This is a genomic window from Azospirillum sp. VT-I1 (genome assembly GCF_055698305.1).
The window spans coordinates 930,295-1,044,724 of the sequence record NZ_CP168802.1; the positions used below are offsets into that span (position 1 = coordinate 930,295).

Consider the following 114,430-nt stretch of genomic DNA (forward strand, 5'->3'; position numbering starts at 1 on the left):
TCATTTCATCCGGTGCAATAATGAAGTGTCGAGACCGGCCATTCCCGCGATGGGGCGGATGCCGCAGTCTGGCGATGCGGAACGGGAGTGGCCCCGTCCGACACATCGCAGGACCCGCAAATGAAACTCTACCATCACCCCCTGTCGGGCCATGCGCATCGCGCGCATCTGTTCGTCTCGCTTCTCGGCCTGCCCCATGAACTGGTCGAGGTCGACCTGATGGCCGGCGCGCACAAGAGCCCGGAATTCCTGAAGCTGAACCCCTTCGGCCAGGTTCCGGTCCTGGAGGACGACGGCGTCGTCATCGCGGATCTGAACGCGATCCTCGTCTATCTCGCCAAGAAGGCGGGGCGCGGCGACTGGCTGCCGGAGGATCCGGTCGGCGCAGCCGCCGTCCAGCGCTGGCTTTCCGTCGCGGCCGGCGAGCTGGCCTATGGACCGGCGGCCGCCCGGCTGGTCACGGTGTTCGGGGCGAAGTTCAACGCCGAGGAGGTCATCGGCCGGGCCCATACCCTGCTCGCCCGGCTCGAAAGCCGGTTGAGCGGGCAGGACTGGCTGGTCGGCGATCATCCGACCATCGCCGACGTCGCGATCTACAGCTACGTCGCCCGGGCGCCGGAAGGCAATGTCGACCTCTCGGGCTATCCGTCCGTCGGCGATTTCCTCCGCCGTATCGAGGCGCTTCCGGGCTTCGTTCCCTTCGCCCGGACGCCGGCCGGCCTCGCGGCCTGATTCCTGCGGCCTGATCTCCGCATTCCCCTCCAGCATGGGACACCGACGATGACCGCAACACTGACGACGCTGCCGGCTTGGCACGAGGGCGAGACGTTCATCCAGGAGAAGCTGGGCGTGGCCGAGCGGATGGCGGTCGTCGGCCAGCGGGTGATCCGCGACCACATGCCCGACCAGCACCGCGACTTCTTTGCCCAGCTCCCCTTCATCGTGCTGGGCAGCGTCGATCCCGCGGGCGACCCGTGGGCCACGCTCATCGCCGGCCGGCCGGGCTTCATGTCCTCGCCTTCGCCGACGGTGCTCGACATCGCCGCCCATGCGGATCCCGGCGACCCGGCGGGCGAAGGCATCCGGGAGGGCGATGCCGTCGGCCTGCTGGGGATCGAGATGCACACCCGCCGGCGCAACCGCATGAACGGGGTCGTCACGCTCGGCGGGGCGGGGTTCCGGGTCGATGTCGACCAGAGCTTCGGAAACTGCCCCCGCTACATCCAACTGCGGGATTTCGACTTCGCACGGGATCCGGCGGAGCCGTACGCCGGCACGGTGGAGGAGCTTTCCCAACTCGACCCGCAGGCGCGCGCCATGATCGGGGCGGCGGACGCCTTCTTCGTCGCGACCTACGCCGACCTTGCAGAGCGCCGGCAGGTCGATGTGTCCCACCGCGGCGGCAAGGCGGGCTTCGTCCGCGTCGCCGACGACGGAACCCTCACGGTTCCCGACTTCAACGGCAACCTGTTCTTCTCCACCCTCGGGAACATCGTCCTCAACGGCAGGGCCGGGCTGGTCTTCGTCGATTACGGGACCGGCGACCTGCTGCAGATGACCGGCGATGCCGAAGTGATCCTGGACTCGCCGGAGATCGCCGCCTTCCAGGGCGCCGAGCGGCTGTGGACCTTCCGGCCGCGCCGCATCCTGCGCCGGCCCGGCGCGCTGGCCCTGCGCTGGTCGTTCCGGCAAGACGGCTGGTCCCCCGCGTCGCTGGCGACCGGCGACTGGACCCAAGCGGCGGCCCGTCTGCAGGCGGCCGAACCGGAGCCGGACGGGGAGAGCCGCATCCGGCTCGCCCCCTGAAGCGGGGCACGAGACCGCTTGCCAATCCCGTCGCTGCCGGTGCAGGGAATCCGAAGGCACTTGTAAAGCGCCTTTGATCGCAGCGGAGGGGAGAGGGCGCATGGACCGTTGGCAGGCGATGCGGGTTTTCGCGAAGGTGGCCGAAACCGGGAGCTTTGCCGAAACCGCCCGCCTCATGAACCTGAGCGCGCCCGCCGTGACGCGTGCCGTCGCCGCGCTGGAGGAGGTGATCGGCGCCCGGCTATTCGTCCGCACGACGCGGTCGGTCAAGATGACCGAAGCGGGCGTCCGCTATTTCGAGGATTGCCGCCGGATCCTCGCGGACATTGCCGAGGCGGAAGCGGCGGCGGGCGGCTCCTATGCCAATCCCAGCGGAACGCTGTCCGTCACGGCGTCGGTATTGTTCGGCCGGATGCATGTGCTGCCCATCGTCACCGAGTTCCTGGACCTCTATCCCACCATGCGGGCCCGGACGCTCTTCATCGATCGGCCCGTCAACATCGTCGAAGAGGGCATCGACGTCGCGGTGCGCATCGGCCATCTGCCGGATTCCGGCTTCACCGCCATCAAGGTGGGGATGGTCCGGCATGTGATCTGCGGCTCGCCCGCCTATTTCGAGCGCCATGGTGTCCCGACCACGCCGACCGACCTGAGAAGCCATCGGATCGCAGCCTCGACAAGCGCCTGGGCGTCGCCGGAATGGCGGTTCGCGGGGGATCGGCGGGTGACGGTCGACCCTGTCCTGCGATGCAACACCGCCGAAGCGGTGATCGCCACCGCCAAGGCGGGGTGGGGCCTGACGCGGGTTCTGCATTACCAGATCGGTCCGGCGCTGGACGCGGGTGAGTTGCGGATCGTCCTCAGCGACCATGAGGAGCCGCCGCTGCCCATCCATGTCCTGCATCCCGAGGGGCGCCATGCCCCCGCGAAGGTGAGGGCGTTCGTCGATCTGGCGGTGACGCGCCTGCGGGAGAACCGCCTGCTGAACCAGGGTCCATCGGGTGCCGACTGAAGCATCCCGTGGAACCCCGGCCCATCGCTTTGCCGCCCCTCGCCCCCGGTCAGTGCGTTCCCGGATTGGCCCGCGCCTTCGCCACCGCGTTGGCCAGATCCGTCCAGGCCGGCTTGTCCGCCGCGAAGCGGCCGCGCAGATATGCCATCAGGTCCGCCACCTGTTTGTCGGACAGGCTGTCGCGGAAGGCCGGCATATAGCCGAGGTCGCGGGTCGCGGGGTTCTGGATGCCGTGCAGGATGACGCGGGCGAGGTTGTCGGGGCTGTCGCTGTGGACGTTGCTGTTCACCGCCATCGACGGGCTGACGCCGAACAGCGTCGGCCCGTTGCCGTCGCTGTGACAGGCTTGGCAGGCACCGATGAAGATGCGCTCTCCATTGGCGGAGTTGACGGGAGCCGGAGCGGCCGCGGGCGTTTCCACGGCATCGCGGCCCGCATCGCCACCCAGCGAGGCGAGATAGACCGCTATCGCCCGCACGTCCGTCTCCGGCACGGTGGACAGCTCGTGCACCACCGCGGCCATCGGGCCGGCGGCGACGCCATGGCGCTGGGAGAAGCCGGTGCGCAGGTAGGTGAACAGGTCGTCCTCCGTCCAGGGCTTCGGCGCCTTGGACAGCGCGGTCAGGGCCGGCGCTTCCCAGCCATCCACGGTGCCGCCGGCCAGGAAGGCGTCGCCCAACTTCTCCGCTCCCAGCGCATTGCGCGGGCTGTGGCAGGCGGCGCAGTGGCCGAGGCCGTTGACCAGATAGTTGCCGCGGTTCCACTCGGCGCTGCGCTGCGGGTCCGGCTTGTAGGTCTCGCGGTTGAGGAACAGCGTGTTCCAGCCCGCCATCATCGGGCGCAGGTTGAAGGGGAAGCGCATGGTGTTGGCCTGCGTCTCGCTGCGCACAGGGGGCTGCGTCATCATGTAGGCATAGAGCGCCTGCATGTCGTCGTCGGTCATGTTGCGGAAGGCGGTGTAGGGGAAGGCCGGGTAGAGATGCCGGCCGTCGCGGCTGATCCCCTCGCGCATCGCCCGGTCGAAGGCGGCGAAGGACCAGCGCCCGATCCCGCTGTCCGGATCCGGCGTGATGTTGGTGCTGTAGACGGTGCCGAACGGCGTCTCGAACGGCCGGCCGCCGGCATTGGTGGCGCCATTCTCCACCGTGTGGCAGACCGCGCAGTCGCCGAGTGCGGCCAGCTGCCGCCCGCGCTCGATGGTGGCCGACGACCACAGCCCGGCCGACGGTGGCGACACCGGGGCGATTTCGGCGCGGAAGGGCAGGGCGCTGCTCGCCATGCCGATCATCACCCCGCATAAGCCGGTCAGCGAGGCGCCGAGCCACGCCTTCCAGCCGCGCTTGCGCGGCTTCACCGCTTCCGGCGGGGCAGGCGGGACCGGTTCGGACGGGCCGTTCAGCGCCTCGCGCACCCGCTCCGCGGTGATCGGCAACTCGCGGAAGCGGATGCCGGTGGCGTCGAAGATGGCGTTGGCGATGGCCGCGGCACTGGGGACGGAGGCGGATTCGCCCGATCCCAGCGGCGGTTCAGTCTCCCGCGGCATCATCAGCACGTCGATGTCCGGCACCTCGGGGAAGGTCATGATCGGGTAGCCGCCCCATTCCTTAGCGGCGACCACCGAGTCCTCGAACTCCACCTGTTCCTTCAGCACGCGGCTGGTCGACTGGATGACGTTGCCGTGGATCTGGTGACGCACGCCGTCGGGGTTGATCATCTGCCCGGCGTCATGGCCGACCACCACGCGGGTCACCGCGATCTCGCCGGTCTTGCGGTCCACCGCCACGTCCGCCACCCAGGCGGCCCAGGCGGCGCCGAAGCCGGGGAACTTGCTGTGGATGTAGCGGGCATAGGCGAAGCCGCGGCCGCGCAGCACGTCGCCCTCCGGCGGGGTCTGCTGCGGGGCGGTGCGCGGCTGCCAGCCGGCGCGGCCGGCGACGGCACGGATCAGGTCGGCGGCGCGTTCGTCGTCGCGCAGGTGGCGCAGGCGGAACTCCACCGGATCGACTCCCGCGGCGAAGGCCAGCTCGTCGATGTAGCTGTCATGGGCGAAGCTGTTGGGCATCGCCGACACCCCGCGCATCCAGGAGGCGCGGACGATGGGGGCCATGTCGTTGATGACCACCCGCATGTTCTCGTAATCATAGGGCGGGATTGAGGTGCGGTCGCCCATCTCGAACACGGCGGCCACCGGATCGACCCGCCCGGTCAGCAGCAGCGCCAGCGTCGGCGCGCCGTTCGACGGATAGCTGGTGGCGAAGTCGTAGGCGACGATGCCGCCGTCGGCGTCGATCCCGCCATCGACCTCCATCAACTGGGCGGTGCCCTTCGGCTCCCACAGATGCTCCTGCTCACGGGTCAGCTGGACGCGCACCGGCCGGCCGACCGCCTGCGACAGCAGCAGCGCATCCGCCGCCACGTCGTCGGCGCAGTTGCGGCCATAGCAGCCGGCGGCCTCCATCCGCACCACGTCGATCCGCTCCTCCGGCCATTCCAGCAGCCAGGCGAGGTCGGCGCGCAGCAGATGCGGGTTCTGGGTGCCGGACCAGACGGTCGCGCGGTCCGCCTTGCAGTCGGCCACCGCGCAGGACGGCCCGATGGAACCGTGCATCTGGTAGGGCCAGACATAGGTGCGCGTCATCCGCTGGTCGGCGGCGGCGAGCGCGGCATCTACGTCGCCCTTGTCCAGCACCTTGCGCGGCGTGCTGGGATTCTCGCGCAGGGCCTGGGCGAGGTTCGACAGGTCGGGCAGCTTGCGCGTCCAGGGCCTCCAGCTGGTCTTCAGCTCGCGCGCCGCCTTGATCGCCTGTTCCTCGCGCTCCGCCACCACGCCGACGAAGTCGCGCACCACCACCACCTTGATGATTCCGGGGATGTGGGCGATGGAGCTTTCGTCGATGCTCTCCAGGCTGTTGCCGACGAATTCGCCGCTGTCGAGGCCGGCATAGGGCGGGCGGACCACCCGGCCATGCAGCATCCCCGGCAGCCGCAGGTCATGAACGTACGAGAATTCGCCGGTCGCCTTGGCCGGAATGTCGACGCGCGGCGCGCCCTTGCCGACCAGCCTGTACTGCTCGCGCGCCTTCAGCGGGGCGTTGCCGCTGATGCGCAGCTCCACCCGTTCGCCCCGCACAAGCTCGCCGTAGGAGACGCGGCGGTTGCCGATTTCACCGTTTTCCGGGGCGATCACCACGCCCTCTTCCACGCGCAATTCGCCCACCGGCACGCCGAACAGGACGGCGGCGCGGTCCAGCAGGTAGCGGCGCGCCTCCGCCGCGGCGTTGCGCAGGGGGACGGCGGAAATCTGGATGGTGGCGCTGGCGATGGTGGCGCCCTGGTTGGGCGTACGGCCGGTGTCGCCCAGCACCATGCGCAGCTGGTCCATGCGCAGGTCCAACTCCTCCGCGACGATCTGGGTCAGCGCGGTCTGGATGCCGGTCCCGAGATCGACATGGCCGTTGAAGGCGAAGACCTGTCCGTCGTCGCGCACCGCCAGGAACAGCGCCATTTCCGGCGGCTTCGGCGTGGCGGTCGCCCCCTTGGCGACCGGGCCGGAGGGCGGCAGGATCTCGTCAACGATCAGCAGGACGCCGGTCGCCGCCATCAGCTCCGCACGGGTCGGCGTCGGCCGGGACTGCGGGTCGGGCGTCGGGCCAAGCGTCGGATCGGTCGTCATGATGTGCTCCGGGGAGGAGAGAAGCCGCGCAGCCCGCATGACGGCGCGCAGGATTTCGACATGGGTGCCGCAGCGGCACAGATTGCCGGACAGGGCGCGGCGCACCTCGTCCATGGTCGGGGTCGGGTTGCGGTCGAGCAGCGCCTTGGCGGTCATGATCATGCCGTTCATGCAATAGCCGCACTGGGCCGCCTGCTCGTCGATGAAGGCCTGCTGGACCGGGTGCGGGGCGCTGCTGCTGCCCAGCCCTTCCAGCGTCACCACCTCGCGCCCCTCCGCCCCGGCCAGCGGGATGACGCAGGACCGCGCGGCGACGCCGTCGAGGATGACGGTGCAGGCCCCGCATTCGCCGAGTCCGCAGCCGTATTTCGGCCCGTTCAGGGCCAGATCGTTGCGCAGGATGTAGAGCAGCGGCGTGTCGGCCATCGCCGTCACCGAAACGGCGCGGCCATTCACCCGCAGCGCGATGGTCTTTTCCATAAAGCGTCCGTCCGGTGCGATAGGTCCCGCATCCCCGCGGGCCTCCGCGGGGTGAAATGGCCCCTGCGGCCCGTTCAACGGGGGTTACTCCTCCCCGTCCTGCGCGATCATCTTCTGCAGGACATGGGTGACCGCCAGCCGTTCCGCCGGGTTCAGCTGCCCCATGGTCAGCTCGCTGATCCGCTTGGCGCAGGGGACCATGTCCTCCAGCAATTGCCGCCCCTCGTCGGTCAGGCAGTTGATGACCTTGCGCCGGTCCTGCGGATCGGAGGTCTGGTGGATCAGCCCGCGCGCCTTCAGCCGGTCGACGATGCCGCGGATCGTCGCCTGGTCGATGGCGGTGGACTTCACCAGCTCGATCAGCGAACTCGGCCCGTTGTCGCGGATGGCGCAGAGCGTGACGAACTGCACCGAGGTCAGCTGCGGGTCGCAGGCGTTGCGCTGGAAGATGGCGAGGTGCCGCTGATAGGCCCGCCGCAGCAGATGGCCGATCTGGTCGGAAAAGACGTAGTCGGCTTTTCCGGGGCCGGCATCGGCGCCGTCTTCGGGCAGCAGGTCTTGGGACATCGGGGACAACATGCGGTGGACCGGGTGTGTGGCGAACGATAGCAGCGGCGGCAGGGGCAGGGAAGGGCGGCGGGCTTTCACCACCTTGCTGCCCCGGGATGCCCCGTCATGCCCTGGACGCCTCCGGCGCCACCACGTCGCCGGCCAGCACCACCGGTTCGCCGTCCAGCAGGATATCGCAGCCGCGAAGCGGGATGTCCATGTGGCAGGGGGTCTTGCGGCTGCCGCCGACCTCGGTGTTCGGCCCGGTGGAGAACAGGAAGTTGCCGTAGAAGGCGCGGGCGTCCATGCACATGCCGTCGTTCTTGTCGTGCAGGCCCATCGCCGTCCATTGCGCCCGCGGCTGCAGGCCCCAGCCGATGTGGGAGATGCCGTAGACCTCCGGATCCTTGAAATAGGCCATGTAGTCGCGCAGGTACTCCGCCTCGAACCCGCCATGGATGCGGCGGATGAAGCCCTCCTCGATCTCCAGCGTCACCTTCTCCCGCACATAGGTCTTGAAGGGCAGCAGGATGTCGCCGACGTCGAGCACCAGCGTGCCTTCGGCGCTGCCCTCGTCCGGCCAGGAGAACAGGAAGCCGCTCGGCCAATGGTCCCAACGGCCAGGCTCGTCGGCAAATCCGTATTCCGTCACCGTCGGATACTGGCCGAGCGTCGCGCGGAAATCGCTGCCGGCCTTGGAGGTCACGGCGATGGAGCGGGCGCGCTTCAGCCGGTCCGCCGCGGCGTTGACGCGGATCTTGTCCTCTTCCGTCGGCATGATGCGGGCCAGCACCTCCGGCGGTTCGACCGCCAGCAGGATGCGGGTGCCGGTCTTCAGGATCTGCTCCTGCTCGGGCGAATGCAGCAGCATCATGGTGTCGACGATCAGGTCGGCCGCCTCCAGCGCGCGCTGGGCGGCGAGGTTGCCGGTCAGGGGCGTGTCGCCGCAATAGGCGGTCATGTCCATGCCCATGGCGCGCGGGTGGTTGAAGGCCGGCAGTTCGACCCCGTACACGTTCGCCCCCAGGCGCTGGGCCGCGTCCATCGCCGCACGCACGATGCGCGGGTTGGAATAGTCGCTTTTCAACACAGCGACGCTCTGTGTCTTGTCCACCTTGGACAGGGTCAGAACCCGTTCGAACATCTGCGTCAGTTCGCGGTCGCTCACCGGCATCTCATCTCTCCCAACCTTAGTGGCCGCGGTCGCCGAAGGCGCGATCCGGGCCCTGTTTCCGGGTGGACATCCGCCGATCATCGCGGCGGGCTGACCAGGACATATAGAGCGTATAGGCTTAATTCGGCTATGAACAGTATGGGGGTAAGCCCTTCGCTGCCGCTGTGCCGATATGAATAACAAATAGGCATCAGTGATTTAAAATGAGGCTCTACAAGGCTAATTCGCGGTCAGTTCGCGCCACAAACGGCCCGAACCACCCCGGAAAGCCTGAGTAGCGTTGTATGACGAATTGTGTTGCGTGGCAAGCTGAAACAGCGTACACACTTCATATCGAGTTCAACGCAACGGTCGCCGGCCGGCGCCGGGGAGAGAAGCCCCCGGACCCCTTTCCGCACCCTTGCATCCGGTCGCGCGCCCAGCGGCGGCGGCGGCCGAATACCCCCACGTCAGCGAAGGGCAATATCCATGGGAAAGACTCAGAGAATCGCGATTGTCGGGGCCGGGCTGGGCGGTGCCGCCGCCGCCGGGCTTCTGCAGCAGGCCGGGTTCCAGGTGGATGTCTACGAACAGGCCCCTGAATTCTCCCGCCTGGGCGCGGGCATCCATGTCGGTCCCAACGTTATGAAGGTGTTCCGCCGCCTCGGCATCGAAAAGCCGCTGGAGGCGATGGGCTCCAAGCCGGACTTCTGGTTCAGCCGCGACGGCTTCACCGGCGATTACCTGTCGCGCATCCCGCTGGGCGACTTCGCCAAGCGCGAGTACGGCGCCGCCTATGTCACCGTCCACCGCGGCGACATGCATCTGCTGCAGATGGACACGCTGGCCCCCGGCACCGTCCATTTCGACAAGCGGCTGGAGACGATCACCGACAGCGGCGACGACGTCCACATGACCTTCGCCGACGGGACGGAGGCGCGGGCCGACATCGTCATCGGCGCCGACGGCATCAACTCCCGCATCCGCGAGGCCCTGCTGGGTGTCGAAGCGCCGAACTACAGCGGCTGGGTCGCCCACCGCGCGCTGATCCGCGGCGACCAGCTGGCGAAATACGACCTGACCTTCGAGGACTGCATCAAGTGGTGGACGGAGGACCGTCACATGATGGTCTATTTCACCACCGGGAAGCGCGACGAATACTACTACGTCACCGGCGTGCCGCATCCGGCCTGGGACTTCCAGGAAGCCTTCGTCGACAGCAGCCGCGAGGAGATGTACGAGGCGTTCCAGGGCTACCACCCGACCGTCCAGGCGCTGATCGAGTGCACGGAGGAGGTCACCAAGTGGCCGCTGCGCAACCGCAACCCGCTGCCGCTGTGGAGCCGCGGCCGGCTGGTCCTGCTGGGCGACGCCTGCCATCCGATGAAGCCGCACATGGCGCAGGGCGCGGGCATGGCGATCGAGGACGCGGCGATGCTGACCCGCTGCCTGAGTGAGACCGGCCTGACCGACTACCGCACCGCCTTCGCGCTGTACGAGGCCAACCGCAAGGACCGCGCGACGCGGGTGCAGGCGGTGTCCAACGCCAACACCTTCCTGCGCACGCAGGAGGATCCGGCCTGGGTCTTCGGCTACGACGTCTATGAGCAGCCGCTGCGCGAAGGCATCGCGGCATGACCGCCTCGACCTTCCTCTACGGCGCCAACGTCCAGGCCAACGGTATCCGCCAGCATTACCTGCGCTATGGCGGGGAGCGGCATGCCGGACGCCCGGCCATCGTGCTGATCCCCGGCATCACCAGCCCGGCGGTCACCTGGGGCTTCGTCGCCGAACGCTTCGGGCAACAGTTCGACACCTATGTGCTGGACGTGCGCGGGCGCGGCCTGTCGGAAAGCGGTCCGCATCTGGATTACGGCATTGATGCCTGCGCCGACGATGTGAACGCTTTCGTCGCTGCGCTCGGCCTGACCGATTACGTCCTGGTCGGCCATTCCATGGGCGCCCGCTTCGCCATCCGTGCCTCGGTGCGCGGGGACGGGAAGGGCCTGCGCCAGCTGGTGCTGGTCGATCCGCCGGTCTCCGGCCCGGGCCGCCGGCCCTATCCCAGCGGCCTGCCCTGGTACGTCGATTCGATCCGCCAGTCGCTGAAGGGCATGGATGCCGACGCCATGCGCGCCTTCTGCCCGACCTGGACGGAGGAGCAGCTGCGCCTGCGCGCCGAATGGCTGCACACCTGCTACGAGCCGGCCATCGTCCGGACCTATGAGGGCTTCCACCAGGACGACATCCATGCCGACCTGCCGAAGCTGCCGGCCCCCGCGCTGCTGATCGTCGCCGGCCGCGGCGGCGTCATCCTGCCGGAGGATGAGGAGGAGATCGCCCGCCTCCAGCCCGCCATCCGCATCGCCCGCGTCCCCAATGCCGGGCACATGATCCCCTGGGACAACCTCGACGGCTTCTTCGCCGCCTTCGGCGACAGCCTCGGCCATCCCCTCGCCTGACACACAGGAACAGATCCCATGTCTTCGCTGTACCGCATCGGCCAGATCGTCCCCAGCTCCAACGTCACCATGGAAACGGAAATCCCGGCCATGCTGACCGCGCGTCAGGCGATCCGCCCCGAACGCTTCACCTTCCATTCCGCCCGCATGCGGATGAAGACGGTCAAGAAGGACGAGCTGGCGGCGATGGACGCCGAATCCGACCGCTGCGCCGTCGAGCTGTCGGACGCCCGCGTCGATGTGCTGGGCTATGCCTGCCTCGTCGCCATCATGTCGATGGGCCTCGGCTACCACCGCGATTCCGAAGCGCGCCTCGCCCGCAAGACGCTGGAGAACGACGCGCCGGCCCCGGTGGTCACCAGCGCCGGCGCCCTGGTCGACGGGCTGAAGGTGATGGGCGCCAAGCGCATCGCCATCGTCGCCCCCTACATGCGCCCGCTGACCGAACTGGTGGTGGATTACATCCGCGCCGAGGGCTTCGAGGTGCAGGACTGGCGCGCGCTGGAGATCCCCGACAACCTCGATGTCGCTCGCCACGACCCCAACAACCTGCCGGACATCGTGCGCGGCATGAACCTGGAGGGCGTGGACGTGGTCGTCCTATCCGCCTGCGTGCAGATGCCGTCGCTGCCGGTGGTGCCGCGGGTGGAGGCGGAGACCGGCAAGCCGGTGCTGACCGCCGCCATCGCCACGACCTACGCCATGCTGAAGGCGCTGAAGCTGGAGCCGATCGTTCCCGGCGCCGGCGCCCTGCTGTCCGGCGCTTACTGAGGAGGTGAGGCGCATGACCGACGGGCAGAGCGCATCCGACAATTACAAGGGCGTCTGGGGCAACCGGATCGGCTTCGGCGAGCGGCCGGCCCTGCTGGTGATCGACTTCATGCAGGGCTACACCACCGAAGGCGCGCCGCTCTACGCCCCCGGCGTGGTGAGCGCGGTGGCGGAAACGGTGGACCTGCTGGACGCCGCCCGCCGTACCGGCATCCCGGTCGTCCACACCAACATCCGCTATCACCCCGGCCATTTCGCCGACGGCGGCATGTGGGTGCGCAAGGCCCCGGTGATGAAGGACATGGTGGAGGGCAACCCGCTCGCCGCCTTCTGCCCGGAGGTCACGCCGCTCGCGCATGAGGTGGTGATCTCAAAGCAATATGCCAGCGCCTTCTTCGGCACCAGCCTCGCCCCGATGCTGCATGCGATGGGGGTGGACACGGTGGTGCTAACCGGCTGCTCGACCAGCGGCTGCATCCGCGCCAGCGCCGTCGATGCGGTCCAGCACGGCTTCCGCACCATCGTGGTGCGCGACTGCGTCGGCGACCGCCACGACGGCCCGCACGAGGCCAACCTGTTCGACATCGACAGCAAATACGGCGACGTGGTGAACAAGCAGGAGGTGATCGACCGGTTCGGCCGGTGAGATACCGGTAGAATCCCCTCTCCCCCTCGGGGAGAAGGGGATGAGCACTTCAGGACCAACAAAAAACAAAACTGGGACCGACAACCGGCGCCGCACCCGAGACAGGCGGCGCCGGCGTGAAAAAACAGGACGGGTTCACAACGCGATCAGCGTAAGGAGACAGACGACATGTCCTATGCCCAGACGACAACAGCGAATGCCGCACCCAATGTAGCTTTGGGCGCGGCGCAATCCGTCGATGCGGAACAGCTCTACAAGAAGATCACCTGGCGCCTCATTCCCTTCCTCTGCTTCTGCTATCTGGCGGCCTATCTCGACCGCATCAACATCGGCTTCGCCAAGCTGCAGATGATGGGTGACCTGCAGTTCAGCGAGGCCGCCTATGGTCTGGGCGCCGGCCTGTTCTTCGTCGGCTACATCCTGTTCGAGGTGCCGAGCAACCTCGTGCTGACCCGCGTCGGCGCGCGGCTGTGGATCGCCCGCATCATGATCACCTGGGGCCTGTTGTCCGCCGCCACCATGCTGGTCACCACGCCGACCCAGTTCTACATCGTCCGTTTCCTGCTGGGCGCCGCCGAGGCGGGCTTCCTGCCGGGCGTGCTCTATTACCTGACGCTGTGGTTCCCGACCTACCGCCGCGGCCGCATCATGGCGCTGTTCGTCATCGGCCTGCCGCTGTCCAGCGTGATCGGCGGCCCGCTGTCGGGCTGGATCATGAGCCATTTCGACAATGTCCAGGGCCTGCGCGGCTGGCAGTGGCTGTTCCTGCTGGAAGCGCTGCCCAGCGTCATCCTGGGCTTCCTGACCTTCGTCGCCCTGCCCAACTCCTACAAGGACGCCAAGTGGCTGTCGGAGGATGAGAAGGCCCGCCTTGCCGTCGACCTGCGCGGCGACGATGCCGAGGCCAAGAATGTCGGCCACAGCTTCAAGGAAGGGCTGCTGAACCTGAAGGTCTGGATGCTGGGCGGCATCGACTTCGCCATCCTGCTGACCGCCTACGCCATCGGTTTCTGGCTGCCGACCTTCATCCGCAAGACCGGCGTGATGGACCCGTTCCACATCGGCCTGCTGACCATGATCCCCAACATCGTCGCGGTGGTCGGCATCCTGCTGATCGGCGCCAGTTCCGACCGGATGCGCGAGCGCCGCTGGCACATCATCATCCCCTTCCTGGCCGCCTCGGCCGCGATGGCGACCAGCACATTCTTCGCCGAGAACCTCGTCGCCACCGTGGCGCTGTTCACCATCGCGTCGGTCGGCGTGCTGGGTCCGCTTCCCGCCTATTTCAGCCTGCCGGCCACCTTCCTGAAGGGCACGGCGGCCGCCACCGGCTTCGCCATGGCGATCTCGCTCGCCAGCATCGCCGGTCTGGTCAGCAACTCGCTGATCGGCATCGTCATCGACCTGACCGGCAGCAGCAGCGCCGCCTTGTGGTTCTTCTCCGGCTGTCTCGTGATCGGCGCCCTGCTGGTCTATGCGCTCCCGCCCAAGGTGGTGAACCGCTGAGCATGATGATTCAGCGTGTAAACCATCTGTGAAAGATCACGCGATATGAGTGTGTAAACGGCTCGGCCGGCGCCGCCCCAGGGGTGCGGCGCCGGTCGGCCGTTCCGGCGGGTCCGGCCACGGCGCGGCCGAGACGCACGCCTCAAAGCCAGTCGCCGGGGGACAACAGAGACATGATTTCCGCATTGCGTGGCATCCGGGGGCGCCTTCTGCTGCTGCCCCTGATCACCGTCCTGGCGCTGGTCGGCGCCGGGGCCATGACCGCAAGGTCGCTCGGCACCGTGATGATGGAGGAGCGCCAGGCCCGCGCCCGCGTCGCGGTGGAGATGGTGACCTCCATCATCGAACGCTTCGAACAGCGCGCCGCCTCCGGCGAGCTGCCGGTCGCCGACGCGCAGAAGCTGGCGCTCGACATCGCGCGGTCGGCCCGCTACGACGGCACTGAGTACGCGCTGATCCTCGACCGCAAGGGCAACATCCTGGCCCACCTGAACCCGCAGGTCGAAGGCAAGGCGATGTGGGACAGCACCGACAAGACCGGCCGGCTGTTCGTGCGCGACGAGATCGCGGCGGCCGAATCCGGCGGCGGCTATTCCTCCTTCTTCTTTCCCAAGCCGGGCTCCAGCGATCCGGTGGAGAAGTCGGCCTATTCCAAGCTGACCAAGGGATGGGGCTGGGTCGTCAGCTCCGGCGTCTATCTCGACACCGTCGCCGCCGCGCGCCTGCAGACCATGCTGAACATCGCCGCTGTGATCGCGGTGCTGGCCGCGGTCAGCCTCGGCCTCGCCGTCTGGATCGGCCGGCGCATCACCACCCCCATCCTGCAGCTGACCCAGGCGACCAACCGCATTTCCACCGGCGACCTGTCTGTCGCCATCGGCCACCAGGACCGCGGGGACGAGGTCGGCACGCTCGCCCGCGCGCTGGAGGAGTTCAAGCGCAACGGCATCGAGGTGCGCCGCCTGCAGGCGGAGGCCGAGGCGCAGAAGGACCGCACGGAGGCCGAGCGCCGCGCCGCCCTGCTCGACATGGCCGCCCGGTTCGAGGCGCGCGTGCTGGGCGTGGTGAGCACCGTCGCCGCCGCGGCCCATCAGATGGAGAGCACCGCCACCGGCATGGCCGGCGCCGCCGACCGGTCCGGCACCCAGGCGCATGCGGTGTCGCAGGCGTCGGAGCAGGCCAGCAGCAACGTCAACACCGTCGCCGCCGCGACGGAGGAGCTGTTCGCCTCCATCGCCGAGATCGGCCGTCAGGTGACGATGTCCACCTCCGTTGCCGGCCGCGCGGTGGACGAGGCGGCGAAGATCGACGGCATGATCCAGAGCCTTGCGTCGGCCGCCCAGGAGATCGGTCAGGTGGTGGAGCTTATCAACGCCATCGCCGGCCAGACCAACCTGCTGGCGCTGAACGCCACCATCGAGGCGGCCCGCGCCGGCGAGCATGGCAAGGGCTTCGCCGTCGTGGCAAGCGAGGTGAAGGCGCTCGCCAACCAGACCGCCCGCGCCACCGACGACATCCAGGCCAAGGTGCTGGAAATCCAGCAGTTCACCGGCAGCACGGTGACGGCGGTGCAGGGCATCGGCGCCACCATCACCTCGGTCAGCGACATCGCCACCGCCATCGCATCGGCGGTGGAGCAGCAGAGCGCCGCCACCAAGGACATCGGCGCCAACATCCAGCAGGCCGCCCGCCACACGGCGGAGGTCAACAGCAACATCGCCGGCGTCGCCCAGACCGTCGGGCAGACCGGCACCGCCGCGTCGGGCGTGCTGGAGGCCGCCAGCGGTCTGGTGCGCGAGACCGTCAAGCTGCGCAGCGAGGTCGAGGACTTCCTCTCCACCGTCCGCGCCGCCTGAGCTTGCGGTTCGCCGTCACGGTGCCTGGATCGTCCGGAAGGCGATGGGCACCGCGACGCGCATCGCCTCGATGAAGCGGCGCAGCCGTGCCGGCTGGTGGCGGGCCGGCGGATAGACCAGATGAACCGGAAGCGGTGCCGCCCGCCAGTCCGGCGCCAGATGCACCAGCCGGCCTGCCGCCAGATCCTCCACCAGCGCCCATTGCGATCCGATGGCAGCCCCCAGCCCGCGAAGCGCCGCGTTGCGGATCGCCTGCAGCCCGTCGGTGGACAGGCGCGGGCGGATGGGAAAGGTCACCGCCTCGCCGGTATCGGCATGGGTCAGCGTCACCTCGTCGCGATAGAAGGTGCGCAGAGCCAGCCAGGGCAGATCCGCCAGCTCCGACGCATGCGCCGGGACCGGACGCCCGCCGAGCAGGGCAGGGGAGGCGACGGCGATCCGCGGCACCTCCGCCAGCCGCAGGGCGATCACCGACGGGTCGCCGACCTCGCCGACGCGGATGGCACAGTCGATCCCCTCGCCGATGAAATCGGGCATGCGGTCATGCAGCAGCCATTCCACCGTCATCCGCGGGTAGCGTTGCAGGTAGTCGGCCACCGGCCCGATCAGCTGCTGCTGCCCGAACGCATGCGGCGCCACCACCCGCAGATGGCCGGACGGCTGGTCGTCCGCCCCGCGCACGTCGCTTTCCAGCATCTGCCAGCCGGCGAGCAGGTCCTTCGCCCGCTCGTAGCAGCGCGCCCCGTCGTCGGTCAGCGCCATCCGGTGGGTGGAGCGCTGCAGCAGGCGGACGCCCAGCATCCGTTCCAGCTGTTGCAGGCGGCGGCTGACCGTCGGCTGGGTGCTGCCGAGTTGCGCCGCCGCGGCCGACAGGTTGCCGGCCTCCACGATGCGGACGAAGGTTTCCAATAGGGCGATGCGGTCGCTGCCGGCTGCCGGGAGATCAGTGCTCATACGCACTACGTATAGCAAATCTACACCTGATCCGGCTACCGTCCCATCAGACCCGCGGCCATAGTCCCTCTCGTTCAGTTTCTTGAGAGGGTCTCACGATGACGACCATTCAAACCGCGCATAGCGCCGCAGCTGCGATGCCGGCGCCCTCCGATGCCGGGCTCAGCCGGCCGCTGGTTTTCCTGCTGGCCGCCGGTGCCGGTCTGGCGGCGGCATCGCTCTATTACAGCCAACCGATGCTGGGCATCCTCGGACCCGACATCCAGGCCGACGGCCGGTCGGTCGGCTGGGTGCCGACGCTGACCCAGCTCGGCTATGCCGCCGGCATCCTGTTGCTGGCGCCGCTGGGCGACCGTTTCGACCGGCGCCGGATCATCCTGGCGAAGGCGGCGGTGCTGGTCGCCGCACTGCTGGCGGCGGGATTCGCGCCGTCCATCGCCGGCCTTCTGGCGGCGAGCCTGGTTCTCGGCCTGTCGGCGACGCTGGCGCAGGACATCGTTCCCGCCGCCGCGACGCTGGCCCCGGCGGAACACCGCGGCCGGGTGGTCGGCACGGTGATGACCGGCCTTCTGCTGGGCATCCTGCTGTCGCGGGTGGTCAGCGGCCTCATCGCAGAGCATTTCGGCTGGCGTGCTGTGTTCGTCGCGGCGGCGGGCAGCATCGCGCTGCTGGGCGTTGCGCTGTGGCGCGGCCTGCCGCGCTTCGCACCGACGACAAGCCTGGGTTACGGTGAGCTGCTGGCATCGCTGACCGTGCTGTGGAGCCGCCATCCGGCGCTGCGCCGGGCCGCGATGGCTCAGGGGCTGCTGTCGTTGGGCTTCAGCGCCTTCTGGTCGACGCTGGCGGTCATGCTGCATGGCGCGCCGTTCCATCTGGGTGCCGCCGCGGCCGGTGCCTTCGGTCTGGCCGGCGCGGCGGGTGCGCTGGTGGCGCCGGTCGCCGGCCGCATCGCCGACAGCCGCGGGCCGGAAATGATGACCCGCCTGGGCGCCGGTCTGGCCGCGCTGTCCTTCGCCGCCATGTTCCTGTCGCCGCTGGTGCCGGAGGGTGGCCGCCTGTGGCTGCTGGTGGCCAGCGCCGTCGGCTTCGACCTGGGCGTCCAGGCCTCGCTGATCGCCCACCAGACCATCGTCTACGGCATCGATCCGGCCGCCCGCAGCCGCCTGAACGCGGTGCTGATGGTGGGCATGTTCATCGGCATGGCGGCCGGCGCCACGCTGGGCAGCCAAGCGCTGGCGGCTTGGGGCTGGAACGGCGTCATCGCGGTGGCGACCGCGGCCTCCGTCGCCGCACTGGTCCTGCGGCTGTTCACCCGGCCGGAACGGTAACCCGGCCGCCGTCACCAAGGTTCAGGTTCGGCTTTCCACAGGCCCTGGGATCATGCGGCTCCGCATGGTCCCAGGGCGTTTCATTGTTCACGGCTCGCTGGCTTGCCCCATCGAGCGGTCGATGCCGGCCGCCCGGCTGGCGATGAGCCGGTCGATGTTCTCCAGGAAGACCCGCAGGATGGGAGAGGGGTTGTCCGCCCGATATCCCGCGGCGATCTCGATCACCGGCGCATTTCCGGCAAGGGGTCGGCTCACCAGCGAGCGCGGCAGCAGGGTCTCGACATAGGCGGGCAGCAGCGTGATTCCGCCGGTGGACGCCACCAGCGAGATTCCCGTGGCGATGCCGTCAAGCTTGTGGGCCGGCGACACCACGATGCCGCGGTCCCGCAGATAGCGCTCCACGATGCCGCGCAGCACATGCGGCGTGTCGGTGTAGCCGATGAAGGATGCCGGATCGATGTCGCGCACGTTGATTGCGGAGCAGGCGGCCAGGGGATGATCCCTCGGCAGGATGACCAGGATCGGCTCATGCGCGATGACCTTGTAGGACACGTCCGGCTGCGGTTCGAGCCGGCAGATGCCGAGATCGATCTCCCCCCGCTGGATGGCTTCGCCGATGTCGGGCGAGAAGTCGCTCGATACCCGGAAATCGATATCCTTCAGATGGCCGCGGAGCATCTGGGTGACATGCGATAGCCACTCCACCTCCTGGCCGGTCAGGAAGCCGACCGAGAAGCTCGGTTTGGGCGGCCGGACCGCCCGCCGCGCCGCGGCGACGGCATCGGCCGCCGCCTGCAACGACAGCCGGGCGTGCTCCAGAAAGGCGCGGCCGGCCGGCGTGAGTTCGACACCGCGGGAGCTTCGCAGCAAAAGCTGTGCGCCGACCTCCAGTTCCAGGTCGCGCAGCTGGCGGCTCAGCGATGGCTGCGCGGTGTGCAGGCGCCGTTCGGCGGCCACCGTCAGGCTGCCCTCCTCGGCCACGGCGACGAAGTAGCGAAGATGACGGAGTTCCATCGGATGCCATGCCTGTAAGGTATGGATGTTACATATACGAAGTCGTTCCCAGGCTGCAAGCCAGCCGTTATCAAGGTGCTGCAGACACGTAACCGGTGCCGCCTGGGCATGGCCGGAGAGCGGGAGTCCGCCTTCGTCGCCGCGAGCCCGCAAAACGGTTCCGGAACCGGCCGCCGGTGAGTTCTCTCCACCGGCTGACGGCGGCCCCCACACGCCACAACGGGAAACACTCAATGACCACCATCTCCATCGTGACCGGCGGCAGCCGCGGGCTCGGCCGCAACACCGCTCTCAGCATCGCGCGGCGCGGCGGCGACGTGATCCTCACCTACCGCAGCAAGGCCGCGGAGGCGGAGGCCGTCGTGTCCGAGATCCAGGCGCTCGGACGTCGGGCAGCGGCGCTGCAACTCGACACCGCCGATGTTTCCGGCTTTCCCGCCTTCGTCGAACGTGTCCGCTCCGCTTTGCGCGGCTGGGACCGCGACCGCTTCGATCATCTGGTCAACAATGCCGGCCATGGCGAAATGGCAGCCTTCGCCGAAACGACCGAGGCGCAGTTCGACCTGATCTTCAACGTCCATGTGAAGGGCGTTTTCTTCCTGACCCAGGCGTTGCTGCCGCTGCTGGCGGACGGCGGCCGGATCGTGAACTTCTCCTCCGGCCTGACCCGGGTGTCCTTTCCCGGATTCTCGGCCTATTCGGCGGCCAAGGGTGCGGTCGAAATCCTCACCCACTATCTGGCGAAGGAACTCGGCCCCCGCGGCATCACCGCCAACGCGATTGCGCCGGGAGCCATCGAGACCGACTTCCTCGGCGGCGCGGTACGCGACACTCCGTCTTACAACGAGGCCTTCGCCGCCATGACGGCGCTTGGCCGTGTCGGTGTGCCCGACGACATCGGCCCGGCCGTGGCGAGCCTGCTCGGCCCCGACAACCGCTGGGTCACCGCCCAGCGCATCGAGGTCTCGGGCGGCCAGAACATCTGAACCGGGGACAGCGGACAATATTTCCATAATTCATGTTATGCGTGATTCCGACCGCGACCGGGGCGGGGCGGGAAGGTCCCCTCCCGGCCCGGCTGCGGCCGTCAGTTCTTCAGCTTGTAGCCGGTGCGGAAGATCCACCAGACGACGGCAAGGCAGATCCCCAGCATCAGCGCCACCATGGCAAGGCTCAGCGCCACGGGCACGTCGGCGGCGCCGTAGAAGCTCCAGCGGAAGCCGCTGACCAGATAGACGACCGGGTTGAACAGAGTGACCTGCTGCCAGAAGGGCGGCAGCATGCTGATCGAATAGAAGCTTCCGCCCAGGAAGGCCAGCGGCGTGACGATCAGCATCGGCACGATCTGCAGCTTTTCCCAGCCGTCGGCCCAGATGCCCAGGATGAAGCCCAGCAGGCTGAAGGTGACCGAGGTCATCACCAGGAAGGCGACCATCCAGAACGGATGGGCGATGGAGAAGTCCACGAACAGCCTTGCGGTCAGCAGGATCAGCGTGCCCAGGATGACCGACTTCGTCGCCGCCGCCCCGACATAGCCGATCACCGTCTCGAAGGCGGAAACCGGGGCCGACAGCAGTTCGTAGATCGTGCCGGAATAGCGCGGCATGTAGATGCCGAAGGAGGCGTTCGACACGCTCTCCGTCAGCACCGACATCATGACGAGGCCGGGGACGAGGAATGCGCCGTAGCTGACGCCCTCCACCGCCGCGAAGCGGCCGCCGATCGCCGCCCCGAAGACGATGAAGTACAGCGACGTGGAGATCACCGGCCCGGCGATGCTCTGGAACAGCGTGCGCCAGGTGCGGGCCAGCTCGAAGATGTAGATGGCCTTGATCGCATGCAGGTTCATGCCCGCTCCTTCACGAGGCTGACGAAGATCTCCTCCAGGGAGCTTTCCTCGGTGCGCAGGTTCGTATAGGTGATTCCGTGGTCGCCCAGCTTGCGCAGCAGCCCGGCGATGCCGGTGCGCTCGCCCTGGGTGTCGAAGCTGTAGACCAGCTCCCGCCCGTCGCCCGACAGGGTCAGGGGATAGCCGGCGAATTCGGCCGGGATGGCGTCCAGCGGTGCTTGCAGTTGCAGCGTCAGCAGCCGCTTGCCCAGCTTTTCCATCAGCGCGGCCTTGTCCTCCACCAGGATGATCCGCCCGCCGGAGATCACGCCGATGCTGTCGGCCATCTCCTCGGCCTCTTCGATGTAATGGGTGGTCAGGATGATGGTGACGCCGCTGTCGCGCAGGCGCCCGATCATCTCCCACATGCCGCGGCGAAGCTCCACATCGACGCCGGCGGTCGGTTCGTCCAGGAACAGGACGCGCGGCTCGTGCGACAGCGCCTTGGCGATCAGCACGCGCCGCTTCATGCCGCCGGACAGCGCCATGACCTTGGTGTCCTTCTTGTCCCACAGGGACAGGTCCTTCAGGATCCGCTCGATCACCGCCGGGTTGGGCGGCTTGCCGAACAGGCCGCGGCTGAAGCTGACGGTCGCCCAGACGCTCTCGAACGACTCGGTCGTCAGCTCCTGCGGGACGAGGCCGATCAGGGACCGCGCGGCGCGCCAGTCGCGCATGATGTCGTGGCCGTCCACCGTCACGCTGCCGGCCGTCGCCCGGACGATGCCGCAGACGATGCTGATCAGCGTGGTCTTGCCGGCGCCGTTCGGACCGAGCAGCGCGAAGATCTCGCCGCGGCGGATGTCGAGATCGACGCCCTTCAGGGCCTGGAAGCCGGACGCATAGGTCTTCTCCAGGCCACGGATCTCAATGATTGGCTGCATGTCTCCCCTCGGCTGGCGGGTGCGCCACTTGCGGACGCTTTCGGAAGCGGGAGCCACAATAGCGTCTGACGGCCCTTGCCGCACCCGCGTTAGCGGTAACAGCCGCTATGCGGCGATGTCCGCGCCCTTCCCCGCCCGCATGCCCCATGCCCCCGCCCTACTCCCCACGCGTCGGCACGGCTTCATCCGGCGGGATCGGCCGCCATCGCCCTCCGCAGGACCGGCAGGACGCGGGGATCGCCCGACTGCGCGACGTTGAAACGCAGGAAGGCCGCGGCCGATTGCGAGACGCTGAACACGTTGCCGGGCGCCAGGACGATGTTTTCCTCCAGGGCCGCGCGGGCGACCGCCGCGGAATCGAGGCCGTCCGGCAGGCGGCACCAAAGATAGAAGCCGCCGCGCGGCATGAGCCAGGGCCGGATGCCGAGCGGCTCCAGCCGGGCCGCCGTCTCCTGTCTGGCCCGTGAAAGGCGCTGGCGCAGCTCTGCCATATGCTTGCGGTATCCGCCGCCCGCAAGCACCGCGGCGACCAGTTCGGTCGCCACCGGGCTCGGCCCGCCGAAACTGGTGGCGACCTGGAGATCGACCAGCCCCTCGATCCAGTCCGCCCTTGCGGCGATGTAGCCGCAGCGGATCGAGGCGGACAGCGTCTTGGAAAAGCTGCCGATCCGTATGACACGGTCGAGACCGTCGAGCACGGCGAGGCGCGGCGAAGGCTCCGGCTCGAAATCGGCGAAGATGTCGTCCTCGACGATCGTCATGTCGTGCGCCGAGGCCGCGCTCAGGATTCTGAAGGCCGTCTGTGGCGAGAGCGTTGCGCCGGTGGGGTTGTGGAGGGCGGAGTTGGTGATGTAGAGGCGCGGCCGTTCCGCAGCGACCACCGCTTCGAAGGCCGCCGGATCCGGCCCGGACGGGGTGCAGGGCACGCCGACGACCCTGGCCCGGTGCGCCCGAAGCAGCGCCTGGAAGTTGAAATAGCAGGGATCGTCGACCAGGACGGTGTCGCCGGGCGCCAGCAGGAAGCGGCAGATCAGGTCGATCGCCTGCGTCCCCGAAGCGGTCAGCAGGATCTGGTCGGGCGACGCTTCGATGCCCTCTTCGGCAAACCGCCCGAGCAGCAGCCGGCGCAGCGCCGGCGAGCCGCGGGTGCCGCCGTAATCGGCGAGCAGCGCGTCGCCGCTACGCGCCAGCGTCCGCATGGCACGGCGGAGGGCGCCGGTCGGCATCCAGTCCGCCGGCAGCCAGCCGCAGCCGGGCTTCGGCACCGCCGGATCGGCGTCGAGCGATTGGCGCGACACCCAGAAGGGATCGACGGCCCGGTCGCGCCGGGCGCCCGTGCCGGCAAGCGTCATCGGCGGCAGGCCGGTTCCGGCGACATAGAATCCCGACCCGCGCCGGGCACGGATCAGTCCCTCGGCGGCGAGGCGGTCATAGGCCTCGACGACCGTGGACGGCGAAACGCCCATGGTCGCGGCGAAGCGCCGGATCGAGGGCAGCCGGTCTCCGGACACCAGGGCACGGCTCGACAGCTTCGTCCGGATGGCCTTCATCACCTCGCCGGTGCGGGTGGCGTCCTCGTCCTGCATGCGACCTCCGACAACCGTATGGCCCGACGTAGCCATACAGATCTGCCAAATTGTACTGCACTGTCCCTGTCCGGGCCAGCCCCGCTCTCCTAGGATCGGGATCCGGAAAACGAGGGATCGTCATGGACAGGGATCTGAAAGGGAAAGGATGGGGCAGCGGCCTCGTGGGCGTGGTCATCTTCAGCGGCTCCCTGCCGGCGACGCGGGTTGCCGTCGCGGACTTCTCGCCGCTGTTTCTCACCTCGGCCCGCGCGCTGATCGCCGCATGTCTGGGGGCGGCGATCCTGGCCGCCTTCCGGCAGGCGAAGCCGGCGCGCGGCGATCTGGGGCCGCTCGCCGTGGTGGCGCTCGGGGTGGTGGCCGGATTTCCCCTGCTGACGGCGCTCGCGCTTCAGCACATCACGTCGGCGCATTCGATCGTCTTTATCGGCCTCCTGCCGCTCGCCACCGCCGTCTTCGGCGTTCTGCGCGGCGGGGAGAGGCCGAGGCCGGCCTTCTGGCTGTTCTCATGCCTGGGCGCCGCCGCGGTCGCCGGCTTCGCCCTCTTCAACGGCGGCGGCGCTTCGCTGGTCGGCGATCCGCTGATGGTGGCCGCCGTCCTGCTTTGCGGTCTCGGCTATGCGGAGGGGGCGACGCTGTCGCGCCGGCTCGGCGGCTGGCAGGTCATCTCGTGGGCGCTGATTCTGGCGCTGCCGGCGATGGCGATCCTCGCCCTGGCGACGGCGCCCGACTCCTGGAGCGGGATCGGCGGGCCGGCCTGGGTCGGACTCGCCTATGTTTCGATCTTCAGCATGCTGGTCGGCTTCATCTTCTGGTATCGCGGCCTCGCACTCGGCGGCATCGCGGGCGTCGGGCAGCTGCAGCTGCTTCAGCCCTTCTTCGGCCTGGTGCTGGCGGGCCTGCTGCTGCACGAGCCGGTCGCCTGGACGATGATCGCGACCACGGGTCTGGTCGTGCTTTGCGTGGCGGGCGCCAAGCGCTTCGCGTGAGGCCCGCCCATCTCCGCCCGGCCGCCGCCTCCCGCTCGCCGCCCAGGCATGATGTAGCAACACTACAGAGCCGCAACCCAAGCACGCATCCGCAGCATTTTCCTGGAAAATTCTTGTTTTCCAACCTGCCGCCCCTGCGCCCCCTGCGACGGAATTACCCAGGGGGCGCGCTTGCACGGTCTGCCCCGACAGGAGTATGTAGTAAAGCTACAAGGCGGGAGCGAAGACCGGCACGGTTCCGGAGCCTCCCCGCCGACGGGCCTGCACCGATGCGCGGCAGCGAGGACATCGACCGATGAACATGGACAACAAGGACGTGGGGGGCTGGAGCCAGCCGACTCCGCAGACACTCGACGCACTGATGCCCGACGCCATCGCGCTCGCCGCCGAGAATCTCGGCGTCAAGAAGGCACATTACGACACTCCCACCCTGTTCGCACTGGCTGTGCTGGCCGGCGCCTTCATCGCGCTGGGCGGCCTGTTCGCCACCGTCACCATGTCGGGGGCGGAAGGCATGCTGCCCTACGGCCTGACCCGGCTGCTGGGCGGGCTGGTCTTCTCCATGGGGCTGATCCTGGTGATCGTCGGCGGCGCGCAGCTGTTCACCGGCGACGCGCTGATGGTGATGGCCTGGGCCAGCGGCCGGCTGCATGCCCGCGAAATGATGCGGGTGTGGACCACGGTCTGGATCGGCAACTTCGTCGGCGCCGCCGGCACGGCGCTGCTGGTCTTCCTGTCGGGGCAATACACCTTCGGGCACGGCGCGGTCGGCGCATCGGCGCTGTATTTCGCGGTCGCCAAAAGCTCGCTGCCGACAAGTCAGGCCTTCTTCCTCGGCATCCTCTGCAACGTGCTGGTCTGCCTCGCCGTCTGGCTGGCGCTGGGTGCGCGCAGCGTCGGCGACAAGATCCTCGCGATCACCTTCCCCGTCGCCGCCTTCGTCGCCGCCGGCTTCGAGCACTGCGTCGCCAACATGTACTTCGTCCCGCTCGGCCTGCTGATCGAATGGGGGGCGCCGGACAGCTTCTGGGCCGACCTCGGCCGCTCCGCCCCGTCCATCCCTGTCGGCCACTACTTCATCAATCTGGCCGCCGTCACCATCGGCAACTGGATCGGCGGCGCGGTCATGGTGGGTGCGGTTTACTGGTTCATCTACCGCCGCCCCAAGCTGCGCTGAGCGGCGGCGCACCTCCCCTCCCCCACCCCCTTCTCCCATCCGTCATCCCCGCGAAAGCGGGGATCCAGGCCGCCTCGCCGGCTTCCCTCCGCATGCCCTGGAGTCCCGCCCCGGCGGGAATGACGGTCCAAATCGACGCGGCCATGTCAAATCGGCCATCTGCCCCACCGAACAACCCTTCAAGACACGGGACATCCCTTCCCATGAGCGCCATCACCGAAATCCGCGCCCGCGAAATCCTGGACAGCCGCGGCAACCCCACCGTCGAGGTCGACGTGACCCTCGAGACCGGTGCCTTCGGCCGCGCCGCGGTGCCGTCGGGCGCCTCCACCGGCGCCCATGAGGCGGTCGAACTGCGCGACGGCGAGAAGAGCCGCTTCGGCGGCAAGGGCGTGCTGAAGGCCGTTCAGTCGGTCAACGGCGAACTCGCCAAGGCCCTGATCGGCATGGATGCCGCCGACCAGCGCGTGCTCGACATGACCATGATCGAGATCGACGGCACCGAGAACAAGGGCCGGCTGGGCGCCAACGCCATCCTGGGCGTGTCGCTGGCGGTCGCCCGCGCCGCCGCCGAGGATGCCGGCCTGCCGCTCTACCGCTATGTCGGCGGCGCCTTCGCTTCGCTGCTGCCGGTTCCGATGATGAACATCATCAACGGCGGCGCCCATGCCGACAACCCCATCGACATCCAGGAATTCATGATCATGCCGGTGGGCGCCGAGACCGGCGCCGACGCCATCCGCATGGGTTCCGAGATCTTCCAGTCCCTCAAGAAGAAGCTGAAGGACGCCGGCCACAACACCAATGTCGGCGACGAGGGCGGCTTCGCCCCCAACATCGGCTCCACCGACGAGGCGCTCGGCTTCGTCATGAAGGCCATCGAGGCTGCCGGCTACAAGCCGGGCGACGACGTCATGCTGGCGCTCGACGCTGCCTCGACCGAGTTCTTCAAGAACGGCAAGTATGAGCTGGCCGGTGAGGGCAAGTCGCTGTCGCCGGAGCAGATGGTCGCCTACTGGTCCGATCTGGTCGGCCGCTTCCCGATCATCTCCATCGAGGACGGCATGGCCGAGGACGACTGGGAAGGCTGGAAGGCGCTGACCGACGCCATCGGCAACAAGGTGCAGCTGGTCGGCGACGACCTGTTCGTTACCAATCCGAAGCGCCTGGCCCAGGGCATCCGCCAAGGTGTCGCCAACTCAATCCTGGTGAAGGTGAACCAGATCGGCACGCTGTCGGAGACGCTGGAGGCCGTCGATATGGCGCACAAGGCCGGCTACACCGCCGTCCTGTCGCACCGCTCGGGCGAGACCGAGGACAGCACCATCGCCGACCTCGCCGTCGCCACCAACTGCGGCCAGATCAAGACCGGCTCGCTGAGCCGTTCGGATCGCCTCGCCAAGTACAACCAGCTGATCCGCATCGAGGAGCAGCTGGGTGTGGCCGCCCGCTTCGCCGGCCGCGGCATCCTGAAGGCCTGATTTCCAGAGATCCTGAAGTCCCGACGCCCTGCGGCCGCCCCGCCCCGCCTTCTCCCGCCCCCGGAGAGGCGACAAGGACCGGAACGGCCGCGCCCAAAGGGACCTCCAGGACGGGCGGCGAGCCGTCATGATCGCTGAGATTGCTCGCCCTTGTGCCCCCTTCCCCCGACTCTCTCCCCGGGGGAAGGGGGATCCCCGCCCAGCCGCACATCGTACCTGCGGCATAGTGTCAAGGCCGGGGATTTCCGTTGGTTCTATGTTGCAATGCACATTTGATATACTAATATATCTATAGTCCCCGCGCGGCGCAGAAAGCCGGCCCAAGCCGGCAGCGGAACGTCTCCGATTTTCTAGGCGCTGCCCTGTCGGACCGTAAAACGGGCCGCTCGATCGACCCGGTCAACCGGAGTGTTCAAAAAATGCGTGCCAGTGGTGAAGCGTTCGGCAACGGCATCGGCGCCGTGGTCGAGAATGTGACCTTCGACGAGATTCAGATCGGCCAGACGGCCAGCCTTTCCCGCCAGCTGACGCTGATGGATGTGGAGCTGTTCGCCACCGTGTCGGGCAACATCAACCCGGCCCATCTCGACCCGAAATTCGCGGCCGACAGCCGCTTCCAGAAGGTGATCGGCCCGGGCATGTGGTCGGGCTCGCTGATCTCCGGCGTGCTCGGCACCTATCTGCCCGGCGCCGGGTCGCTCTATGCCGGCCAGAGCCTGCAGTTCCGCCGCCCGGTCGGGCTCGGCGACATCGTCACCGCCACGGTGACCGTCATCGAGAAGCGCCCGGCCAAGAACGTCGTCGTCTTCGACTGCGTCTGCACCAACCAGGATGGCGAAGTCGTCGTCCTCGGCACCGCCGAGGTGATCGCCCCGACCCAGAAGGTCGTCCGCCCGGCGCATGAGCTGCCGCAGATCCAGATGATCCGCCACGACAAGCACGACGCCCTGCTCGCCAAGTGCGACGAACTGCCGCCGGTCGTCACCGCCGTGGCCTATCCCTGCGATGCCAGTTCCCTCCAGGGTGCGGTCGAGGCCGCCCAGGCCGGCCTGATCGACCCGATCCTGGTCGGGCCGGAAGCGGTCATCCGCAAGGTCGCGGCCGCCAACGGGCTGGACATCGCCCGCTACCGCATCGTCGATGCAGCCCACAGCCGCGCCGCTGCGGCAGCCGCCGTGGCGCTGGCCCGCACCGGCGAGGCCGAAGCGGTGATGAAGGGCAGCCTGCACACCGACGAGCTGATGGGCGAGGTGGTGAAGAAGGAGACCGGCCTGCGCACCGCCAGCCGGATCAGCCACGTCTTCCTGATGAATGTGCCCACATACTCCAAGACGCTGCTGATCACCGACGCGGCGATCAACATCTACCCGACGCTGGAGGACAAGGTCCACATCGTGCAGAACGCCATCAACCTCGCCAAGGTGCTGGGCGTCGACACCCCGCGCGTCGCCATTCTGTCGGCGGTGGAGACGATCAACCCGAAGATCAACACCACGCTGGAAGCCGCAGCACTCTGCAAGATGGCCGACCGCGGCCAGATCACCGGCGGCATCCTGGACGGCCCGCTGGCCTTCGACAACGCCATCTCCGCCGAGGCCGCCCGCACCAAGGGCATCACCTCCCCGGTCGCCGGGCAGCCGGACATCCTGCTCGCTCCCGATCTGGAGGCCGGCAACATGCTGGTCAAGCAGCTGTCCTTCCTGGCCAACGCCGACCTCGCCGGCATCGTGCTGGGCGCCAAGGTGCCGGTCATCCTCACCAGCCGCGCCGACAATGTGCGGGCGCGCCTCGCTTCCTGCGCCGTCGCCTCGCTGGTCGCCGCCGCTCAACGCCAGCCGAAGCTCGCGCTGGCCGCCGAATAGGACGTTTCCGTCATGGCTGCACATTCCAAATCCGGCAGCGACGCCTGCCTCGTCATCAACGCCGGCTCCTCCAGCCTGAAGTTCTCCGTCTTCCAGGGCGGCAGCGCCGCGGAGCTTGAGCCGGTCGTCACCGGCCAGATCTCCGGCATCGGCACGGCGCCGCGCTTCGAGGCGAAGGACGCCGCCCGCCACAAGATTGCCGACCACAGCTGGGCCGCCGGTGAGAATCCGGGCCGTCCGGAGCTGCTCCACCATCTGCTCGACTGGATCGGCGACACGCTGAAGGGCGCCACGCTGGTGGCCGCCGGTCATCGCGTCGTCCATGGCGGCACCCGCTTCTCCGCCCCCGTGCGCGTCACCCCGACGGTGCTCGACCAGTTGGAGGAGCTGATCCCGCTCGCTCCGCTGCACGAGCCGCACAACATCGCCGCCATGCGGGCGCTGGCCCAGGTCTACCCGTCGCTGCCGCAGGTGGCCTGTTTCGACACCGCCTTCCACCAGACCCAGCCCTGGCAGTCGCAGACCTTCGCCATCCCGCGCGAACTGACGGCGGAAGGCATCCGCCGCTACGGCTTCCACGGGTTGAGCTACGAGTACATCGCCCACCGTCTGCCGCAGGTGGCGCCGGAACTGGCGAATGCGCATGTGGTGGTCTGCCATCTCGGCAGCGGCGCCAGCCTGTGCGCCATGCGCGCCGGGCACAGCGTCGACACCACCATGGGCTTCACCGCTCTGGACGGCGTGCCGATGGGCACCCGGCCGGGCGCCATCGACCCCGGCGTGCTGATCTACCTGATGCGCGAGAAGGGCTACGGCGCCGACGAGCTGGAGAAGCTGCTCTACCACAAGTCGGGCATGCTGGGCGTGTCGGGCCTCTCCAACGACATGCGCGACCTGGAGAATTCCGACCTGCCGGCCGCGGCCGAGGCGGTGGAGCTGTTCTGCCACAACGTCGCCAAGCAGGTGGCGGCGCTGGCCGGCTCGATGGGCGGGCTGGACGCGGTGGTCTTCACCGCGGGCGTGGGCGAGAACTCCACGCTGGTGCGGGCACGGGTGGCGGAGAAGCTGGGCTGGCTCGGCGTGTCGATCGACCCGGCGGCCAACCGGGCGAAGGCGACGCGCATCTCCGCCCAGGAGAGCCGCGTGCCGGTCTTCATCATCCCGACCGACGAGGAACGGATGATCGCCCGCCACACGCTGGGCGTCATCTCCGCCGACGCGCTGAGCCGGGCGGCGTAAAGGCCCTCTCCTGCCAGTGGAGTCCCCTCTCCCCCGGGGAGAGGGAGATCGGAAACGTCATCATGGAACAGGTCCCCACAGTATCCACCGCCAGACCGCCGGAAAATGTCCGGCTCGGCATCCTGTCGATGCTGCTGGCGATGGCCCTGATGACCGTCATGAACGCGCTGGCCAAGATCCTGGCGGAAAGCTATCCGCTGGGCGAGGTCACCTTCTTCCGCAACCTGTTCGCCCTGTTGCCGGCGGTCGGCATGGTGGTCGCGGCGGGCGGGCGGCGCTGCCTGCACACCACCCATTGGCAGGGGCATCTGTGGCGGGCCGTCGTCGGCCTCGCCTCCATGGTGCTGCTGTTCTGGGCCTATCACCTGATGCCGCTCGCCAACGCGGTGGCGATCTCCTACTCCGCGCCGCTGTTCCTGACCGCCCTGTCGGTCCCGCTGCTGGGCGAGAGGGTCGGCGCCTTCCGCTGGGGTGCGGTGGTGGTGGGTTTCGCCGGGGTGCTGATCATGGTGCAGCCGGGTCCGGACATGGTCGACCGCGGCGCCATCGTCGCCCTGACCGCGGCGGTCTGCTACGCCCTGGCGATGATCGCCATGCGCCAGTTGGGCCGCACGGAAAAGCCGGTGACGACGGTGTTCTACTTCACCGTCATCTCCACGGCGCTCAGCGCGCTGGCCCTGCCCTTTGGCTGGATCACGCCGGACGCCCATGCGCTGACGCTGATGGCGGGCATGGGGATCGCCGGCGGCGGCGCCCAGTATTTCAGCACGCGGGCCTATTCGCTGGCGCGTGCCGTGGTGGTCGGTCCCTTCAGCTACGCCAGCCTGATCTATGCGACGATCCTCGGCTGGCTGGTCTGGGGCGACGTGCCGGCCGCCCATGTGATGGTCGGCGCCGCCATCGTCATCGCCAGCGGCCTGCTGATCCTGTACCGCGAGACCCGCCGTGCCGCCGGTTCCGCCCCGCAGGCGGATTCTTCTGCGAAAGCGGGCGCCGGTCCGGTCCGGACCGCGTGAGCAGGGTCACCGATTTACGTTTCAAGGAAAGGACAGGCATCATGGTTACGACCGATGTCCATGGCATTCCGGCTCCCCGCCTGACCGGCCGGATGCAACTGATCCAGGGTGGACGGAGCAGCGGCGCATCGCAGCGGCCGGCGCCCCATGCCCCCGCCGGCCGGGTCTGCGCCGGCAGAGTCTGCGCCATCGTCGGCGGCACCGGCTTGGCCGCCAAGCTGGACCTGCTGGCCCGGCTGGTGACGCGGGTCGACGTGCTGGCGCTCGGCGGCGGCATCGCCAACAGCTTCCTGGCCGCGGCCGGCACCGACATGGGGGCCTCGCTGTGCGACCATGACCTCATCGGCGAGGCGCGCAAGCTCCTTGACAAGGCCAGGGCCTGCAGCTGCGAGCTGCTGCTGCCGGTGGACGTGGTGGTGGCGACCGAGGCGCGGGAGGGGACGGAGGACCGAATCGTCTCCTGCGCCGCCATCGGGCCGGAGGACATGGCCCTCGACATCGGTCCGGCGACCGTCGCACGGCTGACCGGCTGCGTCGAGGCCGCCGGGACGGTGGTCTGGACTGGCCCGCTCGGCGTCTACGAGATCGCCCCCTTCGACGGCGGCACCAACGCACTCGCCTGGTTCATCGCCCGGCGCACCCGCGACGCCGGCCTGCGCTCGGTGGCGGCGGGCGACGACACCATCGCGGCGCTGGCCGCAGCTGGGGTGGACTGCCGCTTCGGCGAGCTGACCAGCCGCGACGCCCTGCCGGACTGGCTGGACGGCGCCACCCCCCGCGCGGTCCCGGCATAGGAGCCGGTCTGCGCTTAAGAATTGTATCCCCGGCGGGCAGAAACCCGCCTTTCACGGTTGAAACGGGTCTCCGCCCCAATCGGCACGAGACCGCAACGGAACGACTGGAGCACATCATGGCTGTACGGGTAGCGATCAACGGTTTTGGCCGCATCGGCCGTCTGGTTCTGCGCGCCATCTACGAGAGCGGCCGCAAGGACGTGGAGGTCGTGGCGATCAACGACCTGGCCGATCTGAAGGCCAACGCGCACCTGCTGAAGTACGACAGCGTCCACGGCCGCTTCCCCGGCACCATCGAGACGGGCGAGGGCGTCCTGATCGTCAACGGCCACTCCATCAAGGTCGTGCAGGAGCGTGACCCGGCCAAGCTGCCGTGGAAGGATCTCGGCGTCGAGATCGCCATGGAATGCTCGGGCATCTTCACCAAGCGCGCCGATGCCGCCAAGCATCTGGAAGCCGGCGCGCAGAAGGTCCTGATCTCGGCCCCGGCCACCGACGAGGACATCACCGTCGTCTATGGCGTCAACCACGACAAGCTGACCGCCGAGCACAAGATCGTTTCCAACGCGTCGTGCACCACCAACTGCCTGGCCCCGGTCGCGCATGTCCTCCACAACCTGGTGGGCATCGAGAAGGGCTTCATGACCACGATCCACTCCTACACGGGTGACCAGCGGATCGTCGACACCAACCACAAGGACCTGCACCGCGCCCGCGCGGCGGCCCTGAACATGATCCCGACCTCCACCGGTGCGGCCAAGGCGGTCGGCAAGGTTCTGCCGGAGCTGAAGGGCAAGCTGGACGGCACCGCCATGCGCGTTCCGACCCCGAACGTGTCGGTGGTCGACTTCAAGTTCACCGCCAAGCGCGCCACCTCGGTGGAAGAGATCACCAAGGCGATCTCGGATGCCGCCAACGGCCCGCTGAAGGGCGTGCTGGGCGCCTATGACGAGGAGCTGGTGTCCTCCGACTTCAACCACGACCCGCACAGCTCGACCTTCGCACTGAAGGAGACGAAAGTCATCGACGGCAATTTCGTGCGCGTCATGGCGTGGTATGATAACGAGTGGGGCTTCTCCAACCGCATGGCCGACACCGCCGTCGCCATGGCGAACGCCAAGTAAGCCTCGCCGAACCAAGAACGCCGACCCAGACCAAAGGAGCCGGACGATGAGCAAGACGATCATGTGGGCCGAAACCGACGCCAAGGGCTTCGAGTCCGAGTGTCTGTTCAACGAGGACAGCCGCCAGTACGAAGTGATGGTCTGCGCATCGGGCCGCCGGCTCTGCCGGTCGGAGTCGTTCCCGGCGCACTCCGATCCCATGCAGGGCATGACCGACGAGGACCGCCGGCGCGCCCTGGAATGCGCCGAACGGCTGGTCACCGAGATCGAACACGATCTGGGCGACCGCTGAACATACAGGACCGGAAAAGGGGGCCGGGACCGCGATCGGAGCGGTCCCGGCCCCCTTTTTTGCACCTTTTCCAGCCTTTCCAGCAGGCCGGCAGCTTTCGCGGCCGCCTCCCCTTTCGTGAGGCGACGGCTTCCGACAGGAGGACTTTCACTCACCCGAAAATCTCATTGCGAGATTTTCCTTTCGATTAGTTCGATTATCTGAATATCCTAACAATCCATCAGCAATTCCTGCGGGTGGATGTTCTTATGCCGGGCTGGGCGGCAACCGATTTGCGTGCCGCCGCCTCCATCGCCCGGGACGACGCCTGAAACGGGATACCGCCGCGATAGGGGCGCTCGAACAGACTGCGTAACCAATCGGAATTTTATTGACGGTACAAGACGAGGGGGCACCAGCATGGCAGAACCTCTGAACACCATTGCCGTTTTATGTGAAGAGGCGAAGGCGATCCACGGCGCGGACGCGTTGGCCGACCTGCCCGAACCGCCGAACCCGTCGCACGCGGGCTGCCAGGAGATGAAGGAGTTCGGCCGCAAGGTGAGCGCCCGGTTGGGAAAGCTGGACCAGACGGCCCTCTGTCTTTCGGGCGGCGGAATCCGCAGCGCCTCCTTCGCGCTTGGTATCATCCAGGCGCTGGCGAGCTGGCCGTCCCGCAATGAACGCCACCAGAAGACATGCGTCCCGCCGCCGGACACCCGACAGGCGCTTCTCGGGCAGTTCGACTATCTTTCGACCGTGTCCGGCGGCGGATACATCGGCAGCTGGCTTTCCGCGTGGCTGACGCGCGATGGTTTCAACAAGGTGTTGCCTGCCCTGCACAGCCGGGACGGTGCAATCGGCGGCGTCGAACCGCCCCAGATCAACGACTTGCGACGCTACAGCAATTATCTGACGCCGAAGGTCGGGCTGCTGTCGGCCGACAGCTGGGCGGCGGCGGCGATGATGGTGCGGAACCTGCTGCTGAACTGGACGCTGCTGCTGCCGCTGTTCCTGCTGAGCATCGTGTTCGTGAAGCTCCTTGTCGTCGGCGTGACGGCACCCGCCACGGTCGGCGGCTCAGGTCAGCCGTGGTTCGGCCGGGGCTGGACCTGGGGCATCGGCCTGCTGACGGCAATTCTCGCCGCATATGCCCTTTCCCTGTCGCAGCGCCTGCATTTCAACCATGCGGCTGAAGGCGACAGGAGGACGGACGAGAGCTTCTCGCAAAAGCAGTTCATCCGTCGCAGCCTCTTGCCGGCGCTTTCAGCGGGATTGCTTTGGACGGCAATTCTGGACAGCAGGTACCTCGCCAGAATTCTGCCGGCGGACTGCTGCTCGGCATCGGTCGATCCGCAGTTCCCCGTCGTCCTGGGCGCAGCGGTCGGGATCGCCATCTTCGGCGCCGCCCGTCTGTATGGACGTTCGAGATCGGGCCAGTATGCAGAGGCGTGGCCAAGGATCGGCGACCTCCGCAACCTGAAATCCTGGGGATGGCTGGTGGCGGGCGCCTGCTACGGCGCCTTCATCGGCTTCGGGGCGAATGTTCTGGCACCCGCATTCGATCCGGTGTCGAACCGGCCGGATCCGCAGCAGCAAATCCTGCTCGTGCTGTTCGGCCTGCCCTGGTTCCTGATGTCGCAGATGGCGGCCGAGTCCGTCTATATCGCGCTGACCAGCAGCGAAACGCGCACCGACGAGCAGCGGGAGTGGTTCGCACGATCGGCGGGATGGTTCATCGCCCTGTCCGTCTTCTGGATTCTGGGCACCGCGCTCATCATCCTGGGGTCGTTCGCCCTGGCGCTGGCACAGGCGGACTGGAGCATGCCGATCGAACTGTCGGCGGTCGGGGCGGCGATCAGCACCGTGGTCGGCTGGCTGGCCGGAGCGAGCAGGCGCACACCGGCCAAAGGGGCGGCGAAGAGCCTGACGGGGAAGATCTACAGCGCCTTGGCGATGGTGGCGGCTGCGCTTTTCTTCGGCTTCCTCGTGGTGCTCGGTTCCGCCTGGACCGATTGGGTCGCACTGAATGCTCCGCTTATCGGATTTCCGCTGGATTGGTTCGTGTTTCTCCGCGTGGCACCGGTTGAAGCGGACCCTTGCTGCAGCGTGACGTCCTATCCCGGCGCAATCCTGCATCTCGTCATCCTGGCCGTCATCCTTGTGGCCGTCGCCTGGTTCGCGTCCCGGTACGTGAACATCAACCGCTTCTCGCTGCATGGCCTCTATCGCAACCGGCTGGTCCGCGCCTTCCTGGGGCCGTCGCACCCCGGCCGGAAGCCCGACCGCTTCACCGGTTTCGACATGGACGACAACATCCACATGTCCAAGCTGTGGGAGACCGGCGCCACGCGGCACAAGGGCGACGACTGGCGCCCCTTCCATATCCTGAACCTGACCCTCAACATGGTGTCGAGCCGGGAACTCGCCTGGCAACAGCGCAAGGCGATGTCCTTCACCGTGTCGCCGCTCCATTCCGGCGCCGCAGGGCTGCATCCGCGGCCGAAGACCGACGGCGTCGCCCGGTCGCTTTATCTCGGCGCCTACCAGAGTTCCAGGACCTATGGCGGAGCCAACGGCATCACGCTCGGCACTGCCATGGCCATCTCCGGCGCGGCGGTGAACCCGAACATGGGCTATCACTCCTCGCCCGTCGTGTCGCTCCTGCTGACGTTGCTGAACGTCCGGCTCGGCTGGTGGCTTGGCAATCCCGGCGAGAGCGGGGCTGGCACCTGGGAACAGAGCGGACCTCCCTATGCCGCGGGACCGATCATAAACGAGGCGTTCGGCCTGACCACCGAAGCGCTTTCCTACGTCAACCTGTCCGACGGCGGACATTTCGAGAATCTCGGGCTTTATGAAATGGTCCGCCGCCGTTGCCGCTACATCGTGGTGAGCGACGCCGGTTGCGACGCGGAGTTCGCCTTCGAGGATCTGGGCAACGCCGTGCGCAAGGTGGAAATCGACTTCGGCATTCCCATCCGCTTCATCCGGCTGCAGGACCTGAAACCGCGGCCGGCCGAGCCGGAGGTGTCGCTGCCCGACACGCCCTACCACTCCATCGGCATCATCGATTATCCGGCCGTGGACGGCAAAGAGGCCGAGTGCGGCATCATCCTGTACGTCAAGGCCAGTTTCCATAACTGCAACGAAAGCGCGGGCGTCAAGGCCTATGCCAAGGCCCATCCCGACTTCCCGCATGAACCGACATCCGACCAGTGGTTCGACGAGGCCCAGTTCGAAAGCTACCGCTCTCTGGGATTCGAAATCATGACCATGATCCTGAACAGGGCGGCCGGTCCCTGCAAGGTCGTTCAGCCCGGACAGCACGACCTGAAAAGCCTGCTGAAGGTGCTTTGCGACGAGGCGATCCGGTCGACGCCCTGCGGTGCGCAGGACGACAAGAAGGAAAACTCCGAGGAATAGCAGCATCGGGATGGACGCGGCCGCCATCGACGGTGGCCGCGCCTCGGGCCGGGACTCAGTGAGTGGCCTCCGCCAGCGTCCTGCGCATCTTGGCCACCTCGTCGGCGCCGACCGGCGGGGCCGCGTTGCTCCAGCTGTTGCGGATGTAGGTGACGACCGCCGCCACCTGCGCGTCGTCCAGCCGCCAGCCCAGCGGCGGCATCGCCGGGCCGGTCGGCCGGTCGTCGGTCGCCACCGCGCGGGAGCCGTCCAGCACCAGCCTTATCAGCGTCGCCGGGTCGTCGGCCTGCACCACCCCGCTGTCGGCCAGCGTCGGGAACAGGAAGGTCTGGCCCTTGCCGTCGCCGCCATGGCAGGCCATGCAGGTGTCGGCATAGACGGCCTCGCCCGTCCTCATCCGCGCATCATCGGCGGGCAGCGCCGCGACCGCCTTGCTTTCCGGCGGCTTCCCGTCCAGCAGATAGGCGGCGATGGCCTTCAGGTCGGCCTCCGTCATCTTCGAGGTGGAGTTCTGGACCGCCTCCGCCATCGGGCCGGAGGCCAGCGTCTGGTGATTGGCGCCGGTCTTCAGGTAGGCCGCCAGCTGGTCCGCCGTCCAGTCGCCGATGCCCTGCCGGGAGTCGGCGGTGATCGCCGGCGCGTACCAGCCCTGGAGGTTGGCGCCCTGCAGCGCCCGGTCGGTGTCGTCCGCCCCCAGCATGGTCTTGGGCGTGTGGCAGGTGCCGCAATGGCCCAGCGCCTGCACCAGATAGGCGCCGCGGTTCCATTCCGGCGACTTGTCCGGGTCGGGCTTGAAGCTCTCCGGTTCGAAGTTCAGCAGGTTCCAGCCCGCCATCAGCAGCCGGATGTTGAAGGGAAAGGGCAGCTGGTTGGCCTCGACCGCGTTGCTGACCGGCTCCAGCGTGCGCAGATAGGCCCACAGCGCGCGGATGTCGTCGTCGGTCATCCGCGTGTAGGCGGGATAGGGCATGGCAGGGTAGAGCCGCTTGCCGCCGCGCCCGATGCCTTCGCGCAGGGTGCGGCGCAGGTCCTCCTCCGTCCAGTTGCCGATCCCGGTCTCGCGGTCCGGCGTGATGTTGGGGGCGACCAGCGTGCCGAAGGGCGTCTGCAAGGCCGATCCGCCGGCATAGGGCGTGCCGCCGGGCAGGCTGTGGCAGGCGACGCAATCGGCGGCGACGGCGACGTAGCGCCCGCGCTCGATCAGCGCGAAGTCCTGGTCGTCGGCCAGCGCCGGGCGGCCGATGGCGCCGGGCAGCGCGGCCATCGCCAGCATGGCGGCAGCGATGACGAGGCGTTTCCTGCTCATGCTTGCACCCATCATGCTTGCACCCCTCATGCCTGCACCAGGGGGCCGGGGGATTTCAGGTAGCGGTTGCGGATCGCGTCCGCCGCGCGATAGGCCAGCGCCCCCACAGTCCCGGTCGGGTTGAAGCCGGAATTCTGCGGAAAGACGTTCGCCCCCACCGTGAAGACGTTGGGCACGTCCCAGCTCTGCAGGAAGGGATTGACCGCGCTGGTGGACGGATCGGCCCCCATCGCCGTGCCGCCGACCACATGGGTGGACTGGTAGGGCACCACCGACCAGGGCCGGGTGCGCGGATTCTCCACGATCTGCTGCGCCCCCATGGCGCGGACGATCTCCGCCACCTTGCTCGTGACGTAGGCCGACATCTTCACGTCATTCTCGGGGAAGTCGAAGGTGATGCGCATCAGCGGCCGGCCGAGCCGGTCGGTGTAGGTCGGGTCGAGGTCGAGGAAGTTGCCGCGGTTGGCATAGCTGCTGGCCTCGCAGCCGACGCTGAGATTGCTGAGATAGCTGTCGCGCATCGCCTTCTTCCAGCCCGATCCCCAGGTCGGACTGCCCGGCGGGGTTGGTCGCTTGGAGATCGGCTCCGCCCCGATGGGCGCGCAGCGCGTGCTGCCGCCGCCGAGGAAGCCCAGCGGCCCATGGTCGAAATTGTCGTTGTTCAGCTCGTCGATCGCCATGCCGGTGGCGCCGCCGCCGATGAAGTTGTTGAAGTTGTACTTGGCGGGATCGAAGAAGCCGACGACCTGATTGGCCATCTGGTAGCAGAAGTTCCGGCCCACCACACCCTTGCCGCTCCGGTGGTCGTATGGCGTGCCGATGCCGGACAGCAGCATCAGCCGCACATTGTCCAGCATGAAGGCGCAGAGGATGACCAGATCCGCCGGCTGCTCGAACTCGTCCCCCGACGTGTCGACATAGGTGACGCCGGTCGCCTTCCTGCCGGTGGAATCCAGATTGACCTTCAGGACCTCGCACAGGGTGCGAAGTTCGAAGTTCGGCTTGCGCATCAGCACCGGAAGCACCGTCGTCTGCGCGCTGGCCTTGGAATAGTTGGCGCAGCCGTAATTGGTGCAGAAGCCGCAGAAGGTGCATTGCCCCATCGTCACGCCCAGCGGGTTGGTGTAGGTGCGCGACAGCAGGGCCGACGGGATCGGGAAGGGCTTGTAGCCCATCTTCGCCGCCGTCTCCGCGAACAGGGTGGGGCCGAAGGTCTGCATCATCGGCGGGTTGGGAAACTCGCGCTTGCGTGCGCCTTCAAAGGGATTGCCGCCTTCCTGGATCTGGCCGTTCAGGTTCCCGGCCTTGCCCGACACGCCCGCCAGATATTCGAACCTGTCGTAATAGGGCTCCATCTCCTCATAGGTCAGGCCCCAATCCTGGATCGTCATGTCCTCCGGTATGCTTTCGGCGCCATAACGCTCGGTATAATGAGACCGCAGCCGGAAATCATAGGGCGAGAAGCGCCAGGTGATGCCGGCCCAATGCACGCCGGCCCCACCGACGCCGTTGCCGGGATGGAAGGAGCCGTACTGCCGCATCGGCAGCGCCGTCTGGTCGGCGTTATTGCGGGCGGTGACCGCCGTCTGCGCCGGCCGGAGCATCAGCTCCTGCCGGGAGTTGTAGCGCAGCTCGTCGGGGGCGTAGCCGATGTTGAAGTCGGTGGCGGTGTCGCGCCAGGGGCCGCGTTCCAGCGCCACCACGTCCAGCCCTTCGTCGCACAGCTCGTTCGCGATGATCGAACCGGTCCAGCCGAGGCCGATGACCACCACATCCTTGTGGGGAAGTTTGCGCGCCATTCCTCAGCCTTTCCTGGCCCAGTCGCCGCGTCCGCCGATGGACACCGGCGGCAGCGTGTATTTCTGATTGTGCTTCAGCACATGATCGCGGAAATCGTAGCGGGTGCCGGGAAAGCCGATCATCTTCCAGCTGACCATGTCGCGGTTGCCGCCATAGATCGGGTCGGCGAAGAAGCCCTCCATGGTGTTCTGCAGGACGAGGCTGAAGAAGCTGCCGGAGCCGACCGGTCCGTCGAACTTGACCTCATCCTTCTCCATCGCCGTCAGAAGCCGGTCCTTCTCCTCCGGCGACAGGTCGGTGAAGCTCTTGCCGCCCATGGCCTGCCGGCAATGGGCATCCAGCGCCTTCAGCCCCTGGCGGTACTTCGCCGCCGGGGTCAGGTCGCTCTGGTCGCCCTGGGTCGGCAGGCCGGGCTGGAACGGCCCCTTCATGTAGAGCCGTTCGGAGCTGCCGTAATGGCCGGACAGCTGCCGGTCGATGAACACGGCGCAGCCGGCATCCTTGCCGCTGACGCTGAGGTCGTCGGCGGGGATCAGCCGCTCCACGATGGCCTCCACCATCTCGCCCTCGCGCGGGGTGAAGAAGGTCCAGGGACCGGGCAGGACCTGCCGGGGCGGTTCGATGGAACCGGAATCCCAGGGCAGCCCGGTGCCGAACAGGATTTTCGCACTGGCGCCGGACGCCGACAGCGCCACCAGCCCCATCGCGGTGGTCGCGAGGAAACGGCGGCGGCTGGTGTGGAACGGGCTTGCCGCGTTGGGCTTGCCGGGGGGACTGCCTTGCCGTCCGCCGGATTTCTTGCCTGGGATCATGTCTGGATCATCCTGGGATTCGTCGCGACCGCCGCCTGCTGCGCTGCAAAACAGATCAGCGGTGGAACGAAAATTTCCAATGATCGAAAGACATACACCCGCCCCGGCGGGCACGCGCCGCCATCATCGGGTGAAAACCCGGCACAAACGGCCGATGCGGCGGGCGCGTTCGCGACCCTCGCCGGTGGTATGCCGCCCCGGCAGTAACCCTTCGGCAGTGCCCGCCCCCGATGGAGCCGGGCGGCGGCGGATCACTCCTCCTCGTCTTCGGCCGTCTCGTCCTCCGGCGGTTCGTCCAGCACGATCTCGTCGTTGACGGCGTAGAGCATGCACTCCTCCTTGCCGCCGGCCTGCTCACACTTCTCCACCGCCGCCGTGCTGGCATCCTCTTCGCTGTCGCGGTCCCATACCGACGCCCAGCGGCCGGTCAGCGTCAGCGCCAGCGCCTTGTGCCCCGGGTTGCGCTGGTAGTTGACCATGCCGACCTTGCGCGTGTGTTCGCTGACGAAGGGGACGCGCGCCGGATCGAAGGGGCCGGAGCCCAGGATCTCCACCGGCATCGGGACGAAGCGCTTGCCGTCCATCACCACGCCGTCATCGACGGCGTAAAGGGTGCAGGGCTCCTCCGCCCTATACTGGCAATATTGCAGGGCGCCGCGCTTGACGTCCTCAGCGGTCCGGCTGTTCGACTTGTTGGAAAAATAGGCGTAGTTGCCCTTGGTCGAGATCGCCAGCGCCTTGGGCGACGACAGGCCGGGATACATGGCCAGCGCCGCCCGCGACTTGGCGCTGAGATAGGGGATCGCCTCGACGTCGAGCGGCCGGGTGGCCGGGGCCGGGGCAGCCATAGAAGCCGGACCGGGAACCGGCGGGGCGGCAAGCGCGGCGACCGACACCGGCGCCCGTTCCGCCGTCCCGCCAAGCTCCGCGATCCGCGCCTCGGCGATCGGCGTGAAGGTGCCCTGCGGGAACTGCTTCAGATAGGCTTCGAACAGCCCGCGGTTGGAGCTGCCCTTGATGCTGTCCCAGAACAGGGTCTCTTTGTCGGCCCCCGCTGCAGGGGGCGCTTCGGGCGGAGGCTGCGTCACCACTGTCGTCGGTCCAAGGAAATAGAACCGCCCTTCGATGGGGGATGCCGAAACCCAGGGCTGCTGGACGCCGCCTGTGTTGCGCTTCACCGTGATGCCGACATCGTTGAAGACGTCGAACACGGTTTCACCCGGCTTCAGCAGGGCCTTCGACAGCGCTTCGGTATAGGGACTGTTGGAGCCGGCGCCGTCGGCTGCCACCGCACCCGGCTGGGTCGCATAGGCGATTATCGTGCCGGCCGGCGCCTGCATCTGCGCCAGTCCCGGCGAAGCCGCACGCAGGCCGCGGCCGCCGAAGGGATTGTTGCGGCAGGCATCGAGGATGACGATGTTCATCCGGCTTTCCGCCAGCGCCATCTCGTCCAGCACCATGGCGATGTCGATCAACTCATAGCGGACGTCCGACTCCTTCTCCAGATTGGCGGAGACCGGCAGCAGATAGTTGGTGCCGCGCGCCTGCATGCCGTGCCCGGCATAGAAGAACAGCCCGACATCCGCCCCGGCCAGCTTGGCGCCGAAGCTGCGGATCGCCCGCTCGGTTCCCGCCCGGTCCAGGTCGATCTGCGGCGCCCCGCCGACCAGCTCGAACCCGGCGGCGCGCAGGGAATCGGCCATCGCCCTGGCGTCATTGGCCGGGTTGGGAAGCGACGGCGCATGCCGATAGGCGCTGTTGCCCAGGATCAGCGCCACCCGCCGCTCCGGTCCCGCAGCCCATCCCGGCCCACCCGCAAAGACAAACAGCGTCAGGGCCAGCGCAAGGGTGCGTCCCAGAATGCTCAAAGCCGGTTTCCTTCGGGTCGGGGGGCGTTCCGCCCACTCTGCCCAGGCAACGCTTGCGCATGCAAGGCCGGCGATACTCGAAGGGTCTATGCCCATTCTAGACGTAGGCGATCAGCCGCCCGGCCGCCAGGACCGCAACCCACAGCAGCAGCGAGGCCACGCCGGCCGCGCGCGCCGCCGCCGGTGGCCGCCCTCCCCGCCCCAATCGAGGATCCGCCGCCCGGCGCCGCGATGGAACAGCGCGATGTTGGCGAGGGCGGCGACCAGCAGCCCCATCTTGACCAGGAAGACCGGGTTGCCGGCCAGCGCCGTCGCCTCGCTGATGAACAGCAGAATCCCGGTCGGCACCGCCAGGACGAAACCAACGACCGCCACCGGCAGCAGCAGCCGCGACAGCGCGTCGGCCGGCAGGCGGGCGTGCAGGCCGATCAGCCGCAGGTCGAAGGCCGCGATGGCCCCGACCAGCAAGGCCAGCCCCAGGATGTGCAGAACCTCGACCAGCGGATAGAGCCAGAGCGAGCCGCGCAGCGCCTCACCCAGGCCGGAGGTCTCCAGCGCCACCAGCCAAGCCAGTCCGGTGGGTCCCTGGCTGTGGTCCATCAGCGAAGCTCGACCGTCTGGCCGCTGGTGGTGATGCGTTCCGCCCGCAGTTCAGCCGGTTCGGACTTGTGGGCATAACCAACGACGGTCACCGTCTGGCCGGGCTTGATCGTCCCGTCCGGCAGGCCGCGCGCGGTCATGCGGCCGGGGGGCGCCAGCACCACATGCCAGACCTTGCCGTCCGCCTGCAGGTTCAGCATGGCGTGCGGGTTGCTGAAGGCGAACTGCTCCACCGTGCCGGTCAGGGTCAGCGTCTTGTCGGAGTCGTAGCCGCCCCAGCCATGATGGGCCAGCGCCGGCAGTGCAGCCGCCGCAGTGACGGCGGCGAAGCCTGCGGCAACGAACGCACGGGATCGGGTGTTGATCAGGCGGCTGCGGACCATGGTGACGCACTCCCTCTCATCAGGCATCCTCGCCACACATGGGGCGGCCCGCCTCTCCGGCAAGAGGGAACGGGGAAGCGCGCCGCCAACGGAGATGCCGATGCTCATTCTGCGCCGCCGCAACCTGATGGCCCTTTCCGCCGCCGCCCTTCTCGCCGTCCTTGCCGGCGCCCGCCCGGCCGCAGCGCTGGAGACCGCCGGACTCGTCGTTCTGATGCGCCATGCGGAGGCCCCCGGCGTCGGCGATCCTCCCGGCTTCAAGCTGGACGACTGCGCCACCCAGCGCAATCTGAGCGACGAGGGCCGCGCCCAGGCCGCGCGGATCGGCGAGCGGCTGCGGCAGCTCGGCCTCGCCAAGGCCCGCGTGCTGTCCAGCCAATGGTGCCGCTGCCTGGAGACCGCCCGGCTGCTGGACCTCGGCCCGGTGACGGAGATGCCCGCCCTCAACTCCTTCTTCGGCCGGCAGGACGACGAGAAGGACAAGCTGGTCGAGCTGCGCCAGTTCCTGGCCGACCTGCCGCGCGACGGGCAGCCGGTGGTGCTGGTGACGCATCAGGTCACCGTCACCGCCCTGACCGGCATCTTCCCGGCATCGGGCGAGGCGGTGCTGCTGCGGGCGAACGGCACCCCCGACCCCGACCGGATCGACCGCCTGCCGACCCGCTGAGCTTTCCGCCTAGCGCCGAAGCGCCACCGCCACCGCGCGGCTGACCGCCGCCGGAACGACCGAGCCGTGGTTCTCGCCCGCGAAGGAGACGAAGCTCACGGCCGGCCCGCGCGGGGCCAGCGCCGCCAGCCGGTCGGCCAGCTCACGCGCATTCTCCTCCATCCGCGCCTTGCGCCGCCGCTCCTCGCGCGCCGGATCGGGCGGCTCGCCGGGCGGCGCCTGGAGTTCGTTCTCGCCCACCGTCACCAGCAGGCTGCGCGTGGCGGCGGCCGGCGGCAGGGCCTCGGTGAAGCGGCGCTCCTCGCCCAGGATGGCGCGGTCCTGCCACCAGATCGACGGGCTGGCGGCGACGAAGCGCTGGAACGCTTCGCAACGCGTGAACAGCGCATGCAGGACGAACAGCCCGCCATAGGAATGGCCGAACAGGGCCTGGCGGCCGCGGTCGACCCGGAACCGCCGCTCCACCTCCGGCTTCAGGTCCGCCTCGATGAAGTCCAGGAAGGCGTCGGCGCCGCCGGTCCCGGCCGGCGCACCCGCGGCCGGCGGCGTGTAGTCCCGCGCCCGCCGGGGCTGGTCAAACGCCTTGTCGGTCGGATAGCCGATGGCGACCACCAGGGCCGGCGGAATGCCCACAGCGGCACCATGCCCGCCGACCACCCGCATCGCCTCGGTCGCCGTGCCGAAGACGCTGTTGCCGTCCAGCAGATACAGCACCGGCCAGCCTTCCGGCGGAGGCGGCGTCTCCGGCCAAGCGGCGAAGATGCGGTAGGGCCGGGCCGGATCGCCGCCGGCCGTCATGTCCCACTGCACGGTGCGCGGCAGCGTCACCGCCACCGGCTCCCCGGCGGCGGCGGGACCGCACAGCGTCAGGTCGGCAGCCGCTGCCGCCGTCACGACCGATGCCCCCAGCAAACCACGCCGCGTCATTCCCATATCGCTCACCATTTGTAGCGCACCCCTGCCAGCACCAGTCGCCGGTCACCGAAGAAGCAGGCGGTGGCGCTGGAGCAGCTGGACACGAATTCCTTGTCGAACAGGTTGGTGACGTTCAGCGTCAGCTCCGCCCCCGTCAACTCCGTCTTCAGGGCGCCCAGGTCGTAGCGGACCGCCGCGTCGGCCAGCGTGTAGGCCGGCACCTCGAAGCTGTTCACGTCGTTGCCGGCGGTCGGCCCGACATAGCGGACGCCGCCGCCCAGTTCCAGACCGGCGAGCGGGCCGCTCTGGAAGCGGTAGTTGACCCAGCCGCTGGCCATGTGGTGCGGCACCTGCGGCACGCGGTTGCCGGCGACGCCGGCGGTGTTGGACTTCGTCACCTCGGCGTCGATGTAGCTGTAGGCGCCGATCAGGTCCAGGCTGCTGGTCAGGCTCGCCCGTCCTTCCAGCTCGATGCCGCGGGAGCGGATCTCGCCGGTCTGGACGCTGTAGAGGTTGTTCAGCGGATCGACGGTCAGCACGTCGCGCTGGCGGATCGAATAGCCGGCCAGCTGGATGAAGCTGTTCATGCCCGGCGGCTGGTACTTGACACCGGCCTCATACTGCTCGCCCTTCGTCGGGGTGAAGGCGCCGCCGCCGCGCGCCGGCGAATAGCTGCCGGAATTCGGCAGGAAGCTGGTGGAATAGTTGACGTAAGGCGTGATGCCGTTGTCGAACAGGTAGAGCAGCCCGGCCCGCCAGGTGAAGGCGTTGTCCGATTGGCTGGTCCGGCTGTTGTTGGAGGTCAGCACCGTCGTCTCGCTGTCGGCGCGGTCGTGGCGCACGCCGACGGTCAGGCGCCAGTTCTCGTAGGCGACCTGATCCTGCGCGTAGAAGCCCAGCTGCGTCTGGATCTGCCGCGTGGTCTGCACGCTGCGCGCGGTGGGATAGCGGTTGCCGTAGACCGGATTGAAGATGTCCAGCGTCGGCACGGTCACGCCGGTGAACTGGCCGAGGTCGCGGCGGGCGAAGCCGCGCGACCAGTCGGTGCCGAACAGCAGCGTGTGGTCCACCGGCCCGGTCATCACCGTTGCCTGCGCCTGATTGTCGATGGCCACCGTGTTGGCCATGTCGTTGACGTCGCTGATCGACCGGTTGGCCGTGCGCTGGTTGGCCTGCAGCGACGAGAAGGAGATGGCGTTGAAGGACGAGTTGACGTGGTTGTAGCGGGCGTTCTGCCGCAGGGTCCACACGTCGCTCAGCCGGTGTTCGAACTGATAGCCGATGGACGCCGAATTGCGCGTGTAGTTGTCGTAAGCCGGATCGCCGGCATAGAAGCCTGAGCCGAGCTTGCCGTTGCGGTTCGGCAGCACCGTGCCGACGGCGGGCGCGAAATTGTAGAATCCGCCCTCCGGGTCGCGCTGATAGCTGGCCAGCACGGTCAGGCTGGTGTCCGAGGTCGGCTTCCAGGTGACGGCCGGCGCGATGGCGATGCGGTCGTCGTCCACGCCGTCGAACTGGGTGCCCGATTTGCGGGCGATGCCGGTCAGGCGGTACAGGAACTGCCCGTCCTCCGTCAGCTTGCCGCCGGCATCGAACATCGCCTGCCGCCGGTCATTGCTGCCGGTCTCCACCCGCAACTCGTGGGTGGAGATCTCGGTCGGGCGGCGGCTGACCAGATTGACGATGCCGCCGGAGCCCGCCTGTCCGTAGAGGATGGAGGCCGGACCGCGCAGGATCTCGATGCGCTCCAGCAGCCACGGATCGACCGTCGGGATGGCGTAGGAGATGCTGCGCTGCTGCCGCAGCCCGTCCAGGAAGTTGACATAGGCCGCACCGGAGCCCTGCCCGCCGAAGCCGCGCACGAACACGCTGTCGTAGCGGGCGCTGGGCCGCACCTCGGCCAGGACGCCGGGGGTGTAGCGCAGGGTCTGCGACACCGTCTGCGAACCCTGGTCGTCCATCTGGTCGCGCGTCACCACGCTGACGGACTGCGGCGATTCGATCAACGGCGTGTCGGTCTTGGTGCCGGTGGTGGTCACCCCGGCGACATAGCCGTCCACCGGTTGCCAGCTCCTCCATGCGGTGGCCTGGACATTGACCTCCGGCAGCTGGATGGCGCTGCCCGCGTCGCCGGATACCGTCGGCGCCGGCAACAGCGTCACTGTGCCGGCATCGGTGTAGCGCCAGGTCAGGCCGGTCCCCTCCAGCAGTTTCGGCAGAGCCTGATCCACCGACAGCCGCCCGCTGACCCCCGGCGACCGCAGGTTCGCCGTCATGTCGGAGCTGTAGAGAAGCTGGATGCCGGCCCGGCTGGCGAAATCGGTCAGCGCCGAGGACAGCGGCTGCGCCGGGATGTCGTACTGGCGCGCATCGCTCACCGCGGCCGTCTGGGCGTGAACCGCCCCGCCTTCCACCGCCACGCCGGCCATGGTCGCCAGCAGCAGGACGCGCAGGGTCTTGCCGGGGAAGTAATGCCGCAGGGAATGTCGCAGCGGAAGCAGGCCCCTGCCCTCCGCCGTCCGGATGTCGCTCGCCATCGTCGTCTCTTCGGTCTCCGATCGATCCCGCCGCCCGTTGCCAAGGCCAAGCCGGGATCCTCCTGACCGATAAGACCGGCGCCGCCGCGAAACCCCTGACGTCGGTTTTTGGCGATTTTGCGAATTATTCTCAGAGGGCCGCCGGGGACCTTTCCAGGATGGACGCGGGAATCACATTCCGCTGGGAAGCGTCATTGCAAAATGCTATTTTCCGGTATGCACTCGATCCGCTACACAGCCGATGCGCTGAAGACCCTCCGTCGGATGCCGCGCAACACGGCGGATTTGATTCGCCAGAAAATCGAAGAAGTGGCTACCGATCCTGCAAAGGCACGTAATGTCAAGAAGTTGAAGGGCCGCGACGGCTATCGGCTCCGCGTCGGGGACTGGAGGGTCGTCTATACGATTGAAGCCGGCGTTTTGATCCTGATCGTCATCGAAATCGGCCCGAGAGGAGGCATTTATGACTAACCCCGCTCAGATCATCAGGGACGACCAGGGCCGGCCGGCTTTTGCGGTGCTGCCGATCGCAGATTATGAACGGCTCCTGGAAGCCGCCGACGAGGCTACCGGTCTTCGTGCTTTCGACGCCTATCAGGCCGTGAAGCCGGAAACCTTTCCTGCGGATGTGGCCGACCGCCTGCTCGACGGTGAGCACCCGGTGAAGGTGTTCCGGGAGTACCGGGGCCTGACCCAGGCGCAGTTGGGTGAGGCTGCCGGGTTGAAGCAAGCCTATGTGTCCCAGATCGAGGCGGGCTCCCGGATCGGCACGGTGGACGTGCTGAAACGGATCGCCGACGCCCTGCGCGTCGACCTCGACGACATCACCTGATCGCGAATCCGCTCATCCCTCCCGTCCGGTCAGGACGGCGAAATAGCCGGCGATGCGGTGGACGCGGACGGGCAGCACCTGTTCGATGGCGGACAGCGCGCGGTCGGGATCGCGGATGTCGAACACGCCGGTGACCCGCCGCTCCCCCAGCCGGGGGTCGAGCAGCAGGATCGGGCCCGGCCGGTAGCGGTTCAGTTCCTTCACCACTTCGCCAAGGCTGCGGTCATCGAAGACCACGCGGCCGTCGCGCCATGCCGTGAGCCGGGCGACGCTCTGTCCGGTCTCGCGCACCGGGCAGGCGCCCTGGTCGTAGCGGGCGGTCTCGCCGGCGGTCAGGCGGACGCCGTCCTCCGCCGACGCCATGCCGGCCGGGCAATGAACCTCGACCGTGCCTTCCTCGACCGCCACGCGGGTGGAGCCGTCCATCCGGCGCACGACGAAGCGCGTGCCCACCACGCGGGTGACCACACCCATCGCTGTCACCTCGAAGGGCCGGCTGCGGTCCGAAGTGACCGTGAAGAAGGCTTCGCCCCGGCGAAGGGTCACGCGGCGGGTCGAGCCGCTGAAATCGACGGCGATGGCGCTGTCGGTGTTGAGCTGGACCTGCGACCCGTCGGCGAGCGTCACGGTCCGCCGCTCCCCCGCCGCCGTGCTGTGGTCGCTACCCAGACGGTCCAGCGCCGCCGGGCCGAAGACGGCCGCCATCGCGACGCTCGCGGCCAGCAGAGCCGGCAGCGCCAAGCGGCGGCCAACGGAGGGGCCCACCGAGGACCGGGCGGAGGAGCGGGCGGGAGGGTTCCGGTGCATCGGCACAACGGACGCCGCCGGGCGCGGGTCGGGCATCCCGTCCAGCGCGCTCCACACCGCGCGCAGGCCATCGAAGGCGGCACGGTGTTCCGGCCGGGCGGCAAGCCACGCCTCGGTATCGCGGCGCTCGGCGTCCGTCACCGCATCGGACTGCAGGCGCACGAGACGCCGCGCCGCCTCTTCGGTGAGGGCATCCGGTGCGCTTCTATGATCGGAGGTCATCGCCTGTTCCTGACGCTCGCTGGATCCATGCCGTACGGGACCCCGAAAGGCACCGCCTCCCTGACGTCCCAGGACGGGGTAACTCCCCTAGGATTGGCCGCCCGTGCCGTCGCCCAGCCTCTGCCGGCAATGCAGCAGCGCCTTGATGATGTGCTTTTCCACCATGTTGCGCGAAATTCCAAGGCGATTCGCAATCTCGCCGTGGCTCAGCCCGTCGACCTTGTTGAGCAGGAACACCTCGCGGCAGCGCGGGGGCAGTTCGTCCACCACCGCCTGCATCAGGCGCACCCGCTGGCGGGCGGCGGCGGCATCGTCCGGCCGCACCGTTTCGGCCGTGCCGGCGGGGTCGGGCAGGCAATCCGGCAGGTCGCCCGCCGTGCGCCGCTCCTCCGCCCGCCGGGCGCGGGCCAGGTCGGCCGCGACGTTGGCGGCGGCGGCGTAAAGGTAGGACGTCTCATGGCTGATCGGTCCCGATCCGGCGAAGCGCAGCAGGCGCAGATAGACCTCCTGCGCGGCGTCGGCCGCACTCTCCCGACAGCCCAGCCGGCGGACGAGGAAGCGCAGGAGACCTGAATTGTGCTGCCGGAAGAGGCCGTCGACCAGCAGGCGGCGCATGTGGGAGGCCATATCGGAAGCCCGATCGGAAGCCATATCCGTCCAGAATGGGTTGGGGCCGGGGTCAGGGACCGGAAGATGGAAGGCGGCGAAAGCCCGTCCGTCGCTGATAGCAGGATTGCGAATGATTATCAATATCGTCACTGCGAAAGCGTCCTGTTTTCCATGGAACCCTGACCTTCGCCCAATGCCTGCCCCTCGGCTTGCTCCAAGCGCATAGCGCCCGACCTGAACATTTGCGCCGTTGACCGGAGAAGATTCGTCGGTCTGGATAGGCCGCTTCAGATGGCTCCCCGCTGCACGCGCGGCCGCCGACGGTAGAGGCCAGGGAAAGGGAAAATGTTCGGCAGACGGATCACTTCATTTCACATGCAGAGACCGGCTGCGAACGGCGCATGGTCCCGTCTATACCGGACATCGATCCCCGCATTATTCGCCGCTGCCGGACTTGGTCTCGCCGGATGCTCCACGGCACAAATCACCACGCCCGCTCGCTCCGCCACCGAACAGCTTCTGATCTCCACCGCCGCGGATCAGGCGGCGGAGCGTCTGGCCGGCCGGCTGGCGGTGAAGGGCAGCGTCTTCGTCGATGCCAGCGGCGTCGAGGGCTACGACACCAAATACGCGGTCTTCGCCGTCCGCGACGCGCTGCTGCGCCACGGCGCCGCCATGGCGCAGACCCGCGACGCCGCCGCCACCGTCGTGGAGCTGCGGATCGGCGCCCTGTCGGTGGACAGCGAACGCTCGCTCCTGGGCATTCCCAGCATCGACATTCCGATGCCGGTCGGCGGCAATTCCTCCACCCCGGAGATCTCGCTGTTCAAGAAGGAGCTGACGCAGGGCGTCGCCAAGATCGCCGCCACCGCCTACGACAAGAACAGCGGCGAACTGGTCTCCTCCAGCGGTCCGCAATACGGCTTCTCCAACCGGGCGGAGTGGGTGCTGCTGCTGATGCTGAGCTGGGACACCAACGACCTGTTGCCGCCCGACACCCGCCCCGATCCCAAGCCGTGGGATAACTAGATCAGCGGAAATACAGCGCCACGCGCTTGCCGTCGATCTCGTGGATGTCCGCTTCCACGCCATAGACGTCGCGGATGACGCAGGGGGTGATGATGTCCTCCGGCGGGCCCTGGTGCGCGATGCGGCCGTTGCGCATCGCCACGATCCGGTCCGAATAGCAGGAGGCGAAGTTGATGTCGTGCAGCACCAGGATGATGGTCTTGCGGAACTCGTCGGCGGTGCGGCGGAACAGCTTCATCATCGCCACCGCGTGCTTGACGTCCAGGTTGTTCAGCGGCTCGTCCAGCAGGACATATTCGGTGTCCTGGCACAGCACCATGGCGATGAAGGCGCGCTGGCGCTGGCCGCCGGACAGCTCGTCCAGAAAACGGTGGGAGACCGCCTCCAGCTCCAGATAGCGGATGACCCGCTCGATATGGCCCTGGTCCTCCACCGTCAGCCGCCCCTTGCTGTGGGGATAGCGGCCGAAGGCGATCAGGTCGCGCACGGTCAGGCGCGCCGTCATCTGATTGTCCTGGCGCAGGATCGACAGGTGGCGCGCCAGCACGTCGCCGGGCGTCGTGGTGACGTCCATTCCCTCCACCGTCACCGTGCCGGCCGGCACCGGCAGCAGCCGGCTGATCATCGACAGCAGGGTCGATTTGCCGGCCCCGTTCGCGCCGATCAGCGAGATGACGCCGCCGGCCGGCAGGGTGACCGACACGTCGTCCACCACCACGGTTTCGCCATAGGATTTTCTGGCATTCCGGACCTCGATCATCGGGCCGCTCTCCGCACAAGGATGATGAGGAAGACGATTCCGCCCAGGAACTCGATGACGATGCTGAGCGCTCCGTTGTAACCCAGCAGCCGTTCCAGGACGAGTTGGCCGCCCATCAGCACCAGGACGGCCACCAGCGCCGCGACCGGCAGAATCAGCCGGTGCCGGTGCGTGTCGACCAGCAGATAGGCGAGGTTGGCGACCAGCAAGCCGAAGAAGGTGACCGGACCGACCAGTGCCGTGGAGACGGCGACCAGGATCGACACCATCACCAGCACCCGCATCACCTCGCGCCGGTGGTCGATGCCCAGGTTGATGGCGGCATCGCGTCCCAGCGCCAGCACGTCCAGCACGCCGGCCCTGCGCCACACCGCCACGGCCACCGCCAGCACCACCAGCGCGGAAACGGCCAGAAGCTGTCCGTCCACCCGGTTGAAGCTGGCGAACAGCCGGTCCTGCACCACCAGGAACTCGTTGGGGTCGATCACCCGCTGCAGGAAGCCGGACAGGCTGCGGAACAGCACGCCGAAGACGATGCCCACCAGCATCAGCAGGTGAAGCCCGCGCAGGCTTCCCGAGAACAGCCAGCGATACAGAAGCCAGGAGAACACCACCATCGCCGCGACCTCGACCCCGAAGCGCAGGCGCGGGTCGAAGGCCGCCACCGCCGCCGATCCCAGCTGGAACACCAGCATCGTCTGGATCAGCCGGTATAGCGCGTCGAACCCCATGATCGACGGGGTCAGGATGCGGTTGTTGGTGATGGTCTGGAACAGCACGGTGGACATGGCGATGGCACAGCCGACCAGCACCATCGCCGCCACCTTGGTGCCGCGGAAGGTCAGGATGAAGCTCCAGCTTCCCTTGGCGCCGACGGTCAGGAACAGGACGATGGACGCGGCCGCCAGCCCGCCCAGGCCCGCGATGAGGATGGCCGGAGGCAGCGAGCGGCGATCAGGCGGCATGGCGGTTCTTCCGCAGCAGCAGGTAAAGGAAGAGGACGCTGCCGACGATGCCCATGGTCGTGCCGATCGGGATCTCGTAGGGGCGGATCACCAGCCGGCCGGCGATGTCGCAGGCCAGCACCAGCCCGGCGCCGAGCAGCGCCACCCAGGGCAGCGACCGGCGCATGTTGTCGCCCCGCATCAGGCTGACAAGGTTGGGCACGATCAGGCCCAGGAAGGGGATCGTGCCGCAGGTGGCGATCACCGCCGCCGTCACCAGCGACACGATGACCAGCCCCAGCGACACCACGCGCCGGTGGTTCAGGCCCAGGTTGGTGGTGAAATCCTCGCCCAGCCCGGCGACGGTGAAGCGGTCGGCCGCGGCATAGGCGACGGCGGTCAGCACCGCGCCGATCCACAGCAGCTCGTACCGTCCGCGCAGCACGCCGGAGAAGTCGCCGGTCTCCCACGCCCGCACCGACTGCAGCATGTCGCTGCGGTAGGCGACGAATTCCGTGGAGGAGGAGATCACCGCCCCCAGCATGATGCCGACCAGCGGCACGATCAGCGGAGAGCGCAGCGGCATCTGCCGCAGAATGCCCAGGAACAGCGCGGTTCCGGCCAGCGCACAGGCGCCCGCCACCAGCATCCGACCCAGCATCGGCGTTTCCGGCGCCAGCAGCGTCACCATCAGCATGCCGAACACCGCCGATTCCGCGGTCCCGGCGGTGGACGGCTCCACGAACTTGTTGCGGGCGAGCATCTGCAGGATCAGGCCCGACACCGCCATGCCCGCCCCGGCCAGCACCAATGCCAGCGTGCGCGGGATGCGGCTGACCAGCAGCACCTGCGTCGCCTCGTCGGAGGCGCCGCTCAGGATGGCGCCGATCGTCACGTCGCTGACGCCGACGAACAGGCTGGCCACCGCCAGCGCCAGGACGCAGGCGGCGGCCGGAACGAGCCCCCTCATGCCGGCGGTCCGCCGGCGGCAGCGATCTCTAAGGCAGGCATCGTCACGCCTTCTTCGTCAGGGCCGCCCTGAGGTCGTCGGCATCCTGCTGCATGGCCTGCAGCCCGCCGCCGATCAGGTACCAGTTCGCCGCGTTCAGATAGACGACCTGCCCCTTCTGCCATGCGGCGGTCCGGCGCACGATGTCGTTGTCCAGCAGCTGCTTGGCCGACTGGCCCTCGCGCCCGATGGCGGAATCGCGGTCGAGCACGAACAGCCAGTCCGGGTTGGTCTGCAGGATGAACTCGAAGTTGACCGCCTGCCCGTGGTTGGAGGTGTCGAGCTTCTCGGCCGCCGGCACCACGCCATACTCGGTGTGCAGCACGCCGAAGCGCGACCCCGGACCATAGGCGCTGATCTTGCCGCCGGTGGTCAGGATCAGCAGGCCCTTGCCGGCCCCGGCGGCGATGGACTTCACCTCGGCGACCGATGCGCGCAGCTTGTCGGCGCGTGCCTTCACCTCCGCACCCTTGCCGAAGATGCGCCCCAGGATGTCGGCATTTTCCAGCGCGCTGTCGAAGAAGCGCTCGGGCTTCACCGTTAGGTCGATGGTGGGGGCGATGGCCGACAGCTCGGCATATTTCGGGCCGGACCGGCCGCCGACGACGATCAGGTCGGGCTGGGCGGCGTTGACCGCCTCGTAATCCGGTTCGAACAGCGTGCCGATCCTGGCATAGCCGGAAGCGTCATACTTGGCGAGATACGCCGGCTTCGCCTGGGTCGGCACGCCCGCCACCGGAACGCCCAGCGCATCCAGCGTGTCGAGCGACGCCATGTCGAAGCACAGGACCTTGTTCACCGCCTTCGGCAGCTTCGTCTCGCCCTGGGAATGGCGGATGGTGCCGGGGGCGGCGGTCTGGCCGAAGGCCGCACGCGGCATCAGGAAGGGCGTCAGGCCGGAAACACCGATCGCCAGACCTGCCGTCAACAGATCCCTGCGGCGCGTCACGATGGTCATCACAACTCCCAAAATTATCCGGAAGGCACCGGACCGGCGGGCGCCGAACGACGCCTCGGCGTTTCGGCACGCGACAGGCCCGGGCCGGGCAGGAAGGACCGGTGCGCCCCCGGGAACCGGTCCGATGGCGCATGCTAACGACTCTAATTCTCACTTGCAAAAACTTCCGCTTGGGGCGATGCGACGCACCCGGATGGCGGCCATGCCCACGCTTGGCTCCATCCGCCCGTCCGCGCGGCGGCGAACGGGCTTCCCCGTCAATCGTATTCATTGCAGGATCCATGCCCTTGGCGCAGCGGGCGCCTTTGCCCGGCGCGGCTGGAAAGATGAAGGAAATCAAGAGAATGACCGATGGCCTGTTTCCGTCCTGGATGCTGTGGGCGCTGTTGTCGGCCTGCTTCGCGGCGCTGACCGCCATCTTCGCCAAGGTCGGGGTGGAAGGCGTCAGTTCGGACATGGCGACGCTGATCCGGACCGCCGTCATCTTCCTGCTGCTGATCGGCATCGTCGTCGCTTCGGGCCAGTCGCTGTCGCCGTCGGCGGTATCGGGCAAGACCTGGTTGTTCCTGGTCCTGTCGGGTCTCGCCACCGGGGCGTCCTGGCTGTGCTACTTCCGCGCGCTGAAGCTCGGCCCCGCCTCGCAGGTCGCCCCGGTCGACAAGCTCAGCGTCGTGCTGGTCGCCCTGTTCGGCGTGCTGTTCCTCGGCGAGACGCTGTCGGCGCCGAACTGGCTGGGCGTCGTCCTGATCGCCGCCGGCGTGATCCTGCTGGCCTTCAAGTAGGCGATCCGGCGGCTTGCCCCGGAGCGCGACTGCGTATCATTATCGCCTGCTTTCGAGGGACCAGAGGGGGCATCAGATGGGCACCATGGGCGATCATCCTCCCATGCCCGGGGACCGGCTCGAATCGCGCCCGGGAGCCAGCCGGGGGAGCGACAAATTGACGCGCGGGCGCATGATCGTCGCGCTGGACGCCCTTCTGTCGAAGCGGAACGTCACGCTGGCCGCCCGGCAGCTGGACATGCAGGCCCCGGCGCTCAGCCGCCTGCTCGGCCAGATGCGGGAGGAGTTCGGCGATCCGCTGTTCGTCCGGACCGGCAGCGGCCTCGTCCCCACCCCCTTCGCCGAGGCGCTGCGGCCGAGGGTGCAGGCATTGGCCGCGGCCATCGACGACCTGTTCGAACCGACCGTCGCCAGCGGTCGGGCAGAGCCCTTCGATCCCGGCTGGAACGTCCCGTCCTCCGTCCCGGTGCCGCCGCTGGCGACGCGGCCGGCCAGCCTGCTGGACGGCCAGCCCTCCGCGGCGGAGGTGGTCGCCAACCTGGACCGGGTCGGCCAGAGCACCTCCCCCATGACCGGCTGGCCCGGAATATCGGCGTCCTCGGCATCGCCGGCGGCGGCCATGGCCGCCCGCTGACCATGGAGGAAGCGGAAGAGGCGATGGCCATCGTCCTGGCCGGCGAGGCCGACCCGATCCAGACCGGCGCGCTGTTCGGGATGATGCGCGTGCGCGGCGCCACCGCGCCGGAACTCGCCGGCTTCGTGCGGGCGATGCAGGGCCATGTCGCCAGCCGCTTCGATGGCCGGCTGGGCCGGACGCCGCCGGACCATCGGCCCGACGCCATCGAAGCCGACCTGGACTGGCCCTGCTTCACCTCGCCCAACTACCACAACCCGCCCTGGTTCTTTCATGCCGCGAAGCTGGTGGCGCAGGCCGGGCACCGGGTCCTGCTGCACGGCAACACCGGCAGCGGCCCCGCCGCCGGCCGGTACGAGGTGGTGGCCTCCGCCCTCGGAATCCCCGTCTGCGCCACCGCCGACCAGATCGGTGCCGCATTGGCAACGCGGGGAATCGCCTATGCGCCGCTGACGGCGCTCGCCCCCCAGATCCACCGGCTGATCGCCCTGCACCGGCTGACCCAGTTCCGCAACGCCGCCCTGGAGGCGGTGCATCTGCTGAGACCGGCCGGCGGCCGCACCAGCCTGCTGGGCGTGACCAAGCCGTCCCAGCGCGAACTGCATCGCGACACCGCGCGCCTGCTCGGCCTGCCCCACGTCTCGGTGCTGGGCAGCGTGCGCGACGTCGCCCAATACACGCCCTTCCGTCCGGCCACCATCCATCGCCTGATCGACGGCGAAGCGAACGACCTCGCCCTGCCCGCCCGCATGGCCGAACCGCCGGCCACGCCCCGGCCGCGCGGCAGCAGCCTGGATTATTGGCAGGGGCTGTGGACCGGCGCGATGCGCGATGCCCGGGCCGAGCGGATCATCGTCGGCACCGCGGCCTTCGCCCTGTTCTCCCTGCCCGGCGCCACCGGCGGCGATTTCGATGCGGCGATGACCGCGGCGGAGGACCTGTGGAAGCAGCGGCGGTCGCGCTGACCCTCGCTGCGGATGCAAATCATTCTTATTAACTGCGTGATTTTTCCGCAACACCGCCGAACCCGCCGCCTGCCTTCCCCTCTCCCGCACAACCGCCCGACCGGCAGGCGGCACCCTTAAAGCGCTGACACAAAACGGAAATCGAAAATGCGGCCGGCGGCGCCTCTGCGCCGACGCCGGCCGCGGCTCCACGCCCGCACGGCGTGGAAACGTTTCCTCATACCCGCGGCGGTAATCCGTCGATTCTGCAATTTAGATTGATTCTGAATTTCGCTTGTTGTCGGCGGGGCCTATCCCATTGGTAGAAGGCGCTCCAGCGATAACCCAAACACCTTGGCGCATTTCGGGAGAGCTTGATGCGACAGACCACGTCCCCCTCGGGCTGAGACCCCTTCTGGCCGGCGCAGCCGCCACAGCCAGCCTGGCCATGACCTTCGCCATGCCGGCGACGGCCGACGCGCAGACGGCCGGCACGGGTACGGGCACCCCGGGGACCGGTCCGACGCCGCAGCGGTCCTCCGGCGACGCCCTCCGGCTCGACTCCATCAAGGTCGACGCCGCGGCGCCGCAGACCGGCAACGTCAATGCCGCGCCCACCGGCGTTTCCCGCCTGCCGGAGACGGTCAAGGACACGCCGCGCGTCGTCAACGTCGTGCCGCAGGAGATCATCGAGCAGCAGCGCGCCACCTCGCTGGAACAGACGCTGCGCAACGTTCCGGGCATCACCATCTCGACCGGTGAAGGCAACGGCGGCCAGAACGGCGACCAGTTCCGCATCCGCGGCCTGACCGCCCGCGGCGACATCTACACCGACGGCCTGAAGGACTTCGGCGTCTACACCCACGACGTCTTCAACACCGAGACTGTGCAGGTCTTCAAGGGCCCGTCGGGCAACGGCTTCGGCGTCGGCAACTCCGGCGGCGTCATCAACCAGGGCACCAAGAAGGCGTCGCTGCAGCCGAAGATCCAGATCGACCAGTCGGTCGGCAGCGGCCCGACCTATCGCACCACGGTGGACGTCAACCAGCCGCTCGGCGACAGCGCGGCCCTGCGGGTGAACGGCCTCTACCACACCCAGAACGTCGCCGACCGCGACGAGGTGGAAGCCGACCGCCGCGGCATCGCCGCCGACCTCGGCCTGGGCCTGGGCACCCCGACCACCTGGCACCTGAACTACGCCTACCTGAAGGGTGAGAAGACGCCCGACATGGGCCAGCCGATGGTGCAGGGCCGCGACGGCATCTTCCGTCCGGCGGGGGAGTTCGGCCTGAGCCGGAAGACCTCCTACGTCCGCAACCTCGACCGCGACGACACCTCCAACCACATCCTCACCTCGACCTTCGCGCATGAGGTGAACAAGGCGCTGTCGGTCTACAACGACTCCCGCTTCAGCCATTATCAGCGCAACTTCGCCGCCACCAACCCGGCGGCGCTCAGCGGTGCCGCGGCCACCCAGTTCCTGGCCGGCGGCAACCCGGCGGTCAGCTATGGCGCCGGCGGCGGCATGGCCTTCAAGCAGCAGGGCTTCGGCGTCCAGAACGTCACCGGCGCCAAGCTGAACGGCGAGCTGTTCGGCCTGCGCCACTCGTTCAACGGCGGCCTGGACGTCAGCCACCAGCGCGACAAGCGCGAATCCGGCAGCTGGGCCAACCGCACCAACACCCAGACCGTCCGCACCCCGTCGCACAGCTATGCCGCCAACACCGCCATCACCTTCCCGGCGAGCGGCGGGCGCGAGGCCAGCGTGACCAATGCCGGCCTGTTCGCCAGCGACCGCGTGTGGCTGTTCGACAAGCTGTCGATCCAGGGCGGCCTGCGCTGGGATTACTTCCGCACCAGCTTCAGCGCGGCCGACCCGGCAATCGCCGGCGGCTCCGCCTCCAACCGCAACTGGAGCCCGTCGGTCAGCCTGATCTTCGAGCCGACCCCGGACTCGTCGGTCTACGCCTCCTACTCGCGCTCCTACAAGCCGATCGGCACCGACATTGCCGCGGCGGTGACCAACGGCACGGCGGAGACGCCGAACGGCGCCCGCCGCTTCGACCCGGAACAGACCGACCTCTACGAGATCGGCGGCAAGGCCGATTTCCTGAACGGCCGGCTGGGCATCAGCGGCGCCCTCTTCCAGGCCGAGAAGTCCAACACCTATTCGGTCGATCCCACCACCGGCACCGTCACCGACGGCTTCTCCGAAGCCGGTCTCGGCGTCCGCGTCCGCGGCTTCGAGGCTAGCATCAGCGGCAAGGTGACGGAGCACTGGAACATCTACACCAACTACGCCTACCTGAACGGCAAGGTGACGGACTCCCGCACCAACCCGGCGGTGGTCGGCAAGGTGGCCCCCAACGTGCCGAAGCACAATGCCAGCCTGTGGACCACCTACGAGTTCGAGGCCGGCATCCCCGGCAAGTTCACCGTCGGCGGCGGCGTGCAGTATGCGTCCGAATACTGGTCGGACAGCGCCAACACCGCGCGCATGCCCGACACCTTCTCGGCGGATGCTGTGGTGTCCTACGAGTTCGAGAATGTCTCCGTGGCGCTGAACGGCTACAACCTGACCGACCATCGCAACTACGGCTCTGCCTTCAACGCCGTCCGCGCGGTCCCGGCCTCGGGCCGCACCGTCATGCTGACGACGGGGCTGACGTTCTGAGTGCTTTGATCGTCCATCACATGGTCTGAAAAGCCGGCCGGGCCGCCCCCAACGGGCGGTCCGGTCCTTTGTACGAGGGAATACGCCTTGCTCCTGCAGATCCCCGACATCCTCACCGAAGACGAGGTCGCACAGTGCCGGGCGGTGCTGGAAGCCTCGCCCTGGGTCGACGGGCGCGTCACCGCAGGCGATCAGGCCGCCGGCGCCAAGCACAATCTGCAGATCCCCGAGGAAAGCGAGACCGCGAGGGAACTGGGCGTCGTCATCCTGCGCGCGCTCGCCCGCAGCCCGGCCTTCAATTCCGCCGTCCTGCCGCTGCGCGTCCTGCCGCCGATGTTCAACCGGTATGACCGGGCGATGACCTACGGCTATCACGTCGACAACAGCATCCGCGCCATCCCCGGCACCGGCGGCATGCGCATGCGGGCCGACGTGTCGACCACCATCTTCCTCAGCGATCCCGAGGATTACGATGGCGGCGAGCTGATCGTCGAGGACACCTACGGCACCAAATCGGTCAAGCTGCCGGCTGGCCACGCCGTGGTCTACCCGTCCAGCAGCCTGCATCAGGTCAGCCCGGTGACGCACGGGTCCCGCTGGGCCTCTTTCTTCTTCACCCAGTCGATGGTCCGCGACGACGGGCTGCGCGCCATGCTCTACGACCTCGACATGGCGATCATCGAACTCAGGCAGGAACTGGGCGACGGCCACCACGCCGTGCTGTCCCTGGTCAACCACTATCACAACCTGCTGCGCCGCTGGGCGGAGGTGTGATGGCGGAGCTTGCGCGGGGGCCCATGCCGGGGTTGAGCGTCGCGGACACGCTGCTGGCGCTTGGCCAATCCTGCCTCGACCGCGGCGAGGGCGAGCAGGCCTTCGCCTGGTTCCGCAGTGCCGCGCGCGGCGGCGATGCCCGAGCCATCACCATGCTGGGCCGCTGCCTCGAGCATGGCTGGGGCGTTCCCGCCGATCCGCTGCAGGCCGCCGCCCATTACCGCAAGGCCGCCGACCTCGGCGATGGATGGGCGCTGTTCAATCTGGCCGACCTCCATTGCCGCGGCGTCGGCGTTCCCGCCGATGACGAGGCCGCCTACCGCCTCTATGCCGCCGCGGCCTCAAAGGGCATCGCCAAGGCGTTGAACATGCTGGGCCTGTTCCACGAGAGCGGACGCGCGGTCCCCGCCGACGATGCGGCGGCGCGAACCCTGTTCAAGGCGGCGGCGGAGGGCGGCGATTGCTGGGGCCGCTTCAATTACGCGCGCACCCTGCTGCTCGACGGAGAGGGTAACGAAGCGCTGCGCTGGTTCCGCCTTGCACTCGACAGCGGTTTCCCCGACTTCTACCGCAGCATGGCCGCGGCATTGGCGCCGCATCTCGACCCGCGGATCCAGGCGCTGGCCGCGCAAGCCGCGGCACTCGCCGATCCAGGCACTCCGCAGGAAAGCCGCCGATGACCGTTCCGCCCGACACCGTCTCGCTGTTCGATTACGAGCGCCACTTCAACGACCGCGTCGATCCGGCCATCCGCGCCTATATCGGCGGCGCCGGGGCGGACGGCATCACCCAGCGCGCCAACCGCGAGGCGTTCGACCGCCTGCGCCTGATGCCGCGCGTCCTGCGCGACCTGTCCCACGCCACCGCGCGCTCGGATCTGTTCGGCGAGCCGCTCGATTACCCCATCATCCTGGCGCCGATGGCCTATCACAAGCTGGTCCATCCCGACGGCGAGTTGGCGACGGTGGAGGCCGCCGGCCTGACGCGCAGCTGGATGACCGTCAGCACCCAGGCCAGCGTGCGCGTCGACGAGATATCCGCGCGGGCGACGGCGCCGCTGTGGTTCCAGCTCTACACCCAGCCGCGGCGGGAGGACACGCTGACCCTGGTGCGGCGGGCGGAGGATGCCGGGTGCCGCGCGCTGGTCCTGACGGTGGATGCGCCGGTCAACGGCATGCGCAACATGGAACAGCGCGCCGGCTTCCGCCTGCCGCCGACCATCGCCCCGGTCAACCTCGCCGGCCTCGCCCCCGACGGCTTCAGGCCGGCGCGGCCCGGCAGCCCGGTGTTCCAGGGCATGCTCCACGCTGCCCCGACCTGGGAGACGGTGGCGTGGCTGTGCAGCGAGACGCCCCTGCCCGTCCTGCTCAAGGGCATTCTCAACCCCGACGATGTGGACCCCGCCATCGCGGCCGGAGCCGGCGGAATCATCGTCTCCAACCATGGCGGCCGGACGCTGGACACCCTGCCCGCCACCATCGACGCGCTGCCGGCGGTGGCGGAACGGGCCGCCCTCCGCCTGCCGGTGCTGATGGATGGCGGGATCCGCCGCGGCACCGACATCCTGAAGGCGCTGGCCCTTGGTGCCGACGCCGTGCTGGTCGGCCAGCCGGTGCTGCACGCTCTGGCGGTCGGCGGGCTGGCCGGTGTCGCCCATATGCTGACGCTGCTGCAGACCGAGCTGGAGGTCGCGATGGCGCTGACCGGCCGCGCGACCCTGGCCGACATCGACCGCTCGGTGATCTGCCCGTCCGCCTGACCCGGGCTTACCCGGCGGTGACCTGATCGCGCAGCACGCGCTTCGTCACCTTGCCGTTGGCATTGCGCGGCAGCGCATCGCCCAACAGGGTCACATAGTCGGGCACCTTGTAGTCGGCGAGGTTGGCCCGGCAGAAATCGCGCACGTCCTCTTCGGTCAGGCTGCCGGACTTGGAGATGACGAAGACGTGGATCTTCTCGCCCAGCACCGGATCGGGATGGGCGACCACCGCCGCCTCCACCACGTCGGCATGGCGGACCAGAAGGTTTTCGACCTCCACACTATAGATCTTGTGGCCGCCGCGGTTGATGACGTCGTTCTTGCGGTCGTAGAGCCGCAGATAGCCCTGCGCATCCAGCGCCCCGATGTCGCCCGACCGCCAATAGCCGTCGACGACGCTGTCGCGGGTGGCGTCGTCGCGGTTCCAATAGCCGCGGATGGTCATCGGCCCGCGGATCCACACCTCCCCGCTCACCCCCGGCGGGCATTCACGGCCCTGCTCGTCGACGATCCGCAGGTCGCCGCAGGGCACGCACATGCCGACCGAATCCAGGCAGGCGCGGGTGTGGCCGATGGGAACCACGCTGATGATGGTGGCGCATTCGGTGGAGCCATAGGCATTCAGCAGATGCAGGTCGGGCAGCCGCTCCGCCATCGCCTCCACCGTCGCTTCCGGCATCGGCGCGCCGCCGAAGCCGCCGATCCGCCAGGACGACAAATCGTAACGGCTGAAGTCGGCGCGCAGCAGGCAGAGATTGTACATCGCCGGGACCAGCACGGTGGTGGTCATGCGCTCCCGGCTCGCCAGTTCCAGGAAGCCGGCGACGTCGAAGGCCGGCATCATCACCGTGCAGCCGGCGACCCGGATCATCGCCATCACCACCGCGACCAGCCCGGTGACGTGCGAGGCCGGAACCGCAAGCACCGCCCGCTCCCCTTCGCGATAGTCCCAGCATTCCTCGAAATGCATGGCGGAGTGGATGATGTTCACATGGGCCAGCAGCGCGCCCTTCGGCTTCCCCGTGGTCCCGGAGGTGTAGAGGATGACGGCGGTGTCCTCCTCCCCCTGCTCCGCCATCGGGCTTGGCGGGGCGGCGTCACTCTCCAGCAGATCCTCGAACGGCCGGCAGCCCTCCACCGCGCCGCCGGCCGACAGCCGCAGGGCCAGTGACGGCACCTCCGCCGCGTCGGGCATGCGGTCGGTGAGTGCCGCGTCATGGACCAGGATGGAGGCGCCGCAGTCGTTCAGGATACCGGCGATGCCGGGCCGCTGTTCGCGCGCGCTGATCGGCACCGCGACGACGCCCGCCCGCGCCGCCGCCAGCAGCGCGATCAGGAACTCCGCCCGGTTGCTCAGCACCAGGGCCATGCGCGCGCCCGGCTTGGCGCCTCCCGCCATCAGCCCGGCGGCGGCGCGCGTCACCAACCCGTCCAGTTGCGCATAGCTGTAGCGCCGCTCGCCATCCACCAGCGCCTCGCCGTCGGGCCGGCGGGACACGGCCTCGCGGAACATGGCGTCGATGGTCGCCGGACGCTCGCTGTAGCATGGTACGAGACGCGTGCCGAAAAGCAGCTCGCGCCGTTTGGGAACGCCCGTTCCTTCCGGCCAGGCCATGCCCGTCCTCCCTGACGATTTCGTTGGATTTCATGAACGGGGCAATGCCGCAGCAGCGGAACTCCGCGCATGAACCGGCACTGCCCTTGTCGATCTCCGTCAGACTATGTCATTCTATGAACTGAGTGTCAAACAGCGGCACAGTCCGCGACATCAACAAAATGCCCGCACCCGTCCCGACACGGGCGGACCCAAGCGGCCCGCGGCACTCGACACCCCCTTCGCACAAGGAAATGCAGGCAATCGCCGCCTGCCGACCGGGAGGACATCCATGTCGACACCCCATTACGTGACCATCGGACAGGGGCAGTTGCGCGTCTGGCGCAGCGGGTTCGGTCCCGACCTGCTGGTGCTACCCGGCCTGATCGCCGCCGCCTCCACCCGCGCCGACCAGTTGGCCCGCGACCTGCCGGGCTGGACCGTCACCGCGCTCGATCTGCCGGGAACAGGCGGGTCGAGCGGCGCGTGGGTGGAGGACATCGCCGGCTTGGCCCGATCATCGCGGAAGCGGCCAGCGCGTTGGGCCTTCCCCCTGTCCGCTGCTCGCCTTCGACCTTGCGGCACCGCTGGCCGTCGCACTGCAGGGCCTCGAAGCGGGCTGGCAACCCGACACCGTCCTGCTGGCCGATACGGCAGCGGCGGAAGGCTGGGCGGAGCGCGGCCTGACACCCGCCCCGCTGGCCCCGCGCGACGACGGCACCCACTTGGCCGTGCTGTGGGCGCATCTGCGCGATGCCCATGTGCTGGAGCCGCGCGCCCCCCGCCATCCGGCCGCACAGGGCGCCCCTCTGCCCGACGCTGCCGCCCTGGACGCGATGCTGCGCACCGCCTCGGCAGCGCCGCGCCGTTATGAAGCGCTGTGGAGCCTGTGCCTCGATGCCATGATAGGGGCCACCGACCGGGCGGGCGTCGTTCGTATCGGCGATGTCGAGGCGGCAGCCGAAACACTGTCGGCCATGGCGTCCAGCCGGCCCGATGCCCAACCCTTGCCGCCGACGCAGCCGTTCGCCGATCCGTTGCGGGTCTGGCACGATTATGCCGACACGCCGCAGGGCCGTGTCCATCTGCGACGGGCCGGGCGCGGCCGGCCGCTGCTGGCCCTGCAATCGGCTCCCGGCTCCTCGAAGCCGCTGCTGCCGCTGCTGCACGGGCTGGCGCCGGGATGGGAGGTCATCGCCCCCGACTATCTCGGCAACGGAGAGTCCGACAAGCCCGACCGCGCGGTCGATATCGGCATGTTGGCCGAGGACGCGCTGGCGGTCGCCGATGCGCTCGGCCTCGACCGCTTCGACCTGTGGGGCACCCACACCGGCGCGCTGGTGGCGCTGGAACTGACGGTCCGTCATCCCGACCGCGTCGGCCGCGCGGTGCTGGAGGCGCCGGTGCTGATCCCGCCCGACTTCAGCGCCGACATCCTGACCAACTACTTCCCGCCGCTGGTTGCCGACCGCTGGGGGCTGCATCTGCTCCAGGCCTGGAACATGCGGCGCGACATGTTCCTGTTCTGGCCGTGGTACAGGCAGGAACGCGCCGCCGCCCGCGCCATCGGCGTTCCCGACGCCGCGGTGCTGCATGACTGGACCATGGGCCTGCTGTCGAGCGGCGCGCATTACGACCGTTCCTACCGCGCCGCCTTCCACTATGACACCCGCGCCCGCCTTCCGCGCCTGACCCGGCCGGCGCTGATCTGCGCCGGGCCTGCCGACATGCTGGTGGAAGGGTTGGCGGAGGCGAAGCAATTGGCGCCGGCAGGGACGGAGGTCACGCCGACCCCGGCCACCGTCTGGTATCCCGGCCAAGCGGCGGATGCCGTGGAGGCGACCATCGCCCGTTACGCCGCCTTCCTGCGCGGTGACTCCGCCGCCGATTCGCACCGCGTGGCATAGGATGACACAGCGGCGTCCTTACCCCCGAGCACCGACTGGGCGCGGGCCGCCCGGTGCAGCGGCGGGGCCGACAGCGAATAGAGGTTGGACGAGATCTCCCGCACCGCGCCGCGCATGTCGTCCAGGAAGTTGGGCTGGCCGTTGCGGACGATGTGGGGGGTCAGGCCGGTCAGGCTGACCGCCGCGATCAGCCGCCCGTCCGGGTCGAACAGCGGCATGGCGATGGCGGCCAGCCCCTCGATCACGTCATCGACCGCCATCGACCAGCCGCGCTCCCGCACCTCCTCCAGCTCCTTCGCCAGTTGGCGGGGATCGGTGGTGGTGTGGGGGGTGAGGCGGGTGGTGCCGCGCGCCAGCACGCGCTCCACCTCCGCCTCCGGCAGATAGGCCAGCAGCACGCGCGGTGCCGCGCCGCAATTCATCGGCAGCTGCCCGCCGACGATCCACCAACGCACCTCGACCGAGCGGTCGCTGTGGAACTGGTCCAGGCACACGGCCGACCCATCGTGATAGACCGACAGGAACACGGTGCTGCCGGTGGTTTTCGCCAGCCGCGACAGGATGGTGGAGGCGATCTGGCGCAGGTCGCGGCGCTCCGGCACCGCCCCGGCCAGCTTCAGGATCTCAAGCCCCAGGCTGTATTTCTGGCTCTGCGCGTCGAAGGCGGCGAAGCCGTCCTGCACCAGCGTCAGCAGGATGCGCCGCGCCGTCCCCTTGTCGAGCTTCGCGGCACTCGCGACCTCCGTCAGGGTCAGCGTCGGCCCTTCCAGATAGAAGCTGCGCAGCACGGCCAGAGCGCGCGACACGGCGCGAACGCTGAGACCGTTCTTTTCCGCGCCCTGGTTGTCGTCCTGTTCGGTGTCCATACGTTCAAGCCCCTTATGGATGTCGCGTGCCCCGATGCCAGGCGGAAGCCCCGGTGTCCGGCACAGCCGATGGATGGCGGCGCGGTCGCGCTGATCCCGTCACAGGTGCAGTGCGCCGGTAGCATTGAAGGCGCCCGCAAGGTTGCGCAACCCCTTTCCGCATCCCTGACGCAGTCCGCCGTTCGTGTCAAACAGTGACACCATTTTTGCCTGTTGACACTGCGGAGCGCAAATGGTTTCCTTAGCGAACAAACAGAACAAGCGCGCCGCCATCGCCCCGGCAGATGGCCGGCGCCCCATGCTCCGGCCCGCCGCACTCTCCCGACATCCTTCTTCCGATTTCATGAGAGCGGCCGCCGGCACCCTGCACGAGGGGAGGACAATGCAAACCATCGCCCTGGGTGCGTTCACGGTCACGCGGATCGAGGAAATGCTGACGCCGGGTTTCGACCCCGGCTTCCTGTTTCCCGCCTATGACGAGGCGATCCTGACCCGGAACCCCGATCTGGCCGAACCGAACTTCCTCGACCCGGCATCAAAGCGCCTGATGTCGAGCATGCACAGCTGGCTGATCCGCACCGACCGCCATGTGATCCTGGTCGATACCGGCTGCGGCAACCACAAGGAACGCCACACGCCGGGCTTCGAGCGCTTCCACATGCTCGACAAGCCCTATCTGCGCCATCTCGCCGAGGCCGGCGTGCGGCCGGAGGATGTGACGCTGGTCATCAACACCCACCTGCACATCGACCATGTCGGCTGGAACACCCAGCTGGTCGACGGGCGCTGGGTCCCGACCTTCCCGAACGCGCGCTACATCTACGGCGCGCAGGAATTCAAGCATTGGCGCAGCCCCGACGGCGGTCTGGTCGGCATGCCCGGCAATGGCCCGGTGATGGAGGACAGCGTCATGCCGGTGTGGGAGGCCGGTCAGGTCGACCTGATTGAGGACGGCGACCGCATCCTCGACGGGCTGTCGGTTGAACTGGCGCCCGGCCACACCGCGGGGCAGATGTTCGTCCGCTTGGAGTCCGGCCACCACGCCGCCTACTTCACCGGCGATTGCCTGCACCAGCCGATGCAGGTGTGCCGCCCGGACTGGAACAGCCGCTTCTGCGAGGACCAGGAGCAGGCGGTGGCGACCCGCCGCCGGCTGCTGGACCATGCCGCCGACCGCAACGCGCTGGTGTTCCCTGCCCATTTCGGCGCTCCCCACACCGGCTACGTGCGCCGCACCGGCGAAGATTTCCGGTTCGAGCCGCTGACAGACGCCGCCTGACCTTACCCGAGAGGGACATTCCATGAGCATCGCCGCCCTCGAAGGCACGGCCACCCTGCTTGACGCCCTGCGCGCCGCACTCGGCGCCGACGGCCTGCTGGATGACCAGAAGAGCCGCGACTTCTACGCCAACGACGTGTTCTGGCAGCCGGGCATTCCGCCGCTCGCCATCGCCTTGCCGCGCGACCGCGATCAGGTCGCCGCCGCCATCCGCGCCGCCCATGACGCCGGCGTGGCGGTGGTGCCGCGCGGCGGCGGCATGTCCTACACCAAGGGCTATCTGCCCAAGCGGCCGGATTCGGTCGTCATCGACAGCCGTCGGCTGAACCGCATCATCGAGCTGAACACCGACAGCCTCTATGTGACGGTTGAGACCGGATGCACCTGGGCCGCGCTGAACGAGGCGCTGGAGGGCACCGGCCTGCGCACCGGCTATTGGGGGCCGCTGTCGGGCATCAACGCCACAATCGGCGGCGCCCTGTCGCAGAACAGCGCCTTCTTCGGCTCCGCCCTGCACGGCACCGTGGCGGAAAGCGTGCTGGGCGTCACCGTGGTTCTGGCCGACGGGCGCGTCGTCACCACCGGATCGGGCGGGCGCGTCGGGACCAAGCCCTTCACCCGCTCCGGCGGCCCCGACCTGACCGGCCTGTTCCTGGGCGACAACGGCGCCATGGGCTTCAAGGTGGCGGCGACGCTGCGGCTGCACCGCCGGCCGGAGCACAGCGACTTCCTGTCCTTCGGCTTCGCCACCATGCAGGCGATGGCCGCCGCGCAGGTGGAGATGGCGCGGGCGCGCTGCGTGTCGGAAGGCTTCGGCATCGACCGCACGAAGGTCGAGCATTCGGCCAGCGTCAACAAGCTGTCGGACGGGCTGAAGACCCTGGGCAATGTGGCGAAGGCCGGCAAGTCGCTGTTCCAGGGCGCCAAGGAGGCGCTGAGCGTCGCCACCGCCGGCACCGCCTTCCTCAAGGACCACAACTTCACCCTCCATCTGGTGGTGGAGGGACGCAGCGAAACCCAGCTGCGCGAAGCCATGCAGACGGTGCGCGAGATCGGCGCCCGCCACGGCAAGGAGATCGAGAACAGCGTGCCGAAGGTCATGCGCTCCAAGCCCTTCGGGCCGGTGCGCGGCATGCTGGGGCGCGAGGGCCAGCGCTGGGTCCCGATCCACGCCATCTTCCCGCTGGGCGACGCCGACCGTGTGGTCGCCGCCAACGACGCCTTCTTCGCGGAGAAGCGCGGCTTCATGGAACAGCACGGCATCATCTATTCGGTGATGACCATGACGGTCGGCAACGACTTCTTCCTGGAGCCGGCCTTCTACTGGAACGACGAGATCACGCCGCTGCACGCCGCCAGCCTGGGCGACGAGGTGGTGAAGCCCTGGCGCGACCGCCCGGCCAACCCGGCCGCGCGCAACGCCGTGGCCGAACTGCGCCGTGCGACGCAGGAGCTGTACTGCAGCCTGGGCGGCGTCAGCTGGCAGGTCGCCCGCGATTATCCGTTCCGCGAGATCATGACACCCGAAACCTGGTCGCTGCTGGAGGGCGTCAAACGCGCCGTCGATCCGCAGGGGCTGATGAATCCCGGCTCCCTCGGCCTCGATCGCTGACGGACGGGAGCGGAGACATCCACGCCATGGGCTACACCATCACCGAGAAGATCCTGGCACGCGCGGCGGGGCTGCCCGCGGTCCGCGCCGGACAGGACATCAAGGCGAAGCCGGACTTCGTGCTGGCCTACGACTTCCCCGGCTACACCGACGTCTATTTCAAGACGATGAAGGAGGATTTCGGCATCGAGCGGGTGGCCGAGCCGGAACGCTTCGGCATCTTCATCGACCACATGGTGCCGACCGCCACCGCCAAGGAGGAGGAGCTTCACATCAACACGCGCAACTGGTGCGCGGAGAACGATGTGCCGCTGTTCGAACGCCACGGCATCGGCCATCAGGTGGCGGCGGAGGTCGGCTATGCGACGCCGGGCGCCTTCGTTGTTCATTTCGACGGCCATGTCAGCCAGCTCGGCACCTTCGGCACGCTCGCCATCGGGCTGCGCCGCAATGTGATGGAAGCCTTCGTCAGCGACACCGTGTCGATCCGCGTGCCGGACACCGTGCGGGTGAACCTGCGCGGCAGTTTGCGCCCCGGCGTGATGGCGCGCGACGTCTTCCACCATCTGGTGCGCCGGCTGGGGCCGAGTTCCTGCCGCTTCCAGGTGCTGGAACTCGGCGGACCGTCGGTGGCGGCGATGTCGACGGAGGGTCTGCAGACCATTACCGGTTTGGCGATGTTCACCGGCGCCCTGACCGCCATCGTCAATCCCGATCCGGTGCGGCTCGACTACGCCCTGCCGCGTGCCCGGAAGAAACTCGACCCGGTGTCGAGCGATCCGGACGCGCACTATTCGGCCGTCCACGACATCGACCTGTCGGACCTGGAGCCCATCGTCGTCGCCCCGCCGACCCCGGCCGACACGCGTGATCTGACCGAGTTCCTCGGGCTGGAGATCAATGCCGGCTATCTCGGCTCCTGCGCGTCCGGCCGGCTGGAGGATCTGCGCGCGGCGGCCAAGGTGCTGGAAGGCCGTCGGGTCAAGACCGGCGTCTCTCTCCACATCGTGCCGACCAGCCAGGAGCTGATGGCGGCGGCGGCGCGCGAAGGGTTGGTCTCCACGCTGGTGGAGGCCGGGGCCTTCGTCTCCTCCCCCAGCTGCGATTACTGCTTCGGCCGCATCGCGACGATGACGGCGGGCCAGCGCGCGGTCTCCACCGGCACGCTGAACGTTCGCGGCCGGATGGGCAGCCCGGATTCGGAAATCTACCTCTGCAACGCCGCGGTGGTCGCCGCCTCCGCCATTGAGGGCCGGATCGCCGATCCGCGCCCCTACCTGTGAGGGCCGCCATGACAATGCCGATCATGCGGGGCCGCGTCGCCTTCATCTTCGACGAGATCAACTTCGACGTTGACCAGATCGTCGGCGTCAAGAACATCAAGATCACCGACGTGGCCGAGCTGGCGCAGCTCGCCATGCAGAGCTACGACCCGGACTTCGCCAAGTCGGTGCGGCCGGGCGACCTGCTGGTCGGTGCGGACAATTTCGGCTACGGCCACCCGCATTACCCGCCAATGAAGGCGATGCGCCATCTCGGCATCGCCGGGGTGATCTCGGAATCCTTCTCCCCCGGCTATTGGCGCGGCGAGGTCAGCATGGGCTTCCCGCAGGTGAGCTGCCCCGGGATCCTCGGCTTCGTCCGGCGCTGGGACGAGATCGAGGTGGATTGGGCGGCCGGCGTGGTCCGCAACCACAGCCAAGGCACTGAAATTCCATTCGAGCCGCTGCCGCAGGCGGATGCCGAGATGATCGAGGCCGGCGGCCTCGTCCCCTTCCTGAAGCGGCAGGCGGCCCAGCAACGCGAACAAAAGGATCATGCGCATGTCCCGGGGCTCTGAATTCCGCAACCGCGTGCTGGCGCAGAAGACCGTCTGGTCGGCCGGCGCCTATGACGCCCTGTCCGCCCGCTTCATCGAGGCGGCCGGCTTCGACGCGCTGATGACCTCGGGCTTCGGCGTCTCCGCCTCCTTCCTCGGCCAGCCGGATGCCGAGCTGTACACCATGTCGGAAAACCTGACGGTGGTCCGCAACGTGGTGTCGGCGGTCAACGTTCCGGTCATCGCCGACATCGACACCGGATACGGCAACGCCATCAACGTGATGCGCACCATCCGCGAGTTCGAGGCGTCGGGCGTCTCCGCCGTCATCATGGAGGATCAGGTTGCGCCCAAGCGCTGCCCGATCTGCGTCGGCGGGGTCGAGGTGATCCCGATGGACGAGGGCGTCGCCAAGATCCAGGCGGCGGTGGAGGCCCGGCGCGATCCCAACATGCTGATCATCGCCCGCACCGACGTGGTCGATCCGGCCGCCGCCATGGAACGCGGGCGCGCCTATGTCGCGGCCGGCGCCGACATGATCCAGCCGATCAGCAAGTGCTTCAAGGACATCGACGGACTGCGCGCCATGCGCGAGGCCGTCGGCGTGCCGCTGTCGCTGCAGCTGCTCGGCTGGCTGGAGACGCTGTCGGCGGACGAGGTGGAGGAGGTTGCCGGCATGGCGACCTACGCGCTGGTGCCGCTGATGACCGTCGCCTCGGCGCTGAAGGAGAATCTGGCGGCGCTGGCGGAACGCCGCTCCACCAAGGGCCTGCCGCGCCCGGTCACCGGCCACAACGACTTCATCGACTTCATCGGCTTCCCGCAGATCGAGGAGCTGCAGAAGCGCTACCTGAAGACCGCCTGACCATCCCTTGCCGGCGCGCACCACCCGCCGGACCCAAAGGCGATCCAAAAGTCGGCCAAGCAAAAGACGACCAATCCACGGAGGAACCCCATGTTCGGTAGGCGCACTCTCCTTGCCGCCGCGGCGGCCCTGGCCCTGACCATCCCCGTCGCCGGCACGTCCGCCCAGGCGCAGCAGCCCCCGGTCCGCATCGCCCTGATCGGCCCGATGAGCGGCACCGGCGCCTTCGAAGGCCAGCTTGGCCTGGAAGGCGCGCAGGCGATGGTCGCGGTCATCAACGCCAACGGCGGCGTTGCCGGCGGCCGCAAGCTGGAACTGCTGACCTACGACGACAAGGGCTCCCCCGAGGACGGCGTCAGCGCCGCCAAGCGGGCGATGGAGCAGGACAACGTCGACATGATCGTCGGCGGCTGGTTCAGCGCCGTCGCCCTGTCGATGAAGGAGGTGACGCGCGACAAGATCATCACCGTCATGACCAGCTCGCAGCACCCGAAGGTGACGGAGGAGGGGCACAAGTACCTGTTCCGCCTGAACGCCACCTCGGCGATGATGTCGGAGTTCTATTCCAAGGCGATCTGCGAGCGCATCAAGCCCAAGTCCATCGCCTTCATGAACGTCAACGACGATTGGGGCCGTCTGGAGCTGGACAACTATACCAAGCTGCTGACCGGCTGCGGCATCGAGGTGAAGGGGCACGAGTTCTACAACCGCACCGACACGGACTTCACCACCGCCCTGACCAAGCTGAAGTCGCTGAACGCCGACGCGATCTACGTCGCGGCGATCAACACCTCGCAGGGTGCCACCATCTACCGGCAGATCAAGCAGACCGGCTATCGCGGCAAGGTCATCGCGTCCGCCGGCAACATGAACCCGAAGCTGGTGGAGCTGTCCGGCAACTCGCTGGAGCAGGTCTATTCCGCCTCGCCCTTCACCGAGGACGGCGCCGCCCCGTCGCTGAAGCCGTGGCTGGAGCAGTACCGCAAGTCCTACAAGAACGAGCCGTCCTTCATCGCCGCCCTCGGCGCCCAGGCGGTGCAGACCCTGGCCTTCGGCGTCGATGCCGCCGGCGGCGATCCGCGCGCCTACGACAAGATCGCAGCCGCCCTGAAGTCGCAGGAAGTGCCGACGGTGATGGGGACCCTGCGCTTCTCCGACAAGGGCCAGGCGAGCCAGTCGATCCATCTGGTGCAGGTCCAGAAGAAGCAGATCGTCAGCGTCCGGGACTGAGGGGGAAGTCAAAAACCCTCTCCCGTCCCGGGAGAGGGAGGGGACCCACGAAGTGGGGAGGGTGAGGGGGCGACCGAGAATCCGGAACCGCATGGTTCCTTGGAACACCCCTCACCCTTCCCACCGCTTCGCGGCGGGCCCCTTCCCTCTCCCGGGGCGGGAGAGGGACATCGCCCCGGAGAGCCCCCGACAGGAAGAATCGACATGGATTTCACCGTCTTCGCCCAGCAGATCGCGAACGGCCTGGTCAACGGGATGGCCTATGTGCTCATCGCCACCGGGCTGACGCTGGTCTTCGGGGTGCTGCGCATCGTGAACTTCGCCCATGGCGAGTTCTATATGCTCGGCGCCTACATCACCTATTTCATCGGCACCCTGCTCGGGCTCGACTACATCGCGGCTGCGGCGATCTCGGCGGTGGTGGTGGCGGGGCTCGGCATCGCCGCCAACCGGCTGATCTTCTGGCCGCTGCGCCGCGACCATGAATTCACCATCCTGCTGTCCAGCCTGGGCCTCGCCCTGCTGATCGCAAACGGCGGCGAGCTGCTGTTCGGCGCCGATCCGAAATATGTCGAGAGCCCCTTCGCCGACGAGGTGCTGGACATCGGCACGGTGACGCTGACCCAGCAGCGCGTGCTGGTCTTCGCCGCCGCGGTGGTGGCGCTGATCGCGGTCTATCTGTTCATCCGCTATTCGCGCTTCGGCAAGATGATGCGGGCGACGGCGCAGAATCCGAACGGTGCGGCGCTGACCGGCATCAACATCAAGCTGGTCCACGCCTACACCTTCGCGCTGGCCTGCGGGCTGGCGGCGCTGTCGGGTGCGCTGGTCGGCCCCACCGTGATGATCTTCCCGACCATCGGCAACTGGGCGGTGCTGAAGGGCTTCATCGTCGTCATCATGGGCGGTCTGGGCAGCGTCACCGGTGCCCTGTTCGCCGGCCTGCTGCTGGGCGTCATCGAATCGCTGGGCGGCGGCTACATCTCCCTCGGCTTCATGGAGGCGATCGGCTACGCGATGATCATCGCGGTCCTGCTGTGGCGCCCCCACGGCCTGTTCAGCACGGCGCGGGGTCTGCGATGAACACCAACTCTCATGGGCATTCCCTGGCGATTGCCGGCGGAGTGGCGGCGCTGGCCGTCCTGCCCTTCCTGGCCGGCAACGCCTATCTGGAACATCTGCTGGTGCTGTGGATGCTGTATGCGCTGCTGGCGCTCAGCCTCAACATCGTCATCGGCTATCTCGGCGAACTCACCTTCGGCCATGCCGCCTTCGTCGGCGTCGGCGCCTACACCTCCGCCATCCTCAGCACGCAGTTCGGCCTGCCGCCGCTGCTGGGGCTGCCGCTGGCCGGGCTGGTGGCGGCGGCGTTCGGGCTGGTCATCGGCTATGCCGCCCTGCGGGTGGTCGGGCCGCAGTTCGCCATCCTGACGCTGGGCTTCGGCGCCATCCTGTTCACCATCACCAACCATTGGGTGGACCTGACACGCGGCCCGATGGGCATCACCGACATCCCGCCGATGGCGATCGGCCCGCTGGCCTTCGACAGCGCCCGCCCGACCTACTATCTCGTGCTGGCGCTGGTGCTGGCGACCGCCTGGCTCTGCCATGCGCTGGTCACCAGCCGCACCGGCCGCGCCTTCCTGGCGGTGCGCGAGAATGCGCCGCTCGCCGCCTCGCTCGGCATCAACGTCTTCCACACCAAGCTGCTGGGCTTCGTCGCCGCCACCGCCATCGCCGGCATCGGCGGTGCCATCTACGCCCACTACATCCGCGTCATCACCCCCGACATCATGGGCGTCCACAATGTCGCCGCCCTCATCATCGTCGTCATCATCGGCGGGCGCGGCACCATCCTGGGGCCGATCCTGGGGGCGCTGGTCTATATCGGCCTGCTGGAATCGCTGCGCGTCGCCGGTCCGCTGCGCATGGTCATCTTCGCGGCTCTGCTCACCGGCACCGTCGTCTTCCTGCCGGGCGGGCTGGTCAGCCTATGGCAGCGCTGGCGCAATGCCCACAAGTCGGAAAACACCCGGCCGGCCACCCCCACCGGCCTGCCGAGCGCCGAAGGAGGTGCGAAATGAACCCCGGGGCTCAAGAGATCCTGTCCGTCAGCAACCTGACCCGCATCTTCGGCGGGCTGACCGCGGTACGCGACGTCACCATGTCGGTGCAGGCGGGCGAGGTGGTCGGGCTGATCGGGCCGAACGGTGCCGGCAAGACGACGCTGTTCAACATGCTGGGCGGCTCGCTGCCACCGTCGTCGGGCAGCGTCCGCTTCGACGGCACCGACTGCACCGGCGCGCCGTCGCACGTCATGGGCCAGCGCGGCGTGTCGCGCACCTTCCAGATCACCAGCCTGTTCCCCAGCCTGACCGCGCTCGACAATGTGCGCAGCGCAGCCTACCGCACCACGCGGGCCGGCTGGGGCGCGTCGCTCCTGCGCAACGCCGCCTACCGCCGGGAGGAGGAGGAGCTTCGGCGCAAGGCGCTGGAGATCCTCGCCTTCTGCGATCTCGACCACCGCGCCGACACGCTGGCCGACGGCATGTCCTACGGCGAACAGCGCCGGCTGGAGATCGCCATCGCGCTGGCCGCCGAACCGCGCCTTCTCCTGCTCGACGAGCCCGCCGCCGGCATGAATCCGGAGGAGGGCCAGCGGCTGGTGGAGATGATCCGCCGCATCCGCGCCCGCGGCGTCACCGTGCTGTTGGTGGAGCATCACATGCGCGTGGTCGCGAGCGTCTGCGACCGGCTGGTGGTGCTGGACCATGGGGTGAAGATCGCCGAAGGGCCGCCGGCCCAGGTGCTGAACGACCCTGAAGTGATCCGCGTGTATCTGGGACGGGAGCCGGTCGATGCTTAAGGTCGAAGGTCTGAAGGTCAGCTACGGCCACCGCGAGGCGGTCCACAACGTCTCCCTGACCGTGGAGGAGGGGGAACTGGTCACGCTGGTCGGCTCCAACGGCGCCGGCAAGACGACGACGCTGAAGGCGATCTCCGCCCTGCTGCGGCCGAGCGGCGGAACCATCACCTTCGACGGCGAGCGCATCGACCGCATGGCCCCGCACCAGGTGATCGAGCGCGGGCTGGTCCATGTGCCGGAAGGCCGCCAGCTTTTCCCCGACATGACGGTGCTGGAGCATCTGGAGCTGGGCGCCCTGCGCGGCCGGCCCGGCAGCATGGGCTTCGCCGAGCGGCTGCGCTGGGTCTACGAGCTGTTCCCCATCCTGGCCGAACGCCGCACCCAGCGGGCCGGCACCATGAGCGGCGGGCAGCAGCAGCTTGTCGCCTTCGGCCGCGGCCTGATGGCCAACCCGAAATGCCTGATGCTGGACGAACCGACGCTGGGTCTGGCACCGATCATCGTCGACACGCTGGCCGACACGATCAAAAGCCTGCACAAGTCCGGCATCACCGTCCTGCTGGTCGAACAGCGGGTCGATCTGGCGCTGCGGCTGGCCGACCGCGCCTATGTGCTGGAGACCGGCAGGGTGGTGATGGAGGATGCGGCCCAGACCCTGCTGGCCGACCCGCGCATCAAGACCGCCTATCTGGGGCTGTAGGGGCATGGCCGTCAGCGATGTCCTGGAGCGGGCGCGCGCCATCGTCGGGCCGGCGCATGTGCTGTCGGACCCGGCCGACACCGCGCCCTTCCTGGCGGACTGGCGCGGCCGTTACCGGGGAGGCGCTGGGCGTCGTCCGCCCGGCCGACGCGGTACAGGTGGCGGCCCTCGTCCGGCTCTGTGCCGACACCGCCACGCCGCTGGTTCCCCAGGGCGGCAACACCGGCGTGGTCGGCGGCGCCATTCCCGACGCCTCCGGCCGCAGCCTCTTGCTCTGCCTGTCGCGTCTGAACCGCATCCGCGCGGTCGATTCCATCGGCGACAGCCTGACGGTGGAGGCCGGCTGCACGCTGGCCGCGGTGCAGGCCGCCGCCGAAGAGGCCGGCCGGCTGTTCCCGATGAGCCTGGGCAGCGAAGGCAGCTGCCAGATCGGCGGCACCATCGCCACCAATGCCGGCGGCACCGCCGTCCTGCGCTACGGCCCGATGCGCGACCTCGTGCTGGGGCTGGAGGTGGTGCTGCCCGACGGCACCGTGTGGAACGGCCTGCGCGCCTTGCGCAAGGACAACACCGGCTATGCCCTGAAGCACCTCTTCATCGGTGCCGAAGGGACGCTCGGCATCGTCACCGCGGCGACGCTGAAACTGTTCCCGCGCCCGCGCAGCACCGCCACGGCCTTCCTCGCCCTGCCCTCGCTGGAGGCCGCTCTGCGGGTGTTCGCCCGCCTGCGCGGCACGCTGGGCGACCGGGTGACCACCGCGGAAATCCTGTCGGAGGCGCAGCTCGCCGCCGTGCTGGCCCATGTGCCGGGAACCGTCCGCCCGCTCGGCACCGCCATGCCCTGGTATCTGCTGGCCGAAGTCACCGATCCGATGGCCGGCCTGGATCTCGCCACGGCGCTGGAGGATCTGCTGGCCGAAGGGCTGGAGGACGGCAGCGTCGCCGACGCGACCATCGCTCGCAGCCATGTCCAGGCGGCGTCCCTGTGGAAGCTGCGCCATGGCGTGTCGGAGGCCAACCGCAAGAGCGGCATCGTCATCGGCCACGACACGGCGGTGCCGGTCGCCCGCATCCCCGACTTCGTCGCCCGTGCTACCGCCGCCGTGGAGGCGCTGCGGCCCGATGCCCGCGTGGTGGCGGTCGGCCATATCGGCGACGGCAACATCCATCTGGTCGTCATCCTGCCGGACAGCGCCAGGACGGAACGCCAACCGCTGGAGGCCACCGCCCATGCGGTCAGCGCTGCCGTCCACCGCGTCGCCATCGAGCTCGACGGCACGATCAGCGCCGAACACGGCATTGGACAGAGCGTGCGCGACGCGCTCGCCGCCTTCAAGGGACCGGCGGAGATGGCGTTGATGCGCGGCATCAAGCGGCTGTTCGACCCGCAGGGCATCATGAACCCGGGCAAGGTCGTCGCCACCGACGAACCCTAATCCAGGACGGTAGCGATCAGGACGGCAACCCGATGCTCGGCCCGACGCGGCGGATGAGTTCGACCACGGACGGGTTCAGCGTGTGAAAGGCGGCAAGAAAGTCGTCGCAGCGATAGGAGGGCGCCGCTTCCTTGATCCGCCGGGCATATCCCCCGGCCTCCTCCCGCCGGTCGGCGAGCGCGTTGGAGAAGGCGGCGATGGCCTGGATGTGGACATGGGCGTTCGGCCGTCGCGCCGCCCGGTCGCCCCACAGCGCCGCCTGGACATGCTCCTTCAAATTCAGGCAGGCGAGCGCCCGCGCGCCGAGCATCCCGAACAGCAGCGGGTCGAACGGGCTCAGCCGCTGCGCGACGTCGGCGGCACCCAGTGCCGCCCGCGCGTCGCCGCCCTGGGCCTGGACGAAGGCCAGGGAGTAATGGCCGAGCGCGAAATTGGGGTTGAGGCCAACCGCAAGGCTCAGCTCCTCCACCGCGTCGTCCTGCCTCCCAAGCAACCACAGCGCGCGGCCCAGCGCCAGATGGCCGGTCGGATCGCGCTCGTCCAGGCCGACGCTCCGCTCGGCGAGGCGGTAGGCCTGTTCGGCCTCGATCGCGCGCTGTCCGGTGCGATGCAGGAAAGCGTCCTGGAAATGGGTGAAGGACAGGCCAGCATGCAGCCGGGCGCTCAGCGGGTCGGTCCGCAGTGCCAGTTTGAAATAGCCGCGCGCCGTCTCGTTGTCGTCGCGGGTGAATCGGTACATGTGCCACAGGCCGCGATGATAGGCGCTCCAGCCATCCAGCGAGGCCGGCGTGACCGCCAGGGCGCGCCGCATCTCGGCCGCCTCGATCTCGTCGTCGAGAGCGGCGGCGATGCGCGTGGCAAGCTCGTCCTGAAGCTCGAACATATCGTTCAGGCGCCGGTCGTAGAGGTCGCTCCACATCACCGCACCGGTTTCGGCTTCCACCAGTTCGACGGTCAGGCGAAGCCTATGCCCGTCGGTGCGGATGGCCCCGCTGGCCAGATAGCGCACGCCAAGCGCCCGGCCTACCGTGCGCGGGTCGATCTGGGTGCCGCGAAAGCGGAAGGACGAACCGCGGGCAATGACGAACAGCGAGCGCAGCCGCGAAAGCCGCACCAGCACGTCGGCGGCGACCCCATCGGCGAAGCCGCCGCCTTCGGACGGTCCGCCGATGGCGCCGAAGGGCAGGACCGCCAGCGACGGCCGGTCCGGCAGCATCGGCCTGCTTGACCGGGAGAGGTCGGGCAGCAGCCCAACCGGCCTGTCCGCCGGGGATGCGGCGGCGGAGCGGTCGCGGATGCCGTGCAGCAGTTCGACCGTCTCCTCCTCCGGTTCGGCGTCGAGGCAACGGCGCACCGCCTCGGCGCAGATGCGGTATTGGCGCACCGCGTCTGACCGCCGGCCGCCCTGCGCATGCAGCCGCATCAGCGCGCGGTGCGCCTCCTCGCAGGCAGGATCGAGCGCCAGCCAGCGCTCGGCCGTGGCGGCGACGCCCTCCCAATCCTCCTCCGCCTCGCACACTGCCGTGAGGCGCGCGAAGATTCCGGCGGCCAGGCGGGCGAAGCGGGCGCGCTCACCGGCCAGCCAGTCGTCGAAGCCGTCGGTGCAGGCCTCCGCATCGGGCAGCAGCGGGCCTGCGCACAGCGCGGCGGCGGTGCGCAGGCCGTCCACCGTACCGTCCCGCGCCAACCGCTCCACCATCACGCCGTCGACGCATTCGGGCGGCAGTGCCAGGGACACCTCGTTCCGGTCCGTGCGGATCAGGTCGAAGCCCGCCTGTTCGCCGAGGCGCCGCAGTTCCATCAGGCACTGGCGCAGGCTGTGCAGTGCCCGCCGCTCATCGCACTCCCCCCACAGCAGCCCGGCCAGCCGCTCGCGGGACATCGGCCGCGGGGCGTTCAGCGCGACGCAGGCGAGCAGCAATTGCGCATTCCGTCCACGCAAGGAGAGCGCATGCCCGCCGGCATCGGCGAGCGAGAAGCCGCCCAGCAGCCTGAGTGTCGGCCCGCCCATGCCGCACCAAAACGGAGGTTGCCCAACGCACCGATCATAGCAGGCGGCACAAAACTTGTCCGGCACGCGTCGGCCCAGGGGGCTACCCCTGAAGGACGGGTCGGCATTTTGACCTTCGCTTGACGCGCGGGCTGACGATCGGACGACGCTCGATTGACGCGGCACGCCCATCCTCCCGGCCGAAGCCCGCCGCAACCGGGCGCAATCCCGATCCAAGGAGGACCATATGGATGACCTGATCGCCACCGCTTCCGCCATCCAGCCGCACAACGAGCGGGCCGCCGCCGTATGGAGTTCGGGCGGCCGGGATTACGAGGAGATCATCCGCGGCGTCTATGACGGCATCGACGCCGCCGTCGCCGCACTCGCACCCCAGCCGGGCGAACGCATCCTCGACGTCGCGACCGGCACCGGCATCACGGCCCGCGCCTGCGCCCGGCGAGGCGCGCGGGTCACGGGCATCGACATCGCCGCCGGACTGCTCGACGCCGCGCGCTCGCTTTCCGAGGGACTTTCGGTCGACTATAGGCTGGGCGATGCCGAGGCGCTGCCCTGCGCCGACGCCAGCTTCGACGCGGTGGTATCGACCTTCGGCGTCATGTTCGCCGCCAAGCCGGAGGCGGCGGCACAGGAACTCGCCCGCGTCTGCCGGCCCGGCGGTCGGCTGGCACTGACCACCTGGACGCCCGACGGCGCCATCGCCGAGATGTTCTCGCTGATGCGCCCGTACATGGCGGCGCCCCCGGCGGTGTCGCCCTTCGCCTGGGGCCGCCGCGAGCGGCTGGAGGAACTGCTCGGCGGCGCCTTCGAGCTGACGGTCACCACGCTGACCAGCCATTACGTCGAGACCGGCGGCGAAGCGGCCTGGAACACCTTCGTGACCGGCTACGGCCCGACCCGGACCCTGGCTGCCAGCCTCGACGAGGAACGGCGCGCCGCCCTGAAGCGGGACTTCGTCGCCTTCCACGAGCGCTTCCGCGAGGGCGAAGGCATCCACGTCCCGCGCACCTTCCAACTCACACTCGGCCGGCGGCGGTAGCTCCTTCCAACTCGGGACAGGGCGGCCTCAGCCGTAATGCTCGAAGCCGCCCTGGGCGACGCTGGCCTTCCAATAGGCGACCACCGAACAGGCGTCTGCCGGAAGGCGAAGCGTCTGGCGGACATGGCCGCGGATGCGCTGGGCGGTGCCATGCTCCGTCCCGCTCCACACCGCCAGTCCCGGCGTTCCGGCCGGTGCCGCCGCCATCACCGCCTCCGTCAGGGGCGAGGGGCCCGGCGCCGACCGGCGGTCCCGGTGGAACCATGTGACGGAGGCGGCGGCCGGCGAGGCCAGTTCCTGCTCTTCGCCCGGTCCCGGCACCTCGACGAACACGTCGGCCGAGGCATCAGCCGGAAGGTTTTCCAGCAGATGGGCGATGGCCGGCAGCGCCGCATGGTCGCCGGCCACCACATAGCGGCTGGCCGGCTTCATCGCGATCCCGCCGGAGACCGAGATCCCCACCTTCTCCCCCGGCCGGGCGCGGGCGGCCCATCCCGACGCCACCCCGGCACCGTGCAGCACGAAATTCACCTCCAGCGTCCCCGCCGCCGCATCGAAGCGCCGCACCGAATAGATGCGCAGCGGAGACCCCACCCCTTCCGCCGTGGGAACCACCATGCCGATATGCGGCGCCAGGACGCCCGGCTTCAGCGTGAACCCCTCCAGCGCCTGACCGCCAAGGACGATGCGGCGCATGCGCGGCGTCAGGGTGGAGACGGCGACCACCTCCACCCACCGAAGATCACAGGGATACTTGCTGCTCAAGACAGGCCACTCCGCAAGCCGGTCCACTCCGCACCGGCACCGATGGTGGCGCATGCTAAATAAGAATGCGACTTGTTCGCAATAGTGCTTTGCCCTATAGGAGGTGATTGTCACGAGGGGTGCCGGAACCGCGCGATTTGCGGCCAGAAAGTCGATCGATGCCGTTTCATCCGAGAATGCAGAGCCATACCGAAGGGATCACCATTCTCGGCGACCTGCAATGGCGCGCCTGGAACGGGATGATCGCCGACATCTGGACAGTGGCCTGCGACCGGAACGCCGGCGGCGAATATGTGTCGGAGGCCCCCCGTCTCGTCGTGGTGCTCGACCAGCTCGGCGACGGCGCCCTTCATGTCATGGACTCCCCGACCGCGGCAAGTCCCACCGCGTCAGCCGGCGCCAGCCGATGAGCTTCGTCCCGGCCGGCCTCAAGGTCTGGTCGCGCGCCGAGAGCCTCCGCCGCCTCACCCACCTGGACCTGCATTTCGACATGTCCGTGCTGGAAGGCCGCTTCACCGACGGGCTGGACATCGCGGAGATGGACCGGCCGCGGCTGAACTTCTCCGACGACCGGCTATTCTCGCTGGCCCGGCTGATCGCGGCGGAATGCCGGTCGTCGGGCGCCCTGCACGACCTCTACGGCGAAAGCCTGATGGCTGCCCTGTTCATCGGCCTCGTCCAGACCGAGCCGGCAACCGACCGCAAGCGCGGCCAGCTGCCGCCGCGCCAGTTGCGGCGCGTCATCGACTTCATCGAGGAGCATTGCAGCCGGCCGATCCGCCTGCAGGAGCTGGCCGACCTCACCGGCCTGTCACCCGCCCATTTCTGCTCCGCCTTCAAGGCGTCGACCGGCGTGCCGCCGCACAAATGGCAGATGCGGGTGCGGGTGGAGCGCGCCAAGGCGCTGCTGACCACCTCGGACGTGACGCTGGCGGCGGCGGCGGCGATGGCGGGATTCTCCGATCAGGCGCATCTGACCCGCGTCTTCCGCCAGATCGTCGGGTCCACGCCCGCCGCGTGGCTGCGCGACCAGTCGGCCTGATCCGATGCCGAACCCGGTCATCGTGCCGCAACGGCGAAGAATGTCGAAAGATCGTCCAACCCGTCCAAAGACGGTTCAATCCGGGCCTTCGTGCATATGCTAATCATTCGCAACAACAGCTCCACTTTCGGACAGGATGGTCCGGTGGCGCTTCGCGGGTGGTGCAGACAGTCCGAGGCCGATTGCGATGGTTCCTTTTTCGATCAAGCGGATGACCCGATTCCTCCTGAACGGCACGGCGCTCGCCGCCCTGCTGATGCCGGCCTTGGCGCAGGCGCAGACGCAGGCCCAGGGTGACACGAGCGCGCCCGCCATCCTCGGTCCGGTGACCGTGGAGGGCAGCAGGGCCGCCGAAACGGCGACCAGCCCGGTCAAGGGCTACGTGCCCGCCCGCTCCGCCACCGGGTCCAAGACCGACACGCCGCTGGAGGAAATCCCGCAATCGGTGTCGGTGATCGGCCGCGAGGAGATGGACGACCGCGGCGCCCAGAAGGTGGACGAGGCGCTGCGCTACACCCCCGGCGTCTACGGCCAGCCCTTCGGCCCGGACAGCGACACCAACTGGGTCTTCATCCGCGGCTTCCAGGCGACGCAGTCCGGCGTCTACCAGGACGGTCTGCAGCTCTACGCCTACGGCTTCGGCGGCCAGTTCGTCGACAGCTACAACCTGGAGCGGATCGAGGTGCTGCGCGGCGCCTCCTCCGTGCTCTACGGCGGCAGCAACCCCGGCGGCCTGCTGAACTACGTCACCAAGCGGCCGGGCGACACGCCCGTGCGCAAGGTCGAGGTCGGCATCAACCAGCACGGCACCGCCCATCTCGGCCTGGATGTCGGCGGGGCAATCGATCCGACGCTGAGCTACCGGCTGACCGGCCGCATCGCCGGCGGCGACACCTACACCGACTTCGCGGACGGCTTCCGCGGCACCGTCTCGCCCAGCTTCAAATGGTCGCCGAACGACGCCAACAGCCTGACGGTCCTGACCAACTACACCGACATCGACGAGACGCACAATGGCGGCGCCTTCCTGCCCTATGTCGGCACGGTGGTGGACGCGCCCTTCGGCCGGATCGACCGCAAGGCCAACTTCACCGAACCCGGCATCGACACCTACCGCCGCCGCCAGGCCTCCATCGGCTACGAGTTCGAACACCGCTTCGACAATGACCTGATCTTCCGCCAGAACGCGCGCTACAATTACAGCAAGGTCCACGAGGTCTCGGTCTATCCCTTCGGCTACGGCGGCTTCTCGGCGACGCCGACCGACCCGAACAACCTGCTGTCGCGCATCAATTTCGAGCACACGACCAGGGTCAACAGCGTCCTGATCGACAACCAGCTTGAAGGCCGGCTGCGCACCGGCCCGGTCGAACACACGGCACTGGCCGGCGTCGACTACAAGTATTTCTCCATGGATCAGGTGCAGGCGTCGGGGTCGGCCACGACGATCAGCGCCACCAGCCCGGTCTATGGCGCACCCCAGGGCCAGCGCTTCTCCTACATCGACCAGGAGCTGACGATGCGTCAGCTCGGCGTCTACCTGCAGGACCAGATGCGCTTCGGCCAGGGCTTCCTGGTGACGCTGAGCGGCCGCTACGACATCGCCTCCACCGACGCGGACGGCACGCCCGCCTATGACGGCAAGACCGGCAAGTTCAGCGGCCGCGCCGGTCTGGCCTATGAGTTCGCCAACGGCCTGACCCCCTATGTCAGCGCCTCCACCTTCTTCAACCCGGTGCTGGGTTCCTCGGCCGCCGTCGGCGTCTTCAAGCCGGAAAGCGGCCGCCAGTACGAGGTCGGCGTCAAGTACCGCCCGACCTGGATGGACGCGCTCTTCACCGCGGCCCTGTTCGACCTGACCCGCACCAACGTGGTGACCGGCGCCTTCAACGCCGAGACCCAGCTGGGCGAGGTCAACTCCCGCGGCGTGGAGCTGGAGGCCAAGGCCAACATCACCCCCGGCCTGAAGGCCACCGCCTCCTTCACGGCGCTCGACCTCGACATCAAGAAGGACGCCAACCCGGCCCTGATCGGCAAGACGCCCTATATCGTGCCGCAGGTCCAGGGCTCTGCCTTCCTCGACTACACCTTCCGCGAAAGCGTGCTGAACGGGGTGTCGGTCGGCGGCGGCGTGCGCTATGTCGGGTCGTCCTGGGCCGACAACGAGAACACGCTGAAGGTCCCGGCAGCGACCGTCTTCGATGCGCGCGTCGGCTACAAGCGCGACAACTGGGGCGCCAACCTGTCGGTCACCAACCTGCTGGACAAGAAATACGTCGCCAGCTGCCAGACCCAGTATTCCTGCGGCTATGCCGAGGGGCGGACCGCCCTGCTGACCCTCAACATGACATGGTAGCCTGATGCCCGGCCCGGACCAGCCCCCCGCCCTGTACGAACTGGAGGCCGTCGGATTCTCGGCGGCCGGCCGGCCGATCCTGTCGGACCTGTCGCTCCGGCTGGAACAGGGGCGCATCTACGGGCTGGTCGGTCCCAACGGTTCGGGCAAGAGCACGCTGATCCGCATGCTCGCCCGCCAGCAGCCGCCGGGGGCCGGCCGCATCCGCTGCCTCGGCACCGAGATCGCCCGCATCGGCGAGCGCGACTTCGCCCGCACCGTCGCCTACATGCCGCAATTCACCCCGCCGGCGGAGGGCATGACGGTGCGCGAGCTGGTGGCGCTCGGCCGCTTCCCCTGGCATGGCGCGCTCGGCCGCTTCGGGGCGGAGGACGCCGCCAAGGTGGCGGAGGCGATTGCCGAGACCAACCTCGACGCTTTCGCCGACCGGCTGGTCGACAGCCTGTCGGGCGGCGAGCGGCAGCGCGTCTGGCTCGCCATGATGCTGGCGCAGGACACGCGCTGCCTGCTGCTGGACGAACCGACCTCGGCGCTCGACATCGCCAGCCAGGTGGAGATGCTGGGGCTGGTGCGCCGGCTGAGCCGCGCCCGCGGCATCGGTGCCGTCATCGTCCTGCACGACATCAACATGGCCGCCCGCGTCTGCGACGAGATCCTGGCGATGCGCGGCGGCGCGCTGATCGCCCAGGGAACGCCGGACGCCATCATGACCGGCGAGACGCTGGGCGCGATCTACCGCCTCGCCATGGGCATCGTCCCGCATCCCGTCACCGGCGACCCCATCGGTTACGTCCTGTGATGGCTGCGGCAAGGACGATATCGCGGCGCCACGCGCTGGGCCTGACCGCCGGGCTTGCATTGATGCCCCGCCTAGCATTGGCCGCCCTGCCGACGCGGGTTGCGGTCATCGACTGGGCGCTGCTGGAAACGGCGCTGGCGCTGGGGGTGGTCCCGGTCGCCGCCACCGAACTGCTGCAGTTCCGCAAGACCGTCGTCGAACCCGCGGTGCCCGCGTCCGTCGCCGACATCGGCCTGCGCGGCACGCCGAACTACGAGGCGCTGAACCTCGCGGAGCCGGACCTGATCCTCACCTCCAACTACTACGAGGGCCAGCGCGCCAGCCTGGAGCGGGTGGCGGAAACCGTGTCGCTGTCCATCTACGCGCCGGGCGTCCAGCCCTACCCGGCCGCAGCAGAGGCCGCCCTCACCCTCGGCCGGCTGCTCGGCCGCGAGGCACGGGCGCAGGCCGTCGTCGCCGATACGGCGGCGGAGATCGCCCGCCTGCGCGCGAGCCTGACCGGCATCGGCCGGCGGCCGGTGCTGGCGATCAATTTCGGCGACGCCCGCCATTTCCGCGCCTTCGGCACCGACAGCATGTTCGGCGAGGTGCTGCGCCGGCTGGGGGTCGAGAATGGCTGGGCGGCACAATCCAGCTACAGCGCCACCGCCCCGGTTGGCATCGAGGCGCTGGCCCGCTTCCCCGACGCCACGATCATCGTCGTTCCGCCGGTACCCGCCGACGCGATGCGGACGCTGTCCGACAGCGCCCTGTGGCAGGCCCTGCCGATGGTGCGGGAAGGCCGCGTGGCGGTGATCGAGCCGGTCAACCATTTCGGCGGCCTCCCCGCCGCCCTGCGCTTCGCCCGCCTCGCCGCCGCCGCCCTTCTGCAAGGAAACGGCAATGGCTGAGCGCGCGCCGATGAACCGCATCCTGCTGTGGGGCGGGCTGGCCGTCCTCGCCGCCTGCCTGTCGACGGTCCAGGTCGCCGGGCATCTGGCCTCGCCGGCCCCGGCCGGCGCGTCGCCCGCCGGTGCCGACTGGCTCGACGCCATCATCCTCTATCACAGCGTCCTGCCGCGCATCGCCGTCTCGCTGGTCGCCGGGTCGGCGCTGGGCCTGTCGGGGCTGCTGCTCCAGCGCGTGCTGCGCAACCCGCTGGCCGAGCCATCGACTCTCGGCGTGTCGGCCGGCGCCCAGCTCGCCATGACGGTGGGGCTGCTCTACGCCCCGGCGCTGATGGATCGGGCGCGCGAGGGCGTGGCGCTGGCCGGCGGACTGGCGGTGGTCGGGCTGATCCTCGCCATGACATGGCGGCGCGGGCTGGAGCCGGTCGCCGTCATCCTCGCCGGCATGATGGTGGCGCTGACCGCGACCATGGCCAGTGCCGCGCTGATCCTCGCCAACGGCGACTATCTCTTCTCCATCTTCATCTGGGGCGGCGGCGCGCTGGCGCAGCAAAGCTGGGGGCCGACCCTGACCATCGCGCTCCGCCTGCTGGTCGGGCTCGCCGCCGCGCTGCTGCTGATGCGCCCGCTGGCGATCCTCGGCCTTGACGACGCCAGCGCCCGCAGCCTGGGCGTCGCCCTGAACGCCACGCGCTTCGCCGTCATCGGCGTCGCGGTCTGGCTGGCCGCCAGCGTGACGGCGGAGGTCGGCGTGATCGGCTTCGTCGGGCTGGCCGCCCCCGCCCTGGCGCATCTCAGCGGTGCGCGCACCCAGAGCCAGAAGCTGATCGCCGCCCCGCTGATCGGCGCCGTCCTGCTCTGGGTCACCGACGGGCTGGTGCAGCTGCTGGCCGGCGCCAACGGCGAACGGGTGCCGACCGGCGCCGCCACCGCCCTGCTGGGCGGCCCGCTGCTGCTGTGGCTGCTGCCGCGCCTGCGCATGTTCGAATGGCCGTCGCTGAACAACCGCCCCGCCCCGTCGCGCCGCAGCCCGCGTCCCCGCCTGCTGATCGGCCTGATCGCCCTGTCCGGCCTTGCCGCCGCGGCCCTGGCCCTGACCGTCGGCTACGGCCCGGACGGCTGGTCGCTGGCCACCGGTTCCCTCCTCGACCGGCTGCTGGCATGGCGCGGCCCGCGCGTGGCGGTCGCGGCGGCGGCTGGCGCCATGCTGGCGGCGGCCGGGATGCTGCTGCAGCGCATCACCGCCAACCCGCTGGCCAGTCCGGAGATCCTCGGCGTCGGCACCGGGTCGGGCGTCGGGCTGACCGCCGCGCTGTTCCTGGTCGCCGCCCCCGGCATCGGCATCCAGATCGCCGCCTCCGCGGCGGGGGCGGTGCTGGTGCTGGCCGCCATGCTGGCGCTGTCGCTGCGCGCCGGCTTCGGACCGGAACGGCTGCTGCTGGCCGGCATCGCCATGAGCGCGCTCTGCAGCGCCGTGCTGACCGCCGTCATCGCCACCGGCACGCCCCAGGCCTTCACCCTGCTGCGCTGGCTGAGCGGATCGACCAACGACGCCGGTCCCGCCGATGCGTGGTTCTGCGCCGGTGCCGCGGTCCTGCTGCTGGCGGCCCTGCCGCTGGCCTCGCGCTGGCTGGAGATCCTGCCGCTCGGCGACGTCACCGCCCGCTCGGTCGGGCTGCCGGTGCAGCGCTGCCGCATCCTGCTGGTGCTGTTCGCCGGCCTGCTCACCGCGGCGGCGGCACTCTTCGTCGGGCCTTTGAGCTTCGTCGGCCTGATCGCCCCCCACCTCGCCCGGCTGGCCGGCCTCGGCCGCGCATTGGAACAGGGCATCGGCGCGGTGCTGATCGGCGCCGCGCTGATGGTGGTGTCGGATTGGCTGGCGCGGACGGTCGCCTTCCCTTATCAACTGCCGTTGGGATTGTTCGCAGCACTGCTCGCCGGCCCCTATCTGATCTGGTTGCTCGGCCGAGCCGGCTCGCGCGCCGGCTAGCCGATTTCGTCTCCCGTGCCTATTCCCATTTTCAGTTCCGGAATGAGAAGAGCCATGCTCCGCCGCTTCCTCGCCTACTACCGTCCCTACAAGGGCCTGCTGATCCTCGACATATCCTGCGCGATCCTGTCGGGACTGCTGGAGCTGGGCTTCCCGATGGCGGTGCGCGCCTTCGTGGACCGGCTGCTGCCCACCCAGGACTGGCCGCTGATCGTCGCCGCAACGGCGCTGCTGCTGGCGGTCTACATGGCGAATGGCGGGCTGATGGCCATCGTGACCTATTGGGGCCACAAGCTGGGCGTCAACATCGAGACGGAGATGCGGCGCAAGAGCTTCGACCATCTGCAGAAGCTCTCCTTCAGTTTCTACGACAACAACAAGACCGGCCATCTCGTCGGCCGCGTCACCCGCGACCTGGACGAGATCGGCGAGGTGGCGCACCACGGCCCCGAAGACCTGCTGATCGCGGTGATGACCTTCGTCGGCGCCTTCGCCCTGATGGCGGTGGTGCATCTGCCGCTGGCTCTCATCACCGCCGCCATCGTGCCGGTCATCGCCTGGCTGACCAGCCGCTATGGCGGGCGGATGACCCGCAACTGGCAGTCGCTCTATTCCCGCGTCGGCGACTTCAACGTCCGCATCGAGGAGAATGTCGGCGGCATGCGCGTCGTCCAGGCCTTCACCAACGAGGACCACGAGCGCAAGCTGTTCGCCGAGGACAACAACCGCTACCGCAAGACCAAGCTGGACGCCTACAAGATCATGGCGGCCTCGACGACCCTCAGCTACATGAGCATGCGGCTGATCCTGATCGTCGTCATGCTGACCGGCGCCCATTTCGTCCTGGTGGGGGAACTGACCCAGGGCGGGTTCTTCGCCTTCCTGCTGCTGGTCAACACCTTCTTCCGCCCGATCGAGAAGATCAACGCGGTCATCGAGACCTACCCGCGCGGCATCGCCGGCTTCCGCCGCTACACCGCCCTTCTCGACACCCAGCCCGACATCGCGGACGCCCCCGACGCCGTCCCGGCGCCGCCGCTGAAGGGCGACATCCGCTTCACCGACGTGTCCTTCGGCTATGACGCCGCCCGCCCGGTGCTGAAGGGCGTCGACCTCAACATCAAGGCGGGCTCCACCGTCGCCTTCATCGGCCCGTCGGGCGCCGGCAAGACGACGATCTGCTCGCTGCTGCCGCGCTTCTACGAGATCACCGGCGGTAGCATCACCATCGACGGCCTCGACATCCGCAGCATGACGCTGGCCTCGCTGCGCCGGCAGATCGGCATCGTCCAGCAGGACGTCTTCCTGTTCGGCGGCACCATCCGCGAGAACATCGCCTATGGCCGGCTGGGCGCGTCCGACGCCGAGATCGCGGAGGCGGCGCGCCGCGCCCATCTCGACGGGCTGATCGCCTCGCTGCCGGACGGGCTGGACACCATCATCGGCGAGCGCGGCGTGAAGCTGTCGGGCGGCCAGAAGCAGCGCCTGACCATCGCCCGCATGTTCCTGAAGAACCCGCCGATCCTGATCCTGGACGAGGCGACCTCGGCTCTCGACACCCAGACCGAGCGGGAAATCCAGAAATCCCTGATGGAGCTGGCGGAAGGCCGGACGACCCTGATCATCGCCCACCGTCTGGCGACCATCCGCAGCGCGGACGAGGTCTATGTCGTCAACACCGGCGGCGGGATCCAGCGCATCACCCACGAGGAACTGGCGGCCCACGGCTGAGGGGCCGCGAAGGCGGGGGACAATAGCCCCTCTCCCCCTGCGGGAGAGGGGTTGGGGTGAGGGGTTGCAGATCTGAAGTCCACCCCCATCCATCTCCCAATCGACGGGACAAATCCGGCCTACGTCGGAACAGAGGGCGCGCAACGGGCATCAATCGTCGGCCTCGACCGGTCCAATGACCTGCCAGATCTCCGTATAACCCGGCCGACAAGCGGCATAGTCTCTCCATCCGAATTCTCTCGGATTCATCCCAACGCAACCCTTTATCGCCGCAGGGAAGTCTTCGTATCATCCGTCTGATCCGGTGATGACGATGGGTTTTCATGCAACAGATAAACAAGACAGTCTCCTTCACAGCCGGCGGCCTGATTCTGCTGTTCGTTGCTCTGGCTGCGTTGTTCACCAAGCCGTTCGGCTCCCGCGTATCGGAGATGCAGGCATTTGTCGTCGGCAACTTCGGCTGGTTCTACGTGCTTGCCGTCGCGGGTTTCCTGCTGTTCGTCCTCTGGCTCTTCTTCAGCCCCTACGGCGCGATCAAGCTGGGGCACGACGATGACGAGCCGGAATTCAGTTACCCGTCCTGGTTCGCCATGCTGTTCAGCGCCGGGATGGGCATCGGGCTGCTGTTCTACGGCGTCGCCGAGCCGATGCTGCATTTCTCCAATCCGCGCGTGGGCGAGGCGGGAACCCCCGACGCCGCGCGCGAGGCGATGAACCTCGCATTCCTCCATTGGGGCCTGCACGCCTGGGCGATCTACATCGTCGTCGGGCTGTCGCTGGGCTATTTCGCCTACCGGCACGACCTGCCCCTGACCGTCCGGTCGGCGCTCTATCCGCTGCTGGGCGATCGCATCCGCGGCTGGCCCGGCCATGTCGTCGACGTCATCGCCATCTTCGGCACCCTGTTCGGCATCGCGACCTCGCTGGGGCTCGGCGTCATGCAGATCAACGCCGGCTTCGCCTATCTCGGCCTGCTCGACGTGGGGCTGCCGCAGCAGATCGTGCTGATCGTCGTCATCACGGTGGTGGCCACGCTCTCCGCCGCCAGCGGGGTCGGGCGGGGCATCCGCCGCCTGAGCGAGCTGAACATGCTGGCGGGCGTTCTTCTGCTCATCTTCGTCTTCCTGCTGGGACCGACGGTGTTCCTGCTGTCGACGCTGGTGGAGAGCATCGGCCGCTACCTGTGGACGCTGCCCTACACCAGCTTCCGCACCCTGCCTTATACGGGGGCGGAGTGGCAGGCGAGCTGGACGATGTTCTATTGGGGCTGGTGGATTTCCTGGGCGCCCTTCGTCGGCATGTTCATCGCCCGCGTGTCGCGCGGCCGCACCATCCGGGAATTCATCGGCGGCGTGCTGTTCGCGCCGGTCGCCCTCACCATGCTGTGGTTCATCGTGTTCGGCGAGACGGCGATCCATATGGAGATGTTCGAAGGCGGCGGCATGGCCGCGGCGGTGGCCGACAGCGTGCCGACCGCGCTGTTCGTGATGCTGGACCGGCTGCCGCTCAGCACCATAACCTCCGCCATCGCCACGCTGATGGTCGTCACCTTCTTCGTCACCTCCGCCGATTCCGGCGCGATGGTCATCGACATCATCGGGTCCGGCGGCAACCAGGATCCGCCGGTCGCCACCCGCATCTTCTGGGCCCTGCTGTCGGGCGTGGTGGCGGCGGTGCTGCTGCTGGTCGGCGGTCTCCAGGCCCTGCAGACCGCGGCGGTGACCACGGCGCTGCCCTTCGCCTTCGTGATGGTGATGATGTGCGTCGGCCTGGTCGTCAGCCTGCAGAGCGAACGGAAGGTTGATCCCGGCCGCCGCGCCGCCCGCATGGCGGCGGGCACGGCCGCCCCGGCCGCCGCCGCAGCCGCCGGTGCCGGGGACTGGCGGCAGGGGCTCTCCGCCGTTCTCGGCCGCAAGAGCGGACAGGCGGCGGTTCCGCCGGGCGCCGGGGCCGCGCGACGGAACGTGACGCGCTTCATCGCCGACGAGGTGCTGCCGGCCCTGCGCGACATCGCGGAGGAGCTGGAACGGAACGGCCGCACCACGGAGATCGACACCAGCCCCTTCAGCGCCGGCATCGCCGTGCTGCGGGACGGTCAGGAGGAGTTCTCCTACGCGATCCGCGCCCGCGCCTATCATCCGATGAGCTTCGCCTTCTCGGGCATCGAGAAGGACAGCGAACCCTGGCAGACGCGGGCGGAGGTCATCCTGCGCGGCGGCCTGCACAAGCCGCTTGCGCAGGAGCGGATGAACCGCGACGCCATCCTGCAGGATTTCGTCCGCGAATACGGCAAATGGATGGGCTGGTGAGATGGCGGTTCCGTCGTCCCGTGAACTCCGCCACGAGCATTTCCGGCAGATCTTCCTCAGTGAACGGTCGCGCCGGGAGTCGATCCGGAGCAGCATCGGAACGCCGGTGTCGGCGATCTCCTTCGCGGTCTTCGCGCTGGGGAATCTGGCGGTGCGCTTCGACGCCTCCCGGCTGAACGAGCCCACCGCCACGGCCATCGCCGTGTTGACCGCGATCAGCGTCCTTGCGCTGCTCGCGGCCATCCATCAGGTCTTCATGGTGGAATGGCTCTTCGTCCATCACGAACCGCCCCGCCTGACCGATCTGGTCCGGGCGGAGGAGACGCTTCGCACGGAGAAGAGCGAGGAGGAGGTGGCGGCCGGCATGATGGATCTGATGACGGCCAGCTACTCGATCGCCTTCGAGCAGTATCTGTGGGGAAACACGGTCAGTGCGCGCAGCCGCACCCGCGCCCTGCGTCTGGTGATGCTGTCGCTGACCTTCCTGGCGGCCGGTTTCCTGCTGCTGCCCTTCCATCTGAGGAGCTGAGCGCATGAACTGGCTCGACCGCATCCTCACCCGGCGGCGCCTGCAGGACTGCTTCGGCCCGGCGCCGCCCTGGGCGCGTTTCCGGCTGCGCCCGGCCTGCCGTCAGCTGTCCCGGCAGGAGCGGGAAATGCAGGATCTGCTCAAGCTGGGGGTGCCTCCCCGTCTGACCATGGTCGACGAGGAGCTTGCCATTCTCATCGACCCCGCCGAGCGCCGGGTCATCGACGTGGACTGAGGCGTGAGCCGGATGGAACGGAGCTTCCGTTCCACGCCATCCGGCCCGGCGGACCTCAGGCCGCCCGCACATGGCGCAGGAACTCCTCCGCCTGATCGCGCAGCGACATCGCCTGCCGGCCGAGGTCGGCGGCGGCGGCGCGGACCTCCGACGCCATGGTGCCGGTCTCGTGCGCGGACTGCGAGACTTCCCGGATGTTGTGGGTCACCTCCGTCGTGCGGTCGGCGGCGCGCTGGACCGAGCGGGCGATGTCGGCGGTGGTGACGCCCTGGTGATCGGCGGAAACCGCGATGCGGCCGACCAGTTCGCTGACCGACAGCACGGTACGGCCGATCCCCTCGATGGCCTCCACGGCATGGCCGGTCACCGCCTGGATTTCCGCCACCTGCCGGGCGATGTCGTCGGTCGCCCGCGCCGTCTGGTTCGCCAGCGTCTTCACCTCGCCGGCCACCACGGCGAAGCCCTTGCCGGCCTCCCCCGCCCGCGCCGCCTCGATGGTCGCGTTCAGCGCCAGCAGGTTGGTTTGGCCGGCGATGTCCTGGATCAGGGTCACCACCTCGCCGATCTTGCCGGCCGCCGCCGCCAGCCCGTCCATCGTCCGGTTGGTGTTCGTCACCTCCTCCACCGCGTTGCGGACCATGCGGGCCGACTCCTCGACCTGCCGGCTGACCTCGCCGATGGAGAGGCTCATCTCCTCCGCGGCGCCGGCGACGGTGCGGACGTCGTCGCTGGCCTCGCCCGCGGCGGTGCTGACCGTGTCGGCGCGGATGCTGCCGGTCTCGGCGATGTCGTGCAGGCGCTGGGCATTGGCCTGCAACTGCGTGGTGGTGGCGCTCAGCACGCCGACGACGCCCAGCAGCGACCCTTCAAAGGACTGCGCCACCTCTTCCATCGCCTTGCGGCGCTCCTGCACCGAGCGGGCGCGCTCCTCCGCCTGGGCCTCGTGCAGCTTGGCGACCTCGATGGCGTTGTCCTTGAACACGCTGAGCGCCTTCGCCATGCCGCCGATCTCGTCCCTGCGGTCCAGCGCCGGGATGGCGACCGACAGGTCTCCGCGCGCCAGATCCTCCATGGCGGCGCGGATGCCCGCCAGCGGGCGGAACATGCGCCGGGCCAGCAGCAGGCAGCAGGCGGCGACCAGCAGGGTCACGGCGCCGCTGATGGCGGCGATCATCGTCTGGGTGTCGCGGATGGTCGCGAAGAACTCCGCCTTCGGGATGCCGACATAGAGCACGCCGACCACGCGCCCGTCCGGCGCCTTGATCGGGTCGTAGGCGGTGTAGAAGGGCGTGCCGAGGATCTCCGCCTGCCCGCGATAGGGCACGCCGCGCCCCAGAACCGCGTCGTGGACCGGCCCCTTCGCCAGCGTGGTGCCGACCGCGCGGCTGCCGTCTGGCTTCAGCACGTTGGTGGCGACGCGCCGGTCGCCCATGAACAGGGTCGCCGTGCCGCCGACCAGCCGCTTGACCCGGTCCACCGGCTCGAAGAAGTCGTTGAGCGCGCGGTCGCCGGCATAGAGCTTGCCGTCACGCACGTCGAACGCCTGTCCATACTGGTTCAGCACGTCCCAGGCGACGCGCATGTTGGTCTCCTGCCGCTCCACCGCCACCCTTTCGGCATAGCGGGTCAGCAGCAGCTCGTTGACACCGAACGTGGCAAAGGCAAGCAACAGCAATCCGCCGCCACAAAGCATCACGGTCTTGCCCGCCAGCGACAAAGCTCTCATCCTCATACCCAACCCCTGATTTAGTCCCGTTACCGAATGCCTGTTTTTCTTATTCTGCCGAATGCCCTATAGGGCAACCGCCAGCGCAAGGGAAAAGGGGACAGGGGTTAATAAAAAGTTAGAAGCAATTCCTGATTCGACTTCGGGGATTTGTATCCGTCATACGGATTGATTGTGGCACGGCGAGCGTGCCGAACAATTCGTTCATCGCCCGCCGCCCTGCGTCACCATCATTGCGGCCGGACAGGGCCGGAAGCCCGATTTGGTCGCCGGCACGCATCCGCGACGCCATCCTCCACGACAATACGCCAAAAGACATATATCCTCGAGTTTGAACCGGGATCCAACCACGCATATACGGCCCCTATATTTTCAGGCACCGCCGCCCCCCATCAGATCTATACGCGGCTCCGGATCATCCTTGCAGGGTCGGACCACCCGCCCGCCGGCAGTTCGGCGGAGCGGCGGCCCGGCCCATTTCCGTTCGACCGGAGCCCTGAACCCATGCTCGACCTTCTGTTCCTGGCGCTCACCGCCGGCTTCTTCGCCGCGGCGGTGGCCTATGTCCACGCCTGCGACCGGCTGTGAGGAGGCGGCGATGATCCTTGATTACGCGCTGGCCGGCCTCGTGACCGGCGGGCTGCTGGCCTATCTGGTCTATGCCCTGATTCACCCCGAACGGTTCTGAGGAGTCCCGTCCCATGACCGTCAACGGCTGGATCCAGATCCTGGTCTTCATTGCCCTGGTCGTCGCGGTGACGCGGCCCCTGGGCGGCTACATGACGCGCGTCTTCACCGGCGGGCGCACGCTGCTCTCCCCCGTCGTCGGACCCGTCGAGCGCGGGCTGTACCGGCTGGCCGGCGTCGATGAGCGCACCGAGCAGCATTGGGTCACCTACGCCGTGTCGATGCTGCTGTTCAGCGCCGCCGGCATGCTGCTGCTCTATGCGCTGCAACGGCTCCAGGGGGTGCTGCCGCTGAACCCGCAGGGCATGGCGGCGGTGCCGGCCGACCTCGCCTTCAACACGGCGGCCAGCTTCACCACCAACACCAACTGGCAGAATTACGGCGGCGAGACCACCATGGGCCATCTGGTCCAGATGGTCGGGCTGACCTTCCACAACTATGTCTCCGCCGCTGCCGGCATCGCCCTGGCGGTGGCGCTGGTCCGCGGCTTTGCCCGTGCGTCGGCCCGCACCATCGGCAATTTCTGGGTCGATCTGACCCGCGCCACGCTCTACGTCCTGCTGCCGATCTGCCTCGTCTACGCCGTCTTCCTGGTGTGGCAGGGCGTGCCGCAGACGCTGGCCGGGTCCGTCGACGCCACCACGCTGGAGGGGGCGAAGCAGACCATCGCACTCGGCCCCGTCGCCTCGCAGGAGGCGATCAAGATGCTGGGCACCAACGGCGGCGGCTTCTTCAACGCGAACTCCGCCCATCCCTTCGAGAACCCCAACGCCCTGACCAACCTGCTGGAGATGCTGTCGATCTTCGCGCTGGGCGCCGGGCTGACCAACCTGTTCGGCCGCATGGTCGGCGACGAGCGGCAGGGCTGGGCGATCCTGGCCGCCATGGGCCTGCTCTTCGTCGCCGGCGTCACCGTCGCCTATTGGGCGGAGGCGCAGGGCAACCCGGCCTTCGCGGCACTGGGCATCGACGGCAGCGCTGGCAACATGGAGGGCAAGGAGACCCGTTTCGGCATCGCCGCAACCGCGCTGTTCGCCACCGTCACCACCGCGGCCTCCTGCGGTGCGGTGAACGCCATGCATGACAGCTTCATGCCCTTGGGCGGCATGGTGCCGATGATCAACATGATGCTGGGCGAGATCATCGTCGGCGGCGTCGGCGCCGGTCTCTACGGCATGCTGCTGTTCGCCATCGTGGCGCTGTTCGTCGCCGGGCTGATGGTCGGCCGCACGCCGGAATATCTCGGCAAGAAGCTGGAGGCGAAGGAGGTCAAGATGACCATGCTCGCCATCCTCTGCCTGCCGCTGATGATGCTCGGCTTCACAGCCGCCGCCGTGGTTCTCGACACCGGGACCGCGTCGATGGCCAACGCCGGCCCGCACGGCTTTTCCGAAGCGCTCTACGCCTATGTGTCGGGTGCGGCCAACAACGGCAGCGCCTTCGGCGGACTCAGCGGCAACACGCCCTGGTACAACGTCACCATCGCCATCGCGATGCTGGTCGGCCGCTTCCTGGTCATCGTGCCGATGATGGCGATCGCCGGTTCGCTGGCCGCCAAGACGCGGGCCACCGCATCGGCCGGCACCTTCCCCACCCATGACGGGCTGTTCGTCGGGCTGCTGGTCGGCGTCATCCTGATCGTCGGCGGCCTCACCTTCTTCCCGGCTCTCGCCCTCGGCCCGGTGGTCGAGCATCTGGCGATGAGCGCCGGCACCCTCTTCTGATCGGGAACGATCCCATGCACGCCAATAGCAAACGGTCCGGCCGCACACAGGCGAAAACGTCGGCGAGCACCCTTCTGGACCCCGCCATCCTGCTGCCGGCCATCGGCGGTTCGCTCGCCAAGCTCCATCCGCGCCAGATGATCCGCAACCCGGTGATGTTCTGCGTGGAGGTGGTGGCCGCGCTGACCACCCTGCTGGTCCTGCGCGACGCGGTGACCGGCGCCGGGGTGAGCGGCTTCGCCGTCCAGATCGTCGTCTGGCTGTGGTTCACCCTGGTCTTCGCCAACTTCGCCGAAGCGGTGGCGGAAGGCCGCGGCAAGGCCCAGGCCGCCAGCCTGCGCAAGACCCGCACCGAGACCACCGCGAAGAAGCTGGAAAACGGCACGATCCGCAGCGTCCCCGCCACGGCGCTGAAGACCGGCGACCTCGTGCTGGTGGAGGCCGGCGACATCATCCCGTCCGATGGCGAGGTGGTGGAGGGCGTGGCGTCCGTCAACGAGGCGGCCATCACCGGCGAATCCGCCCCCGTCATCCGCGAGAGCGGCGGCGACCGCTCCGCCGTCACCGGCGGCACCCAGGTGATTTCCGACCACATCAAGGTGCGCATCACCGCCGCCCCCGGCTCCACCTTCCTCGACCGCATGATCTCGCTGGTGGAAGGCGCCCAGCGCCAGAAGACCCCCAACGAGATCGCGCTGAACATCCTGCTGGCCGGGCTGACCATCGTCTTCGTCATCGCGGTGGCGACGATCCCCAGCTTCGCCGCCTATGCCGGCGGGTCGGTCGGCGTGCTGGTTCTGGTGGCGCTGTTCGTCACGCTGATCCCCACGACCATCGGCGCGCTTCTGTCGGCCATCGGCATCGCCGGCATGGACCGTCTGGTCCGCTTCAACGTGCTGGCGATGTCCGGCCGCGCGGTGGAGGCGGCGGGCGACGTCGACACGCTGCTGCTCGACAAGACCGGCACCATCACCCTTGGCAACCGTCAGGCCGCCGAGTTCCTGCCGGTCGCCGGCGTGGGCGAGCAGGAACTGGCCGACGCCGCTCAGCTCGCCTCGCTGGCCGACGAGACGCCGGAGGGCCGCTCCATCGTCGTGCTCGCCAAGCAGGACTACGGCATCCGCGCCCGCGCGATGGAGGAGATGCAGGCGACCTTCGTCCCCTTCACCGCCCAGACCCGCATCAGCGGCATCGACACCGGCGGCACGGTGATCCGCAAGGGCGCGGTGGACGCGGTGCTGGCCCATGTCCGCGGGTCGCAGCGCATAGCGGTGTCCGGTGGCCGCGGCGTCGCCGCCCTTCATCCCGCCGCCGACCCGGCGGAGCGCGAGATCCTCGCGATATCCGAACGGGTGGCGAAGGCCGGCGGCACGCCGCTGGCGGTGGCGCGCGACGGCCGGCTGCTCGGCATCATCCACCTGAAGGACATCGTGAAGGGCGGCATCCGCGAACGTTTCGCCGCCCTGCGCCAGATGGGCATCCGCACCGTGATGATTACGGGCGACAACCCGATGACCGCCGCCGCCATCGCCGCGGAGGCCGGGGTGGACGATTTCCTCGCCCAGGCCACCCCCGAGGCCAAGCTGCAGCTGATCCGCGACGAGCAGGCCAAGGGCAAGCTGGTCGCCATGTGCGGCGACGGCACCAACGACGCCCCGGCGCTGGCCCAGGCCGATGTCGGCGTGGCGATGAACACCGGCACGGTGGCGGCGCGCGAGGCCGGCAACATGGTCGATCTCGACAGCGACCCGACCAAGCTGATCGAGATCGTCGAGATCGGCAAGCAGCTGCTGATGACCCGCGGCGCGCTGACCACCTTCTCCATCGCCAACGACGTGGCGAAGTATTTCGCCATCATCCCCGCCATGTTCCTCGCCTTCTACCCGCAGCTTCAGGCGCTGAACGTGATGGGGCTGCACAGCCCGGAAAGCGCCATCCTGTCGGCGATCATCTTCAACGCCCTTATCATCGTGGCGCTGATCCCGCTGGCCCTGCGCGGCGTGCGCTACCGCGCGGTGGGCGCCGCCGGGCTGCTCCGCCGCAACCTGCTGATCTACGGCCTTGGCGGGCTGGTGGTGCCATTCATCGGCATCAAGGCCATCGACCTGACCGTCACCGCCCTCGGGCTCGTGTGAGAGGACCCCGTCCATGCTGAAGGAACTGCGTCCCGCCCTGGTCATGACCGCCGCCCTGGCGGTCGTCACCGGCCTCGCCTATCCGCTGGCCGTCACCGGCATCGCCCAGACCCTCTTCCCGCATCAGGCCAACGGCAGCCTGATCGAGCGGAACGGCGCGGTGATCGGCTCCGAACTGATCGGCCAGACCTTCGCCGCCGACCGCTATTTCCACCCGCGCCCGTCGGCCACCGCCGACACCCCCTACAACGCCGCAAGCTCCGGCGGCTCCAACCTCGGCCCGACCAGCAAGGCGCTGGTCGAGCGGGTGCAGGCCGACGCCGACAGGCTGAAGGCGGAGAATCCCGGCACCCCGGTTCCGGTGGAACTGGTGACCACGTCGGGCAGCGGCCTCGACCCCGACCTGTCGCCGGCCGCCGCCGACTTCCAGGTGCCGCGCGTCGCCAAGGCCCGCGGCCTGTCCGAGGACGCCGTGCGCAAGCTGGTCGCCGACACCACCGAGCCGCGCCCGCTGGGCTTCTTGGGTGAGCCGACCGTCAATGTGCTGGCGCTCAATCTAGCCTTGGACAGGGCGGCGGCGGCCCGCTAGAGATCCGGCGGAACGGGGGGCGGAACGGAGGAGACGGAACCGGATGACCGACGACCAGGGTGGACGCGACCAGCGGCCTTCGCCGGACGCGCTGCTGCGGCAGGCGGAGCGGGAGGAGCGCGGGCGGCTGAAGATCTTCCTCGGCGCCGCCCCCGGCGTGGGAAAGACCTTCGCCATGCTGCTGACCGCCCAGGCCAAGCGGCGCGATGGCGCCGACCTCGTCGTCGGCGTGGTGGAGACCCACGGCCGCGCCGAGACGGAGGCTCTGGTCGCAGGGCTGGAGATCGTCCCCCGCCGCACCGTCCGCCACAAGGGTCATGCGTTGGCTGAAATGGATCTGGACGCCATCCTCGCCCGCCGGCCGAAGATCGTGCTGGTGGACGAGTTGGCCCACACCAACGCCCCCGGCAGCCGCCATGCCAAGCGATACCTCGACGTTCAGGAACTGCTGGACGCCGGCATCGACGTCTACAGCACGCTGAACATCCAGCATGTCGAAAGCCTGAACGACGTCGTCGCCAAGATCACGCGGGTCCGCGTGCGCGAGACGGTGCCGGATTCCGTCATCGACCGTGCCGACGACATCGAGGTCATCGACATCACGCCGGAGGACCTGATCCAGCGCCTGAAGGAGGGCAAGGTCTATGTCCCCCGCACGGCGGAACAGGCGATCCGCCATTATTTCTCTCCCGGCAACCTCACCGCGCTGCGCGAGCTGGCCCTGCGCCGCACCGCCGACCGGGTGGACGACCAGCTGCTCACCCACATGCAGGCCCACGCCATCGCCGGCCCCTGGGCGGCGGGGGAGCGGCTGCTGGTCTGCATCGACCAGGACGCCGGCGGCGGTGCGCTGGTTCGCTATGCCCGCCGGCAGGCGGAACGGCTGCGCGCCCGCTGGGGCGCCATCCATGTGGAGACCAGCCGCGACCTGCGCCTGAGCGAGGCGGAGCGCGACCGCATCGCCGACACCCTGCGCCTCGTCGAACGGCTGGGCGGAGAGGCGGTGACGATCCCCGGCCGCGACGTCGCCGACGCGGTGGTGGAGTATGCCCGCGCCAACAACATCACCCATCTCGTCATCGCCAAGTCCGGCCGTCCGCGCTGGTCGGAGCTTCTCCACGGATCGGTGGCGCACAACCTGATCCGCCGGGCCGGCGACATCAGCGTCCATGTCATCGCCGCCGCCAATCCCGGCGCCAATCCCGGCGACGCCGTGCCGCCCAAGACGGTGCGGACCGCAACCGAGGACCGCTGGTCCTTCCGGGGCCTGCCCTATCTTTCCGCCACCGGCTATGTCGCGGCGGCGCTGGGATTGGGTCATTTGCTGCATCTGGCGCTCGGGCTCAGCAACATCGCGCTGGTCTTCCTGACCGCCATCCTCGCCAGCGCCGTCACCGGCGGACTGGGGCCGTCGCTCTATGCCTGCGTCGCCAGCGTCCTGGCCTTCAACTATTTCTTCCTGCCGCCGCTCTACACCTTCACGATTTCCGATCCCGAGAACATCGTCGCTCTGCTGGTCTTCGCCGTGGTCGCGGCGATTGCCAGCAACCTGACCGCCCGCGTCCGCGCCCAGGCGCTGACCGCGCGCCAGCGCGCCAAGACCACCGAGGATCTCTATCAGTTCAGCCGCAAGCTGGCAGGCGTCGTCACCATGGACGACCTGCTGTGGGCCACCGCCTATCAGATCGCGGCGATGCTGAAGGCGCATGTCGTCCTCCTGATGCCGGACAACGACAAGCAGGCGGGCCGCCTGGCCGTCCGCGCCGGCTATCCGCCGGAGGATGTGCTGGAGGAGGCCGACCTCGCCGCCGCCATGTGGAGCTGGCAGAACAACAAGCCCGCCGGCCGTGGCGCCGACACGCTGCCCGGCGCCCGCTGGCTGTTCCTGCCGATGCGGACCGGCCGCGGCCCGGTTGCGCTGGTGGGAGTCGATACGGGCGGCGGCGACCGCAGCCGAAGGAGCGGCCTGCTCTCTCCCGACCAGCGTCGGCTGCTCGACGCGCTCGGCGATCAGGCGGCGCTGGCCATCGAACGGGTGATGCTGGCCGAGGATGTCGACCGCGCCAAGCTGGCGGCGGAGACCGAGCGGCTGCGCTCCGCCCTGCTCACCTCCATTTCGCACGACCTGCGCACGCCGCTGGCCTCCATCCTGGGATCGGCCACCAGCCTGACCCGCTACGGCGCCACCCTGGACGAAGCCGGGCGGCTCGATCTCGCCACCAACATCCAGGAGGAGGCGGAACGGCTGAACCGCTTCATCGCCAACCTGCTGGACATGACGCGCCTGGAATCGGGGGCGGTCCGCCCGCGCAGCGGCCCGGTCGACCTCTCGGAACTGGTCGGCAGCGCGCTTGAACGCACCGGCCGCATCCTCGCCGGCCACCATGTGGAGGTGGACCTCGCCCCCGACCTGCCGATGGTCGATCTCGACCCTGTGCTGTTCGAACAGGTGCTGTTCAACCTGCTGGACAATGCCGCCAAATACGCCCCAACCGGCAGCCGGGTGACGGTGCGGGCGCGCCGGCTTGGCGATGCGGTCGAGGTCCGGCTGATGGACGAGGGCGACGGCATCCCGCCCGCCGATGTGGACCGCATCTTCGACAAGTTCTACCGTGTCCATGCCCAGGACCGGCAGCGCGCCGGCACCGGGCTGGGGCTGGCGATCTGCCGCGGCTTCGTCGAGGCGATGGGGGGCGCCATCGCCGCCGGCAACCGCGGCGACCGTTCCGGCGCCGTCTTCACCCTGACCATCCCGGCCGCGGCCGACCTGCCGGCCCTGGAGGACAGCAGCTTATGACCCAGCCCTCCGCCCCGCTCCGCGTCCTGGTGGTCGATGACGAGCCGCCGATCCGCCGCTTCCTGCGCACCAGCCTGTCGGCCCAGGGCTACGACATCGTGGAGGCGGAGGACGGCGACGCCGCGCTGAAGGAAATCCGCCGCCGCACGCCGGACCTGCTGGTGCTCGACCTCGGCCTGCCGGGCATCGACGGTCTGGAGGTGATCCGCCGCCTGCGCGGCGGCGATCCGGGTTCGCCCGGCACGGCTCTGCCGATCATCGTGCTGTCCAGCCGGGTGGACGAGGCCGGCAAGGTGGAGGCGCTCGACCTCGGCGCCGACGATTACGTCACCAAGCCCTTCGGCATGGACGAGCTGCTGGCCCGCATCCGCGCCGCCCTGCGCCACCGGCTGCAGCGCCAGGGCGAACGCCCGGTCTTCCGCAGCGGCGACCTGACGGTGGACCTCGTCCGCCGCATCGTCACCGTCCGCGGCGCGGAGGTGAAGCTGTCGCCGCGCGAATACGACCTGCTGCGCCTGCTGGTCGCCCATGCCGGCAAGGTGCTGACCCACCGCATGATCCTGACCGAGGTCTGGGGTGGCGAGACCGACATCCAGTACCTGCGCATCTACATCCGCCAGCTGCGCCAGAAGATCGAATCCGAACCCGACCGTCCGCAGCACATCCTGACCGAAACCGGCGTCGGCTACCGCCTGCGCGCGGGGGAGTGAGGGCAGGTCACGCCGCCTCCCCCACCGGGGCCGGCTTGGCGGCGCGCAGGATCATGCCGAACAGGTCGCGCGGCTCGTCCGGGTCGGCCAGCATGTCCAGGTTCTCGTAGAACCCCGTCCCCGCCACCTTGTCGCGCACATAGCGCAGGGCCGAGAAGTCCTCCGTCGCGAATCCCACCGAATCGAACAGCGTGATCTGCCGCGCATCGCGCCGGCCGACCGCTTGGCCCGTCATCACCGTCCACAGCTCCGTCACCGGATGGTCGGGGGGCAGCTGCTGGATCTCGCCCTCGATCCGGGTCTGCGGCGGATACTCCACGAAGATGTCCGAGCGCAGCAGGATATCGCGGTGCAGCTCCGTCTTGCCGGGGCAGTCGCCGCCGACCGCGTTGATGTGCACGCCCGCCCCGACCATGTTGTCGGTCAGGATGGTCGCATACTGCTTGTCCGCCGTGACCGTCGTGATGATCTGCGCCCCCTCCACCGCCTCCTCGGTCGAGCCGCAGGCGGTGATCTCGAACCCCTGGTCGCGCAGGTTGCGCACGCATTTCTGCGTCGCCACCGGGTCGATGTCGTAGAGCCGCAGTTTCCGGATCCCCAGCAGCGCCTTGAAGGCCAGCGCCTGGAACTCCGCCTGCGCGCCGTTGCCGATGATCGCCATGCAGGTCGCATCCTTCGGCGCCAGATGCTTGGCGGCGACGGCGGAGGTGGCGGCGGTGCGCAGTGCCGTCAGGATGGTCATCTCCGTCATCAGCACCGGATAGCCGTTGCCGACATCGGCCAGCACGCCGAAGGCGGTGACGGTCTGCCGCCCTTCGCGCGTGTTCTTCGGATGGCCGTTCACATATTTGAAGCCATAGGTGCGGCCGTCGCTGGTCGGCATCAGCTCGATCACGCCTTCAGCACTGTGGGAGGCGACCCGCGGCGTCTTGTCGAAGCTCTCCCAGCGGCGGAAATCCTCCTCCACATAGGCGGACAGCTCGGTCAGGAAGCGCTCCACGCCGATGTGCAGCACCAGCTTCATCATGTGGTCGACGCTGACGAAGGGAACGAGGTTCAGGTTCGGGATCATGGTCTAACGCTCCAATCGGTCAGAAGCTGCGGGTCGGGTAGTCGAGGACGCGGCGCCCCATCAGGCTGGCCAGCAGTTCCACCATCAGGATCGCGGTGCGTCCGCGCTCGTCCAGGAAGGGGTTCAGCTCCACCAGATCGACGCTGCTGACCATGCCGGTATCGTGCAGCATCTCCATCACCAGATGCGCCTCGCGGAAGGTGGCGCCGCCGGGGACCGTGGTGCCGACGCCGGGGGCGATGCCGGGGTCGAGGAAATCGACGTCCAGGCTGACATGCAGCAGCCCGTCCGCCTCGACCACCCGCTGCAGGAACGGGCGCAGCAGCGCGGCGATGCCGTGCTCGTCGATCTTCCGCATGTCGTGCACGATGATGCCCGACGTTTCCAGCGCCCGCCGTTCGGCCGGATCGACGCTGCGGATGCCCATCATGCAGACATTGTGCGGGTCGAGCCGGCCCGGCGGCGGCGGGAAATAGCCGTCGAAGCCGGCGCGGCCGGTGGCGTAGGCCATCGGCACGCCATGCAGGTTGCCGCTCTCCGACGTGTCCAGCGTGTGAAAGTCCGGATGCGCGTCCAGCCATAGGACGAACAGCGGGCGCCCCATCTCGGCCGCCCGCTGCGCCAGCCCGGTCAGGGTGCCGGCGGCAAGGCTGTGGTCGCCGCCCATGAAGATCGGCATGGCGTCCTGCCCGGCGCTCGCCTCGTACGCCACCTTGGACAGCGCCGCGGTCCAGCCCGCCACCTCCGGCAGCAGCTTCAGCGCGGCGTTGCCGTGCGCCATCGGCCGCTGCGGCACCGGTGCCACATTGCCGAGATCGGTGACGCTGTGCCCCAGGTCGGACAGCGCCCGCGCGATGCCCGCCGTCCGGTAGGCGCTCGGCCCCATCTCGCAGCCGAGGCGCCCGGCCCCATCCTGCACCGGCACGCCGACCAGCCGGCACTGCTTCGTCTTTGTCTTCTGGTAGGACATTGTTCGGTCTCTTGCCTGTTCCCCCCACCAGCAAACCACAGGCGCGTGGCGGAACGGACAGGGCAAATTGACAAAAGCCGCCATCCGGCCTACCAAACCGGACAGTCAAGCTTGCCAAAACGGCGGAGACCGGCGGACATGACCCTGGACCAGCTGGACGAGAAGCTGATTACCCTGCTGCGCCATGACGGCCGCCGCAGCATTTCCGACCTCGCCATCGAGCTGGGGGTGTCGCGCGCCACGGTCCGCTCCCGCATGGAGCGGCTGGAGGCGTCCGGCATCATCATCGGCTACACCGTCATCCTGCGCGCCGACACGGTGGAGGCGCCAGTGCGCGGCATCATGCTGATCGAGGTGGAGGGGCAGGCGGCCGACCGTGTGGTGCGCACGCTCAGCGGCTTTCCCGAGATCATGGAGATCCACAGCACCAACGGCCGCTGGGACCTGATCGTCGAGCTGTCCTCATCCAGCCTGCCGGAGTTCGACGCGGTGCTGCGCCGCATCCGCCTGATCCCCGGCATCACCACCAGCGAGACGAACCTGCTGCTGAACACCCCGCGCAGCACCCGCGCCCGCCTTTAGGCGTTCACCCGACCGCGGACAGTCGGTCATCCCAACGGGCTGCGCCATGGCAACGCAGGCTTTCCCGCCATCACGGGGGTGACGGCCGGTGGAGCGCTGTGCCAAAGTCCGGGCGCTTCGCAGGCGGAACGGGCGCGCAAGCCGGTGCGGCCTGCACAATGAACGGAAGGAACAAGCCGATGAAGAAGATCCGCATGGCGCTGGTGCTGGGTGCGCTGGCGACCGGGACCGCCGGCGTCACCATGGACCACCCCGCCGCCGCCAAGGACGCGAAGAAGATCCGCATCGCCTCGGAAGGCTCCTTCGCCCCGTGGAACGGCATGGATTCGTCGGGCAAGCTGGTCGGCTTCGAGATCGACCTCGCCTGGGACCTGTGCAAGCGCATGGAGGCGGAGTGCGAGCTGATCGCCCAGGACTGGGACGGCATGATCCCGTCGCTGCAGCAGGGCAAGATCGACGCCATCATGGCCGGCATGACCATCACCGAGGAACGCAAGAAGGTCATCGCCTTCGCCGGCCCCTACGGCACCGAACAGTCCACCTTCGCCGTGATGAAGTCCTCCAAGCTGAACGGGGCCGCCTTCGGCGCCGACAGCATCGACCTCGCCGACGAGGCCGGAAGCAAGGCCGCGCTGGCCAAGCTGGCGGAGCTGCTGAAGGGCAAGGCGGTGGGCGTGCAGACCTCCACCATCCAGGTCGATTTCCTGGAAAAGCACCTGCCGGGCGTGACGGTGCGCAGCTACGACAAGATCGACAACGCGGCCATCGACCTGTCCTCCGGCCGGGTGGACGCGATCTTCGGCGACCGCTCTCCCATCGAGGCGATCATCCGCAGCATGGGCAAGGACAGCATGACGCTGGTCGGCCCGACCATGACCCGCGGCGTGCTGGGCGAAGGCATGGGCGTCGGCCTGCGCAAGGCCGATGCCGACCTGAAGGCGCGCTTCGACAAGGCCATCGCCGAGGCCGGCAAGGACGGCACCATCGCCAAGCTGAGCCAGCAGCATTTCGGCTACGACGTTTCGGTGAAGTAACGCCGAAGCCGCCTACCCGCCTGTCGCTTGGCCGGGGGCTTCCCCGGCCATCCGCACCCGATCGACCGCAACCGATGGACAGCATGACCACGCCGCCCCCGCAGCCCGCCGCCGTCCATGACCAGGAGCAGTTCATCCAGACCGCGGGCGGTCGCCTGTATGTGAAGGAATGGCGGCCGGACGCCCCGGACGGGACCGCCCGGCCGCCGATCCTGCTGTTCCACGATTCCCTCGGCTGCGTCGATCTCTGGCGCAGTTTCCCGGCCCGGCTCGCCGCGGCGACGGCAAGACGGGTCATCGCCTATGACCGGCTCGGATTCGGCCGGTCCGATCCGCATCCCGGACAGCTCGCCCTCGATTTCGTGGCGGCGGAGGCGCGGACCGTCCTGCCGGACCTGCTGGACCGGCTCGCCATCGGCGATTTCGTCGCCTGCGGCCACAGCGTCGGCGGCGGCATGGCGGCGGAGACCGCGGCGCTGTTCGGGCCGCGCTGCCGGGCGCTCGTGACCATCGCCGCCCAGGCCTTCGTCGAGGATCGGACCCTCGCCGGCATCCGCGTTGCCGAGCGGGGCTTCCAGGACCCGGCGCAGCTTGCCCGGCTGGCGAAGTACCATGGCGAGAAGGCCCGCTGGGCGGTCGATGCCTGGACCGGCTCCTGGCTGTCGCCCGAATTCGCCGGCTGGACGCTCGACGCCGCCCTGGCGGAGGTCCGCTGCCCGGTGCTGGCCCTGCACGGCGACCGGGACGAATACGGCTCCATGGACCATCCCGCCCGCATCGCCGCCGGCCGAGGAACCGTCCACATGCTTCCCGACACCGGCCACGTCCCGCACCGCGAGCGCGAGGACACGGTGGTCGAGGCGATCAGGGACTTTCTCGCACGGACCTGACCCTCACCGGCGGTATACCTCTCACCGCGCGCCTCAGCCCGATCCCGCCATGGCCTCGCGCTCGGCCCGCAGGGCGGTGAGTTTGGCTTCCAGCTTGCCGATCTTGCGGTCGAGCTTGCGCAGACGCTTGCGGGGCGGCTTGCCCTCGGCGGCATTCTCCTGGACACCCGGCGCCGTACCCTGCCGGATCCGTTCGTTGATGGCCGCCTTGGCGGCAGCGCTCAGCTTTTTCCAGCCCTTCACCTCGGCCTTGGTGCGGTGGCAGCCCAGGCAGGCCCCCTGTCCACCGAACCGGCAGAGCCCGATGCAGGGATTCCGGGTGTCCTTGGCCGCAACACGCTCTTTCGATTTCCTGCGGCCCAACTTGATGATGCTCATGGTGCCTGTCGCATGGTCGCTGTCCTGCGAGCACAATGTGCATCGGCATGCCGGTTCGGCAATGGCCGGGCACCAGCCGGCCCATCCATACAATGAAGCCACGCTGCCTTCGCCAGCCTGACATTGTACGGATTTCCGCGCCTGCCATCACCATGCCCGGTGCGGCAAACCACCGCACCCCCGGGGTCCGGCACAGGAAAGCCCTGCAATCCGCTTGATGCGATCCCGTCAATAACCCATACAAATCGTATTGCCGAGAGGCCGCCGTTCCATACGCCTTTCCGGGACGCGACGGCCGGACGGCTCCTTCGTGCCAGGTGCCCCATGCCCAGCGACGCGCCGATCATCACCCGCCGCCCCAACCACTCTCCCGCCCCGCAGGAGCCGCAGCCGACCTACGCCTCCCACCGCAAGATCCATCCCAAGGCGGTGCACGGGCGCTACCGGCGGATGAAGACCGGGCTCGGCGCGGTGCTGCTGGCGCTGTTTGCCCTGCTGCCCTTCCTGCGCTGGGACCGCGGGCCGGGCGTCCCCGATCAGGCGGTGCTGTTCGATCTCGGCAGCCAGCGCTTCTACATCTTCGCGGTCCAGCTGTGGCCGCAGCATGTCTATTACATCACCGGCGTGATGATCATCGCCGCCATCGGCCTGTTCCTGGCGACGGCGCTGGGCGGCCGGGTCTGGTGCGGCTTCACCTGCCCGCAGACGGTGTGGACCGACCTGTTCGTCTGGATCGAACGGCGGGTCGAGGGCGACCGCAGCGAGCGCATCCGGCTGGACAAGCAGCCCTGGACCGCGCCCTGGCTGGCGAAGAAGGCGGTCAAGCATGCGGCGTGGCTGGCGATCTCCGCCGTCACCGGCTTCCTCAGCATCGCCTACCTGACGGACGCGCCGACGCTGGCGGTCGATCTGCTGCGCTTCGACGCCTCGGCGCTCGCCGCCGGCTCCGTCCTGTTCATGGCCGCCTGCACCTATCTAATGGCCGGCTTCATGCGCGAACAGATGTGCTTCTACGTCTGCCCCTGGCCGCGCATCCAGGCCGCCATGCTGGACGAGGACAGCCTGGTCGTCACCTATCAGGACTGGCGCGGCGAAGGGCGCGCGCCGCTGCGCAAGAGCGAGGGGTGGGACGACCGCGCCCAAAAGGGCTTCGGCGACTGCATCGATTGCGGCCAGTGCGTCCAGGTCTGCCCGACCGGCATCGACATCCGCGACGGCATCCAGATGGAGTGCATCGGCTGCGGCCTGTGCGTCGACGCCTGCAACGACGTGATGGCGCGCATCGGCCGTCCCGGCGACCTCATCCGCTTCGACACACTGACGGCGCAGGCGGCGAAGGCCGTCGCCGCCCCGCCGCCCCGCTACCGCCTGATCCGGCCGCGCACCATCGTCTACGGCCTGATGCTGGTCGTGGTCGGCGGCGCCATGGCCATCGCCCTGGCGCTGAAGCCCAGCGACGACATCGCCGTGCTGCGCGACCGGGCGCCGCTGTTCGTGGCGCTCAGCGACGGGCGCATCCAGAACGCCTACACCATCAAGATCGCCAACATGTCGCTGACGGACCGGCAGTACCGCCTGACCCTGTCCGGCCTGCCGCAGGCCAGCCTCGCCCTGTCGGGTGAAAGCGGCGAGGCCGGCGAGCTGGCGCTGTCCGCCCGCGGCAACGCGGTGGAGACCTACCGCATCCAGGTCCGCGTGCCGCGCGCCGCCCTGGCCGACGCCTCCACCCCGCTCGCCTTCACGCTGACGCCCGACCCGGCCGGCGAGCCGGTCCGGCACGACAGCGTGTTCCTCGCCCCGTGACGCGCCGTGTTCCGCGCGCCTGCGTCGTTGCTTGCGGCGCCGGCGGCGGGACGCGTGTATGATGCGGACGCCGCCGCAGGGTGCAGGTCAAGCAAACGGTCAGGACATTCCATGCAATCCGATATCCCGGCCCGTACAGCCGAAACCGCCGATCCGGCGGAGCAGTCCGGCACCGGCATCTGGCAGCCCGATCTGGCGAACCGGACCAGGCCGGTCTATCTCGCCATCGCCGACGCCATCGCCGAGGATGTCCGCAGCGGCCGGCTGGCGGCGGGGCACCGGATGCCGCCGCAGCGCGCGCTGGCCGACCGGCTGGGCGTGGACCTGACCACGGTCAGCCGGGCCTATGGCGAGGCGCGGCGCAGGGGTCTCCTCGACGCCCGCGTCGGCCAGGGCACCTTCATCAGCGCCCGGCCCGCCGCCCGGCGCGAGGCACCGGCGCCTTTCTCCGCAAACCGGCCGGCCGCGATCATCGACATGACGATGAACCAGCCGCCCCTGCCCGACGCGCCGGACCTGCTGGAGCGCGTGCGCCAGGGGCTGGCCCAGGCCATGCTGCGGATCGACCCGCAATCCCTGCTGCGCTATCCCGACACCGCAACCGCCGCCGGCGGCCTGGAGGAGGATCGCGCGGCGGGCGCTCATTGGCTGTCCCGCCGGCTCGGTCCGGTGGACAACAGCCGCATCGTCGTCTGCCCCGGCACGCAGAGCGCCCTGCTGGCCCTGCTCAGCATGCTCGCCCGCCCCGGCGACATCGTCTGTACGGAGGCGCTGACCTATCCCGGCTTCAGGGCCATCGCCGGGCATCTGGGCCTGCGGGTGGTCGGGGTGGCGATGGACGGCGACGGGCTCGATCCCGACGCCCTGCGCGCCGCCGTGGAGACCCACGCGCCGAAGGCGCTCTACTGCACCCCCACCCTGCACAACCCGACGACGGCGACCCTGCCGGCGGAGCGGCGCGCCGCCATCGCCGCCATCGCCCGCGAGCACGGCATCCCGATCATCGAGGACGACATCTACGGCGTGCTGCCGCAGGACGCGCCGCCGCCCATCGCGGCGCTGGCACCGGAGATGACTTTCCATGTCACCGGTCTGGCGAAATGCGTGGCGCCGGGCCTGCGCATCACCTATGTCGCCGCACCGGACGCCCGTCAGGCCATGCGGCTGGCCGCCGCCCAGCGGGCGACCATGCTCGGCACCCCGCCGATCCCCGCCGCCGTCGCCACCCGCTGGATCGGCGACGGCACCGCCGACGCCCTGCTCGCCGCCATCCGGGCCGAGGCGACCGTCCGCCAGCGCATGGCGCGCGACCTGCTGCCGCCCGCCGCCGTCACCGCCCATCCGGAAGGCTTCCACCTGTGGCTCGGCCTGCCGCCGGCCTGGACACGGGGGAGTTCGCCGCCCATCTGCGCGGCCGCGGCATCGCCGCCGCCGCCAGCGACACCTTTCTCGTTCCCGGCCTCACCGCCGGCCCCGCCCCGGAGGCCCTGCGCATCTGCCTGGGCGCCCCGGTCACCCGCGCGGACTGCCGCCACATGCTGGAGACCCTGGCCGACACGCTGGAACAGAGCCCGGCCCTGGCCGGCATCGTGATCTGAGAGGCTGCTCCTTGAAGCTTTCGATGGTCAGCGGCGGCGCCCGCCGCTAGACTTGGCCGTCATCCCCACACCCTTGTCCGCTTCCATCCCCGACCGCGTCCGGCCGGACCCGTTGCCATGTCTTTGCCCATGCTGCCGCACCGCCGGATGAAACAGTGAACAGGGGCCGGAAAAACGTTTCACGGCGTTTCAAATGTTCAGTTCGCCGCCCCGCCGGATTGGCCCGATCCGGCCATCGGCAACCGCAACGGGCAGCCCCGGCGGCATATCGTTTCAAACAAAGTCAATCTTTAACAAAACAAACTGATCACTCCGAAATAATGATGGCATCGTCTCGGGTGCATGGCTATCGTGACTCCTGAAATTGCGAATCTTGGGACTCTAATACGGTTTTCTATACCCTGGGATTATATCGAAAGGGGTAGAATAGCTCGAGAGTCACAGGCGTTGCTTTAGCGAGGCATAATGAGTGACTTGAAGACCATGTCTCCCGCCGAACTCGATCTGGCGACCCTGATCGTGAATACCCTGACGCTTGAAACCGCCCCGGAGGACATCGACCCGGACGCCGCCCTCTACGGCGAAGGGCTGGGGCTCGATTCAATCGACATCCTTGAGGTGGCGCTCGCCGTCTCCAAGACCTACGGGGTGAAGCTGCGGGCGGATGACGAGAACAACACCCGGATCTTCTCCTCGCTGCGCACGCTGAACGACCACATTCAACAGCTCAAAGCCGCCTGATGCCGGATGTCGCGGCCCAGTCCCGGGGTGGCGCCAGAAGCGCGGTCGCGGTCGGCGCCGGCCTGTCGGCGGTCGTCCTCTACCCCCTGCTGGTCCATGGCGCCATCGTCGCCGACCTGGACGCCGACACCGCCATGGCGCTGGCCCTGGTCCAGGCCACCGTCACCGGGGTTGCGGTCAGCCGCGCCGCGCCCCGCTTCCGCTGGGTGGCGCTGGCCGCGGCCATCGCCCTGCTGGGCCTGTCCTGGCGCTCCGCCCGCGACGGGCTGCTGGCGGCCTCGGCGGTCAGCCACGCCACCATCTATGTCGGCCTGCTGGTCCTGTTCGGCCGCACCCTGCTGGCCGGGCGGGAGCCGCTGATCACCTGGATCGCCCGGCGCATCCGCGGCACCCTGACCGACGGGATGCTGGTCTACACCCGCCGCGTCACCATCGCCTGGTGCCTGTTCTTCGCCGGACAGCTGGCGATGTCGGCCCTGCTGTTCCGCCTCGCCCCCGACACGGTGTGGTCCTTCTTCATCAACGTGCTGGACCTGCCGCTGGTGGCGGCGATGT

General features: G+C 68.7%; 97 protein-coding genes and 2 pseudogenes (1 of these 99 cut by a window edge). 68 read left to right on the forward strand and 31 right to left on the reverse strand.

Annotation, left to right across the window (positions count from 1 at the left end; all coding sequences use genetic code 11):
- Window positions 1-120 precede the first annotated feature (120 nt).
- The 3 genes and pseudogenes from AB8P05_RS18180 (at window position 121) to AB8P05_RS18190 (ending at window position 2,818) form a co-directional block, all read left to right on the forward strand.
- Window positions 121-732: a glutathione S-transferase family protein gene (locus tag AB8P05_RS18180; RefSeq protein WP_472759659.1), complete on the forward strand. Its 612-nt coding sequence runs from the start codon at window positions 121-123 to the stop codon at window positions 730-732.
- A gap of 48 nt (window positions 733-780) precedes the next feature.
- Window positions 781-1,764, forward strand: a pseudogene (locus AB8P05_RS18185) (pyridoxamine 5'-phosphate oxidase family protein); the annotation flags it as partial.
- 142 nt (window positions 1,765-1,906) lie between these two features.
- Window positions 1,907-2,818 carry a LysR family transcriptional regulator gene (locus AB8P05_RS18190; RefSeq protein ID WP_472759660.1) on the forward strand — a complete coding sequence of 304 codons (912 nt, stop codon included), beginning with the start codon at window positions 1,907-1,909 and terminating at the stop codon, window positions 2,816-2,818.
- A 49-nt stretch (window positions 2,819-2,867) separates the two neighbouring features.
- Here AB8P05_RS18190 and AB8P05_RS18195 read toward each other — a convergent pair whose 3' ends face one another.
- The 3 genes from AB8P05_RS18195 to AB8P05_RS18205 form a co-directional block, all read right to left on the reverse strand.
- The gene (locus AB8P05_RS18195) at window positions 2,868-6,971 is read right to left on the reverse strand and encodes a molybdopterin cofactor-binding domain-containing protein (protein ID WP_472759661.1); all 4,104 of its coding nucleotides are present in this window, start codon (window positions 6,969-6,971) and stop codon (window positions 2,868-2,870) included.
- 84 nt (window positions 6,972-7,055) lie between these two features.
- On the reverse strand, window positions 7,056-7,538 hold the full coding sequence (locus tag AB8P05_RS18200; protein ID WP_455173830.1) for a MarR family winged helix-turn-helix transcriptional regulator: 483 nt from the start codon (window positions 7,536-7,538) through the stop codon (window positions 7,056-7,058).
- Between the two features lie 106 nt (window positions 7,539-7,644).
- Entirely contained in the window at window positions 7,645-8,694 is a 1,050-nt protein-coding gene (locus AB8P05_RS18205) for a 2,5-dihydroxypyridine 5,6-dioxygenase (protein ID WP_472759662.1), read from the reverse strand.
- 468 nt (window positions 8,695-9,162) lie between these two features.
- On the opposite strand from AB8P05_RS18205, the gene AB8P05_RS18210 reads away from it, so the two are divergent.
- From AB8P05_RS18210 to AB8P05_RS18235, 6 genes are all read left to right on the forward strand, one after another.
- The gene (locus tag AB8P05_RS18210; protein WP_472759663.1) at window positions 9,163-10,311 is read left to right on the forward strand and encodes an FAD-dependent monooxygenase; all 1,149 of its coding nucleotides are present in this window, start codon (window positions 9,163-9,165) and stop codon (window positions 10,309-10,311) included.
- The gene (locus AB8P05_RS18215; protein WP_472759664.1) at window positions 10,308-11,135 is read left to right on the forward strand and encodes an alpha/beta fold hydrolase; all 828 of its coding nucleotides are present in this window, start codon (window positions 10,308-10,310) and stop codon (window positions 11,133-11,135) included. Before AB8P05_RS18210 ends, AB8P05_RS18215 begins: the two co-directional genes overlap by 4 nt.
- Window positions 11,136-11,153: 18 nt before the next feature.
- On the forward strand, window positions 11,154-11,906 hold the full coding sequence (locus AB8P05_RS18220; protein ID WP_472759665.1) for a maleate cis-trans isomerase family protein: 753 nt from the start codon (window positions 11,154-11,156) through the stop codon (window positions 11,904-11,906).
- Window positions 11,907-11,919: 13 nt separating this feature from the next.
- Entirely contained in the window at window positions 11,920-12,552 is a 633-nt protein-coding gene (locus tag AB8P05_RS18225; RefSeq protein WP_472759666.1) for an N-carbamoylsarcosine amidohydrolase, read from the forward strand.
- A gap of 168 nt (window positions 12,553-12,720) precedes the next feature.
- Window positions 12,721-14,058: an MFS transporter gene (locus AB8P05_RS18230; protein ID WP_472759667.1), complete on the forward strand. Its 1,338-nt coding sequence runs from the start codon at window positions 12,721-12,723 to the stop codon at window positions 14,056-14,058.
- Window positions 14,059-14,231: 173 nt separating this feature from the next.
- Window positions 14,232-15,914 (forward strand): methyl-accepting chemotaxis protein, encoded by a 1,683-nt coding sequence (locus AB8P05_RS18235; protein WP_472759668.1) that lies wholly within the window; start codon window positions 14,232-14,234, stop codon window positions 15,912-15,914.
- A 15-nt stretch (window positions 15,915-15,929) separates the two neighbouring features.
- Here the strand turns inward: AB8P05_RS18235 and AB8P05_RS18240 are convergent, their stop codons facing one another.
- Window positions 15,930-16,868, reverse strand: coding sequence for a LysR family transcriptional regulator (locus AB8P05_RS18240; protein WP_472759669.1), 939 nt, complete (start codon window positions 16,866-16,868; stop codon window positions 15,930-15,932).
- Between the two features lie 98 nt (window positions 16,869-16,966).
- Here AB8P05_RS18240 and AB8P05_RS18245 point away from each other — a divergent pair, with 98 nt between their 5' ends.
- A complete protein-coding gene (locus tag AB8P05_RS18245; protein ID WP_472759670.1) occupies window positions 16,967-18,196 on the forward strand; it encodes an MFS transporter in 1,230 nt (409 codons plus the stop codon).
- 87 nt (window positions 18,197-18,283) lie between these two features.
- Here the strand turns inward: AB8P05_RS18245 and AB8P05_RS18250 are convergent, their stop codons facing one another.
- Window positions 18,284-19,210 (reverse strand): LysR substrate-binding domain-containing protein, encoded by a 927-nt coding sequence (locus AB8P05_RS18250; protein ID WP_472759671.1) that lies wholly within the window; start codon window positions 19,208-19,210, stop codon window positions 18,284-18,286.
- Between the two features lie 233 nt (window positions 19,211-19,443).
- Between AB8P05_RS18250 and AB8P05_RS18255 the strand changes: the two genes are divergently transcribed.
- Window positions 19,444-20,196, forward strand: coding sequence for an SDR family NAD(P)-dependent oxidoreductase (locus AB8P05_RS18255; RefSeq protein ID WP_472759672.1), 753 nt, complete (start codon window positions 19,444-19,446; stop codon window positions 20,194-20,196).
- A gap of 101 nt (window positions 20,197-20,297) precedes the next feature.
- Here AB8P05_RS18255 and AB8P05_RS18260 read toward each other — a convergent pair whose 3' ends face one another.
- The 3 genes from AB8P05_RS18260 to AB8P05_RS18270 form a co-directional block, all read right to left on the reverse strand.
- Complete coding sequence (locus AB8P05_RS18260) at window positions 20,298-21,059, reverse strand: ABC transporter permease (protein WP_455173841.1); 762 nt, start codon at window positions 21,057-21,059, stop codon at window positions 20,298-20,300.
- Window positions 21,056-21,982 carry an ABC transporter ATP-binding protein gene (locus AB8P05_RS18265; protein ID WP_455173842.1) on the reverse strand — a complete coding sequence of 309 codons (927 nt, stop codon included), beginning with the start codon at window positions 21,980-21,982 and terminating at the stop codon, window positions 21,056-21,058. The genes AB8P05_RS18260 and AB8P05_RS18265 overlap by 4 nt, the downstream gene beginning before the upstream one ends.
- Before the next feature lie 182 nt (window positions 21,983-22,164).
- Complete coding sequence (locus AB8P05_RS18270) at window positions 22,165-23,568, reverse strand: aminotransferase-like domain-containing protein (protein ID WP_472759673.1); 1,404 nt, start codon at window positions 23,566-23,568, stop codon at window positions 22,165-22,167.
- Between the two features lie 122 nt (window positions 23,569-23,690).
- Here AB8P05_RS18270 and AB8P05_RS18275 point away from each other — a divergent pair, with 122 nt between their 5' ends.
- The 10 genes from AB8P05_RS18275 to AB8P05_RS18320 all read left to right on the forward strand — a co-directional run bounded on the left by AB8P05_RS18275 (window position 23,691) and on the right by AB8P05_RS18320 (window position 36,947).
- On the forward strand, window positions 23,691-24,557 hold the full coding sequence (locus tag AB8P05_RS18275; RefSeq protein ID WP_472759674.1) for a DMT family transporter: 867 nt from the start codon (window positions 23,691-23,693) through the stop codon (window positions 24,555-24,557).
- A gap of 295 nt (window positions 24,558-24,852) precedes the next feature.
- Window positions 24,853-25,734 (forward strand): formate/nitrite transporter family protein, encoded by an 882-nt coding sequence (locus tag AB8P05_RS18280; RefSeq protein WP_472759675.1) that lies wholly within the window; start codon window positions 24,853-24,855, stop codon window positions 25,732-25,734.
- Window positions 25,735-25,937: 203 nt separating this feature from the next.
- Window positions 25,938-27,215, forward strand: a complete 1,278-nt coding sequence (gene eno / locus AB8P05_RS18285; protein WP_472759676.1) for a phosphopyruvate hydratase — start codon at window positions 25,938-25,940, stop codon at window positions 27,213-27,215.
- Window positions 27,216-27,634: 419 nt separating this feature from the next.
- Window positions 27,635-29,077 (forward strand): bifunctional enoyl-CoA hydratase/phosphate acetyltransferase, encoded by a 1,443-nt coding sequence (locus AB8P05_RS18290; RefSeq protein WP_472759677.1) that lies wholly within the window; start codon window positions 27,635-27,637, stop codon window positions 29,075-29,077.
- A 12-nt stretch (window positions 29,078-29,089) separates the two neighbouring features.
- Entirely contained in the window at window positions 29,090-30,316 is a 1,227-nt protein-coding gene (locus AB8P05_RS18295) for an acetate/propionate family kinase (protein WP_472759678.1), read from the forward strand.
- A 62-nt stretch (window positions 30,317-30,378) separates the two neighbouring features.
- The gene (locus AB8P05_RS18300) at window positions 30,379-31,332 is read left to right on the forward strand and encodes a DMT family transporter (RefSeq protein WP_472759679.1); all 954 of its coding nucleotides are present in this window, start codon (window positions 30,379-30,381) and stop codon (window positions 31,330-31,332) included.
- 41 nt (window positions 31,333-31,373) lie between these two features.
- On the forward strand, window positions 31,374-32,126 hold the full coding sequence (gene pgk / locus AB8P05_RS18305; RefSeq protein WP_472759680.1) for a phosphoglycerate kinase: 753 nt from the start codon (window positions 31,374-31,376) through the stop codon (window positions 32,124-32,126).
- A 116-nt stretch (window positions 32,127-32,242) separates the two neighbouring features.
- A complete protein-coding gene (gap, locus tag AB8P05_RS18310; RefSeq protein WP_472759681.1) occupies window positions 32,243-33,250 on the forward strand; it encodes a type I glyceraldehyde-3-phosphate dehydrogenase in 1,008 nt (335 codons plus the stop codon).
- Window positions 33,251-33,296: 46 nt separating this feature from the next.
- The gene (locus tag AB8P05_RS18315; protein WP_455173852.1) at window positions 33,297-33,542 is read left to right on the forward strand and encodes a hypothetical protein; all 246 of its coding nucleotides are present in this window, start codon (window positions 33,297-33,299) and stop codon (window positions 33,540-33,542) included.
- A gap of 399 nt (window positions 33,543-33,941) precedes the next feature.
- Window positions 33,942-36,947 carry a hypothetical protein gene (locus AB8P05_RS18320; protein ID WP_472759682.1) on the forward strand — a complete coding sequence of 1,002 codons (3,006 nt, stop codon included), beginning with the start codon at window positions 33,942-33,944 and terminating at the stop codon, window positions 36,945-36,947.
- 55 nt (window positions 36,948-37,002) lie between these two features.
- Here the strand turns inward: AB8P05_RS18320 and AB8P05_RS18325 are convergent, their stop codons facing one another.
- The 6 genes from AB8P05_RS18325 to AB8P05_RS18350 all read right to left on the reverse strand — a co-directional run bounded on the left by AB8P05_RS18325 (window position 37,003) and on the right by AB8P05_RS18350 (window position 43,716).
- The gene (locus AB8P05_RS18325; protein ID WP_472759683.1) at window positions 37,003-38,253 is read right to left on the reverse strand and encodes a cytochrome c; all 1,251 of its coding nucleotides are present in this window, start codon (window positions 38,251-38,253) and stop codon (window positions 37,003-37,005) included.
- Between the two features lie 26 nt (window positions 38,254-38,279).
- The gene (locus AB8P05_RS18330) at window positions 38,280-40,052 is read right to left on the reverse strand and encodes a GMC family oxidoreductase (RefSeq protein WP_472759684.1); all 1,773 of its coding nucleotides are present in this window, start codon (window positions 40,050-40,052) and stop codon (window positions 38,280-38,282) included.
- 3 nt (window positions 40,053-40,055) lie between these two features.
- A complete protein-coding gene (locus tag AB8P05_RS18335; protein ID WP_472759685.1) occupies window positions 40,056-40,865 on the reverse strand; it encodes a gluconate 2-dehydrogenase subunit 3 family protein in 810 nt (269 codons plus the stop codon).
- A 251-nt stretch (window positions 40,866-41,116) separates the two neighbouring features.
- Window positions 41,117-42,733 carry a caspase family protein gene (locus tag AB8P05_RS18340; RefSeq protein WP_472759686.1) on the reverse strand — a complete coding sequence of 539 codons (1,617 nt, stop codon included), beginning with the start codon at window positions 42,731-42,733 and terminating at the stop codon, window positions 41,117-41,119.
- A 111-nt stretch (window positions 42,734-42,844) separates the two neighbouring features.
- Window positions 42,845-43,333 (reverse strand): hypothetical protein, encoded by a 489-nt coding sequence (locus AB8P05_RS18345; protein ID WP_472759687.1) that lies wholly within the window; start codon window positions 43,331-43,333, stop codon window positions 42,845-42,847.
- Window positions 43,333-43,716 (reverse strand): DUF6152 family protein, encoded by a 384-nt coding sequence (locus AB8P05_RS18350; protein WP_472759688.1) that lies wholly within the window; start codon window positions 43,714-43,716, stop codon window positions 43,333-43,335. Before AB8P05_RS18350 ends, AB8P05_RS18345 begins: the two co-directional genes overlap by 1 nt.
- A 100-nt stretch (window positions 43,717-43,816) precedes the next feature.
- Between AB8P05_RS18350 and AB8P05_RS18355 the strand changes: the two genes are divergently transcribed.
- A complete protein-coding gene (locus AB8P05_RS18355) occupies window positions 43,817-44,383 on the forward strand; it encodes a histidine phosphatase family protein (RefSeq protein WP_472759689.1) in 567 nt (188 codons plus the stop codon).
- A 9-nt stretch (window positions 44,384-44,392) separates the two neighbouring features.
- On the opposite strand, the gene AB8P05_RS18360 is transcribed toward AB8P05_RS18355, so the two are convergent.
- Window positions 44,393-45,310 carry an alpha/beta hydrolase gene (locus tag AB8P05_RS18360; protein ID WP_472759690.1) on the reverse strand — a complete coding sequence of 306 codons (918 nt, stop codon included), beginning with the start codon at window positions 45,308-45,310 and terminating at the stop codon, window positions 44,393-44,395.
- A gap of 11 nt (window positions 45,311-45,321) precedes the next feature.
- Complete coding sequence (locus AB8P05_RS18365) at window positions 45,322-47,835, reverse strand: TonB-dependent siderophore receptor (RefSeq protein ID WP_472759691.1); 2,514 nt, start codon at window positions 47,833-47,835, stop codon at window positions 45,322-45,324.
- 216 nt (window positions 47,836-48,051) lie between these two features.
- Between AB8P05_RS18365 and AB8P05_RS18370 the strand changes: the two genes are divergently transcribed.
- Window positions 48,052-48,306 carry a type II toxin-antitoxin system RelE family toxin gene (locus AB8P05_RS18370; RefSeq protein WP_472759692.1) on the forward strand — a complete coding sequence of 85 codons (255 nt, stop codon included), beginning with the start codon at window positions 48,052-48,054 and terminating at the stop codon, window positions 48,304-48,306.
- A complete protein-coding gene (locus AB8P05_RS18375) occupies window positions 48,299-48,667 on the forward strand; it encodes a helix-turn-helix domain-containing protein (protein WP_472759693.1) in 369 nt (122 codons plus the stop codon). The genes AB8P05_RS18370 and AB8P05_RS18375 overlap by 8 nt, the downstream gene beginning before the upstream one ends.
- A gap of 12 nt (window positions 48,668-48,679) precedes the next feature.
- On the opposite strand, the gene AB8P05_RS18380 is transcribed toward AB8P05_RS18375, so the two are convergent.
- Window positions 48,680-49,696 (reverse strand): FecR family protein, encoded by a 1,017-nt coding sequence (locus AB8P05_RS18380; RefSeq protein WP_472759694.1) that lies wholly within the window; start codon window positions 49,694-49,696, stop codon window positions 48,680-48,682.
- Between the two features lie 87 nt (window positions 49,697-49,783).
- Entirely contained in the window at window positions 49,784-50,323 is a 540-nt protein-coding gene (locus AB8P05_RS18385) for a sigma-70 family RNA polymerase sigma factor (protein WP_472759695.1), read from the reverse strand.
- A gap of 357 nt (window positions 50,324-50,680) precedes the next feature.
- On the opposite strand from AB8P05_RS18385, the gene AB8P05_RS18390 reads away from it, so the two are divergent.
- Window positions 50,681-51,334 carry a DUF6655 family protein gene (locus AB8P05_RS18390; protein WP_472759696.1) on the forward strand — a complete coding sequence of 218 codons (654 nt, stop codon included), beginning with the start codon at window positions 50,681-50,683 and terminating at the stop codon, window positions 51,332-51,334.
- Between the two features lies 1 nt (window position 51,335).
- Here AB8P05_RS18390 and AB8P05_RS18395 read toward each other — a convergent pair whose 3' ends face one another.
- From AB8P05_RS18395 to AB8P05_RS18410, 4 genes are read right to left on the reverse strand one after another with little or no spacing between them, the layout of a single operon-like run.
- Window positions 51,336-52,094 carry an iron ABC transporter ATP-binding protein gene (locus tag AB8P05_RS18395; protein ID WP_472759697.1) on the reverse strand — a complete coding sequence of 253 codons (759 nt, stop codon included), beginning with the start codon at window positions 52,092-52,094 and terminating at the stop codon, window positions 51,336-51,338.
- Window positions 52,091-53,059: an iron chelate uptake ABC transporter family permease subunit gene (locus AB8P05_RS18400; protein WP_472759698.1), complete on the reverse strand. Its 969-nt coding sequence runs from the start codon at window positions 53,057-53,059 to the stop codon at window positions 52,091-52,093. The genes AB8P05_RS18395 and AB8P05_RS18400 overlap by 4 nt, the downstream gene beginning before the upstream one ends.
- Window positions 53,049-54,008: an ABC transporter permease gene (locus AB8P05_RS18405; protein WP_472759699.1), complete on the reverse strand. Its 960-nt coding sequence runs from the start codon at window positions 54,006-54,008 to the stop codon at window positions 53,049-53,051. Before AB8P05_RS18405 ends, AB8P05_RS18400 begins: the two co-directional genes overlap by 11 nt.
- A 43-nt stretch (window positions 54,009-54,051) precedes the next feature.
- Window positions 54,052-54,927, reverse strand: a complete 876-nt coding sequence (locus AB8P05_RS18410) for a siderophore ABC transporter substrate-binding protein (RefSeq protein WP_472760128.1) — start codon at window positions 54,925-54,927, stop codon at window positions 54,052-54,054.
- 422 nt (window positions 54,928-55,349) lie between these two features.
- Here AB8P05_RS18410 and AB8P05_RS18415 point away from each other — a divergent pair, with 422 nt between their 5' ends.
- The 7 genes from AB8P05_RS18415 (at window position 55,350) to AB8P05_RS18445 (ending at window position 62,572) form a co-directional block, all read left to right on the forward strand.
- Window positions 55,350-55,787 carry an EamA family transporter gene (locus AB8P05_RS18415; protein ID WP_455173865.1) on the forward strand — a complete coding sequence of 146 codons (438 nt, stop codon included), beginning with the start codon at window positions 55,350-55,352 and terminating at the stop codon, window positions 55,785-55,787.
- Between the two features lie 157 nt (window positions 55,788-55,944).
- Window positions 55,945-56,421: a LysR family transcriptional regulator gene (locus AB8P05_RS18420; RefSeq protein WP_472759700.1), complete on the forward strand. Its 477-nt coding sequence runs from the start codon at window positions 55,945-55,947 to the stop codon at window positions 56,419-56,421.
- On the forward strand, window positions 56,391-57,386 hold the full coding sequence (locus AB8P05_RS18425) for a glycosyl transferase family protein (protein ID WP_472760129.1): 996 nt from the start codon (window positions 56,391-56,393) through the stop codon (window positions 57,384-57,386). The genes AB8P05_RS18420 and AB8P05_RS18425 overlap by 31 nt, the downstream gene beginning before the upstream one ends.
- A gap of 427 nt (window positions 57,387-57,813) precedes the next feature.
- Window positions 57,814-60,039, forward strand: a complete 2,226-nt coding sequence (locus AB8P05_RS18430) for a TonB-dependent receptor (protein WP_472759701.1) — start codon at window positions 57,814-57,816, stop codon at window positions 60,037-60,039.
- Window positions 60,040-60,126: 87 nt separating this feature from the next.
- A complete protein-coding gene (locus AB8P05_RS18435; RefSeq protein ID WP_472759702.1) occupies window positions 60,127-60,813 on the forward strand; it encodes a Fe2+-dependent dioxygenase in 687 nt (228 codons plus the stop codon).
- A complete protein-coding gene (locus AB8P05_RS18440; protein WP_472759703.1) occupies window positions 60,813-61,493 on the forward strand; it encodes a tetratricopeptide repeat protein in 681 nt (226 codons plus the stop codon). The genes AB8P05_RS18435 and AB8P05_RS18440 overlap by 1 nt, the downstream gene beginning before the upstream one ends.
- The gene (locus AB8P05_RS18445) at window positions 61,490-62,572 is read left to right on the forward strand and encodes an alpha-hydroxy acid oxidase (protein ID WP_472759704.1); all 1,083 of its coding nucleotides are present in this window, start codon (window positions 61,490-61,492) and stop codon (window positions 62,570-62,572) included. Before AB8P05_RS18440 ends, AB8P05_RS18445 begins: the two co-directional genes overlap by 4 nt.
- Window positions 62,573-62,579: 7 nt before the next feature.
- On the opposite strand, the gene AB8P05_RS18450 is transcribed toward AB8P05_RS18445, so the two are convergent.
- On the reverse strand, window positions 62,580-64,187 hold the full coding sequence (locus AB8P05_RS18450; RefSeq protein ID WP_472759705.1) for a class I adenylate-forming enzyme family protein: 1,608 nt from the start codon (window positions 64,185-64,187) through the stop codon (window positions 62,580-62,582).
- Window positions 64,188-64,472: 285 nt separating this feature from the next.
- Window positions 64,473-64,667 (reverse strand): hypothetical protein, encoded by a 195-nt coding sequence (locus tag AB8P05_RS18455; RefSeq protein ID WP_472759706.1) that lies wholly within the window; start codon window positions 64,665-64,667, stop codon window positions 64,473-64,475.
- Window positions 64,668-64,897: 230 nt separating this feature from the next.
- Here AB8P05_RS18455 and AB8P05_RS18460 point away from each other — a divergent pair, with 230 nt between their 5' ends.
- Window positions 64,898-66,073, forward strand: coding sequence for an alpha/beta fold hydrolase (locus AB8P05_RS18460; RefSeq protein ID WP_472760130.1), 1,176 nt, complete (start codon window positions 64,898-64,900; stop codon window positions 66,071-66,073).
- Here the strand turns inward: AB8P05_RS18460 and AB8P05_RS18465 are convergent.
- Window positions 66,019-66,939, reverse strand: a complete 921-nt coding sequence (locus AB8P05_RS18465) for an IclR family transcriptional regulator (RefSeq protein ID WP_472759707.1) — start codon at window positions 66,937-66,939, stop codon at window positions 66,019-66,021. The genes AB8P05_RS18460 and AB8P05_RS18465 overlap by 55 nt on opposite strands.
- 382 nt (window positions 66,940-67,321) lie before the next feature.
- On the opposite strand from AB8P05_RS18465, the gene AB8P05_RS18470 reads away from it, so the two are divergent.
- From AB8P05_RS18470 to AB8P05_RS18520, 11 genes are all read left to right on the forward strand, one after another.
- Window positions 67,322-68,218 (forward strand): MBL fold metallo-hydrolase, encoded by an 897-nt coding sequence (locus tag AB8P05_RS18470; protein WP_455173873.1) that lies wholly within the window; start codon window positions 67,322-67,324, stop codon window positions 68,216-68,218.
- Window positions 68,219-68,240: 22 nt separating this feature from the next.
- Entirely contained in the window at window positions 68,241-69,830 is a 1,590-nt protein-coding gene (locus tag AB8P05_RS18475) for an FAD-binding oxidoreductase (protein ID WP_472759708.1), read from the forward strand.
- 26 nt (window positions 69,831-69,856) lie between these two features.
- Complete coding sequence (locus AB8P05_RS18480) at window positions 69,857-71,113, forward strand: 3-isopropylmalate dehydratase large subunit (RefSeq protein WP_472759709.1); 1,257 nt, start codon at window positions 69,857-69,859, stop codon at window positions 71,111-71,113.
- An 8-nt stretch (window positions 71,114-71,121) separates the two neighbouring features.
- On the forward strand, window positions 71,122-71,670 hold the full coding sequence (locus tag AB8P05_RS18485; protein ID WP_472759710.1) for a 3-isopropylmalate dehydratase small subunit: 549 nt from the start codon (window positions 71,122-71,124) through the stop codon (window positions 71,668-71,670).
- Complete coding sequence (locus tag AB8P05_RS18490) at window positions 71,654-72,514, forward strand: isocitrate lyase/PEP mutase family protein (RefSeq protein WP_472759711.1); 861 nt, start codon at window positions 71,654-71,656, stop codon at window positions 72,512-72,514. The genes AB8P05_RS18485 and AB8P05_RS18490 overlap by 17 nt, the downstream gene beginning before the upstream one ends.
- A gap of 90 nt (window positions 72,515-72,604) precedes the next feature.
- Window positions 72,605-73,744, forward strand: a complete 1,140-nt coding sequence (locus tag AB8P05_RS18495) for an ABC transporter substrate-binding protein (RefSeq protein ID WP_472759712.1) — start codon at window positions 72,605-72,607, stop codon at window positions 73,742-73,744.
- Between the two features lie 204 nt (window positions 73,745-73,948).
- Window positions 73,949-74,827: a branched-chain amino acid ABC transporter permease gene (locus tag AB8P05_RS18500; protein ID WP_472759713.1), complete on the forward strand. Its 879-nt coding sequence runs from the start codon at window positions 73,949-73,951 to the stop codon at window positions 74,825-74,827.
- Window positions 74,824-75,828 (forward strand): branched-chain amino acid ABC transporter permease, encoded by a 1,005-nt coding sequence (locus AB8P05_RS18505; protein WP_472759714.1) that lies wholly within the window; start codon window positions 74,824-74,826, stop codon window positions 75,826-75,828. The genes AB8P05_RS18500 and AB8P05_RS18505 overlap by 4 nt, the downstream gene beginning before the upstream one ends.
- Complete coding sequence (locus AB8P05_RS18510; protein ID WP_472759715.1) at window positions 75,825-76,610, forward strand: ABC transporter ATP-binding protein; 786 nt, start codon at window positions 75,825-75,827, stop codon at window positions 76,608-76,610. Before AB8P05_RS18505 ends, AB8P05_RS18510 begins: the two co-directional genes overlap by 4 nt.
- A complete protein-coding gene (locus AB8P05_RS18515; protein ID WP_149224188.1) occupies window positions 76,603-77,310 on the forward strand; it encodes an ABC transporter ATP-binding protein in 708 nt (235 codons plus the stop codon). The genes AB8P05_RS18510 and AB8P05_RS18515 overlap by 8 nt, the downstream gene beginning before the upstream one ends.
- A gap of 158 nt (window positions 77,311-77,468) precedes the next feature.
- Complete coding sequence (locus AB8P05_RS18520) at window positions 77,469-78,746, forward strand: FAD-binding oxidoreductase (protein WP_472759716.1); 1,278 nt, start codon at window positions 77,469-77,471, stop codon at window positions 78,744-78,746.
- Between the two features lie 16 nt (window positions 78,747-78,762).
- Here AB8P05_RS18520 and AB8P05_RS18525 read toward each other — a convergent pair whose 3' ends face one another.
- A complete protein-coding gene (locus AB8P05_RS18525; protein ID WP_472759717.1) occupies window positions 78,763-80,757 on the reverse strand; it encodes a BTAD domain-containing putative transcriptional regulator in 1,995 nt (664 codons plus the stop codon).
- Window positions 80,758-80,983: 226 nt separating this feature from the next.
- On the opposite strand from AB8P05_RS18525, the gene AB8P05_RS18530 reads away from it, so the two are divergent.
- Window positions 80,984-81,796: a class I SAM-dependent methyltransferase gene (locus AB8P05_RS18530; RefSeq protein ID WP_472759718.1), complete on the forward strand. Its 813-nt coding sequence runs from the start codon at window positions 80,984-80,986 to the stop codon at window positions 81,794-81,796.
- A 27-nt stretch (window positions 81,797-81,823) separates the two neighbouring features.
- Here AB8P05_RS18530 and AB8P05_RS18535 read toward each other — a convergent pair whose 3' ends face one another.
- Window positions 81,824-82,561: a siderophore-interacting protein gene (locus AB8P05_RS18535; RefSeq protein WP_472759719.1), complete on the reverse strand. Its 738-nt coding sequence runs from the start codon at window positions 82,559-82,561 to the stop codon at window positions 81,824-81,826.
- Between the two features lie 158 nt (window positions 82,562-82,719).
- Between AB8P05_RS18535 and AB8P05_RS18540 the strand changes: the two genes are divergently transcribed.
- From AB8P05_RS18540 to AB8P05_RS18585, 10 genes are all read left to right on the forward strand, one after another.
- Window positions 82,720-82,971 (forward strand): hypothetical protein, encoded by a 252-nt coding sequence (locus AB8P05_RS18540; RefSeq protein WP_472759720.1) that lies wholly within the window; start codon window positions 82,720-82,722, stop codon window positions 82,969-82,971.
- Window positions 82,968-83,603 (forward strand): helix-turn-helix domain-containing protein, encoded by a 636-nt coding sequence (locus tag AB8P05_RS18545; protein WP_472759721.1) that lies wholly within the window; start codon window positions 82,968-82,970, stop codon window positions 83,601-83,603. Before AB8P05_RS18540 ends, AB8P05_RS18545 begins: the two co-directional genes overlap by 4 nt.
- 211 nt (window positions 83,604-83,814) lie before the next feature.
- Window positions 83,815-85,959: a TonB-dependent siderophore receptor gene (locus tag AB8P05_RS18550; RefSeq protein WP_472759722.1), complete on the forward strand. Its 2,145-nt coding sequence runs from the start codon at window positions 83,815-83,817 to the stop codon at window positions 85,957-85,959.
- Between the two features lie 4 nt (window positions 85,960-85,963).
- Window positions 85,964-86,758 carry an ABC transporter ATP-binding protein gene (locus tag AB8P05_RS18555; RefSeq protein ID WP_472759723.1) on the forward strand — a complete coding sequence of 265 codons (795 nt, stop codon included), beginning with the start codon at window positions 85,964-85,966 and terminating at the stop codon, window positions 86,756-86,758.
- Window positions 86,758-87,648, forward strand: coding sequence for an iron-siderophore ABC transporter substrate-binding protein (locus tag AB8P05_RS18560; RefSeq protein ID WP_472759724.1), 891 nt, complete (start codon window positions 86,758-86,760; stop codon window positions 87,646-87,648). Before AB8P05_RS18555 ends, AB8P05_RS18560 begins: the two co-directional genes overlap by 1 nt.
- Window positions 87,641-89,635 (forward strand): Fe(3+)-hydroxamate ABC transporter permease FhuB, encoded by a 1,995-nt coding sequence (fhuB, locus tag AB8P05_RS18565; protein ID WP_472759725.1) that lies wholly within the window; start codon window positions 87,641-87,643, stop codon window positions 89,633-89,635. The genes AB8P05_RS18560 and fhuB overlap by 8 nt, the downstream gene beginning before the upstream one ends.
- Window positions 89,636-89,689: 54 nt before the next feature.
- Window positions 89,690-91,366, forward strand: coding sequence for an ABC transporter ATP-binding protein (locus tag AB8P05_RS18570; RefSeq protein WP_472759726.1), 1,677 nt, complete (start codon window positions 89,690-89,692; stop codon window positions 91,364-91,366).
- Window positions 91,367-91,689: 323 nt separating this feature from the next.
- A complete protein-coding gene (locus AB8P05_RS18575; RefSeq protein WP_472759727.1) occupies window positions 91,690-93,675 on the forward strand; it encodes a BCCT family transporter in 1,986 nt (661 codons plus the stop codon).
- A gap of 1 nt (window position 93,676) precedes the next feature.
- Complete coding sequence (locus tag AB8P05_RS18580) at window positions 93,677-94,204, forward strand: hypothetical protein (protein ID WP_472759728.1); 528 nt, start codon at window positions 93,677-93,679, stop codon at window positions 94,202-94,204.
- Between the two features lie 4 nt (window positions 94,205-94,208).
- Entirely contained in the window at window positions 94,209-94,439 is a 231-nt protein-coding gene (locus AB8P05_RS18585; protein ID WP_472759729.1) for a hypothetical protein, read from the forward strand.
- Between the two features lie 55 nt (window positions 94,440-94,494).
- On the opposite strand, the gene AB8P05_RS18590 is transcribed toward AB8P05_RS18585, so the two are convergent.
- A complete protein-coding gene (locus AB8P05_RS18590) occupies window positions 94,495-96,165 on the reverse strand; it encodes a methyl-accepting chemotaxis protein (protein ID WP_472759730.1) in 1,671 nt (556 codons plus the stop codon).
- A gap of 598 nt (window positions 96,166-96,763) precedes the next feature.
- Between AB8P05_RS18590 and AB8P05_RS18595 the strand changes: the two genes are divergently transcribed.
- From AB8P05_RS18595 to AB8P05_RS18620, 6 genes are read left to right on the forward strand one after another with little or no spacing between them, the layout of a single operon-like run.
- Complete coding sequence (locus AB8P05_RS18595) at window positions 96,764-96,853, forward strand: K(+)-transporting ATPase subunit F (RefSeq protein WP_014189053.1); 90 nt, start codon at window positions 96,764-96,766, stop codon at window positions 96,851-96,853.
- A gap of 13 nt (window positions 96,854-96,866) precedes the next feature.
- Window positions 96,867-98,576 (forward strand): potassium-transporting ATPase subunit KdpA, encoded by a 1,710-nt coding sequence (gene kdpA / locus AB8P05_RS18600; protein ID WP_472759731.1) that lies wholly within the window; start codon window positions 96,867-96,869, stop codon window positions 98,574-98,576.
- Window positions 98,577-98,590: 14 nt separating this feature from the next.
- On the forward strand, window positions 98,591-100,711 hold the full coding sequence (gene kdpB / locus AB8P05_RS18605) for a potassium-transporting ATPase subunit KdpB (protein ID WP_472759732.1): 2,121 nt from the start codon (window positions 98,591-98,593) through the stop codon (window positions 100,709-100,711).
- Window positions 100,712-100,724: 13 nt separating this feature from the next.
- A complete protein-coding gene (gene kdpC / locus AB8P05_RS18610) occupies window positions 100,725-101,300 on the forward strand; it encodes a potassium-transporting ATPase subunit KdpC (RefSeq protein WP_472759733.1) in 576 nt (191 codons plus the stop codon).
- 43 nt (window positions 101,301-101,343) lie between these two features.
- The gene (locus AB8P05_RS18615; RefSeq protein ID WP_472759734.1) at window positions 101,344-104,097 is read left to right on the forward strand and encodes a DUF4118 domain-containing protein; all 2,754 of its coding nucleotides are present in this window, start codon (window positions 101,344-101,346) and stop codon (window positions 104,095-104,097) included.
- On the forward strand, window positions 104,094-104,807 hold the full coding sequence (locus AB8P05_RS18620; RefSeq protein ID WP_472759735.1) for a response regulator: 714 nt from the start codon (window positions 104,094-104,096) through the stop codon (window positions 104,805-104,807). The genes AB8P05_RS18615 and AB8P05_RS18620 overlap by 4 nt, the downstream gene beginning before the upstream one ends.
- A 7-nt stretch (window positions 104,808-104,814) precedes the next feature.
- On the opposite strand, the gene AB8P05_RS18625 is transcribed toward AB8P05_RS18620, so the two are convergent.
- On the reverse strand, window positions 104,815-105,879 hold the full coding sequence (locus tag AB8P05_RS18625) for an ornithine cyclodeaminase (RefSeq protein ID WP_472759736.1): 1,065 nt from the start codon (window positions 105,877-105,879) through the stop codon (window positions 104,815-104,817).
- A gap of 19 nt (window positions 105,880-105,898) precedes the next feature.
- A complete protein-coding gene (gene rocF, locus AB8P05_RS18630) occupies window positions 105,899-106,849 on the reverse strand; it encodes an arginase (RefSeq protein ID WP_472759737.1) in 951 nt (316 codons plus the stop codon).
- A 144-nt stretch (window positions 106,850-106,993) separates the two neighbouring features.
- On the opposite strand from rocF, the gene AB8P05_RS18635 reads away from it, so the two are divergent.
- The 3 genes from AB8P05_RS18635 to AB8P05_RS18645 all read left to right on the forward strand — a co-directional run bounded on the left by AB8P05_RS18635 (window position 106,994) and on the right by AB8P05_RS18645 (window position 109,355).
- Complete coding sequence (locus AB8P05_RS18635; protein WP_455173980.1) at window positions 106,994-107,431, forward strand: Lrp/AsnC family transcriptional regulator; 438 nt, start codon at window positions 106,994-106,996, stop codon at window positions 107,429-107,431.
- Window positions 107,432-107,610: 179 nt separating this feature from the next.
- The gene (locus AB8P05_RS18640; RefSeq protein WP_472759738.1) at window positions 107,611-108,465 is read left to right on the forward strand and encodes a transporter substrate-binding domain-containing protein; all 855 of its coding nucleotides are present in this window, start codon (window positions 107,611-107,613) and stop codon (window positions 108,463-108,465) included.
- An 83-nt stretch (window positions 108,466-108,548) separates the two neighbouring features.
- Window positions 108,549-109,355, forward strand: a complete 807-nt coding sequence (locus AB8P05_RS18645; RefSeq protein ID WP_472759739.1) for an alpha/beta fold hydrolase — start codon at window positions 108,549-108,551, stop codon at window positions 109,353-109,355.
- 33 nt (window positions 109,356-109,388) lie between these two features.
- On the opposite strand, the gene AB8P05_RS18650 is transcribed toward AB8P05_RS18645, so the two are convergent.
- The gene (locus AB8P05_RS18650) at window positions 109,389-109,733 is read right to left on the reverse strand and encodes a DUF1289 domain-containing protein (protein WP_472759740.1); all 345 of its coding nucleotides are present in this window, start codon (window positions 109,731-109,733) and stop codon (window positions 109,389-109,391) included.
- Window positions 109,734-110,057: 324 nt separating this feature from the next.
- Between AB8P05_RS18650 and ccoG the strand changes: the two genes are divergently transcribed.
- The 4 genes and pseudogenes from ccoG to AB8P05_RS18670 all read left to right on the forward strand — a co-directional run.
- Window positions 110,058-111,536, forward strand: coding sequence for a cytochrome c oxidase accessory protein CcoG (gene ccoG, locus AB8P05_RS18655; protein ID WP_472759741.1), 1,479 nt, complete (start codon window positions 110,058-110,060; stop codon window positions 111,534-111,536).
- Between the two features lie 111 nt (window positions 111,537-111,647).
- Window positions 111,648-113,134, forward strand: a pseudogene (locus AB8P05_RS18660) (aminotransferase-like domain-containing protein).
- Between the two features lie 465 nt (window positions 113,135-113,599).
- Window positions 113,600-113,875 (forward strand): phosphopantetheine-binding protein, encoded by a 276-nt coding sequence (locus tag AB8P05_RS18665; RefSeq protein ID WP_472759742.1) that lies wholly within the window; start codon window positions 113,600-113,602, stop codon window positions 113,873-113,875.
- Window positions 113,875-114,430, forward strand: the 5' portion of a protein-coding gene (locus AB8P05_RS18670; RefSeq protein ID WP_455173909.1) for a COG4648 family protein. Its footprint extends 101 nt past the window's final position; only the first 556 of its 657 coding nucleotides appear in the window; the start codon lies at window positions 113,875-113,877; the stop codon falls past the right edge of the window. Before AB8P05_RS18665 ends, AB8P05_RS18670 begins: the two co-directional genes overlap by 1 nt.

Bases quoted from the DNA above. Each gene is read 5' to 3' on its own strand.
- AB8P05_RS18180 (WP_472759659.1), top strand. From the start codon at position 121: ATGAAACTCTACCATCACCCCCTGTCGGGCCATGCGCATCGCGCGCAT.
- AB8P05_RS18190 (WP_472759660.1), top strand. From the start codon at position 1,907: ATGGACCGTTGGCAGGCGATGCGGGTTTTCGCGAAGGTGGCCGAAACC.
- AB8P05_RS18195 (WP_472759661.1), bottom strand. From the start codon at position 6,971: ATGGAAAAGACCATCGCGCTGCGGGTGAATGGCCGCGCCGTTTCGGTG.
- AB8P05_RS18200 (WP_455173830.1), bottom strand. From the start codon at position 7,538: ATGTCCCAAGACCTGCTGCCCGAAGACGGCGCCGATGCCGGCCCCGGA.
- AB8P05_RS18205 (WP_472759662.1), bottom strand. From the start codon at position 8,694: ATGCCGGTGAGCGACCGCGAACTGACGCAGATGTTCGAACGGGTTCTG.
- AB8P05_RS18210 (WP_472759663.1), top strand. From the start codon at position 9,163: ATGGGAAAGACTCAGAGAATCGCGATTGTCGGGGCCGGGCTGGGCGGT.
- AB8P05_RS18215 (WP_472759664.1), top strand. From the start codon at position 10,308: ATGACCGCCTCGACCTTCCTCTACGGCGCCAACGTCCAGGCCAACGGT.
- AB8P05_RS18220 (WP_472759665.1), top strand. From the start codon at position 11,154: ATGTCTTCGCTGTACCGCATCGGCCAGATCGTCCCCAGCTCCAACGTC.
- AB8P05_RS18225 (WP_472759666.1), top strand. From the start codon at position 11,920: ATGACCGACGGGCAGAGCGCATCCGACAATTACAAGGGCGTCTGGGGC.
- AB8P05_RS18230 (WP_472759667.1), top strand. From the start codon at position 12,721: ATGTCCTATGCCCAGACGACAACAGCGAATGCCGCACCCAATGTAGCT.
- AB8P05_RS18235 (WP_472759668.1), top strand. From the start codon at position 14,232: ATGATTTCCGCATTGCGTGGCATCCGGGGGCGCCTTCTGCTGCTGCCC.
- AB8P05_RS18240 (WP_472759669.1), bottom strand. From the start codon at position 16,868: ATGAGCACTGATCTCCCGGCAGCCGGCAGCGACCGCATCGCCCTATTG.
- AB8P05_RS18245 (WP_472759670.1), top strand. From the start codon at position 16,967: ATGACGACCATTCAAACCGCGCATAGCGCCGCAGCTGCGATGCCGGCG.
- AB8P05_RS18250 (WP_472759671.1), bottom strand. From the start codon at position 19,210: ATGGAACTCCGTCATCTTCGCTACTTCGTCGCCGTGGCCGAGGAGGGC.
- AB8P05_RS18255 (WP_472759672.1), top strand. From the start codon at position 19,444: ATGACCACCATCTCCATCGTGACCGGCGGCAGCCGCGGGCTCGGCCGC.
- AB8P05_RS18260 (WP_455173841.1), bottom strand. From the start codon at position 21,059: ATGAACCTGCATGCGATCAAGGCCATCTACATCTTCGAGCTGGCCCGC.
- AB8P05_RS18265 (WP_455173842.1), bottom strand. From the start codon at position 21,982: ATGCAGCCAATCATTGAGATCCGTGGCCTGGAGAAGACCTATGCGTCC.
- AB8P05_RS18270 (WP_472759673.1), bottom strand. From the start codon at position 23,568: ATGCAGGACGAGGACGCCACCCGCACCGGCGAGGTGATGAAGGCCATC.
- AB8P05_RS18275 (WP_472759674.1), top strand. From the start codon at position 23,691: ATGGACAGGGATCTGAAAGGGAAAGGATGGGGCAGCGGCCTCGTGGGC.
- AB8P05_RS18280 (WP_472759675.1), top strand. From the start codon at position 24,853: ATGAACATGGACAACAAGGACGTGGGGGGCTGGAGCCAGCCGACTCCG.
- eno (WP_472759676.1), top strand. From the start codon at position 25,938: ATGAGCGCCATCACCGAAATCCGCGCCCGCGAAATCCTGGACAGCCGC.
- AB8P05_RS18290 (WP_472759677.1), top strand. From the start codon at position 27,635: ATGCGTGCCAGTGGTGAAGCGTTCGGCAACGGCATCGGCGCCGTGGTC.
- AB8P05_RS18295 (WP_472759678.1), top strand. From the start codon at position 29,090: ATGGCTGCACATTCCAAATCCGGCAGCGACGCCTGCCTCGTCATCAAC.
- AB8P05_RS18300 (WP_472759679.1), top strand. From the start codon at position 30,379: ATGGAACAGGTCCCCACAGTATCCACCGCCAGACCGCCGGAAAATGTC.
- pgk (WP_472759680.1), top strand. From the start codon at position 31,374: ATGGTTACGACCGATGTCCATGGCATTCCGGCTCCCCGCCTGACCGGC.
- gap (WP_472759681.1), top strand. From the start codon at position 32,243: ATGGCTGTACGGGTAGCGATCAACGGTTTTGGCCGCATCGGCCGTCTG.
- AB8P05_RS18315 (WP_455173852.1), top strand. From the start codon at position 33,297: ATGAGCAAGACGATCATGTGGGCCGAAACCGACGCCAAGGGCTTCGAG.
- AB8P05_RS18320 (WP_472759682.1), top strand. From the start codon at position 33,942: ATGGCAGAACCTCTGAACACCATTGCCGTTTTATGTGAAGAGGCGAAG.
- AB8P05_RS18325 (WP_472759683.1), bottom strand. From the start codon at position 38,253: ATGAGCAGGAAACGCCTCGTCATCGCTGCCGCCATGCTGGCGATGGCC.
- AB8P05_RS18330 (WP_472759684.1), bottom strand. From the start codon at position 40,052: ATGGCGCGCAAACTTCCCCACAAGGATGTGGTGGTCATCGGCCTCGGC.
- AB8P05_RS18335 (WP_472759685.1), bottom strand. From the start codon at position 40,865: ATGATCCCAGGCAAGAAATCCGGCGGACGGCAAGGCAGTCCCCCCGGC.
- AB8P05_RS18345 (WP_472759687.1), bottom strand. From the start codon at position 43,333: ATGGACCACAGCCAGGGACCCACCGGACTGGCTTGGCTGGTGGCGCTG.
- AB8P05_RS18350 (WP_472759688.1), bottom strand. From the start codon at position 43,716: ATGGTCCGCAGCCGCCTGATCAACACCCGATCCCGTGCGTTCGTTGCC.
- AB8P05_RS18355 (WP_472759689.1), top strand. From the start codon at position 43,817: ATGCTCATTCTGCGCCGCCGCAACCTGATGGCCCTTTCCGCCGCCGCC.
- AB8P05_RS18360 (WP_472759690.1), bottom strand. From the start codon at position 45,310: ATGACGCGGCGTGGTTTGCTGGGGGCATCGGTCGTGACGGCGGCAGCG.
- AB8P05_RS18365 (WP_472759691.1), bottom strand. From the start codon at position 47,835: ATGGCGAGCGACATCCGGACGGCGGAGGGCAGGGGCCTGCTTCCGCTG.
- AB8P05_RS18370 (WP_472759692.1), top strand. From the start codon at position 48,052: ATGCACTCGATCCGCTACACAGCCGATGCGCTGAAGACCCTCCGTCGG.
- AB8P05_RS18375 (WP_472759693.1), top strand. From the start codon at position 48,299: ATGACTAACCCCGCTCAGATCATCAGGGACGACCAGGGCCGGCCGGCT.
- AB8P05_RS18380 (WP_472759694.1), bottom strand. From the start codon at position 49,696: ATGACCTCCGATCATAGAAGCGCACCGGATGCCCTCACCGAAGAGGCG.
- AB8P05_RS18385 (WP_472759695.1), bottom strand. From the start codon at position 50,323: ATGGCCTCCCACATGCGCCGCCTGCTGGTCGACGGCCTCTTCCGGCAG.
- AB8P05_RS18390 (WP_472759696.1), top strand. From the start codon at position 50,681: ATGCAGAGACCGGCTGCGAACGGCGCATGGTCCCGTCTATACCGGACA.
- AB8P05_RS18395 (WP_472759697.1), bottom strand. From the start codon at position 52,094: ATGATCGAGGTCCGGAATGCCAGAAAATCCTATGGCGAAACCGTGGTG.
- AB8P05_RS18400 (WP_472759698.1), bottom strand. From the start codon at position 53,059: ATGCCGCCTGATCGCCGCTCGCTGCCTCCGGCCATCCTCATCGCGGGC.
- AB8P05_RS18405 (WP_472759699.1), bottom strand. From the start codon at position 54,008: ATGAGGGGGCTCGTTCCGGCCGCCGCCTGCGTCCTGGCGCTGGCGGTG.
- AB8P05_RS18410 (WP_472760128.1), bottom strand. From the start codon at position 54,927: ATGCCGCGTGCGGCCTTCGGCCAGACCGCCGCCCCCGGCACCATCCGC.
- AB8P05_RS18415 (WP_455173865.1), top strand. From the start codon at position 55,350: ATGACCGATGGCCTGTTTCCGTCCTGGATGCTGTGGGCGCTGTTGTCG.
- AB8P05_RS18430 (WP_472759701.1), top strand. From the start codon at position 57,814: ATGACCTTCGCCATGCCGGCGACGGCCGACGCGCAGACGGCCGGCACG.
- AB8P05_RS18440 (WP_472759703.1), top strand. From the start codon at position 60,813: ATGGCGGAGCTTGCGCGGGGGCCCATGCCGGGGTTGAGCGTCGCGGAC.
- AB8P05_RS18445 (WP_472759704.1), top strand. From the start codon at position 61,490: ATGACCGTTCCGCCCGACACCGTCTCGCTGTTCGATTACGAGCGCCAC.
- AB8P05_RS18450 (WP_472759705.1), bottom strand. From the start codon at position 64,187: ATGGCCTGGCCGGAAGGAACGGGCGTTCCCAAACGGCGCGAGCTGCTT.
- AB8P05_RS18455 (WP_472759706.1), bottom strand. From the start codon at position 64,667: ATGTCCTCCACCCACGCGCCGCTCGACCCGCCTGTTCCCGGCAGATCG.
- AB8P05_RS18465 (WP_472759707.1), bottom strand. From the start codon at position 66,939: ATGGACACCGAACAGGACGACAACCAGGGCGCGGAAAAGAACGGTCTC.
- AB8P05_RS18470 (WP_455173873.1), top strand. From the start codon at position 67,322: ATGCAAACCATCGCCCTGGGTGCGTTCACGGTCACGCGGATCGAGGAA.
- AB8P05_RS18475 (WP_472759708.1), top strand. From the start codon at position 68,241: ATGAGCATCGCCGCCCTCGAAGGCACGGCCACCCTGCTTGACGCCCTG.
- AB8P05_RS18480 (WP_472759709.1), top strand. From the start codon at position 69,857: ATGGGCTACACCATCACCGAGAAGATCCTGGCACGCGCGGCGGGGCTG.
- AB8P05_RS18485 (WP_472759710.1), top strand. From the start codon at position 71,122: ATGACAATGCCGATCATGCGGGGCCGCGTCGCCTTCATCTTCGACGAG.
- AB8P05_RS18490 (WP_472759711.1), top strand. From the start codon at position 71,654: ATGTCCCGGGGCTCTGAATTCCGCAACCGCGTGCTGGCGCAGAAGACC.
- AB8P05_RS18495 (WP_472759712.1), top strand. From the start codon at position 72,605: ATGTTCGGTAGGCGCACTCTCCTTGCCGCCGCGGCGGCCCTGGCCCTG.
- AB8P05_RS18500 (WP_472759713.1), top strand. From the start codon at position 73,949: ATGGATTTCACCGTCTTCGCCCAGCAGATCGCGAACGGCCTGGTCAAC.
- AB8P05_RS18505 (WP_472759714.1), top strand. From the start codon at position 74,824: ATGAACACCAACTCTCATGGGCATTCCCTGGCGATTGCCGGCGGAGTG.
- AB8P05_RS18510 (WP_472759715.1), top strand. From the start codon at position 75,825: ATGAACCCCGGGGCTCAAGAGATCCTGTCCGTCAGCAACCTGACCCGC.
- AB8P05_RS18515 (WP_149224188.1), top strand. From the start codon at position 76,603: ATGCTTAAGGTCGAAGGTCTGAAGGTCAGCTACGGCCACCGCGAGGCG.
- AB8P05_RS18525 (WP_472759717.1), bottom strand. From the start codon at position 80,757: ATGGGCGGGCCGACACTCAGGCTGCTGGGCGGCTTCTCGCTCGCCGAT.
- AB8P05_RS18530 (WP_472759718.1), top strand. From the start codon at position 80,984: ATGGATGACCTGATCGCCACCGCTTCCGCCATCCAGCCGCACAACGAG.
- AB8P05_RS18540 (WP_472759720.1), top strand. From the start codon at position 82,720: ATGCCGTTTCATCCGAGAATGCAGAGCCATACCGAAGGGATCACCATT.
- AB8P05_RS18545 (WP_472759721.1), top strand. From the start codon at position 82,968: ATGAGCTTCGTCCCGGCCGGCCTCAAGGTCTGGTCGCGCGCCGAGAGC.
- AB8P05_RS18550 (WP_472759722.1), top strand. From the start codon at position 83,815: ATGACCCGATTCCTCCTGAACGGCACGGCGCTCGCCGCCCTGCTGATG.
- AB8P05_RS18555 (WP_472759723.1), top strand. From the start codon at position 85,964: ATGCCCGGCCCGGACCAGCCCCCCGCCCTGTACGAACTGGAGGCCGTC.
- AB8P05_RS18560 (WP_472759724.1), top strand. From the start codon at position 86,758: ATGGCTGCGGCAAGGACGATATCGCGGCGCCACGCGCTGGGCCTGACC.
- fhuB (WP_472759725.1), top strand. From the start codon at position 87,641: ATGGCTGAGCGCGCGCCGATGAACCGCATCCTGCTGTGGGGCGGGCTG.
- AB8P05_RS18570 (WP_472759726.1), top strand. From the start codon at position 89,690: ATGCTCCGCCGCTTCCTCGCCTACTACCGTCCCTACAAGGGCCTGCTG.
- AB8P05_RS18575 (WP_472759727.1), top strand. From the start codon at position 91,690: ATGCAACAGATAAACAAGACAGTCTCCTTCACAGCCGGCGGCCTGATT.
- AB8P05_RS18580 (WP_472759728.1), top strand. From the start codon at position 93,677: ATGGCGGTTCCGTCGTCCCGTGAACTCCGCCACGAGCATTTCCGGCAG.
- AB8P05_RS18585 (WP_472759729.1), top strand. From the start codon at position 94,209: ATGAACTGGCTCGACCGCATCCTCACCCGGCGGCGCCTGCAGGACTGC.
- AB8P05_RS18590 (WP_472759730.1), bottom strand. From the start codon at position 96,165: ATGAGAGCTTTGTCGCTGGCGGGCAAGACCGTGATGCTTTGTGGCGGC.
- AB8P05_RS18595 (WP_014189053.1), top strand. From the start codon at position 96,764: ATGATCCTTGATTACGCGCTGGCCGGCCTCGTGACCGGCGGGCTGCTG.
- kdpA (WP_472759731.1), top strand. From the start codon at position 96,867: ATGACCGTCAACGGCTGGATCCAGATCCTGGTCTTCATTGCCCTGGTC.
- kdpB (WP_472759732.1), top strand. From the start codon at position 98,591: ATGCACGCCAATAGCAAACGGTCCGGCCGCACACAGGCGAAAACGTCG.
- kdpC (WP_472759733.1), top strand. From the start codon at position 100,725: ATGCTGAAGGAACTGCGTCCCGCCCTGGTCATGACCGCCGCCCTGGCG.
- AB8P05_RS18615 (WP_472759734.1), top strand. From the start codon at position 101,344: ATGACCGACGACCAGGGTGGACGCGACCAGCGGCCTTCGCCGGACGCG.
- AB8P05_RS18620 (WP_472759735.1), top strand. From the start codon at position 104,094: ATGACCCAGCCCTCCGCCCCGCTCCGCGTCCTGGTGGTCGATGACGAG.
- AB8P05_RS18625 (WP_472759736.1), bottom strand. From the start codon at position 105,879: ATGATCCCGAACCTGAACCTCGTTCCCTTCGTCAGCGTCGACCACATG.
- rocF (WP_472759737.1), bottom strand. From the start codon at position 106,849: ATGTCCTACCAGAAGACAAAGACGAAGCAGTGCCGGCTGGTCGGCGTG.
- AB8P05_RS18640 (WP_472759738.1), top strand. From the start codon at position 107,611: ATGAAGAAGATCCGCATGGCGCTGGTGCTGGGTGCGCTGGCGACCGGG.
- AB8P05_RS18645 (WP_472759739.1), top strand. From the start codon at position 108,549: ATGACCACGCCGCCCCCGCAGCCCGCCGCCGTCCATGACCAGGAGCAG.
- AB8P05_RS18650 (WP_472759740.1), bottom strand. From the start codon at position 109,733: ATGAGCATCATCAAGTTGGGCCGCAGGAAATCGAAAGAGCGTGTTGCG.
- ccoG (WP_472759741.1), top strand. From the start codon at position 110,058: ATGCCCAGCGACGCGCCGATCATCACCCGCCGCCCCAACCACTCTCCC.
- AB8P05_RS18665 (WP_472759742.1), top strand. From the start codon at position 113,600: ATGAGTGACTTGAAGACCATGTCTCCCGCCGAACTCGATCTGGCGACC.